At 59.9% G+C, this 115343-nt stretch carries 102 protein-coding genes (2 of these 102 cut by a window edge); 43 read left to right on the top strand and 59 right to left on the bottom strand.

Features of this window, described 5'->3' with window-relative positions; genetic code table 11:
* A protein-coding gene (locus tag QZR30_RS04660; protein ID WP_043048122.1) for a hemolysin family protein crosses the window boundary here: on the top strand, window positions 1–203 show its end. 1138 nt of this gene lie to the left of the window's left edge; 203 of the gene's 1341 nt are visible here — the last part of the coding sequence; its start codon lies beyond the left edge, outside the window; the stop codon is at window positions 201–203.
* Window positions 204–266: 63 nt separating this feature from the next.
* Here the strand turns inward: QZR30_RS04660 and QZR30_RS04655 are convergent, their stop codons facing one another.
* The 9 genes from QZR30_RS04655 to QZR30_RS04615 form a co-directional block, all read right to left on the bottom strand.
* The gene (locus QZR30_RS04655) at window positions 267–566 is read right to left on the bottom strand and encodes a helix-turn-helix domain-containing protein (protein WP_056847484.1); all 300 of its coding nucleotides are present in this window, start codon (window positions 564–566) and stop codon (window positions 267–269) included.
* Between the two features lie 4 nt (window positions 567–570).
* Complete coding sequence (locus QZR30_RS04650; protein WP_274357146.1) at window positions 571–894, bottom strand: type II toxin-antitoxin system RelE/ParE family toxin; 324 nt, start codon at window positions 892–894, stop codon at window positions 571–573.
* 187 nt (window positions 895–1081) lie between these two features.
* A complete protein-coding gene (locus tag QZR30_RS04645) occupies window positions 1082–1984 on the bottom strand; it encodes a response regulator (protein ID WP_046070131.1) in 903 nt (300 codons plus the stop codon).
* Window positions 1985–2165: 181 nt separating this feature from the next.
* Window positions 2166–2927 carry a phosphate signaling complex protein PhoU gene (gene phoU, locus QZR30_RS04640; protein ID WP_046070132.1) on the bottom strand — a complete coding sequence of 254 codons (762 nt, stop codon included), beginning with the start codon at window positions 2925–2927 and terminating at the stop codon, window positions 2166–2168.
* Window positions 2928–3000: 73 nt separating this feature from the next.
* A complete protein-coding gene (gene pstB, locus QZR30_RS04635) occupies window positions 3001–3834 on the bottom strand; it encodes a phosphate ABC transporter ATP-binding protein PstB (RefSeq protein WP_034116465.1) in 834 nt (277 codons plus the stop codon).
* A 128-nt stretch (window positions 3835–3962) separates the two neighbouring features.
* On the bottom strand, window positions 3963–5633 hold the full coding sequence (gene pstA, locus QZR30_RS04630; RefSeq protein WP_043048129.1) for a phosphate ABC transporter permease PstA: 1671 nt from the start codon (window positions 5631–5633) through the stop codon (window positions 3963–3965).
* 15 nt (window positions 5634–5648) lie between these two features.
* Entirely contained in the window at window positions 5649–7682 is a 2034-nt protein-coding gene (locus QZR30_RS04625) for an ABC transporter permease subunit (RefSeq protein WP_311903091.1), read from the bottom strand.
* 383 nt (window positions 7683–8065) lie between these two features.
* Complete coding sequence (locus tag QZR30_RS04620) at window positions 8066–9052, bottom strand: phosphate ABC transporter substrate-binding protein PstS (RefSeq protein WP_043048135.1); 987 nt, start codon at window positions 9050–9052, stop codon at window positions 8066–8068.
* A 172-nt stretch (window positions 9053–9224) separates the two neighbouring features.
* Entirely contained in the window at window positions 9225–10514 is a 1290-nt protein-coding gene (locus tag QZR30_RS04615; RefSeq protein WP_274357148.1) for an MFS transporter, read from the bottom strand.
* A gap of 447 nt (window positions 10515–10961) precedes the next feature.
* Between QZR30_RS04615 and QZR30_RS04610 the strand changes: the two genes are divergently transcribed.
* Both QZR30_RS04610 and QZR30_RS04605 read left to right on the top strand, forming a co-directional pair.
* Window positions 10962–11366, top strand: coding sequence for an acyl-CoA thioesterase (locus tag QZR30_RS04610; RefSeq protein WP_003176975.1), 405 nt, complete (start codon window positions 10962–10964; stop codon window positions 11364–11366).
* 58 nt (window positions 11367–11424) lie between these two features.
* Window positions 11425–12324 (top strand): D-hexose-6-phosphate mutarotase, encoded by a 900-nt coding sequence (locus tag QZR30_RS04605; protein ID WP_046070136.1) that lies wholly within the window; start codon window positions 11425–11427, stop codon window positions 12322–12324.
* 57 nt (window positions 12325–12381) lie between these two features.
* Here QZR30_RS04605 and QZR30_RS04600 read toward each other — a convergent pair whose 3' ends face one another.
* From QZR30_RS04600 to QZR30_RS04580, 5 genes are all read right to left on the bottom strand, one after another.
* Window positions 12382–12918, bottom strand: coding sequence for a DUF3299 domain-containing protein (locus tag QZR30_RS04600; protein ID WP_046070137.1), 537 nt, complete (start codon window positions 12916–12918; stop codon window positions 12382–12384).
* A gap of 77 nt (window positions 12919–12995) precedes the next feature.
* Entirely contained in the window at window positions 12996–13241 is a 246-nt protein-coding gene (locus tag QZR30_RS04595; RefSeq protein ID WP_005792540.1) for a GlsB/YeaQ/YmgE family stress response membrane protein, read from the bottom strand.
* Window positions 13242–13347: 106 nt separating this feature from the next.
* The gene (locus tag QZR30_RS04590; RefSeq protein ID WP_056847489.1) at window positions 13348–14433 is read right to left on the bottom strand and encodes a 5-(carboxyamino)imidazole ribonucleotide synthase; all 1086 of its coding nucleotides are present in this window, start codon (window positions 14431–14433) and stop codon (window positions 13348–13350) included.
* Window positions 14434–14444: 11 nt separating this feature from the next.
* Entirely contained in the window at window positions 14445–14936 is a 492-nt protein-coding gene (gene purE / locus QZR30_RS04585; RefSeq protein ID WP_003195648.1) for a 5-(carboxyamino)imidazole ribonucleotide mutase, read from the bottom strand.
* A gap of 252 nt (window positions 14937–15188) precedes the next feature.
* The gene (locus QZR30_RS04580) at window positions 15189–16097 is read right to left on the bottom strand and encodes a LysR substrate-binding domain-containing protein (RefSeq protein WP_017135793.1); all 909 of its coding nucleotides are present in this window, start codon (window positions 16095–16097) and stop codon (window positions 15189–15191) included.
* A 182-nt stretch (window positions 16098–16279) separates the two neighbouring features.
* On the opposite strand from QZR30_RS04580, the gene aspA reads away from it, so the two are divergent.
* From aspA to QZR30_RS04540, 8 genes are all read left to right on the top strand, one after another.
* Window positions 16280–17704: an aspartate ammonia-lyase gene (gene aspA, locus QZR30_RS04575; protein WP_046070140.1), complete on the top strand. Its 1425-nt coding sequence runs from the start codon at window positions 16280–16282 to the stop codon at window positions 17702–17704.
* Window positions 17705–18119: 415 nt separating this feature from the next.
* On the top strand, window positions 18120–19571 hold the full coding sequence (locus tag QZR30_RS04570) for an alanine/glycine:cation symporter family protein (protein WP_311902986.1): 1452 nt from the start codon (window positions 18120–18122) through the stop codon (window positions 19569–19571).
* A gap of 77 nt (window positions 19572–19648) precedes the next feature.
* Complete coding sequence (locus QZR30_RS04565; protein ID WP_311902984.1) at window positions 19649–20632, top strand: asparaginase; 984 nt, start codon at window positions 19649–19651, stop codon at window positions 20630–20632.
* Window positions 20633–20725: 93 nt separating this feature from the next.
* Window positions 20726–25318, top strand: coding sequence for a hypothetical protein (locus tag QZR30_RS04560; protein WP_311902983.1), 4593 nt, complete (start codon window positions 20726–20728; stop codon window positions 25316–25318).
* Window positions 25319–25372: 54 nt separating this feature from the next.
* Window positions 25373–26365 (top strand): AraC family transcriptional regulator, encoded by a 993-nt coding sequence (locus QZR30_RS04555; protein ID WP_046070146.1) that lies wholly within the window; start codon window positions 25373–25375, stop codon window positions 26363–26365.
* A 129-nt stretch (window positions 26366–26494) separates the two neighbouring features.
* Window positions 26495–27529 (top strand): histone deacetylase family protein, encoded by a 1035-nt coding sequence (locus QZR30_RS04550; protein ID WP_046070147.1) that lies wholly within the window; start codon window positions 26495–26497, stop codon window positions 27527–27529.
* Window positions 27526–28617 carry a polyamine ABC transporter substrate-binding protein gene (locus QZR30_RS04545; protein WP_056847493.1) on the top strand — a complete coding sequence of 364 codons (1092 nt, stop codon included), beginning with the start codon at window positions 27526–27528 and terminating at the stop codon, window positions 28615–28617. The genes QZR30_RS04550 and QZR30_RS04545 overlap by 4 nt, the downstream gene beginning before the upstream one ends.
* A 126-nt stretch (window positions 28618–28743) precedes the next feature.
* The gene (locus QZR30_RS04540; RefSeq protein ID WP_311902982.1) at window positions 28744–33363 is read left to right on the top strand and encodes a dermonecrotic toxin domain-containing protein; all 4620 of its coding nucleotides are present in this window, start codon (window positions 28744–28746) and stop codon (window positions 33361–33363) included.
* Between the two features lie 2 nt (window positions 33364–33365).
* Here QZR30_RS04540 and pdxR read toward each other — a convergent pair whose 3' ends face one another.
* Window positions 33366–34904 (bottom strand): MocR-like pyridoxine biosynthesis transcription factor PdxR, encoded by a 1539-nt coding sequence (pdxR, locus tag QZR30_RS04535; RefSeq protein ID WP_059396718.1) that lies wholly within the window; start codon window positions 34902–34904, stop codon window positions 33366–33368.
* An 87-nt stretch (window positions 34905–34991) separates the two neighbouring features.
* Here pdxR and QZR30_RS04530 point away from each other — a divergent pair, with 87 nt between their 5' ends.
* From QZR30_RS04530 to QZR30_RS04520, 3 genes are read left to right on the top strand one after another with little or no spacing between them, the layout of a single operon-like run.
* On the top strand, window positions 34992–35630 hold the full coding sequence (locus tag QZR30_RS04530; protein WP_059396719.1) for an FMN-binding negative transcriptional regulator: 639 nt from the start codon (window positions 34992–34994) through the stop codon (window positions 35628–35630).
* Window positions 35627–36073, top strand: a complete 447-nt coding sequence (locus QZR30_RS04525; protein ID WP_059396720.1) for a GNAT family N-acetyltransferase — start codon at window positions 35627–35629, stop codon at window positions 36071–36073. Before QZR30_RS04530 ends, QZR30_RS04525 begins: the two co-directional genes overlap by 4 nt.
* Window positions 36074–36083: 10 nt before the next feature.
* The gene (locus tag QZR30_RS04520; RefSeq protein WP_059396721.1) at window positions 36084–36755 is read left to right on the top strand and encodes a GNAT family N-acetyltransferase; all 672 of its coding nucleotides are present in this window, start codon (window positions 36084–36086) and stop codon (window positions 36753–36755) included.
* A 68-nt stretch (window positions 36756–36823) separates the two neighbouring features.
* Here the strand turns inward: QZR30_RS04520 and QZR30_RS04515 are convergent, their stop codons facing one another.
* Window positions 36824–37726 (bottom strand): homocysteine S-methyltransferase family protein, encoded by a 903-nt coding sequence (locus tag QZR30_RS04515; protein ID WP_046070154.1) that lies wholly within the window; start codon window positions 37724–37726, stop codon window positions 36824–36826.
* 115 nt (window positions 37727–37841) lie between these two features.
* Here QZR30_RS04515 and QZR30_RS04510 point away from each other — a divergent pair, with 115 nt between their 5' ends.
* From QZR30_RS04510 to QZR30_RS04500, 3 genes are all read left to right on the top strand, one after another.
* The gene (locus QZR30_RS04510; RefSeq protein WP_046070155.1) at window positions 37842–38663 is read left to right on the top strand and encodes an ABC transporter substrate-binding protein; all 822 of its coding nucleotides are present in this window, start codon (window positions 37842–37844) and stop codon (window positions 38661–38663) included.
* The gene (locus QZR30_RS04505) at window positions 38660–39430 is read left to right on the top strand and encodes an amino acid ABC transporter permease (RefSeq protein WP_046070156.1); all 771 of its coding nucleotides are present in this window, start codon (window positions 38660–38662) and stop codon (window positions 39428–39430) included. Before QZR30_RS04510 ends, QZR30_RS04505 begins: the two co-directional genes overlap by 4 nt.
* Before the next feature lie 192 nt (window positions 39431–39622).
* A complete protein-coding gene (locus QZR30_RS04500; protein WP_056847500.1) occupies window positions 39623–40912 on the top strand; it encodes an autotransporter outer membrane beta-barrel domain-containing protein in 1290 nt (429 codons plus the stop codon).
* Between the two features lie 83 nt (window positions 40913–40995).
* On the opposite strand, the gene oadA is transcribed toward QZR30_RS04500, so the two are convergent.
* Together oadA and QZR30_RS04490 are read right to left on the bottom strand one after the other, a co-directional pair.
* Window positions 40996–42804 carry a sodium-extruding oxaloacetate decarboxylase subunit alpha gene (gene oadA / locus QZR30_RS04495; protein WP_046070158.1) on the bottom strand — a complete coding sequence of 603 codons (1809 nt, stop codon included), beginning with the start codon at window positions 42802–42804 and terminating at the stop codon, window positions 40996–40998.
* Window positions 42805–42815: 11 nt separating this feature from the next.
* Complete coding sequence (locus QZR30_RS04490) at window positions 42816–44231, bottom strand: acetyl-CoA carboxylase biotin carboxylase subunit (RefSeq protein WP_003195732.1); 1416 nt, start codon at window positions 44229–44231, stop codon at window positions 42816–42818.
* 194 nt (window positions 44232–44425) lie between these two features.
* Between QZR30_RS04490 and QZR30_RS04485 the strand changes: the two genes are divergently transcribed.
* Window positions 44426–45400 carry a LysR family transcriptional regulator gene (locus tag QZR30_RS04485; protein WP_046070159.1) on the top strand — a complete coding sequence of 325 codons (975 nt, stop codon included), beginning with the start codon at window positions 44426–44428 and terminating at the stop codon, window positions 45398–45400.
* Here QZR30_RS04485 and QZR30_RS04480 read toward each other — a convergent pair.
* From QZR30_RS04480 to QZR30_RS04470, 3 genes are all read right to left on the bottom strand, one after another.
* Complete coding sequence (locus QZR30_RS04480) at window positions 45330–45527, bottom strand: PA3496 family putative envelope integrity protein (RefSeq protein WP_080944696.1); 198 nt, start codon at window positions 45525–45527, stop codon at window positions 45330–45332. The two genes, QZR30_RS04485 and QZR30_RS04480, sit on opposite strands and share 71 nt — an antisense overlap.
* A gap of 211 nt (window positions 45528–45738) precedes the next feature.
* Entirely contained in the window at window positions 45739–46605 is an 867-nt protein-coding gene (hexR, locus tag QZR30_RS04475; RefSeq protein WP_003177007.1) for a transcriptional regulator HexR, read from the bottom strand.
* A 164-nt stretch (window positions 46606–46769) separates the two neighbouring features.
* On the bottom strand, window positions 46770–49643 hold the full coding sequence (locus QZR30_RS04470; RefSeq protein ID WP_311902980.1) for a putative bifunctional diguanylate cyclase/phosphodiesterase: 2874 nt from the start codon (window positions 49641–49643) through the stop codon (window positions 46770–46772).
* Between the two features lie 279 nt (window positions 49644–49922).
* Between QZR30_RS04470 and uvrD the strand changes: the two genes are divergently transcribed.
* The 3 genes from uvrD to QZR30_RS04455 all read left to right on the top strand — a co-directional run bounded on the left by uvrD (window position 49923) and on the right by QZR30_RS04455 (window position 53822).
* Window positions 49923–52106 (top strand): DNA helicase II, encoded by a 2184-nt coding sequence (uvrD, locus tag QZR30_RS04465; protein WP_046070161.1) that lies wholly within the window; start codon window positions 49923–49925, stop codon window positions 52104–52106.
* A gap of 300 nt (window positions 52107–52406) precedes the next feature.
* Window positions 52407–53279, top strand: coding sequence for a Tim44 domain-containing protein (locus tag QZR30_RS04460; RefSeq protein ID WP_043048169.1), 873 nt, complete (start codon window positions 52407–52409; stop codon window positions 53277–53279).
* A gap of 135 nt (window positions 53280–53414) precedes the next feature.
* Window positions 53415–53822, top strand: coding sequence for an SMI1/KNR4 family protein (locus QZR30_RS04455; protein ID WP_017739032.1), 408 nt, complete (start codon window positions 53415–53417; stop codon window positions 53820–53822).
* A gap of 102 nt (window positions 53823–53924) precedes the next feature.
* Here QZR30_RS04455 and QZR30_RS04450 read toward each other — a convergent pair whose 3' ends face one another.
* The gene (locus tag QZR30_RS04450; protein WP_046070162.1) at window positions 53925–55682 is read right to left on the bottom strand and encodes a cation:proton antiporter; all 1758 of its coding nucleotides are present in this window, start codon (window positions 55680–55682) and stop codon (window positions 53925–53927) included.
* 296 nt (window positions 55683–55978) lie between these two features.
* Here QZR30_RS04450 and QZR30_RS04445 point away from each other — a divergent pair, with 296 nt between their 5' ends.
* Window positions 55979–56464: an acyl-CoA thioesterase gene (locus QZR30_RS04445; protein ID WP_046070163.1), complete on the top strand. Its 486-nt coding sequence runs from the start codon at window positions 55979–55981 to the stop codon at window positions 56462–56464.
* Window positions 56465–56504: 40 nt separating this feature from the next.
* Here QZR30_RS04445 and pdxY read toward each other — a convergent pair whose 3' ends face one another.
* The gene (pdxY, locus tag QZR30_RS04440; RefSeq protein WP_046070164.1) at window positions 56505–57377 is read right to left on the bottom strand and encodes a pyridoxal kinase PdxY; all 873 of its coding nucleotides are present in this window, start codon (window positions 57375–57377) and stop codon (window positions 56505–56507) included.
* A gap of 117 nt (window positions 57378–57494) precedes the next feature.
* Between pdxY and QZR30_RS04435 the strand changes: the two genes are divergently transcribed.
* Entirely contained in the window at window positions 57495–57890 is a 396-nt protein-coding gene (locus QZR30_RS04435; RefSeq protein ID WP_046070165.1) for a DUF3301 domain-containing protein, read from the top strand.
* On the opposite strand, the gene QZR30_RS04430 is transcribed toward QZR30_RS04435, so the two are convergent.
* From QZR30_RS04430 to dksA, 4 genes are read right to left on the bottom strand one after another with little or no spacing between them, the layout of a single operon-like run.
* Window positions 57884–58846 (bottom strand): CobW family GTP-binding protein, encoded by a 963-nt coding sequence (locus tag QZR30_RS04430; protein ID WP_311902978.1) that lies wholly within the window; start codon window positions 58844–58846, stop codon window positions 57884–57886. The two genes, QZR30_RS04435 and QZR30_RS04430, sit on opposite strands and share 7 nt — an antisense overlap.
* Before the next feature lie 43 nt (window positions 58847–58889).
* Window positions 58890–59534 (bottom strand): DUF1826 domain-containing protein, encoded by a 645-nt coding sequence (locus QZR30_RS04425; RefSeq protein ID WP_046070167.1) that lies wholly within the window; start codon window positions 59532–59534, stop codon window positions 58890–58892.
* On the bottom strand, window positions 59534–60739 hold the full coding sequence (zigA, locus tag QZR30_RS04420; protein ID WP_068965814.1) for a zinc metallochaperone GTPase ZigA: 1206 nt from the start codon (window positions 60737–60739) through the stop codon (window positions 59534–59536). The genes QZR30_RS04425 and zigA overlap by 1 nt, the downstream gene beginning before the upstream one ends.
* Window positions 60740–60766: 27 nt before the next feature.
* Window positions 60767–61171: an RNA polymerase-binding protein DksA gene (gene dksA, locus QZR30_RS04415; RefSeq protein ID WP_043048182.1), complete on the bottom strand. Its 405-nt coding sequence runs from the start codon at window positions 61169–61171 to the stop codon at window positions 60767–60769.
* 126 nt (window positions 61172–61297) lie between these two features.
* Here dksA and QZR30_RS04410 point away from each other — a divergent pair, with 126 nt between their 5' ends.
* On the top strand, window positions 61298–61666 hold the full coding sequence (locus tag QZR30_RS04410; protein WP_068965818.1) for a glutamine synthetase: 369 nt from the start codon (window positions 61298–61300) through the stop codon (window positions 61664–61666).
* Here the strand turns inward: QZR30_RS04410 and QZR30_RS04405 are convergent.
* Window positions 61663–62874: an N-acetylmuramoyl-L-alanine amidase gene (locus tag QZR30_RS04405; protein WP_311902977.1), complete on the bottom strand. Its 1212-nt coding sequence runs from the start codon at window positions 62872–62874 to the stop codon at window positions 61663–61665. The two genes, QZR30_RS04410 and QZR30_RS04405, sit on opposite strands and share 4 nt — an antisense overlap.
* A 128-nt stretch (window positions 62875–63002) precedes the next feature.
* Between QZR30_RS04405 and folE2 the strand changes: the two genes are divergently transcribed.
* From folE2 to QZR30_RS04380, 5 genes are read left to right on the top strand one after another with little or no spacing between them, the layout of a single operon-like run.
* Entirely contained in the window at window positions 63003–63893 is an 891-nt protein-coding gene (gene folE2 / locus QZR30_RS04400; protein ID WP_311902975.1) for a GTP cyclohydrolase FolE2, read from the top strand.
* The gene (locus QZR30_RS04395) at window positions 63890–64558 is read left to right on the top strand and encodes a metal ABC transporter ATP-binding protein (RefSeq protein ID WP_311902974.1); all 669 of its coding nucleotides are present in this window, start codon (window positions 63890–63892) and stop codon (window positions 64556–64558) included. Before folE2 ends, QZR30_RS04395 begins: the two co-directional genes overlap by 4 nt.
* Window positions 64558–65424, top strand: coding sequence for a metal ABC transporter permease (locus QZR30_RS04390; protein ID WP_059396730.1), 867 nt, complete (start codon window positions 64558–64560; stop codon window positions 65422–65424). The genes QZR30_RS04395 and QZR30_RS04390 overlap by 1 nt, the downstream gene beginning before the upstream one ends.
* A gap of 11 nt (window positions 65425–65435) precedes the next feature.
* Window positions 65436–66314 (top strand): metal ABC transporter substrate-binding protein, encoded by an 879-nt coding sequence (locus QZR30_RS04385; RefSeq protein ID WP_046070175.1) that lies wholly within the window; start codon window positions 65436–65438, stop codon window positions 66312–66314.
* Window positions 66311–66871, top strand: a complete 561-nt coding sequence (locus QZR30_RS04380) for a gamma carbonic anhydrase family protein (RefSeq protein WP_046070176.1) — start codon at window positions 66311–66313, stop codon at window positions 66869–66871. Before QZR30_RS04385 ends, QZR30_RS04380 begins: the two co-directional genes overlap by 4 nt.
* Before the next feature lie 68 nt (window positions 66872–66939).
* Here the strand turns inward: QZR30_RS04380 and QZR30_RS04375 are convergent, their stop codons facing one another.
* Window positions 66940–67461: a DUF3617 domain-containing protein gene (locus QZR30_RS04375; RefSeq protein WP_034116524.1), complete on the bottom strand. Its 522-nt coding sequence runs from the start codon at window positions 67459–67461 to the stop codon at window positions 66940–66942.
* Between the two features lie 130 nt (window positions 67462–67591).
* On the opposite strand from QZR30_RS04375, the gene cls reads away from it, so the two are divergent.
* Window positions 67592–69031 (top strand): cardiolipin synthase, encoded by a 1440-nt coding sequence (cls, locus tag QZR30_RS04370; RefSeq protein WP_046070177.1) that lies wholly within the window; start codon window positions 67592–67594, stop codon window positions 69029–69031.
* Between the two features lie 80 nt (window positions 69032–69111).
* On the opposite strand, the gene cfaB is transcribed toward cls, so the two are convergent.
* The 8 genes from cfaB to hflK (QZR30_RS04330) all read right to left on the bottom strand — a co-directional run bounded on the left by cfaB (window position 69112) and on the right by hflK (QZR30_RS04330) (window position 78285).
* Window positions 69112–70296, bottom strand: a complete 1185-nt coding sequence (gene cfaB, locus QZR30_RS04365; protein ID WP_056847506.1) for a C17 cyclopropane fatty acid synthase CfaB — start codon at window positions 70294–70296, stop codon at window positions 69112–69114.
* 85 nt (window positions 70297–70381) lie between these two features.
* The gene (locus QZR30_RS04360) at window positions 70382–71170 is read right to left on the bottom strand and encodes a DNA-binding domain-containing protein (protein WP_311902973.1); all 789 of its coding nucleotides are present in this window, start codon (window positions 71168–71170) and stop codon (window positions 70382–70384) included.
* A complete protein-coding gene (gene bufB, locus QZR30_RS04355; RefSeq protein WP_311902972.1) occupies window positions 71161–72006 on the bottom strand; it encodes an MNIO family bufferin maturase in 846 nt (281 codons plus the stop codon). Before bufB ends, QZR30_RS04360 begins: the two co-directional genes overlap by 10 nt.
* 66 nt (window positions 72007–72072) lie before the next feature.
* Complete coding sequence (bufA2, locus tag QZR30_RS04350; RefSeq protein ID WP_046070181.1) at window positions 72073–72324, bottom strand: BufA2 family periplasmic bufferin-type metallophore; 252 nt, start codon at window positions 72322–72324, stop codon at window positions 72073–72075.
* Window positions 72325–72440: 116 nt separating this feature from the next.
* Window positions 72441–74327: a heavy metal translocating P-type ATPase gene (locus QZR30_RS04345; RefSeq protein WP_274357201.1), complete on the bottom strand. Its 1887-nt coding sequence runs from the start codon at window positions 74325–74327 to the stop codon at window positions 72441–72443.
* The gene (gene hflK / locus QZR30_RS04340; RefSeq protein WP_059396735.1) at window positions 74324–75358 is read right to left on the bottom strand and encodes a protease modulator HflK; all 1035 of its coding nucleotides are present in this window, start codon (window positions 75356–75358) and stop codon (window positions 74324–74326) included. Before hflK (QZR30_RS04340) ends, QZR30_RS04345 begins: the two co-directional genes overlap by 4 nt.
* Window positions 75355–76350 carry a protease modulator HflC gene (gene hflC, locus QZR30_RS04335; RefSeq protein ID WP_162252761.1) on the bottom strand — a complete coding sequence of 332 codons (996 nt, stop codon included), beginning with the start codon at window positions 76348–76350 and terminating at the stop codon, window positions 75355–75357. Before hflC ends, hflK (QZR30_RS04340) begins: the two co-directional genes overlap by 4 nt.
* A gap of 9 nt (window positions 76351–76359) precedes the next feature.
* A complete protein-coding gene (gene hflK / locus QZR30_RS04330; RefSeq protein WP_311902971.1) occupies window positions 76360–78285 on the bottom strand; it encodes a protease modulator HflK in 1926 nt (641 codons plus the stop codon).
* A 310-nt stretch (window positions 78286–78595) separates the two neighbouring features.
* Between hflK (QZR30_RS04330) and QZR30_RS04325 the strand changes: the two genes are divergently transcribed.
* Genes QZR30_RS04325 through QZR30_RS04300 form a run of 6 tightly spaced genes read left to right on the top strand, consistent with a single transcriptional unit; the run spans window position 78596 to window position 84276 of the window.
* Window positions 78596–79219, top strand: coding sequence for a CDP-alcohol phosphatidyltransferase family protein (locus QZR30_RS04325; RefSeq protein WP_311902970.1), 624 nt, complete (start codon window positions 78596–78598; stop codon window positions 79217–79219).
* A 10-nt stretch (window positions 79220–79229) separates the two neighbouring features.
* Window positions 79230–80978, top strand: a complete 1749-nt coding sequence (locus QZR30_RS04320) for a bifunctional alpha/beta hydrolase/class I SAM-dependent methyltransferase (protein WP_311902969.1) — start codon at window positions 79230–79232, stop codon at window positions 80976–80978.
* Between the two features lie 2 nt (window positions 80979–80980).
* A complete protein-coding gene (locus tag QZR30_RS04315) occupies window positions 80981–82279 on the top strand; it encodes a phosphatase PAP2/dual specificity phosphatase family protein (RefSeq protein WP_311902968.1) in 1299 nt (432 codons plus the stop codon).
* Window positions 82269–82712: a hypothetical protein gene (locus tag QZR30_RS04310; protein ID WP_056847514.1), complete on the top strand. Its 444-nt coding sequence runs from the start codon at window positions 82269–82271 to the stop codon at window positions 82710–82712. Before QZR30_RS04315 ends, QZR30_RS04310 begins: the two co-directional genes overlap by 11 nt.
* Window positions 82713–82721: 9 nt before the next feature.
* Complete coding sequence (locus QZR30_RS04305; RefSeq protein WP_046070190.1) at window positions 82722–83342, top strand: lysophospholipid acyltransferase family protein; 621 nt, start codon at window positions 82722–82724, stop codon at window positions 83340–83342.
* 1 nt (window position 83343) lies between these two features.
* Window positions 83344–84276, top strand: a complete 933-nt coding sequence (locus tag QZR30_RS04300; protein WP_043048213.1) for a phosphatidate cytidylyltransferase — start codon at window positions 83344–83346, stop codon at window positions 84274–84276.
* A gap of 159 nt (window positions 84277–84435) precedes the next feature.
* Here QZR30_RS04300 and QZR30_RS04295 read toward each other — a convergent pair whose 3' ends face one another.
* The 17 genes from QZR30_RS04295 to mnmG form a co-directional block, all read right to left on the bottom strand.
* The gene (locus tag QZR30_RS04295) at window positions 84436–84801 is read right to left on the bottom strand and encodes a hypothetical protein (RefSeq protein WP_311902967.1); all 366 of its coding nucleotides are present in this window, start codon (window positions 84799–84801) and stop codon (window positions 84436–84438) included.
* Window positions 84802–84886: 85 nt separating this feature from the next.
* Window positions 84887–86719 (bottom strand): glutamine--fructose-6-phosphate transaminase (isomerizing), encoded by a 1833-nt coding sequence (glmS, locus tag QZR30_RS04290; protein WP_311902966.1) that lies wholly within the window; start codon window positions 86717–86719, stop codon window positions 84887–84889.
* A gap of 10 nt (window positions 86720–86729) precedes the next feature.
* Window positions 86730–87497, bottom strand: coding sequence for a DeoR/GlpR family DNA-binding transcription regulator (locus QZR30_RS04285; protein ID WP_005792599.1), 768 nt, complete (start codon window positions 87495–87497; stop codon window positions 86730–86732).
* A 228-nt stretch (window positions 87498–87725) separates the two neighbouring features.
* Window positions 87726–89093, bottom strand: a complete 1368-nt coding sequence (gene glmU, locus QZR30_RS04280; RefSeq protein ID WP_311902965.1) for a bifunctional UDP-N-acetylglucosamine diphosphorylase/glucosamine-1-phosphate N-acetyltransferase GlmU — start codon at window positions 89091–89093, stop codon at window positions 87726–87728.
* Window positions 89094–89216: 123 nt separating this feature from the next.
* Window positions 89217–89633, bottom strand: a complete 417-nt coding sequence (locus QZR30_RS04275; RefSeq protein ID WP_003195825.1) for a F0F1 ATP synthase subunit epsilon — start codon at window positions 89631–89633, stop codon at window positions 89217–89219.
* 44 nt (window positions 89634–89677) lie between these two features.
* Window positions 89678–91054 (bottom strand): F0F1 ATP synthase subunit beta, encoded by a 1377-nt coding sequence (gene atpD / locus QZR30_RS04270; protein WP_003195827.1) that lies wholly within the window; start codon window positions 91052–91054, stop codon window positions 89678–89680.
* 27 nt (window positions 91055–91081) lie between these two features.
* The gene (gene atpG / locus QZR30_RS04265; protein ID WP_005792602.1) at window positions 91082–91942 is read right to left on the bottom strand and encodes a F0F1 ATP synthase subunit gamma; all 861 of its coding nucleotides are present in this window, start codon (window positions 91940–91942) and stop codon (window positions 91082–91084) included.
* 50 nt (window positions 91943–91992) lie between these two features.
* Window positions 91993–93537: a F0F1 ATP synthase subunit alpha gene (gene atpA / locus QZR30_RS04260; RefSeq protein ID WP_003195831.1), complete on the bottom strand. Its 1545-nt coding sequence runs from the start codon at window positions 93535–93537 to the stop codon at window positions 91993–91995.
* A 21-nt stretch (window positions 93538–93558) separates the two neighbouring features.
* Entirely contained in the window at window positions 93559–94095 is a 537-nt protein-coding gene (locus QZR30_RS04255; RefSeq protein WP_311902964.1) for a F0F1 ATP synthase subunit delta, read from the bottom strand.
* 12 nt (window positions 94096–94107) lie between these two features.
* Window positions 94108–94578 (bottom strand): F0F1 ATP synthase subunit B, encoded by a 471-nt coding sequence (locus QZR30_RS04250; protein ID WP_046070209.1) that lies wholly within the window; start codon window positions 94576–94578, stop codon window positions 94108–94110.
* 56 nt (window positions 94579–94634) lie between these two features.
* Window positions 94635–94892: a F0F1 ATP synthase subunit C gene (gene atpE / locus QZR30_RS04245; protein ID WP_002555987.1), complete on the bottom strand. Its 258-nt coding sequence runs from the start codon at window positions 94890–94892 to the stop codon at window positions 94635–94637.
* A 133-nt stretch (window positions 94893–95025) separates the two neighbouring features.
* Complete coding sequence (gene atpB, locus QZR30_RS04240; RefSeq protein ID WP_046070210.1) at window positions 95026–95895, bottom strand: F0F1 ATP synthase subunit A; 870 nt, start codon at window positions 95893–95895, stop codon at window positions 95026–95028.
* Window positions 95896–95911: 16 nt separating this feature from the next.
* On the bottom strand, window positions 95912–96319 hold the full coding sequence (locus tag QZR30_RS04235; protein ID WP_010565865.1) for a F0F1 ATP synthase subunit I: 408 nt from the start codon (window positions 96317–96319) through the stop codon (window positions 95912–95914).
* A 148-nt stretch (window positions 96320–96467) separates the two neighbouring features.
* Window positions 96468–97340 (bottom strand): ParB/RepB/Spo0J family partition protein, encoded by an 873-nt coding sequence (locus QZR30_RS04230; protein ID WP_046070211.1) that lies wholly within the window; start codon window positions 97338–97340, stop codon window positions 96468–96470.
* 9 nt (window positions 97341–97349) lie between these two features.
* Window positions 97350–98147, bottom strand: a complete 798-nt coding sequence (locus tag QZR30_RS04225; protein WP_005792605.1) for a ParA family protein — start codon at window positions 98145–98147, stop codon at window positions 97350–97352.
* 18 nt (window positions 98148–98165) lie between these two features.
* Entirely contained in the window at window positions 98166–98810 is a 645-nt protein-coding gene (gene rsmG, locus QZR30_RS04220; RefSeq protein ID WP_005792606.1) for a 16S rRNA (guanine(527)-N(7))-methyltransferase RsmG, read from the bottom strand.
* Complete coding sequence (gene mnmG, locus QZR30_RS04215) at window positions 98807–100699, bottom strand: tRNA uridine-5-carboxymethylaminomethyl(34) synthesis enzyme MnmG (protein WP_046072612.1); 1893 nt, start codon at window positions 100697–100699, stop codon at window positions 98807–98809. Before mnmG ends, rsmG begins: the two co-directional genes overlap by 4 nt.
* Before the next feature lie 565 nt (window positions 100700–101264).
* Here mnmG and QZR30_RS04210 point away from each other — a divergent pair.
* From QZR30_RS04210 to QZR30_RS04200, 3 genes are all read left to right on the top strand, one after another.
* A complete protein-coding gene (locus QZR30_RS04210; protein WP_046070212.1) occupies window positions 101265–101771 on the top strand; it encodes a sigma-70 family RNA polymerase sigma factor in 507 nt (168 codons plus the stop codon).
* The gene (locus tag QZR30_RS04205) at window positions 101771–102715 is read left to right on the top strand and encodes a FecR domain-containing protein (RefSeq protein ID WP_311902963.1); all 945 of its coding nucleotides are present in this window, start codon (window positions 101771–101773) and stop codon (window positions 102713–102715) included. Before QZR30_RS04210 ends, QZR30_RS04205 begins: the two co-directional genes overlap by 1 nt.
* 83 nt (window positions 102716–102798) lie before the next feature.
* Entirely contained in the window at window positions 102799–105237 is a 2439-nt protein-coding gene (locus tag QZR30_RS04200) for a TonB-dependent siderophore receptor (RefSeq protein WP_311902962.1), read from the top strand.
* A 19-nt stretch (window positions 105238–105256) separates the two neighbouring features.
* On the opposite strand, the gene mnmE is transcribed toward QZR30_RS04200, so the two are convergent.
* From mnmE to rpmH, 5 genes are all read right to left on the bottom strand, one after another.
* Window positions 105257–106627 (bottom strand): tRNA uridine-5-carboxymethylaminomethyl(34) synthesis GTPase MnmE, encoded by a 1371-nt coding sequence (gene mnmE, locus QZR30_RS04195; protein ID WP_046070215.1) that lies wholly within the window; start codon window positions 106625–106627, stop codon window positions 105257–105259.
* A gap of 79 nt (window positions 106628–106706) precedes the next feature.
* Complete coding sequence (yidC, locus tag QZR30_RS04190) at window positions 106707–108392, bottom strand: membrane protein insertase YidC (RefSeq protein ID WP_311902961.1); 1686 nt, start codon at window positions 108390–108392, stop codon at window positions 106707–106709.
* A 2-nt stretch (window positions 108393–108394) separates the two neighbouring features.
* On the bottom strand, window positions 108395–108640 hold the full coding sequence (gene yidD / locus QZR30_RS04185) for a membrane protein insertion efficiency factor YidD (protein ID WP_019816912.1): 246 nt from the start codon (window positions 108638–108640) through the stop codon (window positions 108395–108397).
* Window positions 108633–109037 (bottom strand): ribonuclease P protein component, encoded by a 405-nt coding sequence (gene rnpA, locus QZR30_RS04180; RefSeq protein ID WP_200909404.1) that lies wholly within the window; start codon window positions 109035–109037, stop codon window positions 108633–108635. The genes yidD and rnpA overlap by 8 nt, the downstream gene beginning before the upstream one ends.
* Before the next feature lie 16 nt (window positions 109038–109053).
* A complete protein-coding gene (rpmH, locus tag QZR30_RS04175) occupies window positions 109054–109188 on the bottom strand; it encodes a 50S ribosomal protein L34 (protein WP_003213577.1) in 135 nt (44 codons plus the stop codon).
* Between the two features lie 585 nt (window positions 109189–109773).
* On the opposite strand from rpmH, the gene dnaA reads away from it, so the two are divergent.
* The 4 genes in view from dnaA to gyrB are tightly spaced (at most 38 nt apart) and all read left to right on the top strand, a layout consistent with a single transcriptional unit that may run on beyond the window.
* A complete protein-coding gene (dnaA, locus tag QZR30_RS04170; RefSeq protein ID WP_046070216.1) occupies window positions 109774–111291 on the top strand; it encodes a chromosomal replication initiator protein DnaA in 1518 nt (505 codons plus the stop codon).
* A 38-nt stretch (window positions 111292–111329) separates the two neighbouring features.
* Window positions 111330–112433, top strand: a complete 1104-nt coding sequence (gene dnaN / locus QZR30_RS04165) for a DNA polymerase III subunit beta (protein WP_005783345.1) — start codon at window positions 111330–111332, stop codon at window positions 112431–112433.
* Window positions 112434–112453: 20 nt separating this feature from the next.
* On the top strand, window positions 112454–113557 hold the full coding sequence (gene recF, locus QZR30_RS04160) for a DNA replication/repair protein RecF (protein WP_003187251.1): 1104 nt from the start codon (window positions 112454–112456) through the stop codon (window positions 113555–113557).
* A 4-nt stretch (window positions 113558–113561) separates the two neighbouring features.
* Window positions 113562–115343: the 5' portion of a DNA topoisomerase (ATP-hydrolyzing) subunit B gene (gene gyrB / locus QZR30_RS04155; protein ID WP_046070218.1), read on the top strand. 636 nt of this gene lie beyond the right edge of the window; the window shows 1782 of its 2418 coding nt (coding positions 1–1782); it begins with the start codon at window positions 113562–113564; its stop codon lies off the right edge, out of view.

Below are 115343 nucleotides of genomic sequence, written 5' to 3'. Positions count from 1 at the left end.
ACACGCCGTTGTTCAAGGTGGAACGCCTGTTGGGCGTCGACCTGGACCACATCGAAGCCGAAACCCTGGCCGGGCTGATCTACGACACCCTCAAGCGCGTGCCGGAAGAGGAAGAAGTGCTGGAAGTTGAAGGCCTGCGGATCATCATCAAGAAGATGAAAGGGCCGAAGATCGTGTTGGCCAAGGTGTTGCTGCTGGACTGACCTTCGATTGCCCAATGCAAAATTGGGCAATGTCCCGAGCGTCGTGACGCCCTTGAATGATCGTCAAGCAGGCAGCGCGTTAAAACAGATGTCCACATTTATCTGGGCGGCAGCCGAAAGATTGACTAACGCATCCAGAGAACACTTATTGATCTTACCGTTGAGCACATCGTTCAGGCGGGGTTGGCTGATACCCAGTCTTTGCGCCGCATCCTTCTGGGAAAGCTCCCAGCTGCGAATGGTGTTGCACAATTCCAACAGCAACTTTGAGCGCAGGCGCATATTGGCAGCTTGCACGGGCGTGTCTTCCAGAGCATCCCACACACAGTTGAAACGCTCGGTATGTAACTTTTGATTTGTCATGGGCTTAACCTAACTCCTGCAATCTGGCGCGAGCCAGCTCGATATCCCGCCCTTCGGTTTTCTGTGTGGTCTTGCGCAACGCGTGCAGCACGTAGACAGCTTCCGGCCGATTGACCACATAGAACACTCGAAACGCTCCCGATTCCTCAGTGATCCGGATCTCCTTGACGCCCATTCCGATCGTTTTCATCGGTTTGCAATCAAAGGGCTGTTCACCCTGTTGCAATAGATCCAACTGAAAACCAGCTGCCCTTCGGGCGTCGAGAGGAAAATTCTTGAGATCCTTGAGCGAGCTTCCTAGAAACACCACATCCTTGTGCCTTGGCATTAGCTTCTCCTTTCCTGGAAAGAAAAAGCGTAATCGACGATTCAGCCAAAAGCAGTGGAGGTTTGTTTCAAGGCATAGCAGAGGCTCAAGTCCACTGGGGTCTTACCGAGAGACTATATCGAAACAGATATAAATCAAGCCTACTGACGGGAATCAGATACTCGGTCAATTTCCGCTATTAAGGCGATCAAGCACCCGGCACAAAATGCTTCTGCGCCGTACCGCGCGCAATCAGGCGCGAGATGTAATCCAGCTTCTGCGCATCCTGGTCGATAAAACGGAAGGTCAGCTGCAGCCAATCACTATCCGGCCTGGGTTCGAAGGCGACAATGGCGTGCAGGTAGCCATTGAGGCGTGCGACTTCGGCGTTGTCACCCTGCTCAAGGTCGAGCACGGCGCTTTCCAGGACCTGAGGCAAGACTTCGCCGCGCCGCACCACCAGCAACGCTTCCTTGATGCTCAGGGCCTTGATTACGCATTGCTGGGTGCCACTGGACAGGCGCAACTGCCCCTGGCCGCGACCGCCAGCCGGCGACGCTGCCGCTGGCGCTTGTACCGGTGGGTTGTTGAGCAGGCCTTTGTTGGGTGTCGCCGCGACGGGAGCCGACTTGACCGCTTCGGGCTTGCCGCCGGTCAGGGCGCTCAGGGAGTCGTTGCCGAAGGCCGAGTTCATCTTGGTCGGCGCGCTGGCGATCAGTGCATCGAGGCGGCCGATCTTGTGCAGGGCCTGCTTGACCTTGTTCAGCAACTGTTCGTTGGTGAATGGCTTGCTCACATAACCGGAAACGCCGGCCTGGATCGCCTGCACCACGTTTTCCTTGTCGCCACGGCTGGTCACCATCACGAACGGCATGGCCTTCAGGTGGGCTTGCCCGCGGCACCAGGTCAAGAGCTCAAGACCGGACATCTCCGGCATTTCCCAGTCACACAGCACCAGATCGAAGGTCTCGCGCATCAGGATGGATTGCGCCTTTTTGCCGTTCACCGCATCTTCGATCTTGATCCCGGGGAAGTAATTGCGCAGGCACTTCTTCACCAGGTCGCGAATGAACGAGGCGTCATCCACCACCAACACACTGACTTTGCTCATCGACCCTTTATCCTATAAAAACTTCGGCACGCAAAACGCCTGACTGATGGCATTTTGCCAAAACTCGCCAGTCACAGCGGGGCTTTTTTCACTATCGCGCTCAAATTCAGCCCGCGCAAAAAATTCGGTGCCACAAACGAAAACGCCCGGCCAAAGGCCGGGCGTTAATTTCTCGGGCAACTTACTTATCGTCAGTTTCACCCGGAACATTAGGGATTAGATCAGCGGTGCCTTCAACTTCGGCTTTCATGCGCTTGAGGCCCATGTGCCGTACGTCGGTGCCGCGCACCAGATAAATCACCAATTCCGAGATATTGCGCGCATGGTCGCCGATACGCTCCAGGGAACGCAGCACCCAGATGATGTTCAACACACGCGAGATCGAGCGCGGATCTTCCATCATGTAGGTGGCCAGTTCGCGCAACGCCGTCTTGTATTCGCGGTCGATGATCTTATCGTACTGGGCCACCGACAACGCCAGCTCGGCGTCAAAACGGGCGAAGGCGTCGAGGGCATCACGCACCATGTTGCGCACCTGGTCGCCGATGTGGCGCACTTCCACGTAGCCGCGGGGCGCTTCACCTTCTTCGCACAGCTGGATGGCGCGGCGGGCGATCTTGGTGGCTTCGTCGCCGATACGCTCCAGATCGATTACGGACTTGGAGATGCTGATGATCAAACGCAGGTCAGAGGCCGCCGGCTGGCGACGGGCGAGAATGCGCAGGCACTCCTCGTCGATGTTGCGTTCCATCTGGTTGATCTGGTCATCGATCTCGCGCACCTGCTGGGCCAGGCCCGAGTCGGCCTCGATCAGCGCGGTGACCGCATCGTTGACTTGCTTCTCCACCAGCCCGCCCATCGCCAGGAGGTGGCTGCGCACTTCCTCGAGCTCGGCGTTGAACTGCGCGGAGATGTGATGGGTAAGGCCTTCTTTGCTAATCATGTTGGCGTCCTTGGAGCGTCCGGTAAGGTGCGGAGAACCGCAACGTCAGTGCAATGAGAAGAACCACGGCATCCTAGCCGTAGCGACCGGTGATGTAGTCTTCGGTCTGTTTCTTCGCCGGATTGGTGAACAGGGTATCGGTATCGCCGAATTCCACCAGCTTGCCCATGTACATGAACGCGGTGTAGTCGGAAACCCGTGCCGCCTGTTGCATGTTGTGGGTCACGATAACGATGGTGAACTTGGACTTGAGTTCATAGATCAGCTCTTCGACTTTCAGGGTCGAGATCGGGTCGAGGGCCGAGCAGGGTTCGTCGAGCAGCAGCACTTCCGGCTCCACGGCGATGGTGCGGGCGATCACCAGGCGTTGCTGCTGGCCACCGGACAGGCCGAGAGCCGACTCGTGCAGCCGGTCCTTGACCTCATCCCACAGGGCCGCACCCTTGAGGGCCCATTCAACCGCTTCGTCGAGGATGCGCTTCTTGTTGATGCCCTGGATGCGCAGGCCGTAGACCACGTTTTCGTAGATGGTCTTGGGGAACGGGTTGGGCTTCTGGAACACCATGCCCACGCGGCGGCGCAGCTCGGCCACGTCTTCGCCCTTGCGATAGATGTTGGTGCCGTAAAGGTTGATCGCGCCTTCCACACGGCAACCGTCGACCAGGTCGTTCATACGGTTGAAGGTGCGCAGCAGCGTGGACTTGCCGCAGCCGGACGGGCCGATAAAGGCGGTCACGCGCTGCTTGGGGATGTTCATGCTGACGTCGAACAGTGCCTGCTTGTCGCCGTAGTAGAGGCTCAGGCCCGGCACTTCGATGGCCACGGTTTCCTGAGCCAGGCTCAGGCTCTGCTTGTCGCGACCCAGGGCAGACATATTGATGCCGTGGGAATGGTTTTCGTGTTGCATGGGATGCTCCCTGTGCTACCAATTTGTTGTGTGGGAGGGGGCTTGCCCCCGATAGCAGTGCATCAGGAACATGTGTGCTGGCTGGCACACCGCAATCGGGGGCAAGCCCCCTCCCACATTGAATGGTGTTAGCTGTCCAGCGCCTTGTATTTTTCGCGCAGGTGGTTACGGATCCACACCGCCGACAGGTTGAGCGTGGCGATCACCAGCACCAGCAGCAACGCGGTGGCGTACACCAGCGGCCGTGCAGCTTCGACGTTGGGGCTCTGGAAGCCGACGTCATAGATATGGAAGCCCAGGTGCATGATCTTCTGGTCCAGGTGCAGGTACGGGTAGTTGCCGTCCAATGGCAGCGACGGCGCCAGTTTCACCACACCCACCAGCATCAGCGGCGCCACTTCACCGGCGGCGCGGGCCACGGCGAGGATCATGCCGGTCATCATCGCCGGGCTGGCCATCGGCAGCACGATCTTCCACAGCGTTTCCGCCTTGGTCGCGCCCAACGCCAGGGAGCCTTCGCGCACGGTGCGAGGAATGCGCGCCAGGCCTTCTTCGGTGGCCACGATCACCACCGGCACCGCCAGCAGCGCCAGGGTCAGCGAGGCCCATAGCAGGCCCGGGGTACCGAAGGTCGGTGCCGGCAGGGCTTCGGCGAAGAACAGACGGTCAACCGAGCCACCCAATACATAGACGAAGAAGCCCAGGCCGAATACGCCGTAGACGATGGCCGGTACGCCCGCCAGGTTGTTCACGGCGATACGGATGATCCGCGTCAGGGTGTTCTGCTTGGCGTACTCACGCAGGTACACGGCCGCCAGCACGCCAAACGGGGTCACGATCATCGCCATGATCAGGGTCATCATCACGGTGCCGAAGATGGCCGGGAAAATCCCGCCTTCGGTGTTGGCTTCCCGTGGGTCATCACTGAGGAATTCCCAGACTTTGCTGAAGTAGAAGCCGATCTTGGTCAGGGTGCCCATGGCGTTAGGCTGGTAGGCGTGCACCACCTTGCCGATGCCGATCTCCACTTCCTTGCCGTTGCCGTCGCGGGCAGTCAGGGCGTCGCGGTTGAACTGAGCGTGCAGGTCAGCCAGGCGCGCCTCGATGTCCTGGTAGCGGGCATTCAGTTCGGCGCGGTCGGCATCCATATCGGCCTGGGCGGCGGCGTCGAGCTTGCCCTCCAGTTCCAGTTTGCGGCCGTGCAGGCGGATGCGTTCGAGGCCGGCGTTGATCGCGCCGATATCGGATTTTTCCAGGGTCTTGAGCTGGGCGGCGAGCTGATTGACGCGCGCGACCCGGGCTTGCAGCTCCGGCCACGCAGCTTCGCCTTCGGCGATGACCTTGCCGTCCTGCTTGACGTTGACCAGGGTGCCGTAGAAATTGCCCCATTCGCGACGCTCGATGGCCATCAGGTTGGTCGGTTTGGTCTGATCCTTCAACCACTCGCCGACGATCCAGGTGAAGTCGTTGCCGTTCAGGTCGCGGTTGCCGACCTTGATCAGCTCGCGGGTCATGAACTCAGGGCCTTCGTCCGGCACCGGCAGGCCGGCGCTTTTCAGGCGCTCACGCGGCACTTCTTCTTTCTGTACCACTTCGCCGATGACGATGTGGTTGGCCTGGCCCGGCACGTTGTAGTTGGCCTGGATCAGGTCGGCCGGCCAGAAATGGCCCAAGCCACGCACCGCAATCACAGCCAGCAGACCAATGGTCATGATGACCGCGATGGACACCGCGCCACCGCTGATCCAGACGCCGGGAGCGCCGCTCTTGAACCATCCATTCAGGGAGTTCTGTTTCACAGACTTCTACCTTTCTTAAAGCGACGAGTATTTCTTGCGCAGACGCTGACGAATCAGCTCCGCGAGGGTGTTCATAATGAAGGTGAACAACAGCAGCACCAGTGCCGAGAGGAACAACACGCGGTAGTGACTGCCGCCGACTTCCGACTCGGGCATTTCTACCGCGACGTTGGCCGCCAGGGTGCGCAGGCCCTCGAACAGGTTCATCTCCATCACCGGGGTGTTACCGGTGGCCATCAGCACGATCATGGTCTCGCCGACAGCACGGCCCATGCCGATCATCAATGCCGAGAAAATGCCCGGGCTGGCGGTGAGGATGACCACGCGGGTCATGGTCTGCCAGGGCGTGGCGCCCAGGGCCAGGGAGCCCAGGGTCAGGCCGCGTGGCACGCTGAACACGGCGTCTTCGGCGATGGAGTAGATGTTCGGGATCACCGCAAAGCCCATGGCGAGGCCGACCACCAGGGCGTTGCGCTGGTCGTAGGTGATGCCCAGGTCATGGGAGATCCACATGCGCATGTCACCGCCGAAGAACCAGGTTTCCAGGTACGGGCTCATGTACAGCGAGAGCCAGCCCACGAACAGGATCACCGGGATCAGGATCGCGCTTTCCCAGCCATCCGGCACCCTTAGGCGAATGGACTCGGGCAAGCGGCTAAAGACAAAACCGGCGACCAGGATGCCAATTGGCAACAGCATCAACAGGCTGAAAATCCCCGGCAGATGCCCTTCCACATAAGGCGCCAGGAACAGGCCGGCGAAGAAGCCGAGGATCACCGTCGGCATGGCTTCCATCAGCTCGATCACCGGCTTGACCTTGCGGCGCAGGCTCGGAGCCATGAAGTAAGCGGTGTAGATCGCGGCGGCAACCGCCAGCGGCGCCGCCAGCAGCATGGCATAGAACGCGGCCTTCAAGGTCCCGAAGGTCAGCGGGGCCAGGCTCATCTTGGGTTCGAAGTCGGTGTTGGCGGCGGTGGACTGCCAGACGTATTTAGGCTCGTCGTAGTTTTCGTACCAGACCTTGCTCCACAACGCGCTCCACGAGACTTCCGGGTGCGGATTGTCGAGCAGCAAGGGTTGCAGCTTGCCGCCGGTCTCGACGATCACCCGGTTGGCCCGAGGCGACATGCCGAACAGACCCTGGCCGTCGACCACCGGGTCGACCAGCAGGGTACGGTGTGCGGTGCTGTGGAACACGCCGAACTGGCCGGACGCGTCAAGGGCGGTGAAGCCTTTGCGGCGCTCTTCAGCGCTGATTTGGACGATGGGCGCAGTGCCCATCTGGAAGGTACGGATCTGCTTGAGGCGTTGTTCGCCATCCGGGTCGCGAGCCATGAACCACTGGGCCAGGCCACCTTTGGAATCCCCCATGATCAGCGAGATGCCGCCCACCAGCTGGGTGCTGGCGGTGATTTCGGCATCGCCGTTTTCCAATAACTTGTAGCGACCGTTGAGGCTCTTGTCGCGCAGGCTGAACACGTCGGCCAGGGCGCGACCGTTGACCACATACAGCCACTGCTGGCGCGGGTCGATGAAGATCGCCTTCACAGGTTCAGTCATCTGTGGCAGCTCGACACGCTTCTGCTCACTGGTGACTTCACCGGTCATCATGTTTTCTTCGCGGCTCAGGGTCAGCACGTTCAGGTGCGAACCCGCTGAACCAGCGACCACCAGCGAGGTGTCGGTGGCGTTGAGGGCAACGTGTTCCAGTGGGCGACCGGCGTCATCCAGCACGATCGGCGTTTCGCCGTAGGGGTATTCGATCGCCGGGCTGATGGTTTTCTTGCCGTCCGGGTACGACACTTTATAGGTGTGGCGAAACACCAGGGACTGGCCATTGGATAAGCCGAGGATCACCAACGGGCTGCCCGGCTGGTCTTCACCAATGGAGGCCACGCTGGTACCGGCCGGAAGCGGCAGGTCGACACGCTTGAGTTCAGCACCGGTGTCCACTTCAAAGAACAATGCCTGGCCCTTGTCGGAAACCCGCATGGCAACTTGGTTCTGTTCTTCGAGGGAGATCATCAACGGTTTACCGGCGTCCTGCATCCAGGCGGGCGTCAGCGCGTCTTCCTTGGTCAGCGAGGCGCCCTGGAACAGCGGCGCGACGACATAGGCGAGGAAGAAGAAGATCAGGGTAATGGCCGCCAGCACGGCGAGGCCGCCGATCAGCACATACCAGCGGGTAAAGCGATCCTTGAGCGCGCGCATGCGGCGCTTGCGTTGCAGCTCAGGCGTATTGAAATCAATGCGCTTGGGGGGAGAAGTTGTCGTCATGGTGGAATTGGCCAGATCATTCATGCGCACACCCTAGCGATCCTGTATGACAGAAAGATGACAGTGCAGTGACGCAACAAATCCGCCGCGAAGCAAGCTGGCAGCGGACTAGAAAATTCGGATGCGGAGCCGGTAGGCCGGCCCCGCAGAGGCAATCAGTTGCCTTCTTTCAGGCCCAGGTCAGCCAGTGCCTTGGCGGCCACTTTGGCTGGCAGTGGGATGTAGCCGTCTTTCACCACGACTTCCTGGCCCTGCTTGGACAGCACCAGTTTCACGAACTCGGCTTCCAGCGGAGCCAGAGGCTTGTTCGGGGCTTTGTTGACGTATACGTAGAGGAAGCGCGACAGCGGGTATTTGCCGTTCAGGGCGTTTTCTTCGCTGTCTTCGATGAACTCGGTGGTGCCTTTCTTGGCCAGAGGCACGGTCTTCACGCTGGCGGTCTTGTAACCGATGCCCGAGTAACCAATGCCGTTCAGCGAGGAGCTGATCGACTGCACGACCGAAGCCGAGCCAGGTTGTTCGTTCACGTTAGGCTTGTAGTCGCCTTTGCACAGGGCTTCTTCCTTGAAGTAGCCGTAAGTGCCGGATACCGAGTTACGGCCGAACAACTGCACTGGCTTGTTGGCCAGGTCGCCGGTCACACCCAGGTCGCCCCAGGTTTTCACGTCGGCTTTGGCACCGCACAGGCGAGTCGAAGAGAAGATCGCGTCGACTTGCTCCATGGTCAGATGCTGGATCGGGTTGTCCTTGTGCACGAACACCGCCAGGGCGTCCACGGCAACCGGGATAGCAGTTGGCTTATAGCCGTACTTCTGCTCGAAGGCCGCCAGTTCCGTATCCTTCATCTTGCGACTCATCGGGCCCAGGTTGGAGGTGCCTTCGGTCAGCGCAGGTGGCGCGGTGGCGGAGCCGGCAGCTTGAATCTGGATGTTGACGTTCGGGTATTCCTTCTTGTAACCCTCGGCCCACAGGGTCATCAGGTTGGCCAGGGTATCGGAACCGACGCTGGACAGGTTGCCCGACACACCAGTGGTCTTGACGTAAGCCGGAATTGCCGGATCAACACCAGCGGCCACCGCGTTGGCGGTCGCAACGCCAGCAGCGACAAAAGTCATTGCCGCCATCAAACGTTTCAGTTTCATGCCTTGCTCCTAGCAGATAGGGATAATTGGATCGGGGCCAAGTATCGGGAGGCCGTGTGAACACTCTATGTCTTAAATATGACAATTAGATGAAAGGCCACTATCGAGAAGCAAAGGCTGATGAGGAGCGAGACGTTGAATGAACGCCTCGCCACATTGGATCAAATTGGTTTCAGCGGCCGCGTTTCCACAGATACCCACCCACCAACATCCCCATCACACACAGGACGGCCACATAGTAAGCCGGGCCCATCGGGCTCTCCTTCATCAACAGCGATACCGCCAATGGCGTTAGCCCACCGAACACGGCATAGGCGACGTTATAGGAGAACGACAGGCCACTGAAACGCACCACTGGCGGGAAGGCCTTGACCATCACGTAGGGCACCACACCGATGGTACCTACGAACAAACCGGTCAATGCGTACAACGGGAACAGCCAGTCCGGGTGAGCCATCAGGCTGTGGTAGAGCGTCCAGGAGGTTGCCAACAGCAGCGCGCAACCGGTGACCAATACGCGGCCGGCGCCAAAACGGTCGGCCAGGGCGCCCGAGGCGATGCAACCCAGGCTCAACGTTACGATGGCCAGGCTGTTGGCTTGCAGCGCAACCGTAGGGCTGAAGTGATAGACGGTTTGCAGCACGGTCGGCGTCATGAGGATGACTACTACGACGCCGGCCGACAACAGCCAGGTCAGCAGCATCGACAACACGATGGCACCACGATGGTCGCGCAGCACCGCGCGCAACGGCAGCTCGGCAGCCAGGGTCTTGCGTTGCTGCATCTCGGCGAAGATCGGTGTTTCATGCAGCCAGCGGCGCAGATACACCGACAGCAGGCCGAATACACCGCCGAGCAGGAACGGGATCCGCCAGGCGTAATCGGAGACCTGCTCCGGGGTATAGGCCGTATTGATGGCAGTGGCCACCAGCGAGCCCAGCAAGATACCGGCGGTGAGGCCGCTGGTCAGGGTGCCGCAGGCGTAGCCGATGTGGCGCGGCGGCACGTGCTCTGAGACGAACACCCAGGCGCCGGGTACCTCGCCGCCAATCGCCGCGCCCTGGATGACGCGCATCAGCAGCAGCAGGAGCGGCGCCCACAGGCCGATCTGCGCGTAAGTCGGCAGCAGGCCCATGATCAGGGTCGGCACGGCCATCATGAAAATGCTCAAGGTGAACATCTTCTTGCGCCCCAGCAGGTCACCGAAGTGCGCCATGATGATGCCGCCCAGGGGGCGCGCCAGGTAACCGGCGGCGAAGATGCCGAAGGTCTGCATCATGCGTAGCCATTCGGGCATGTCGATGGGGAAGAACAGTTTCCCGACCACGGTGGCGAAAAACACGAAGATGATGAAGTCGTAGAACTCCAGCGCACCGCCCAAGGCAGACAGCGACAGGGTTTTGTAGTCGTTGCGGGTCAGCGGGCGCGAGGGTTGCGCACTGCTTGCGGGCACGGAGGACATGGCAAGGTTTCTCTTATAGTAGTCAGAACGGCAAGCCCGGGACTTGCGGCAGGCTTGGCAAGATAGCAAATCGCTCCAAAAAGCACAGCGTCGAGCCTTTAACAGGCAATCTTACCGACGCAGGGCAACACTCAACTCGGCCAGAAGCACAGTTGCAGGAAAAAGCCCCGATACAGCGCCTATTTACCGACCAAATGAGCCTTGGGAGGTCGTCGCGGCGCCAGCGTCTCGATATACTCGGCCCTTGCAAGCGCAGAACCCCGGTCTTGAGGGCTGCTGTGCCAAACGCCGTTGGGGTTGCCCAGCCGGTTTGGCAGAGTTTCCCTTTAGCACGCCTTACGAGAAACGCGTCGAACGCGTATGTTTGTGCTGAAACGTTTTTCCAATAGTCGGCTATCCACTTTGCACCACTTATAAGAAGCGTCACGGGTCAGAGGCACCCCCGGCATGATCGAACTCGAACAAGAAGATCCTATCCCGCAAGGCGATCTCGCCTTGCAAATCACTGCACTCCCTCGTGAAACCAACGGTTTTGGCGATATCTTCGGCGGCTGGCTGGTCGCGCAGATGGACCTCGCCGGCACGGCAATGGCCAGCAAGGTTGCCGGTGGGCGAGTGGCGACTGTGGCTATTGACCGCATGGCCTTCCTGGTACCGGTGGCGGTGGGCGCGCAGCTTTCCTTCTATACCCAGGCCCTGGAAATTGGCCGCAGCTCGATCCAGATGATGGTCGAGGTGTGGAGCGATGACCCGCTGTCCAGCGAATGGCGCAAGGTGACCGAGGCGGTATTTGTGTTCGTCGCCATCGATGGCAGCGGTCGCACGCGGTCGGTACCTTCACGGGCGCGTTAAACATCGCCGGGTTTTGACGGTCAATTGCCCCATTGCCTGCCATTGAGAGAGCTTTGTTATGCCTACGCCCCACGTTGAAACGGTGAAAGTCGACGAGCTGGACTGCTGGCGCATTCGCCACAACGGCGCCGAACTGATGGTGGCCCGGCAGGGCGCGCACATCTTCAGTTACCAGCGCGAGGGCGAGCAGCCGCTGATCTGGCCCAACCCCAAGGCGGTATTCAAGCAGGGCAAAGGCATTCGTACCGGCGTGCCGGTGTGCTGGCCGTGGTTTGGTGTATTCGACCGTAACCCGCAAAGCGTCAAGGCGATGCGTCAAAGCGATCAACCGGCTGGCTCACATGGCTTTGCGCGCACCGCCCTCTGGGAATTGGCCGAGACTGCAATCGAAGGTGAAGCCCTGCGTATCGAACTGGCGCTGCCGGTTCCTCCGAACGGCTTTCCCGGCTGGCCTCACCAGGTTGACTTGACGCTGAGCCTGCTGCTGGACGACCAATTGCATATTCGCCTCACCAGCCACAACCGTGGCACCGACACCGTGACCCTCAGCCAGGCGCTGCACACCTACTTTGCTGTGAGCGATGTGCGCAACGTGCAGGTCGAGGGCCTGGATGGCTTAGCATACATCGATACCGCCGACGGCTGGACCGAGAAGCGACAAGCCGGCCTGCTGCACTTCACCGCCGAGACGGATCGCATCTACCTGGACACGCCGGCGCAGTTGAGCATTGTCGATAAGGACTGGCAGCGCCGCGTCAAACTCACCAGCCAGGGCTCGAACTCGACGGTAGTCTGGAACCCCTGGACCGAACGAGCCAAGGCGCTCGATGACATGGCTGACGATGGCTGGCAGGGCATGTTGTGCATCGAGACGGCGAATGTGCTGGATGATGTGGTGAGCCTGGCGGCCGGTGAAAGCCACACCTTGGGCGTGAGCATCACCAGTATCACCTTGTAAACCCGATCAAATGTGGGAGGGGGCTTGCCCCCTCCCACATTGGTTATGTGTAGGGTTTTAGAGATCGGATTCCTTTACCACCCTGACCTTCCCCGCCTCCAGCGCATATGCCGCGTCCGCCAGATCGTTATTGACCTTCTCCACCTTCAACGTGCCCGTCACCCACAACGGCGTGTAGATATCATCCAGCTTCAACCCCTTGGGATACCGCACCAGCACCAGCTGGTTAGGTGGTGGTGGCGGCACGTGGATGCAGGCGCCAGGGTATGGCACCAGGAAGAACAGCGTACTACGGCCCTTGGCATCGGTTTCCAGCGGCACTGGATAGCCGCCGATACGGATGTTCTTGCCGTTCATGGCGGCCACGGTCTTGGTGGAATACATCACCGCCGGCAAGCCTTTGCTCTGTTTCAAGCCACCTTTTTCGGTAAAGGTGCCTTGGGCTTCGGGGGAGTTGTGGTCGATCTCGGGCATGGCTTCGAGGGCTTTCTGGTCCGAAAGCGGCATTAGCTCAAGCCAGTCAGTTTCCGGCAGTTCGCCAGCATGGGTCAGGCCAGGGGCCAGCAGCAGAAGGGTCAATAGAAGACGGCGCATGGAGAGGCTCGGCAAATACAAGTGCCGAGCATTCTAGCCCTCTGCGCCTGCGCAGCGCAGAGGACTTTGTCGGCTGATTACTTCTTTTTGATCAGGCCGTAGATCACCAGCAACACGATGGCACCCACCAGTGCGCCGATGAAGCCCGCACCCTGGCCTGCCTGGTAGATCCCCAGTGCCTGGCCGCCGTAGGTCGCGGCCAGGGAGCCGGCGATACCCAGCAGGATGGTCATGATCCAGCCCATGCTGTCGTCGCCAGGCTTGAGGAAACGCGCCAGCAGGCCAACGATCAAGCCGATAAAGATGGTTCCAATGATACCCATGGCATTTCCCTCTGATTGAATATGAGTCATGACAAAGCCTAGTCAGGCTTCGTCATCCTGCAATCAGAGAGACGACGGCCACCAATGGTTCCCACCGAACCTCGGGTTATTGCTCGGCGATCAGCGCCTCGACCTTGAGGATCTGTGCCTGCAGGGTCGCACGGTCCTTGCAACGCAGGTTGGCATGGCCGACCTTGCGCCCGGCCTTGAACGCCTTGCCGTAGTGGTGCAGGTGGCAGTCATCGATGGCGATCACCCGCTCAACCGGCGGTACCACGCCAATGAAGTTGAGCATGGCGCTCTCGCCGACCTTGGCCGTGGAGCCCAACGGCAAGCCCGCTACCGCGCGCAGGTGGTTTTCGAACTGGCTGCACTCGGCGCCTTCGGTGGTCCAATGCCCGGAGTTGTGCACGCGGGGCGCGATCTCGTTGGCCTTGAGGCCGCCGTCGACCTCAAAGAACTCGAACGCCATCACGCCGACGTAATCCAGCTGCTTGAGCACACGGCTGGAGTAGTCCTCGGCGAGGGCCTGCAGCGGGTGATCGGTGCTGGCCACAGACAGTTTGAGAATGCCGTTGACGTGGGTGTTGTGCACCAAGGGGTAGAAACGGATCTCGCCATCGCGGGCCCGCACGGCAATCAGCGAGACTTCGCCGGTGAACGGCACGAAGCCTTCCAACAGGCAAGGAACGCTGCCCAGTTCGGCGAAAGTACCCACCACGTCGGCTTCGCTGCGCAGGACTTTCTGGCCCTTGCCGTCGTAACCCAAAGTGCGGGTTTTCAACACGGCCGGCAGGCCGATGTTGGCGACAGCGGCGTCCAGGTCTGCCTGGGACTGGATGTCGGCGAAGGCCGGGGTAGGGATGCCCAGGTCCTTGAACATGCTCTTCTCGAACCAGCGGTCCCGGGCAATGCGCAAGGCTTCGGCGCTCGGGTAAACCGGCACGAACTGCGACAGGAAGGCCACGGTTTCGGCCGGGACGCTTTCGAACTCGAAGGTCACCAGGTCGACTTCGTCGGCCAGTTGGCGCAGGTGATCCGGGTCGCTGTAGTCAGCGCGCAGGTGTTCACCCAGGGCGGCGGCGCAGGCGTCTGGCGCCGGGTCCAGGAAAGCGAAGTTCATCCCCAGCGGAGTGCCCGCCAGGGCCAGCATGCGGCCCAGTTGGCCGCCACCGATTACACCGATTTTCATCGTCAACAACCTCAGGCGATACGTGGGTCTGGATTGTCCAGCACGCTGTCTGTCTGCTCGGCACGGAATTTTTTCAGCACCGCGTGGAACTGCGGGTGCTTGGCGCCCAGGATGCTGGCGGACAGCAATGCGGCGTTGATCGCGCCGGCCTTGCCGATCGCCAGGGTTGCCACCGGGATACCGGCTGGCATCTGCACGATGGACAACAGCGAATCCACGCCCGAGAGCATCGACGACTGCACCGGCACGCCAAGCACCGGCAGGTGGGTCTTGGCTGCACACATGCCTGGCAGGTGCGCCGCGCCGCCGGCACCGGCGATGATCACCTCGATGCCACGGGATTCTGCTTCATCGGCATACTGGAACAGCAAATCCGGGGTGCGGTGGGCGGAGACCACCTTCACTTCATACGGAATGCCGAGTTTTTCCAGCATATCGGCGGTGTGGCTAAGGGTGGACCAATCGGACTTGGAGCCCATGATCACGCCAACCAATGCACTCATCGTCGTGCCTCTTCTCTCTGGGCGCCCGCAGGCGCGTCAAAAAACAACAAGCCACGCAGGAAATCCGGCGTGGCTTGGTGTACGAATTAAGGCCGGTTGGACCGGCCGAAGGCCGCGCAGTATACCGTAATAATCCAGATAAACAGCCCCTTGGATGACCATCTGTCTAGCCGCCCAAACCCGCGGTTTTATTGACTCTTGAGTCAGTCCCCTACACCGCAAGCCCCCTCCCACATTGGATCTGTTTCAGGCTTAGGTATTTTGCGCCGCACCACCTTCCAGTTTGCGCCACAACAAGCGCACATTCGCCTTGCGCACCAGCGCGCAGCGATACAGGCGAATCTCCAACGGCACATGCCATTGCGGCCCGCCACACACCACCAGTTCGCCTCGGGCCAGTTCGGCACGTACGCTTAACTGCGGCACCCAGGCGATACCCAAGCCTTCAAGGGCCATGCTCTTGAGGCTGTCGGCCATGGCGGTTTCATAAATGGTCGTGAAGCGCAGTGCACGCTGGCGCAGCAGCAGATTCACCGAGCGGCCCAGGAATGCGCCAGCACTGTAGGCAAGCAGCGGCACACTGCCCTCGCCCTCCAGGTCGAACAGCGGCTTGCCGTCGGCATCGGCGGCGCAGACCGGGAGCATCTCGGTGTTGCCCAGGTGCAGGGACGGGAAGATCTCGGCGTCCATCTGCATCGCAGCGTCGGGATCGTAGAACGCCAGCATCAGGTCGCAGCCACCTTCGCGAAGGGCGTGTACCGCATCGCCGACGTTGGTGGCGACCAGTCGCGTGGCGATGTTCAGGCCTTCGTTGCGCAGCTGTGCGATCCAACGTGGGAAGAACCCCAGTGCCAGCGAGTGCGCGGCCGCCACCTGCATGACCTCGCCCTGCCCGCCTTCCAGGTGATGCAAATGGCGCAGCACTTCACCGAGTTGTTCGACCACCGTGCGCGCGGTCACCAGGAACAGTTGCCCCGCCGCCGTCAATTCCACCGGCGTGCGCGAACGGTTGACCAGGGTCAGGCCCAACGCGGCCTCAAGGCTGCGAATACGACGGCTGAATGCCGGCTGGGTGACAAAGCGCCGTTCCGCGGCCTGGGAAAAACTGCGGGTGGCCGCCAGGGCGCTGAAGTCTTCCAGCCATTTGCTCTCAAGGTTCATCACTTCCTCCCAAGGGTATGCACCATTTTGGCACACACGCCCGCCATCATAGCTGGGTCACATCCACATTATGCCGTTTGTGCATAGGCCAGTGCTTAACAGCATTGGCCCAAAAAGTTCTACAAGCCTAGCATTCGCAGCGTTCCGGCCAGTTCCGGGTCCATATCGAGATGATTTCCGTCATGTCCTCCGCTGCATCATTCCGCACAGAAAAAGACCTGCTTGGCGTACTTGAAGTACCGGCTCAAGCGTATTACGGCATCCAGACCCTGCGAGCGGTGAATAACTTCCGCCTCTCGGGCGTTCCGATTTCGCATTACCCGAAATTGGTGGTCGGCCTGGCAATGGTCAAGCAAGCCGCAGCTGACGCCAACCGTGAGTTGGGCCAGCTCAGCGATGCCAAGCACGCTGCCATCAGCGAAGCTTGTGCCCGTCTGATCCGCGGCGATTTCCACGAAGAATTCGTGGTGGACATGATTCAAGGCGGCGCCGGCACTTCAACCAACATGAATGCCAACGAAGTCATCGCCAACATCGCGTTGGAGGCCATGGGCCACAACAAGGGCGAGTACCAGTACCTGCATCCCAACAACGACGTGAACATGGCGCAGTCGACCAACGACGCCTACCCCACTGCGATCCGCCTGGGTCTGCTGTTGGGCCACGACGCACTCCTGGCCAGCCTCGACAGCCTGATCCAGGCGTTCGCCGCCAAAGGCGCCGAGTTCAGCCACGTGCTGAAAATGGGTCGCACCCAATTGCAAGACGCTGTGCCGATGACCCTCGGCCAGGAATTCCGCGCCTTCGCCACCACCCTGGGTGAAGACTTGGCCCGCCTGAAAACCCTGGCGCCGGAGCTGCTGACCGAAGTCAACCTAGGCGGCACCGCCATCGGTACTGGCATCAACGCTGACCCGCGTTACCAGGCCCTGGCCGTACAACGCCTGGCGACCATCAGCGGCCAGCCGCTGGTGCCGGCAGCCGACCTGATCGAAGCCACCTCCGACATGGGCGCCTTCGTGCTGTTCTCCGGCATGCTCAAGCGTACCGCGGTGAAGCTGTCGAAGATCTGCAACGACCTGCGCCTGCTGTCCAGCGGCCCACGTACCGGCATCAACGAGATCAACCTGCCGGCGCGCCAGCCAGGCAGCTCGATCATGCCCGGCAAGGTCAACCCGGTGATCCCGGAGGCGGTCAACCAAGTGGCGTTCCAAGTCATCGGCAACGACCTGGCCCTGACCATGGCAGCCGAAGGCGGCCAATTGCAGCTGAACGTGATGGAGCCGCTGATCGCCTTCAAGATCTTCGACTCGATCCGCCTGCTGCAACGCGCCATGGACATGCTGCGCGAGCATTGCATCGTCGGCATCACCGCCAACGAAGCACGCTGCCGCGAACTGGTGGAGCACTCCATCGGCCTGGTCACCGCGCTGAACCCCTACATCGGCTATGAAAACGCCACCCGCATCGCGCGTATCGCTCTTGAAAGCGGCCGCGGCGTGCTGGAACTGGTGCGTGAGGAAGGCTTGCTCGACGACGCCATGCTCGACGACATCCTGCGCCCTGAAAACATGATCGCTCCACGCCTGGTCCCGTTGAAGGCCTAAGCGTTTGTTGCACCGCTCACCAGGTTGAGGGACTAGACACCTCTCACCTTTTGAGGGCCTGAAGGCTCGTTCTTCAGGCCCTTTTTTTTGCTTGTAGGAGCGAGCTTGCTCGCGAAAAACGTAAGGAGACCGCAATCATCCAGACAGCCAACTTCATCGTTAACGACCTTCGCGAGCAAGCTCGCTCCTACAAACCTTTAATCAGCCCGTGCAGACGGATCAGTCTCGCCTAGGTATAGTGCCGCCCCTCTCGCGTCTGCGGCCATCGGTAACGAGGCCCGGGTAGCACGCGACACCGCATGAATAACAACACCCGCAAAAGGATTGGGGTCGAACGGTCGTGCACTGGCTGGTGCCATACGACGTGTCGGACCGTCCTGCGTTTGCCATCAGAAAAATCAGCGAGGAACACTCCATGCTCGAAGTCATCAACGACTTCCTCTCAGGGAAAGTACTGATCGTGCTCATAGTCGGGCTCGGCGGTTATTTCACGATCCGCTCGCGTTTCGTTCAACTGCGTCACTTTTTCCATATGTTCTCGGTGTTTAAAGACAGCCTGAAGAGCAGCGCCGGCCAACTCAGCTCGTTCCAGGCGCTGATGCTCAGCCTGGCGGGCCGCGTAGGTGCCGGTAACATCGCCGGCGTCGGTATTGCCGTGACCCTGGGTGGCCCGGGCGCCGTGTTCTGGATGTGGGTCACTGCACTGGTGGGCATGTCTTCGAGCTTTATCGAGTGCTCCCTTGGCCAGCTGTACAAGCGCACCGACGCCGAAGGCACCTACCGTGGCGGCCCGGCGTATTACATCCAGCATGGCCTGCACAAACGCTGGCTGGGCATGGTCATGGCGTTCCTGCTGCTGGTGACCTTCGGTTTTGCCTTCAACGGCCTGCAAGCGCACGCTGTGACCCATTCGCTGAACAATGCCTTCGGCCTCGACACCACTTACACTGGCCTCGCGCTGGCGGTGTTGCTGGGCCTGGTGTTCATTGGCGGGATCAAGCGTATTGCTTCGATTGCCGACCTGCTGGTGCCGGTCAAGACCCTGGTCTACATTGCCGTGACCCTGTACGTGATCGTGCTGCAATTCGACCACGTGCCCGCCATGCTCGCGACCATCGTCAAGAGCGCGTTCGGCCTCGACCAAGCCTTCGGAGGCCTGGTCGGCAGCGCGATCATCATGGGTGTGAAGCGCGGCGTGTTCGCCAACGAAGCAGGTTTAGGCAGTGCGCCTAACGTAGCGGCAGTCGCTTCGGTTGAACACCCGATTGCCCAAGGTGTGGTGCAAGCGTTCAGCGTGTTCCTCGACACGTTCATCATCTGCACCTGCACCGCGTTGCTGATCCTGCTCTCCGGTTTCTACACCCCGGGCTTTGAAGGCGACGGCATTGCCCTGACCCAGAACTCCCTGGCGGCGGTGGTCGGTGACTGGGGCCGGATGTTTATCTCGGTGGCCCTGGCGTTGTTCGTGTTCACCTCGATCATGTACAACTACTATCTGGGCGAGAGCAACCTGCGCTTCCTGGTCGGCAACAACCGCAAGGTGTTGATGGGTTATCGCGCACTGGTGCTGGTGCTGATTTTCTGGGGTTCGATCGAGAACCTGAGCACCGTGTTCGCCTTCGCTGACATCACCATGACCATGCTGGCCTTCGTCAACCTGTTCGCCCTGGCGTTCCTGTTCAAGATCGCCATGCGCATCCTGAACGACTACGACAACCAGCGTGCGGCAGGCATCAAGACCCCGGTGTTCGACTCCAGCCAGTTCCCTGACCTGGACCTGGACCGCAAGGCCTGGCCGGCCAACCCGGTGAAACCTGAGCCAGCCGCTCAAGCATCCGCTGAACTGAATGCTCAAACGCAACGCTGAGTGTAGGTAGATGACACGCCGCCCGGCCTTGGGCATGCTCTGGGCCCGGCGGCGTTTTTCGTTCAGGAGATTCTTCAATGCAACCAGCTAATAACGTCATGGTGCTCTACACCGGTGGCACCATCGGCATGCAGGCCAGCGCCAACGGCCTGGCCCCAGCATCGGGTTTTGAAGCGCGCATGCGCGACCAGCTTGCCAATCAATCGATACCCGCCTGGCGCTTTCGCGAAATGTCACCGCTGATCGACAGCGCCAACATGACGCCGGCCTACTGGCAGCACTTGCGCATAGCCGTAGTGGAGGCGGTGGACGAGGGCTGCGATGCCGTACTGATCCTGCATGGCACCGACACCCTGGCCTACAGTGCGGCAGCCATGAGTTTCCAACTACTGGGCCTGCCCGCACCGGTGCTGTTTACCGGTTCAATGTTGCCCGCCGGCGTGCCGGACAGCGATGCCTGGGAAAACGTCAGCGGTGCCTTGGCCGCGCTGGGCGAAGGCTTGGCATCCGGGGTGCAGCTGTATTTCCACGGCCAACTGCTACCGCCGACCCGTTGCGCCAAGGTGCGCAGCTTCGGCCGCCATCCGTTTGCAGCCTTGCAGCGCCTGGACAACCAGCCCCGCGCCGAATCGCTGCCGGCCGCGCTGGATTATCGCCAGCCCAAGACCATCGCGGATATCGGCGTAGTACCGTTGGTGCCGGGCATGCGTGCCGCGCTGGTGGACAGCCTGGTCGACAGCGGCGTACAGGCGCTGATCCTGGAGTGCTATGGCAGCGGCACCGGGCCCAGCGACAACCCCGAGTTCCTCGCCAGCCTCAAGCGCGCACAGGTCCGGGATGTAGTGGTGGTCGCCATTACCCAATGCCATGAAGGTGGCGTGGAACTGGATGTCTACGAAGCCGGTAGCCGCTTGCGCGATGCCGGTGTGCTGTCGGGTGCGGGCATGACCCGTGAAGCGGCATTCGGCAAGCTCCACGCCCTACTCGGAGCGGGCCTGGCCTGCGACGAGATCCGCCGCCTGGTAGAACTGGACCTGGGCACCGAGGCCCACCCTAGATAACTACCCCCTGCCCTGTCTTGCGCTTTTCTAGCATGGAAACCCCGGGCCTGAACCTCGGGTTGTTCCCATCCATCGGCAAGACAGGGATGTACCATGACCACTTCAAGCGCCACCGCGCAGGCTGCCAAACCCGAAGACCTACCTCTTAAATTGATTACCCAGCTGTGCGTCGGCCCCTCGATCACCGAGGTGGCCGGCCAACTGCTGCGCGAATCCCTGGCAGAAAAATACCCCGACCTGCACATCAATCCGGACACCACCCTGCTGGGCACGCCGGTGTGGGAGCTGGTCGACGACAAGATTATCTCCAGCCCCCCGCAGTATCGAACCCTCAGCACCTTGCTGGCCAGGCAGGCCGTGTTGAAGGAGCCCACCTTGTGCATCGAAGGCGAGCATTTTCTTACTCCGCTGCCACTCACCGAACCGGTCGTGCATTTGCCGGTGCGCATCGTCGAAATCGCTAACGTCATCAACGTCCTGGCACCTGTGGTATTCGAGGCGTTCAAGGAACAGCTGGTGGATTACTGGAACACCAGCGGCGGCAATGGCCCGCATTGGCACGAACTGTCCAACACGTTGCGCAATACCTGGAATGTGCAGCAGGTGGACGGCTGGACCGACGACGACTGTGCGCTGGCGCGCCGCTTGTACCACGCGCCCGACCCGGCGAACCGCAGCTCCGGCAGCAAGCTCCAGGCCTGCCTGGTCGACATCGACCTGGTGAGCGACGGCAAGGCCAGCCACACCCCGCAAGTATTTATTGCCGTACTGCTGGGGCAATCCGAGGGCCAAGACGTAATCCTCTGCCAGTCCTTCGACGGCTACAGAAAATTCACCACCCAGGACCAATTGGGCGAGTACTTGACGACGCTGGTGTATCAGCCAATTAACTACGAGCGTTTGCAGTGGCGGCTGTATGAACCCGTCGGCAACTTTTTCGAGCAGTTGGCCTTCTCCCTGATCACCCTGCAAATCGACGCCTTCACCACCGTCTCCATCGACACATCGGCCACATCGAGAACAGCCCCCCTGAGTGTACTGACGGGAACCACCGGGCAGGTCACCGCAAAGGGCCCGGACCTTGACTGGTATCGACACGTGTTGCCGGACTGGCTCGCCCAGGCCTCTGCCTCAGACCGGGCGTTTTATTCGCGGCACCTCAAGGACCTGGCTGCGCTGCACAGCCAGAACGAGGGCAAGACGTACCAAGACGATATCCCCCCTCTCACGCAATACGCCCGCGACACGCTCAGGGCGTTGATCATCAAGGAGCATCCTGAAGCCGCGCACCTGGCCCTGGACACCCTGACTATCCAGGTGCAGAGCCAGGTGGTTTGGGGCGCGTTCACGGTACCGGGGCAGGTCGAGACCAGCACCTTCAGCCTGGCCGAACTGGCCCTGCAAAACCTGATCGCGCTGCCGTTGGGTAACCAGAGCCTGCGCATGCAGACGCGCAAGGCCTTGCCCCAGTGGCTGACTATCGGCTACGTGAAATCCCTCATCACCACGGCCGATATCGGCCGTGCCTACCCGGCGCTGATACGCAGCAAATTGATCGACGACACCACCGAGTCGACGCGGCGAAAAGCCTTGTACACCCAGCACCTGCGCATCCAGCTGCCGCTACTGGCCTTGCAGTACAAGATACGCCAGGAGGGCGGGATCGATGAGCGCGGCTATCGCTACGTGGCAGCAGTGATGCAGGCTGAAAGTGCCGACCGCTATGTCGATGGGCAAGCGATTGTCATCCGGCACCTGGCCTTCGTGCCCAAGCGCAGGCAGAGCAATGGCCAGGATGTGGTAAGCAACATGTACGTCATCGGCCCGCAACATGCCGAAGCCGGTCCCTGCCTGTTATACCGCCCGCTATTCGAACCGGTACTGCTGCAATTCCCGTCACCGGCGAACCTGTTGTATGCCATCGCACAATCGCCGACGCTGCGTGACTCGGTGGTCGCCTGGCTGCCGGACACGGTGCGCACTGACTACACCAACTACGTCTTTCCTGGTGACTTGCCGTCACCCTGGGCGGTGGCCGATTTCCTGGTGGAACCGGACAAACTCTGGACCTACAGCGGCCCCATGAGCCTGGGCCAGCAGGCCCTCAACGGTGACCTGTTTACCACCCTGTTCGATGCCAATGCTAAGGCGCTGGTGACGCTGGCGGACCGCCAATCGGTGTCCAACGCTGAAAACCGCTGGGCCACGTTCAAGCAGGCCGGTTGGCTGATCTTCAATGCCGCATTGCCCTTCATGGGCCGTATTGCGAATACCGGCGCCTGGATCTGGCAGATCCTCGACCAGGTGCAAACTTTCGTCGAGGCCCACAAACAGGGCGAGCAACAGGCGCAATGGTCAGCGCTCACCGATGTGCTGCTCAACCTGGGCATGGCCATGACCCTGCATGTGTCTACCCACGCCCGTCCTGGCACCAGCGCTGCCAAGGTCGAGCCAGAGATTCCCGGCGTCAGCGCTGAAACTGCAATCAGCGTTGAACAGCTACCCACCCGCACCCAGGAACAGCCGCCTGCCGATCATGACCTGCCGCTCAACACCCAGGGCGCACTCACTCGCCCCACCGCCAGCAGCCTGGCGACGGTACTGGATAGTTTCAAAGTCGAGAAACCCAAGGGCCTGGCGAACGCCATCAGCGAAGAAGGGGCGTACCAACATCTTTATCTGCTTGAACAACATTACTACGCACCGGTGGGCGAACGCTGGTTCGAGGTCAAGCTATTCGGTGACGAAACCGTGGTCATTGTCGACTCGAAAGCACCTGACCGTACGGGACCGCCGCTGATTCACAACGCCCAGGGCAAGTGGTTTATCGACCCCCGGCTACGCCTGGCGGGCGGCGGTCGCAAAAGCAAGCAGAAAAAGGCAGCAGACGAAGCAAGGGCAAAGTCCGAAAAGCTGAGCGCGAGCCTGAACGCCTTTGAAAAAACCAAGAAAGCGGCGCAGCGCGACCTGCAACAGGCATTCCAGGCCATGCGCGACGCCCCTGGCAGTTCGACCCAGGCCAAACGCCAGGCCTACCTGAACAAACTCGACAGCCACAGCCTGGAATACGAAGAGGTACGCCAACAACTGATGACCTTGAACGTCTTCACCCAGGTGCCTGATTTCCAGCAAAAAGCCCTCGGATATGTGAAGGCGCAACTGGATCTCAACGAGGCTGGCATCCGAGAACTGCAAACCCGGTTCACGCCGCAACTCAAGACGGTACTGGACCAAATCGAAACCCCTTCGACGTCGACCCAGGCAAGCCGCATCACCGACGCGCAGTTGATGACAGACCTGTGCGACGACATGGTCAAGCGCCTGGACTACACCCACACGCGCTTCACCGAACTGCGCGAACTTGCCCGCGCAGGCACGCAGCTGATTCAAACCGCCAAGGCCAAACTGCCGCTCTACACCAGCGACCATCTACGGGCCCTGCAGGTGACGCTGGCGCGAAACCTGTGCCTGGAACCGCAATCGATCAGCACTGCACCTGACGCCTGGAGCCTGATCGGCAAGATTGTCGACAAGGCCGATATCGCCGTAGAGACCCTCCAAGATGCCCTGAAAGAGCGCAGCAAAGCGCGCCTGGACGAACGCATTGAAACCTTGGCCAGCCTGGTGGAGCAGTTCCAGCTGATTGACGAACAACTGCAGGACTTCTGCGAGGATTTCCCCGAAAAGACCCTCAACAAGCCCGTTGAAAACCTGCGAAACATGCTGAGCACTTTTGCCAATCGGGCCAAGGCCGCACTGGCGCCCTTGCACCTTGAGCAGACGGACGCCAGAATCCGACCTACGCCGCCGCCCACACCGCCAAGGCCGGCGAAAAAATTCATCCATACCCGCTTCAACGGCATGCTGATTGGCGAGCCCCGCCTGACCCCTGTGGGGCTCGAGACCGACCTTGTCGACATCAAGTCTCCGTTGACCCATAAACTCATCGCGACCTTCCATGAGAAAGCCCCGGGTGTCTGGGTCGAGCACCTTTCGCCCAGTACAACCCAGCCGGCACCTGCCGCCCCCACGGTCGAAGCCAGCGTCGCCCATGGCCAGTCGCTGATCGACCAACTGCCAACATTCCAGTCCCGCGCCACGGCGCAAATCGGCAAGCCGTCCCGCACCCCGATCGGCATCGAACGTATGTTTCATCAACATGCGCAGCTGCTGGAGCAGGCCGCAGAGGCTATCGAAGAAGCGCTGACCCAGGTCAATGCCACCGAAAGCGAGCAGCCCGCCGCCGCCGCATTGCGCAAGAAACTCAATGATGCTGTGCAAGCCCTTTACGGGCATGCCAACGAGCAGGTGCAGACGCTGATCAAGCAACAGCCACCCACGCTCACACGGGTTGAATGGCTTATCAGCCGCCATCTGATCAGCGTCAAGAAGCCCGTTAAACGACGCCGACTCAAAAGCGCTACCAAGGATTATCTGGACGAATACACCCTGACCGATGAGTCCACGCAAACCGTGCTTTGGTATGCCCACTTCCATTACTCGACCTCCGATGCCCCGCTCGACCGGTTTCTGCGCGCTCGCTTGAAGACCCCGCAAGAGCAAGCGCAAGGCCAGGCGGCCGATGACGTTCAAGGGCTCAACGCACAGCAACAGGTCGATTTCTATCGCAGCACCATCAACCTGGCCCAGGCCAAGCGCGTTTTCTTCCCACCCGAGCGCAATTGACCGACCACGGCACATAACTTGCTCCAGCCTGTCAAACCCAGGCTGGAACCCACCATGCTGCATTCACACCTGACTACCCTCAATGCGGTCTCGCGGGTGCTGGACACCTTCAAGGCCGAAGGCGTTAGCTATGACACGCTGCTGGCCGGCAGCGGTATTCGCGAAGCCGACCTGGCACGCGCCGACACTCATATCACCACCCAGCAAGAAATGCGCGTGTGTGCCAATGCCGTTGCCTTGCGCCAGGACGTCGGCCTGGAATTGGGGCAGCGCATGCACGTGTCGTCCTACGGCATGCTCGGTTACGCCTTGCTCACCAGTGCCACCTTCGGTGACGCCTTGCAAACGGCCCTACGCTACCCGGCGCTATTGGGAACACTTTTTGAGCTGAGCCTGGAGCCGGACGGCCAACGCATCTGGTTGACCGCTGGCGGTTACCGCGAGGATCCGGCCCTGACCCAATTCAACGTGGAGTTCTGCCTGGTTTCGCTGAAGGTCATCTGCGCCGACCTACTCGGCCAGCCCCTGCCGTTGCTCGGTGCCCGCTTTGCCTACCCCAGCCCCGCCTACCAGGCACGCTATGCCGAGCATTTCGCCTGCTCATTGGAGTTTTCAGCCCAGGCCAACGCCTTTGCGTTCGACCGGCGCTGGCTCGAACAACCCTTACCGCTGGCCGATGTCATTACCCATCGCGCCATCGCCGAACGTTGCCGTAAACAGAACACCGAGTTCACCGGGCGCCAGGCCTGGCTGGGCCGGGTTCGCCATCTGCTCGGCGCACAGTTGGACGCAGCGCCTGGAGTTGATGGGTTGGCGGCGCAGTTGAACTGTTCTTCGCGCACCTTGCGCCGGCATCTGCATGAGCTGGGTTGCAGCTATCAGGAGCTGTTGGACGAACTGCGCTTCGAGCGCGCCAAACAGCTGTTGGGCGCCGATGAGCTGCCGATCTACCGAATTGCCGAGCAACTGGGTTTCAGTGAGACCGCGAGTTTCCGGCATGCCTTCGTGCGCTGGAGCGGCGTGGCGCCTAGTCAGTTCAGGCCATGATCAGAGGGGCGAATAACGGACACGAACATTGGCCCTGTCGATCCCCTTTTGGCCGCTCCTGCCGTTTTCCGACGCCCCGCGCGCCGCAACACTACAACGCACCCCACCCAGCCTGCGGAGCCCAACACTATGCTGACGATCTACTCGGACGACCACCATCTGCACCATGGCCGCTGTGAATTGATGGACGGGCAACTGATGCCTTGCTTCGAAATGCCATCGCGGGCCGACCACGTACTGCAGCGGGTCAAGGACCGCGAACTGGGCCCGGTGCAGGCGCCGCAGGACTTCGGCCTGGCGCCGCTGCAACGCATTCACAGCCCCGAGTACCTGGATTTCTTCAAGAACGCCTGGCAGCGCTGGACCGAATTCGGCCAGGACGGCGACCTGCTGCCCTACACCTGGCCCGCGCGCACCTTGCGCCGGGTGCTGCCCACCAGCCTGCACGGCCAGCTGGGTTACTACAGTTTCGACGGCGGCGCGCCGATTACCGCCGGTACCTGGCAAGCCGCGTACAGCGCCGCCCAGGTCGCGTTGACGGCGCAAGAGGCGATCCAGCAAGGCGCGCGTTCGGCCTTTGCCCTGTGTCGGCCACCAGGTCATCACGCTGCCAGCGACTTGATGGGTGGCTATTGCTACCTCAACAATGCGGCGATTGCCGCTCAGGCGTTCCTCGACCAGGGCCATACGAAGGTCGCGATCCTCGATGTGGATTACCACCACGGCAACGGCACCCAATCGATTTTCTACACCCGCAGCGACGTGCTGTTCACCTCGATCCATGGGCACCCGGAGGCGGAGTTTCCCTTCTTCCTCGGCTATGCCGACGAGTTGGGGGAAGGCGCCGGGGCCGGCTTCAACTTCAACTATCCGCTGCCGGCCGGTTCAGGCTGGGAGCGCTGGAGCCAGGCGCTGGAGCAAGCCTGCCAGGAGATCGAACGCTACGGCGCCGATGTGATCGTGGTGTCCCTGGGCGTGGACACGTTCAAGCACGATCCCATTTCACAATTCAAGCTCGACAGCCCGGACTACCTGGCCATGGGCGCACGCATCGCGCGCCTGGGCAAACCCACGCTGTTCGTCATGGAAGGCGGTTACGCCGTAGAAGAAATCGGCATCAATGCCGTCAATGTGCTCGAAGGTTTTGAGGAGTGTGTGCAATGAACCTGTTCAAGGTATTCGCCCTTTGTATGGCCGTACTCGGCGGCGCGGCCCACGCCGAAGAAAAAACCCTGAAGGTCTACAACTGGTTCGACTACATCACCCCTAAGGCACTTGAAGACTTCAAGGCGCAGAACCCACAGATCAAGCTGGTGTACGACATCTTCGACACCAACGAGGCGCTGGAAGCCAAGCTGCTCACCGGCAACTCCGGATATGACGTGGTAGTGCCCTCCAATGTGTTCCTGGCCAAGCAGATCGAAGCCGGCGTGTTCCAGCCCCTGGACCGCAACCAACTGCCCAACTGGAAGCACCTGGACCCCAAGCTGATGAAGCTGATCGAGGCCAACGACCCTGGGAACAAGTTTGCCGTGCCCTACATGTACGGCACCATCCTTATCGGCTTCAACCCGGCCAAGGTCAAGGCAGCGCTGGGTGACGGCGCGCCAGTGGACAGCTGGGACCTGATCTTCAACGAAGCCAACCTCAGCAAGCTCAAGCAGTGCGGCGTGGCCTTGCTGGACTCGCCCTCGGAGATCCTGCCCCTGGCCCTGCAGCACCTGGGCCTGGATCCCAACAGCAACAACCCCAAGGACTACGCCAAGGCCGAAGCGCTGATGATGAAAATTCGCCCCTACATCACCTATTTCCACTCATCCAAATACATGGCCGATATCGCCAATGGTGACATCTGCGTGGCCGTCGGTTATTCCGGCAGTTTTTCCCAGGCCGCCAACCGCGCCAAAGAGGCGAAAAACGGCGTGACCGTGGCCATGCGCCTGCCCAAGGAAGGCGCACCGATCTGGTTCGACATGCTCGCCGTTCCCAAGGGCGCCCAGAACCCAAAGGACGCCTACACCTTCATCAACTACCTGCTGCAGCCGGACGTCATTGCGCCGATCAGTGATTTTGTCGGCTACCCCAACCCCAACAAGGACGCCACCGAACAGGTGGACCCGGCGATCCGCAACAATCCCAACCTCTACCCCACCGAAGCGGCCATGGCCACGCTCTACACCCTCAAGCCCCTGGGCCGTGAGGCCGAACGCGCCAGGACGCGGGCCTGGACCAAGATCAAGTCCGGCACCTGACCTTCGAGGGGGCGAGCCTGCTCGTCCCCTATTTATCTACCGTTTCCGCCGCTCCTGGAATCATTACCTTGCGCCTTTCAAGGTCCGTCGCAGCCGCCCGGGCCAACGCTTGCCAAGGAGCTGCAGATGCCCGACACCCCCCTCGCCACGGACACTTCGCAAACCAACCGACCGCCCACCGTGGATGAATTGCTCATCCAACTGACCACCGGCCCCACCAGCCGGGAAGTCGCGGCCAGCACCTTGCGCACCGCGCTGCGCGAGCAATACCCAACGCTGGACATCGACCCGGACCTGGCCATGGTCTGCCGCCCGCGTTGGCGCGTCATCGACGACCTGATCGTCTCGTCCAGAGGACCCGCCGAATCACTCACCTCCGTCATGGCACACCAGGCCATGTGGCCGAGGCCGGTGGTCTATATCGACGGCGAGCACTACCTCTCGCTACAGCCCGACGCCTGGGAGGCCGTGCACTTGCCGGTGAAAATCGATGCCGTCGGGCGCTTGATCAATGAGCTGGCGCCGCTGCTGTTCACCGCCTTTCAGGAACAGCAGCTCGACTACTGGAACCAGTCCAGCAGCGGCAACGGCCCGCGCTGGCAAGTGCTCGCCAATTCGCTGCGCAAAGTATGGAATGTGACCACTGTGGAAGGCTGGGACGCTGACGACTGCGCCATGGCCAGAACGCTGTATCACTTTGCGCAGAAAGAAACCCGCAGTGCCAAGGACCCGTACAAGAGCCGGGCCTACCTGATCGATATAGACTTGCTGCACGATGGCCAGGTTCGTCATATCGGCGTGATGGACAAGACGCTATTGATCGGCGAGCACGAGAAAGAAACCAGGATTCTTGCCTACTCCCTGGTCGACGGCTACGAAAAATTCACCTCGCTGGAGCAGGTCGGCACAAGCCTTCCGTCCAAATTGAGCCAGGTGCCCCATGGCACGGTATTGCAATGGCGCCTGATTGAACCGGCCGACAACTTTTTCGACAGCCTGGCCTGCGCCTTGATTTCCATGCAAATCGAGGCCATCGGCATGCTCGAAGACCCCCAGGGCCGCGCCGCCCTCGGCCAACCCGGCGTACCTTCGACCATAACCCGTGCCCTGCCCGCCCTCGAAGACCTGAGCGGACAGTCCTTGTCGCGCGTTCATCAAGTCAACCAGCAAATGCCCGACTGGCTGGCCGACGCCAGTGATGCCGATGCAGCCGCCTATGGCCGTTACCTCATTGACTTGGCCCAGGTGCACACCTCCAACCATGGCCGCTTGTTCCAGGACGGTATTGCACCGATACGCGACTATGCCCGCGCGCAATTGCAAAGCCGGTTCAAGGCCAACAAACAGAGCACCACGCTGAACCCGGACAAGGTCGAAGTCATCATCCAGAGCCCGGTCATCTGGGGCACCTTTGCTGTGCCTGGACAGATCGACGTCACTCGCCGCAACTTGATCGACCTGGCCCTGGAAAATCTCACCGGGCTGCCCACCGGCGAGACCAGCGTGGCGTATAACGGCGGTCCCGCACCTGAATGGCTGACGTACAGCTACCTTAAGGACTTGATTACCCAACTGGATATCGGCGAGCACTATCCGGCGCTGATCAAGCGCACACTGCTCGAAGACCCGGAGCAATCCCAGGCACGGCAGCAGCTCTACACCAGCCACCTGCGTGTGCAGCTGCCGATGCTGGCTCTGCAATGGAAAATCCAGGGGCGCTATGGCCTGGATGAGCTGGGTTACCGCTACGTTGCCGCCGTAATGCAACCTGACGTCCATGACCGCCAATTCGATGGGCAGGAAATCGTCATCCGTCAGTTGGCCTTTATTCCCACCTTGCGCCCCGGGCACGACCAGGATGCGGTGACTAATATGTTCGTGATCGAGCCCCGGTCCGCCGACAAGGGCCCGTGCGTACTGTACCGCCCGCTGCTTGAGCCGATGCTGCGTCAATTCCCCTCGCGGCAAAACCTGCTGTATGCGATCAAACATGATCGGCATCTGCGCGAATCGGTGCTGGCCTGGTTACCCGAAGCATCGCGTTTCAACTACGCACAGTACGTGTTCCCCGGTGCCGTGCCGTCGCCCTGGACACTTGCCCGCGTGCTGATCGAGCCCGCCACCGTGGTGTACATGAGCGGCGCCATTGCCTTGAGCGACGAAGTGCTGGGCAATGACGTACTGGGTACACTCTTCAAGGCCAACGCCAACGCCATGGTGGAGCTGGCGACTCGTCAATCGGTGTCCAACGTGCAAAAACGCTGGGCGACCTTTCGCCGTGCCGGCTGGCAGATTTTCAATGCGACCTTGCCGTTCCTTGGCCCTACGGTGGGAATCGCGGCCTGGATGTGGCAGATCATGGATGACCTGGAAGAGGTCGAGCAGGCAGTCAATGCCGCCGACAAAGCCACGCCCTGGACCTCACTGGTGGACCTGTGGCTCAACCTGGGAATGGCCCTGGCGCTGCATGTGGCCCTGCGTCATCCGTCCGCCCCGGCGACAGACGAAACGCTCAAGCCCAAGGTGCCCGAGGAGCCGCTGTCGAACACCAACACAGAGCAACCGGCGCTGCCTGCGCCCTCTATCACCGCGGTGCAGCTGCCGGACTTGCCCAGCACCGAACTGTTCGCCTCGCATCAGGGCTCCCTGCACGTCAGCGGCGCACTCAGCCGCACCCCCAAGAGCCTGGGCACGTGGCTGGAGAGTTTCAATGTCGAGCGGCCCGCCGAATTGGGTGAGCAGAACAAGCAACCCGGTACCCACCACCACCTGTATCCCGCCGCCAACAAATGGTTCGTACCCGTTGGCAAGCGCTGGTTCGAGGTCAAGGTAGACGCCAACGACAACGTGGTTGTTATCGACCCGGTCATCCCAAACCGCACCGGCCCATTGCTGATCAGTAACAGGGCTGGGCAGTGGTTCGTCGATCCCCGCCTGCGCCTGCGTGGCGGCGGTTTTCGCAACCGTCGGCGCACGGCCAGGCAGCAGAAACCGCCGCGCATTGAAGAACTGCGTAAAAATATTGACCGTTTCCAGATCAACGACCGGGATCGACAACAACAGCTTTCCGATACCCTCGCTGCCATCGGCACAGAGCCTGGGCCCTCCACTGACTTACGCCGTGAAAACTTCATCAGGGATGCGAATCAACGCCTGCTGGAATACGAAGAGCCCATTCGCCAACTCAGGTCCCTGGGCCACATCGACGACGTGCCTGAATACCAGAGCATGATGATTGGCTTCCTGAAAAACCAGTTGGCGCTGACGCGAGCCGCCATTAATGAACAATTGCCCGCTTATCGCGATGCCTTGTCGGGCTCCCTCAATGCGCTCGAATTACCCGCCTCGCTGGAGAGGCGAACCGCCGAGACTATCGCGACCCAGACCCTGGAAATGATCATGCGCCTGGAATACGTGGCTGGCCGCTTCAAGGAACTGGAAAACCTTGGTGTCGAGGGTGCAGAAGCCATCCAATCGACGATGCGTGCCTTGCCCAATATCACGCTCCCCGACCTGAAGGCGCTGCACATCACCCTGATGCGCTATCTGTGTGTCAACGCCGGTAACAGCACAGTGTTGACCCGTGTCCGCGCACAGTTGAGCGATATCATCGACGCCGCTGACCTGCATGTGCAGAGCTTGATTGACATTCTCGGCGAGCCCGAAGACAGCAGCCTGGATGAGCGCATCGAAACGCTCAACAGCCTGGCCGAGCAATTCGACATCGTTGACCATCGCCTGCTGGACCTGCACGCCGATTATCCAGAGCACCTGCAGCGCGACCCCGTGGAAGTATTGCGCCAGCGTATCGAAGAATTTCATCAGCGCACCTTGCACGAACTGGCGCAGCTGTTGCGCCAGCGCAAAGCCCTTGAGCCAAAGCCGGGACCGTCGAAACCGCCAGAGCCGCCTCGACGCAAAATCATCAAGACCCGCTTCAAGGGCATCGTGGTAGGCGAGCCAAGGGAGAGCGAAGCCACGCTGGTGGATGTGAAGGCAACGCTGACCGGCAAGGTGATTGCCACCTTCCACGAAAAAGCCCCAGGAGTCTGGGTCGAGCACAAAAGGGGCCCCTCTGCCCCGTCAAGGCCAAAGCCCGCCAACCTTGGGAAAAGCCTCAACGCCGGGCAGCAATTGCTGGATGATGAGCCGGCCACCACCCGCCGCCTGTTGGCTCACTCGCGTAAACGCGGGCGTATCCCGGTGGAGATCGAAGAGATGTTCCACCAGCATGCGGCCGAGCTGGAGGATGCCGTGCTGACAGTGGAATCCGCCCTGACCCGGCTCAACCTCACCGAAAGCGACCGGCCTTCGGCGGCCAACCTCAACCGCCAGCTCAATGACCGCGCCAAACGCCTCTACGAACTGGGCACTCAGACTCGAATCACTCTGACCAAGCGACAACCTCCCACGGCAGCTCGTGTGAAGTGGTTGCATGATCAAGGGCTGGTGAAGATCGTCAAGACGACCAATCGCCGTCCTTTGAAGGGCCCAGGCAAGAACTACCTGGATGAGTACGAAATCCGCGATAGCCAAAGCAATGCCGCCCTGTGGTATGCACACTTTCACTACGCGTCAACCCAAGCCGAGCTCGAGCACTTTACCGCCGGGCACCTCAAGACTCGCGACCAGCGCAGGCTCGGCGGCAGATTGCAGCGTACGGGCAGCAGCGACCAGGACCAGATCGAAATTTACCGCAGTGAAATCAGTCCGCAGTTGGCCCAGTCACTGTTCTTTGCCCATTGATCTCAGCCCTGCCATGCCACCCGCAATCGCGCCAGCGCTTGGGTAATCGCCGCCTCTGGCACAGCGGCGAACCCCAGTACCAACCCGGCGCGCTGGTCGAGGGGAGTGATCGAGTCTGCCAGCCAATAGTTGCTCAGGCCATTGACCTCGACCCCAGCGGCCAACGCCTGGGCCAGCAATTGCTGCTCACGGGCCAGGCTGTCCAGCCTCACCGTGAGGTGCAACCCTGCCGCCACGTTGGGCAGCGGGCCTAGGCCAGGCAGGTCGCCAGGCCAGCCGGCGAGCAAAGCGTTGCGTCGGCTCAAAGCCGCACGACGCATGCGTCGGATATGCCGCTGGAAATGCCCGGCGGCCATGAACTCGGCCATCACCGCCTGGGTGCTGACCTCCGAATGACGCATGTCCACCGCGCGACGCTGGGCGAAGGCGTCCACCAACGCCGCAGGCAATACCAGGTAACCCAGGCGCAAGGCCGGGAACGCCACCTTGCCGAAGGTGCCGACGTACAGCACGCGCCCGCTGCGATCCAGGGCTGCCAGTGGCGAAAGCGGCGCACCGCTGTAGCGGTACTCTCCGTCGTAATCATCTTCAACCACCCAACCGCCCGTGCGTTGCGCCCAGGCCAGCAGCTCCAGGCGACGCGCCAGGCTCATCACCACGCCCAACGGGTACTGGTGGGAAGGCGTGACATACGCCACCCGGCAATCGCCCAGGGCATTGAGCGCCTGGCAGTCGATACCTTCGTCGTCCACCGGCACGCCGTGCAGTCGCCCGCCGGCCAAAGCGAACGCGTGGCCCGCTGCGCGATAGCCCGGGTTTTCCACTGCAACGCTGTCCCCCGGCTCCACCAGCAGCTGTGCACAAAGGCTGATCGCCTGCTGAGCGCCACTGGTGATCACTATTTGCTCAGCACTGCATTGCATGCCCCGCGAGCTGCGCAAGTACGCGGCGATCAACCCGCGCAGACGGCCATCCCCCGCCGGGTCGCCATAGCACAGGTGTTGCAGGTCAGGTTTGCGCCAGAACCCCGCACTCAGCTTGGCCCACACCTCGAACGGAAACAGATCGAAGGCCGGCACTCCCACGCGAAATGCCCGGGGTGGTCCTGACGGCGGCTGGGGCAGGTGGTGATTTTTTACCCGGTCCAAACCCGCACTATGGATAACTTCATCTTCCAGATTCCCGGGCAAATTCGTCCATTTTGTGGATAAAGTTGGGGATAAGCCTGTTGATAACCTTGTGGATACTTTTGTGGATAGTTTTTTTGGCGTAGGTAATAGAGCGACGTAAGTGCCATCTCCGACTCGGCTCTCGATAAAGCCCTCGGCATACAGTTGGTCATAGGCACGTATTACGCTGTTGCGCGAAATCGCCAACGCCGCGGCCAAGTCACGGGTAGCGGGCAACCGCGTGCCACTCACCAGCCGCCCGTCCAGCACCCGCTGGCTCAATGCTTCATAGAGTTGGCGCGTCAGGCCCAGGCGGCGATCCAGCTCAATGCCGGCGGGGTTGAATGACAGCGGCGGTGTAGTGGGCGACATATTGGACCTATGAAATGGGCGCTAGATGGCTCTTACAACGAACCATTAGCCTGCCTAGGATGCAGGCATTCGCCAAGGAAAATTTCCATGTACACACCTCGCGCCTTTGCCCTCGACGATTTGCCTGAAATCCACCAACTGATCCAGCACACCCGCCTGGCGCAATTGGTAACCTTTGGTGAGCAAGGCCTGCAGGCCAGCCACCTGCCGCTGCTGCTCAACCCCGATGAAGGCCCCCATGGCACCCTCTACGGGCACTTGGCCAAGGCCAACCCGCAGTGCAAAGACCTGCAAGACGGCAGCGAAGCGTTGGTGATCTTTGCCGGCGCCGACGCCTACATCAGCCCGTCGTTCTACCCGGCCAAGGCCGAGCACGGCAAAGTAGTGCCCACCTGGAACTACATCGCCGTGCATGCCTATGGCAAGCCCGAAGCGTTTACCGACGCCGAGCGCTTGTTGGCCGTGGTTACTGCATTGACTGATCGCCATGAAGGCAAGCGTGCACAGCCGTGGAAAGTCAGCGACGCCCCGGCCAACTACATTGACAGCATGCTCAAGGCCATCGTCGGCTTTGCCCTGCCGATCGAACGTGTGGTGGGCAAGCGCAAACTCGGCCAGAACCGCAGTCAGGCTGACATGAACGGCATTCGCGAGGGCTTGGCCACCAGCCTCGACGTGCGCGACCAGACCCTCGCACGCTTTATGCCCCAAGGAGTTTCAGAATGAGCCCGATCGACATCCGCCCCGTCACCGCCACTGATCACGCCGCCTGGTTGGCGCTGTGGCAAGCGTATTTGCAGTTCTACAACACTGAACTGCCGGACGCCGTCAGCCTCAGCACCTGGCAGCGCTTGATCGACGCCAGCGAGCCGACCCACTCGGCCCTGGCCTGGCAAGACGGCAAGGCCGTGGGCATGGTCAACTTCATCTACCACCGCTCCAACTGGAGCATCGAGAATTCCTGTTACCTACAGGATTTGCTGGTAACACCGGCCCAGCGCGGCAGCGGCGTGGGTCGCCAGTTGATCGAGTACGTCTACGCCACCGCCAAGGCCGATGGTTGCTGCAAGGTGCATTGGCTGACCCACGAGACCAACGCCACCGCTATCCAACTCTACGAACGCATCGCCGAACGCCCAGGTTTCATCCAATTTCGCCAAGGTCTTTAAGGAGCGCAATATGTCCACTTCCCTCGCCGACTGGAAAGGCGTCCCGGCCCCCACGGTTCAACTGCTCGAAGGGCGCTTTATCCGCCTGGAAAAACTCGACCCGGCGCGCCATGGCGATGACCTGTTCAACGCCCTGCAAGGCCCGGGCGCCGACCCAAAGCTATGGGACTATTTACCCTACGGCCCCTTCCCTGAGCGCAACGCGTTCGATGCCTGGCTGAATAATCACGCGGCCCATAGCGACCCGTATTTTTTCAGCGTGATTGATCGCACAACTGGCCAGGTCCAGGGCATCCTCAGCTTGATGTCGATCGTGCCCGAGCAAGGCCGCATCGAGATCGGCCATGTCACCTTCGGTGCTCCGATGCAACGCTCGCCCAAAAGCACCGAGGCGGTGTACCTGTTGGCCAAGTACGCCTTCGAGCAGGGCAATCGCCGCCTGGAATGGAAGTGCAACAACGCCAACGCCCGCTCCAAGTATGCGGCCGAGCGCTTGGGCTTCAGCTTTGAAGGCGTGTTCCGCCAGCATACGGTGGTCAAGGGCAAGAACCGGGATACCGCGTGGTATTCGATCATCGATTCGGAATGGCCTAAAGTGGGCGCGGGATTTGAGACCTGGTTGTCGGAAGCGAACCAGAGCGGCTCGGGCCAGCTGAAAACCCTGGCCGAATGCCGGACCTAGGCCTCATAACCAATACAAAACCAAATGTGGGAGGGGCTTGCCCCTCCCACACTTTGAAGTGCGGTAAATCAGTTGGTCAGGCGCTGCGCCAGCACCGCAATATGCTCCGGCCCGATACCACAGCACCCACCCAAATGGCTGGCGCCACGCGCCTGCCAATCAGCAGCCCAATGCAGGTAACCTGGCGGGTCGAGATCGTCGCGTAACGGGTCCAGGCCGTCGTTGGCCGTGGCTTCCTTGGGTTGCGGCGGGAAGGCATTGGCGTAGGCGCCGATCTGGGTCGCTACACCCAATCGCTTAAAGGTTTCACGCGCCGCATCAATGGCCGCGCCGATCACTTCCGGCTGGCTGCAATTGAACAGCAACACCTGCACACCCAACTGCGCGGCGGCCTCGGCCGCCTCGGTCACTGGCTCGCCGGAGCGCAGGCGTGGTACGTCGTCGGTGTCTTCGTCTTTCAAGGTGAACGACAGCCAGAACGGTTTGCCGTCCTGCGGCAGGCCCGCATGGATGGCTCGTGCCTCAACGATTGAGCTCTGGGTTTCCGCCAGCCACAGGTCGACGTGAGGCGCCAGGCCTTGCACCAGTGGTGTCAGCAACTCACTGACCCGTTCGGCCTGGAACAAGTCGGGGCGATAGGAGCCAAACAGCGGTGGTAATGAACCGGCGACCTGTACCGCCTTACCGGATGCCTGCACCGCCCGTCGCGCCAACTCACCGGCCAGTGCGGCCAGCGCCTGGCCTTCTTGCGCGAACCGCGCTTCGCCGATATGAAACGGCACCACTGCATAGCTATTGCTGGTAATCACATTGGCACCGCTGTCGATATAGGCCGCATGCACGGCCTCCACCGCTTGCGGCGCTTCGCTCAAGGCCAGGGCCGACCATTCCGGCTGGCGGAACGGCGCGCCACGGCGCTGCAGTTCACGGCCCATGCCGCCATCGAGAATTACTGTGTTAGCTGCGCCCATATGCTTTTTACTCATATGCTTATGAAAATAACTCACTATGAGAGTCGTTCTTATAACTATTTAATGCGTACCATTCGGTTAATAACAACCCCTTTTTGTATTCAGGTGCTCGATTTTGAAATTCAGACTGCTGCAGGCCCTCGGCCTGACAATGTTGGCCGCTTCCACTCAAGCCTTTGGCGGCGTCACCCTGGACCGTATCGAGCAGAAAAAAGAGTTGGTCGGCGTGCTGATGGAAAGCTATCCGCCGTTTTCATTTCTAAACGAGCAGAACCAGCTCGACGGTTTCGACGTGGACGTGGCCAAGGCCGTGGCACAAAAACTGGGGGTGAAGCTGCGCCTGGAAACGCCGTCGTGGGACGTGATCGCCGCCGGCCGCTGGAGCGGGCGCTACGACATTTGTATCTGCTCCATGACCCCGAGCAAGGCGCGTGCCGAGGTGTTCGACTTCCCGGTGCAATACTATGCCTCGCCCGCCGTGATCGTGGTCAACGCCAAGGATGATCGTATCCACGAAGCCAAAGACCTGAGCGGCAAGAAAGTCGGCCTCACCAGTGCCTCCAGCTACGAAAGTTATCTGAACAAGAACCTGGTGATCGAGGGCGCCGAAGATACCCAGCTGCAGTACCCGTTCGAAGATGTGCAGATCGCCCCGTACGACACCGACAACGTAGCGTTCCAGGACCTCGGCCTGGGTGCGGGCGTGCGCCTGGATGCGATCCTTACCAATCTGGTGACCGCGCAGCCGCGCCTGACGCAAGATAAACGCTTCAAGCTCGCCGGCACGCCGTTGTATTCGGAGCCCAACTCGGTAGCCATCGAGAAAGGCGACGCGCAATGGGACAGCAAAGTGCGTGAGGTCTTCGCCCAGCTCAAACAGGACGGCACCTTGAGCAAGCTGTCGCAAAAATGGATCGGCGCCGACATCAGCCAATGAGCTTTCGTTTACGGCTTTACCTGACCTGGGCGGTACTGTTTGCCCTGTTTGCCAGTTTCTTCCTGAGCTTTGACCTGAAGTTCTCGATCATCCTCGACAAGCTGCCCAACCTGGTCGGTCTGCACCTTGCACCCAATGGCTTTCTGCAAGGTGCGGCGCTGACACTGTTCCTGTGCCTGTGCGCCATAGTTGCCTCATCGGTGCTGGGCTTTATCACAGCGCTGGGGCGTCTGTCGAAAAGCGCAGTGGCGTTTGGCATTGCCAGTTTCTACGCCTCGTTCTTTCGTGGCACGCCGCTGCTGATCCAGATCCTGCTGATTTACCTGGGCCTGCCGCAGTTGGGCCTGGTGCCAGGCGCCATCGTCGCCGGGATCATTGCGTTGTCGCTGAACTATGGCGCCTACCTGAGCGAGATTTTCCGCGCCGGCATCCTCGGCGTCCCCCATGGTCAACGCGAAGCCGCGCTGGCCCTGGGCATGCGCGACAGGGAGATCTTCTGGCACGTCACCTTGCCCCAGGCGATGCGCACCATCATCCCGCCAGCCACCAACCAGTTCATCTCGATGCTCAAGGATTCGTCGTTGATTTCGGTAATGGGGGTATGGGAAGTGATGTTCCTGGCGCAGTCCTATGGTCGCTCCAGCTACCGCTATATCGAGATGCTCACCACGGCGGCGATTATTTACTGGGTGATGTCACTGGCCCTGGAGCTGATCCAGGCGCGCATGGAACGGCATTTCGGCAAGGGTTATGTGCGCCGCGGTTGAAGCTCAGGACCTATGGCGCTCTGCCTTGGCTACGTTCAGCGATTTTACGGTCTGATATTGCTGTCGAGCCCATGAGTTTTTAATCGCATCTCACCGAAGACAACTCCCGCAAGCCAGCGGTCACTGGCCTGACATTTATCGTCCCGCGCCCCCGCTAAATTCCCGGCCTCATTCATCAGAGGTTGGGAATTCATGCCCTTTACACCCCAAAGAATCGCGATAGTCATCAGCCTTGCGGCAACCGCCAGTTTTCAACCCGTGCACGCGCGCGGCGATATCGAATATCGGTCGCCCTACGACGCGGCTCCCGCTCAGTGGGAGTTCATGTCCGGGTTCGGGGCCCCGCCCATTCCACCGCCTTTCGACGGTTTCCTTACGCAGCAGGCCACCTCGCACAACGGTCTACAGGTCGCCAAGGTGCTGGAACCGGCCTTGATTCGACTGGTTGCATCCGGCCAGATGAGCGCCGAAGAGCTCAAGGATATGCAGAAGAAACTCGACCAACTAAGCAAACAGCCCGGAGGCATCGGTGCAGCCCTTGAGCAATTGGCCGCCAGCCAAAACGCCAACCTGGCCGCCGCGACCCAGCGCACCACGCAACACCTGAGCAGCCAATTGCTCTCCACTTTGCGCACACTGCCCACTGAAGACGACGGCCACTTCTGGGTGCAGGGCCTGGGTAACGGTGGCAGCCTTGATTCACAGCACGGCAGTGCTGGCCTGAAACACGATACCCAGGGCCTGCTGCTGGGCGCCGACTGGGCAGTCGACTCAGCCTGGCGAGTGGGCGTCATGGGCGCCAAAACCTCCGGCCGCTTCGATGCTGCGCGTTTTGCCGCTGATCTGGACAGCTGGCACCTGGGCGGCTATGCCGTGCGCCAGGATGGCCCTTTGGCCTTGCGCATGGGGGCGATCTACAGCAAGCATGCCGGCCAGAACAAACGCAACGTCAGCCTTCTGAATCACACGGAGTCGCTCAAGAGCAGCTACAACGCCCACAGTCAAACGCTGTTCTCCGAACTTGGCTATCAACTGGGCAGTGGCGATTCCAGTGTCGAACCTTTCGTCGGCCTGGGCTACCAGCGCTACCAACGCGAACGCTTCAAAGAGAGCGGCGGCCGAACCGCGTTGAATGTCGGCCCACAGACCCAGCGAAACCTGAACAGCACCCTCGGCCTGCGCGTAGCGACGGTGTATCGGTTCGACAACAAGATGAGCCTCACACCCCACCTGAGCACCAGTTGGAAACACCTCTATGGCGACGTCAGCAGCCAGGTCAACCAGTCTTCGCGCCATGCGCCAGCCCTGATCGATGCATTCACCATCACTGGCACCGCCCTGGATCGCGACAGCCTGGACCTGCAAGCGGGTCTGGACCTGGCCTTCTCGACCCAACACAGTATCGGCCTGACCTATACCAGCCAAAGCGGCAACCACGGTCGAGACCAAGGTTTGATGGGGCAGTGGAAGGTGAGCTTCTAACGCTGCCGAACGCTGAATAACGGGCGAAAAAAAGGGGAGCACCTGCCCCCCCGAGGATTAAACGTTAGTCTCGAAGGCTGTAATCAGCCTTCGATCTCGATCAGGATTTCGCCAGGGTTGACCCGGTCGCCCTTGGCCACATGAACGGCGGTCACCTTGCCGGCAATCGCTGCCTGCACTTCGGTTTCCATCTTCATGGCTTCGGTAATCAGTACCGCCTGGCCAGCCTTGACCACATCGCCTTCCTTGACCAGCACGTCGACGATATTGCCCGGCATCGCCGTGCTCACATGGCCCGGCTCGGTGGCGTGCTTGCGTTTGCTGCCGCCGCTGCTGACAAACTCGTTGAGCGGTTCGAACACCACTTCTTCCGGCATGCCGTCGATGGACAGGTAGAAGTGGCGCTTGCCTTCGGCCTTCACCCCCACGCCGGTAATGTCGACGCGGTAGCTTTCGCCATGGACATCGATGACGAATTCGGTCGGCACACCTTCGCCACCGGCACGGGCCACGCCACCGGCTTCCGGAATCGGCAGCAGCACTTCGGGTGCCAGGGTGCCGGCGTCGCGCTCTTCAAGGAATTTACGCCCAATGTCCGGGAACATGGCGTAGGTCAGCACGTCTTCCTCAGACTTGGCCAACGCGCCGATTTCGCCGCGCAGTTTGGTCATTTCCGGCTTGAGCAAATCGGCCGGACGCACGTCGATCACTTCTTCGCTGCCGATGGCCTGGCGACGCAGTTTCTCGTTCACGGTGCCGGGCGCCTTGCCATAGCCGCCTTGTAGATAGAGCTTCACTTCGTTGGTGATGGTCTTGTAACGCTCGCCGGCCAGCACGTTGAAGAACGCTTGGGTGCCGACGATCTGCGAGGTCGGGGTGACCAGCGGGGGGAAGCCCAGGTCTTCACGCACACGGGGGATTTCGGCCAGCACTTCACTCATGCGATTGAGGGCGCCCTGCTCTTTCAACTGGTTGGCCAGGTTGGAAATCATCCCGCCCGGCACCTGGTTGACTTGCACGCGGGTGTCGACGGCGGTGAATTCGCTTTCGAACTGGTGGTACTTTTTGCGCACGGCGTAGAAGTACAGGCCGATCTCCTGCAGCAGCTCCAGATCCAGGCCCGTGTCGAATTCGCTGCCTTTAAGCGCCGCGACCATTGACTCGGTACCCGGGTGGCTGGTGCCCCAGGCGAAGCTGGAGATGGCGGTGTCGATATGATCGGCACCGTTTTCGATGGCCTTGAGTTGGCACATCGCAGCCAAACCGGCGGTGTCGTGGGAATGGATAAAAATCGGCAGGTTCTGTTCGGCTTTCAGCGCCTTGACCAGTTCGCCGGTGGCGTACGGGGTCAGCAGGCCGGCCATGTCCTTGATCGCGATCGAGTCGCAACCCATGGATTCCAACTGCTTGGCCTGGGCCACGAAGGCCTCGACGGTGTGCACCGGGCTAGTGGTGTAGGCGATGGTGCCCTGGGCATGCTTACCAGCGGCTTTGACAGCTTCGATGGCCACGCGCAGGTTACGCACGTCGTTCATGGCGTCGAAGATACGGAACACGTCGATACCGTTAACCGCCGCCTTGGCCACGAAAGCCCTTACCACGTCATCGCTGTAGTGGCGGTAACCCAGCAGGTTCTGGCCGCGCAGCAGCATTTGCAGGCGCGTGTTGGGCAACGCCGCGCGCAGTTGGCGCAGGCGCTCCCACGGGTCTTCCTTGAGGAAGCGCACGCAGGCATCGAAGGTCGCGCCGCCCCAGACTTCCAGGGACCAGTAGCCGACTTTGTCGAGCTTGTCGCAGATCGGCAGCATGTCGTCGGTGCGCATGCGGGTGGCCAGCAACGATTGGTGGGCGTCGCGCAGGATGGTGTCGGTTACGAAGATCTTTTTAGTCATTGGAATGTTCCTCACAGGCCTGCGTGGGCGGCGATGGCGGCGGCGATGGCCAGGGCCAGCTCTTCGGGTTTGCGCTTAATCGAGTAGTTGGTCAGCTCAGGATGGCTTTCCACGAAACTGGTGTTGAACTGGCCACTGCGGAATTCCGGGTTGCGCAGGATTTCCTGGTAGTAGGCGGCGGTGGTCTTCACGCCTTGCAGGCGCATGTCGTCCAGGGCTCGCAGGCCGCGGTCCATGGCCTCTTCCCAGGTCAACGCCCACACCACCAGTTTCAGGCACATGGAGTCGTAGAACGGCGGGATGGTGTAGCCGGTGTATATCGCCGTGTCGGTGCGTACGCCGGGGCCGCCGGGTGCGTAGTAACGGGTGATCTTGCCGAAGCTGGGCAGGAAGTTGTTCTTCGGGTCCTCGGCGTTGATACGGAACTGCAACGCAAAGCCACGATGCTGGATATCTTCCTGTTTCACCGACAGCGGCAGGCCCGACGCGATGCGAATCTGCTCGCGCACGATATCGATCCCGGTGATTTCTTCGGTGATGGTGTGTTCCACCTGCACCCGGGTGTTCATCTCCATGAAGTACACCTCGCCCTCGGCGAGCAGGAACTCCACGGTGCCGGCGTTCTCGTAGCCCACGGCCTTGGCGGCGCGCACCGACAGGTCGCCGATGTAGGCGCGCTGTTCGGGGGTCAGCTGAGGGCTTGGGGCAATTTCGATGAGCTTCTGGTTACGACGCTGGATCGAGCAATCACGCTCGAACAAATGCACCACGTTGCCAAAGCTGTCACCGAGGATCTGCGCCTCGATGTGCTTGGGATTGACGATGCATTTTTCCAGGAACACTTCCGCCGAACCGAACGCCTTGGTGGCTTCGGAGATAACGCGGGGGAAGGCTTGTTCAAGTTCTTCGCGGCTGTTGCAACGACGGATGCCACGACCGCCGCCACCAGAAGTGGCCTTGAGCATCACCGGGTAACCGATGCGGTCGCCTTCAGTAAGCGCTTCGTGGATATCGGCGACGTTGCCTTCAGTACCGGGAGTGACCGGCACACCGGCCTTGATCATGCTGCGGCGCGCTTCGGTCTTGTCGCCCATGCGACGGATCACTTCGGCCGACGGGCCAATGAACTTGATCCCGCGTTCGGCGCAAATGTCCGCCAGTTCAGCATTTTCTGACAGGAAGCCGTAGCCGGGGTGCAGGGCGTCGCAACCGGTTTCCACGGCCAGGTTCACCAGCTTGCGCGGGTTCAGGTAGCCGGCCAGGGGCTCGGCACCAATGCTGTGAGCCTCGTCGGCACGCTTGACGTGCAACGCGTGGCGGTCGGCGTCCGAGTAGACCGCGACCGAGCGAATGCCCATCTCGGCGCAGGCACGTACGATTCGTACGGCAATTTCACCACGGTTGGCGATCAGGATCTTTTTTATCACTTGGAAATTCCCTTGAGCCGATTGCTGCGTCTTCGACCTGATGGAACTGGTCGGCGCGTGACCAAATGTTTCATGACAGTCGCGAGACACACACTAAGCCCGCCAAGGGATTAACAAAAATCAATAATTATTGGGTCATGCATAAGCAAAGACTTATAGTTGGCTGAATAGCCTGGGGTGAAGGGATCTAAATAATGCGTAAGTCACTGATGAGACTGACATTACGTCAATTGCAGATCTTTCATGAAGTCTGCGATCTGCGCTCCTACAGCCGCGCGGCCGAGGAAATGTCCCTGACGCAACCCGCCGTCAGCCTGCAGATTCGTCAGCTGGAAGAGCTGATCGGCCAGCCGCTGTTCGATTATGTCGGTAAAAAGCTCTACATGACCGAGGCCGCCGAAGCCCTGCAACGGGCCAGCCGCGATATCTTCGGGCGCCTGGAAAACCTCGACATGCAGCTATCGGACATGCAGGGCTCGCTGCAGGGCCAGCTGAAACTGGCGGTGGAATCGAGCGCCAAGTATTTCGTGCCGCACCTGTTTGCCGCCTTCAAGCGCCAGCACCCGGAGGTGCAACTGCACTTGACGGTCGTCAATCGTGCCCAGGTAATCCGCAGGCTTTCAGACAACCGCGACGATTTGGTGATCATGTCCATGGTGCCTCAGGACATGGGCCTGGAATTCCTGCCGTTTCTCAACAACCCAATTGTCGCCGTGGCACTGCCGGATCATCCGTTGAGCCTGCAAGGGCCGTTGCGTCTGCAAGACCTGGAGCCTTACACACTGCTGATCCGCGAGCCAGGTTCCGGCACGCGGCTGGCCTGCGAGGAATACTTCAAGGAAAAACGCGTGCACTTCACCCAGACAGTGGAAGTGGCCTCGGCCGAGGCGCAGCGTGAGTGCGTGGCCGCAGGTTTGGGCGTGGCCCTGCTGACGCGCCACGCCTTGAACCTGGAACTGGCCACCGGCGGGCTCAAGGAGCTGCCGGTGGAAGAACTGCCGCTGTACCGCAGCTGGTGCCTGGTGCAGGCCAAGGCTAAACGCCTGTCACCAGTGGCCCATGCGTTCCTGGGCTTTATTCGCAGCGAACGGGTGCAGATCAGCGCGCTGGCTGAGCGTTTCGCTGGGCGGCCACGGGTGCCTGCCAATGGAGTTCCGGGTAGTCAGTGATGCTCTGGAGCAACTGGCGCTCTTCGCAACGGTCTTCGATGGCGCGACGGAACGCCATGCGGCGCTGGTCTTCCTGCTGACGACGGGTCTTGACGGTGCTGTTGCTGTCTTCGTAGTGCCGGGTCATTTGGAGTCTCCCAATGCGAGTACGGGGGAGTACAGGGTGGACGCGCGGGATGACGGGGCGATGACAGCCTCATGAAGATTCTGGATGCATGGAGAATCTAATGTGGGAGGGGGCTTGCTCCCGATAGCGGAGTTTCAGTCACAGATTCATTGACTGACCTACTGCTATCGGGAGCAAGCCCCCTCCCACATTGAGTTCTATGTGCAGGTATTTAGTCGTCGAGGGCTTTGACGGATTTGGGCGACAGGCGCAGGCTGCGCAAGCTGCGCTTGACGCTCTTGAGGTGGTTGACCAGGCTCGGGCCACGGGCCATGGCCACGCCCATCGCCAGCACGTCGATCACCACCAGGTGAGCGATGCGCGAGGTCAGCGGCGTATAGATTTCGGTGTCTTCATGCACGTCGATCGCCAGGTTCACCGTGGACAGTTCCGCCAATGGCGTCTGGCTCGGGCACAGGGTAATCAGCGAAGCGCCGCTTTCACGCACCAGGTTGGCGGTGATCAGCAAATCTTTGGAACGACCGGACTGGGATATACAGATCGCCACGTCAGTGGGCTTCAAGGTCACTGCCGACATTGCCTGCATGTGCGGGTCGCTGTAGGCCGCAGCCGTCAGCAGCAGGCGAAAGAACTTGTGCTGGGCATCGGCCGCCACCGCGCCCGAGGCACCAAAGCCATAGAACTCGACGCGCTGGGCCTGGGACATGGCAGTCACCGCCTTTTGCAGCTCCACCGGGTCAAGCTTCTCGCGCACTTCCATCAGGGTATGCAAGGTGGTGTCGAAGATTTTCAGGCTGTAGTCAGCGACGGAGTCGTCTTCATGAATCGCAAACTGGCCAAAGCTCGCGCCGGCCGCCAGGCTCTGTGCCAGCTTGAGTTTCAGATCCTGGAACCCGGAGCAGCCAATGGCGCGGCAGAAGCGCACGATGGTCGGCTCACTGATGCCCACGCTGTGGGCCAGGTCGGCCATGGAACTGTGCATCACGGCCGCAGGATCAAGCAGCACATGATCGGCAACCTTGAGTTCCGATTTGCGTAACAGGTGGCGCGACTGGGCGATATGTTGCAACAGGTTCAAAGGGCAGGACTCTTGTTATTGGCAGGCGCCAGGGATGTAGCAAGCTTGTAGTTATACTACAAGAATTCTCGTTTTGCCCGTTCGATGCATCACTAAATCGCCCTGTTCCCCCTCTGGTTTCAGCGGGCAGGCGCTATGTAGCCATAAATTCGGCCTACGCTGCGTTAAGAAAAATCTGCATTTTTGCGTAACAAATCCGCCAGCCCTTCGGCCGGCATCGGCTGGCTGATCAGATAACCCTGCACTTCATCGCACTGCTCACCGCGGAGAAACTCCAGCTGCTGCTGATCTTCCACGCCTTCGGCCACGACCTTGAGCGCCAACCCATGGGCCATGGCGATGATTGCACGGGTGATCGCCGCATCCTCACGCCCCTGGCCAAGGCCACGGATAAAGGTCTGGTCGATCTTCACGTAGTCCACCGGAATGCGCTTGAGGTAGCTCAGGGACGAATAACCCGTGCCAAAGTCATCGATGGCCAGTTTCACCCCCAGGTCGCGCAACTGCTGGAAGGTGGCGATGATGTGTTCAACGCTGTCGAGCAACTGGCTTTCAGTCAGCTCCAGCTCCAGGTATTGCGGGTCCAGGCCGGTTTCTTCCAGGACCTGGCGCACCAGACTGACCAGCTTGCCCTGGCGCAACTGATGCACCGACAAGTTGACTGATACCCGAATCGGCGCGAGCCCCTGGCGCTGCCACTCACAAGCCTGCCAACACGCCTGGCGCAGCACGAACTCGCCCAACGGCACGATCAAGCCGGTTTCTTCGGCCAGGCCGATAAAGTCCCCCGGCGGCACCATGCCCCATTGCGGATGCTCCCAGCGGATCAGCGCCTCGGCGGCATTCAGCTTGCCGGTGGCCAGGCACAGTTTGGGCTGGTAGAACACACTCAAATGACGCTCTTCGATGGCTTTACGCAGGTGATTTTCCAGCTGCAAACGCTCCAGGGTGCTGGCTTGCAGGCTGTCGGTGTAAAACTGGAAATTATTCCCGCCCAAGTGCTTGGCGTGTTGCATGGCCATATTTGATTGGCTGACCAATGCAGAAATTTCCCGCGCATTATCCGGCAGCAGACTGACCCCCATTGAGGCGCTGACCACCAGCTCATGCCCCTCCACCGTCACCGGTACACGCAGTTTTGCCAGCAGCCGCGTCGCCACCCGTGCCAGGCTCGACAGGTTGCCGTAGGCGTCGAAGAGCACGGCAAACTCGTCACCGGACAGGCGCGCAATGGTGTCGGCTTCAGGCAACGCGTTGATCAAACGCCGGGCCATTTTCTGCAATAACTGGTCGGCCACTTCATGGCCCAAGCTGTCATTGAGCAACTTGAAGCGGTCCAGGTTGATATGCAGCAGCGCCAGGCTGCGCCCGCCCTGACGCACACGCTGGTGGGCCTCGCGCAGGCGTTCGCGAAACAGCGAGCGGTTGGCCAGGCCGGTCAGTTCATCGTAGTGAGTGAGGTAGCGCATACGCTCCTCGGATTCACGCCGCGCCGAAAGATCGGCGAAAAAACCCACGATATGGCTGACGTTTCCCCGAACATCGCGCACTACGTTCAGTTGCAGCCACTGCGGGTAGAGCTCGCCGTTCTTGCGCGTTTCCACCAACTCGCCCTGCCAGGTACCGTGGCTGAGCAGCGCCTGGCGGATCACCGGGAAGTGGCGTCGCGCATCGCGGCTGCTGGGCAGTTCCACCACATTGCGGCCAAGCATGTCGTCGATGTCAAAACCGGTGACACGGCTGAATGCCTGGTTCACCGCGATCAGCACGTACTCGGGATCGAGGATCACGATGCCTTCGCTGGCCGCCTCGAACACCGTCGAGGCGAGCCGTTGCTGTTCTTCCAGCGCCTTACTCGCGCTGATATCTCGGCGCGTACCGAGCATGCGGGTCACGCGGCCGTTGGGCGCACGCTCCACCGCACGGCCACGGTCCTGGATCCACACCCAATGCCCGTCACCATGGCGCACCCGGTATTCCACCTGATAGTCCTCGCTACGGCCTTTGAGATGCTCCACCAGCGCACGCTTGAGCAGCGGCAGGTCGTCGGGGTGCAGCCGCGGCTTGAGGTGGCTGAGCATCGCCGTGACGTACTCGGGCTCCAGGCCGAACAGCTCCTTGAGTTGGGTGTGGTGGACTTCGTCGGTTTGCAGGTTCCAATCCCAAAGACCCAGTTCGCTGGCTTGCAGGGCCATGGCCAGGCGCGCTTCGCTTTTATTCAGGGCAAGGCTGGCGGCATCCAGCTCCTGGCTGCGTCGCGCCATACCGTCTTGGAGGCCGACCTGGGCGTCGCGCAAGTCCTGTTCAACCTGGCGGCGCTGCTCGACTTCACGCACCAGCTCCAGGTTCAACTGTTCGCTGCGCTGCTGAGACTGTTGCAAATGCTCGATCAAGGCCTGGTTCTGAAATCGTCGCAACAGCCCGCGCTGAATCAGCCGGTTGACCTGCCAGGCCACCAGGCTCAGGGACGCCAGCAGGATCAGGCCGAGCACACCCCAGCCCTGCTGCTGGGCCGTGCCATTCCAGAACAGATAGACGATGGCCGGCACCAGGCACGGCAAGACAAACGACAGGAAGGCCCACAGGCTCACGGCATAGGCCACGCTGGCCGACAATGAAGCGGCGCCGATCAGGCCAAACACCCAGGCCTGATGCATGAAGCTGTCGGCAGGTACCAAGGCGATGGCCGCGACAGAAAGCGTCAAGCCACTGACCGCCGAACCGAGCATGAACATACGCCGCCACACCGGCTGGGCCTGACGGCTGGGCATCGCCGAATCAAAGGCCGCCACCTGAATCACACGCATCGCCACCACGGCCAGTAGCCAGAGCAACCAAATGCTGTCGAGCAGGTATTGCTGGGGGTTCCAAAGCAACCAGGCGCAGACCAGGCCATTGACCAGCATCAGCAGCGTCGGCAGCAATGAGCCCTGATATAGCAGGCGTGTGCGCTCGACCGCCATTTGGGTTGCATAGTGTTTACGGATGACCTGCGCCGGCGCCGCCGAGGGGCCGAACAGGTCGGTGCTAAGGGTCATAGGCGGTGTTCTTATAATGGTGAGCCCGAAACGTCGACGGAGCATACACAAGCAGGCGCCTGCACCAAACTGCTCCAGGTCATAAAAACCCCGCCAAGATCGGCCGCAAACCTTTGGCCCAGACGGCTTGAGCGAGACGCGGCGCGGGCTGCGGCCGATGACCAACCGGTCATCCCCCTCGGCAGAATGTCTGCCCGGTCGACAGCGCTCCGGATGTTTTGCGTCGACCACCTGGCATTGGGATTTGCCCGAGCCCCCTTAGGCCCATAGAATGCGTCGATGCGCGATGATCTCTCACTTTTGTTGAACTCCCTCAACGATGCCCAACGCCAGGCCGTAGCGGCCCCCGTTGGCCGTCAGTTGGTCCTGGCCGGTGCTGGCTCCGGTAAAACCCGAGTGCTGGTGCACCGTATCGCCTGGTTGATCCAGGTCGAAAACGCGTCCCCGCACTCCATCTTGTCGGTGACCTTTACCAACAAGGCCGCTGCCGAGATGCGCCATCGTATCGAGCAGTTGATGGGCATCAGCCCGGCCGGCATGTGGGTGGGCACTTTCCACGGCCTGGCGCACCGCCTGTTGCGGGCGCATTGGCAGGAAGCGGGGCTGAGCCAGACCTTCCAGATTCTCGACAGCGACGACCAGCAACGCCTGGTCAAGCGCGTGATCCGCGAACTGGGCCTCGACGAACAGCGTTGGCCGGCGCGCCAGGCCCAATGGTTTATCAATGGTCAGAAGGACGAGGGCCTGCGCCCGCAGCATATCCAGGCCAGCGGCGATCTGTTCCTGGCTACCATGCGCAGCATTTATGAAGCCTACGAGGCGGCGTGTTTGCGTGCAGGCGTGATCGACTTCTCCGAACTGTTGCTGCGCGCCCTCGACCTGTGGCGTGACAACCCCGGTTTGCTGGCCCATTACCAGAAGCGCTTCCGCCATATCCTGGTGGACGAGTTCCAAGACACCAACGCCGTGCAGTACGCCTGGTTGCGCCTGCTGGCCAAGGGCGGCGACAGCCTGATGGTGGTGGGTGATGACGACCAGTCGATCTACGGCTGGCGCGGCGCGAAAATCGAGAACATCTACCAGTACTCCGAAGATTTCCCGGACGCGGTGACCATTCGCCTGGAGCAGAACTACCGCTCCACCGCCGGGATCCTCAAGGCTGCCAATGCCTTGATCGCCAACAACACCGGGCGCCTGGGCAAAGAGCTGTGGACCGACGGCGGCGAAGGCGAAGCGATCAACCTGTACGCGGCGTTCAACGAGCACGATGAAGCGCGCTACGTGGTGGAAACCATCGAAAGCGCGCTGAAAACCGGCCTGGCGCGCAGCGATATCGCGATCCTGTACCGTTCCAACGCCCAGTCGCGGGTACTGGAAGAAGCCTTGCTGCGCGAGCGTATCCCCTACCGCATCTACGGCGGCCAGCGCTTTTTCGAACGTGCCGAAATCAAGAACGCCATGGCCTACCTGCGCTTGCTGGAAGGCCGTGGCAACGATGCGGCACTGGAGCGGGTGATCAATATCCCAGCCCGTGGCATCGGCGAGAAAACCGTCGAAGCGATCCGCGACCATGCACGCCATGCCGATGTGTCGATGTGGGAAGCCATGCGTTTGCTGATCGCCAACAAAGGCCTGACCGGCCGCGCTGCCGGGGCTCTGGGTGTGTTTGTCGAGTTGATCGAGAACCTCGCCGCCAAGTGCGCAGAAATGCCCCTGCACCTGATGACCCAGACCGTGATCGAGCAGTCCGGGCTGATCGCTTACCACGAAGCGGAAAAAGGCGAGAAAGGCCAGGCCCGGGTAGAAAACCTTGAGGAACTGGTCAGCGCCGCCCGCGCCTTCGAAAATACCGAGGACGACGAAGAGCTGACGCCGCTCGCCGCCTTCCTGGGTCACGCGTCGCTGGAAGCTGGCGATACCCAGGCCGATGAGCACGAAGACAGCATCCAGCTGATGACCTTGCACAGCGCCAAAGGCCTGGAGTTTCCGTATGTGTTCCTGGTGGGCATGGAAGAAGGCCTGTTCCCCCACAAGATGAGCCTGGAAGAACCCGGCCGCCTCGAGGAAGAACGCCGCCTGGCCTATGTGGGCATTACCCGGGCGATGCAGAACCTGGTGATGACTTACGCCGAGACCCGACGCCTGTACGGCAGCGAGACCTACAACAAGGTGTCGCGCTTTGTACGTGAAGTGCCGAAAGGGCTGATCCAGGAAGTGCGCCTGTCCAACAGCGTCAGCCGCCCGTTCGGCGGCGGCCAGCAGCAGAACTCCAGCACCATGTTCTCAGGTTCCGAGATTCCGGAAACCCCGTTCAGCCTGGGTCAGCAGGTCAGGCATGCGATCTTCGGCGAGGGCGTGATTCTCAACTTCGAAGGCGCCGGTGCCCAGGCGCGGGTGCAGGTGAACTTCGCCGAAGGCAGCAAGTGGCTGATGATGGGCTACGCAAAGCTCGAAGCGGTCTAACACCCTCCCCTGTAGGAGCGAGCTCGCTCGCGAAGAACGTCCAGACAACGCGTTCCTCCAGAATGCCCACGTTATCGTTGACGATTTTCGCGAGCAAGCTCGCTCCTACAGAGAACGGTTCAACATGAAGGTTACGGCTGTGCCCTTGTATTTCACGAGCGCGGGCCAATATCTGTAATACGTCCTACAGACCCTTCGGATTCAGTCTTACGCAAAAGCCCGAAACATTATGCCGCTAGCCACTGTCACGACACCTGTGCAACATGGCGCGCGTGCAATCCACAAATGGGAATTCCCTTTATGAAACGTTTTCTTAGCATCGCCATGGCGTTGTGCATCGGCTTGACGATGAGTCTCGACGCCAACGCCAAACGCTTCGGTGGCGGCAAAAGCTCAGGCGCGGCGCCGACACACCAGACCAGCCAGATGGCTCCAACCGCCGGTGCCGGCGGTGCTGCCGCAACTGCGGGCGCAGCCGGTGCCGCTGGCGCTGCTGCCAAGGCCGGCGGTGCTTCGCGCTGGCTGGGCCCTCTGGCCGGTATCGCTGCCGGTGGCCTGCTCGCCTCCATGTTCATGGGCGGCGGCTTCGAGGGCATGCAGATCTTCGATATCCTGATCCTGGCCGTCATCGCTTTCGTGATCTTCCGCTTTATCGCCGCCCGTCGTCGCAAGCAGCAGGAGCACCTGGCTCCAGCCGGCGCGCCAATGCAGCGTGAAGTGTTCGAGCAGAAGCCTGCCATGGGTTCGATCTTCGGTGGTTCGGCAGCACCTGCCGCTGCCGCCCGTCCGGTGATCAACGCACCGGCCTGGTTCAACGAAGAGCGTTTCGTCGAAGCGGCCCGCAGCCACTTCCAGTCCCTGCAACAACACTGGGACGCCAACGAAATGGACAAGATCTCCGAGTTCGTGACCCCGCAACTGCTGGAGTTCCTCAAGCGCGAACGTGCCGAGATCGGTGACGCGTTCCAGTCGACCTACATCGACGACCTGCGCGTACAACTGGACGGTGTGGATGATCGCGCCGACAAGACTATCGCCACCCTGACCTTCAGCGGCGTGTCGAAGACCTCGCGCTTCGACCAGGGCGAAGTGTTCAGCGAAAGCTGGAACATGGAACGCGCCCAGGGCGAGGACCAGCCATGGCTGGTGGCCGGTATCCGCCAGAACGGCTGAAACCTGCACGTTTGAGCAAGCGGTAACAAAAACCCCGGACATGTCCGGGGTTTTCTATTTCACGGTTGCACTTATAGCGAGCTACTGTATAAAACGCCCCTATAAACCGCGCCATCTAGCAAGAGGATCCCGGCCGTGGAAGAAATCATCGAACAATTGCGTGAAGCCAACGAACCGGTCCCGGTTCCTTTGGAGCTGCCTGACGAAGACCAACTGGTGGAAATCGAAGAACAACTGTTCATCGACATCCCGTTTGTCTTCCGCGAATTCCTGCTGACCGTCAGTGATGTGGTGTACGGCAGCCTGGAGCCGGTGACCGTCACCGACCCACAATCCCATACCTACCTGCCGGACGTTGCCGCCAACGCCTGGGACGCCGGCGTCGACCGCAGCATGATCCCGATCTGCCAGGACGGCGATGACTACTATTGCGTCGAGGAAGACGGCACCGTGGTGCTGTGGTCCGGCGAAGAAGAACTCGTTACCGAAGAAACCTGGGAATCGGTATGGCACTGGGCGCGGGACGTCTGGCTGGAAAGCTGAGGCCTTTGCAGGAGTCGAGCTTGCTCGCGAGAAACCTGAGGGCGCCACTGGGTGTCAGGTTTCCCGCGTTATCGCTAACGATCTTCGCGAGCACGCTCGCTCCTACTGCGTATCCTTGTGGTTATCCAGGGTCTCCAGCAACGCCACTTGCATCCGCGTATGCACACGGATAAACCAGCGCCAGAGCACCGCCGCCACCGCAGCCGTGACCACGGCAATCAGCACCAGCAACTTGTTGGTCGGCAGAATGCTGGCCGACAAGGCTGCCAATAGCAGGAAGATCACCAGCAGCGACAATAGGGGGATCAGCTCCGCAATCACCCGTCGCACGCGCTGGGTATGCCGCCCGGCCATCTCCGGCTTCACACTCATCTCTGCCAACAACATCGACAGCGCCTTGAGCTTGCGATACGCCGCAATCAGGAATGGCAGCGATAACAGCAGTGCCCCACCCCAGATCAATGCCTTCTGCCAGCTCGGATCACTGATCCAACCCTCCAGGTACCCGCCGATGCGTGCGGCGAAATAACTACCAGCGAAGAAGATCGCGATCACCAGTGCCAGGTTGACCCCTACCTGCAGGATGATCTTGCGAATCATCGAGGCCAGCATCGCCCCCTCGCCCTGGGGCTGGATGCTGCGCAGCCACTCGCCATACATGCCGAAGACCCGGCTCATGCGCTTGGGCATCACCGCTGCGATCTTCAATGACAGTGGATCGGCGCCGCGAATCAGGTAGGGCGTCAGCAGCGTGGTAATCGCCGAAACAGCAACCGCCACCGGATACAGGAAGTCGCTGGTCACCTGCAGGGTCATTCCCAATGCTGCAATGATGAAAGAAAATTCGCCAATCTGTGACAGCCCCATGCCGACCCGCAGCGAAGTGCGGCCATCATTGCCGGCGATAAAGGCTCCCAGGCCGCAGGACAGCATCTTGCCCAGCACCACCGCCACGGTGATCACCGCAATCGGCCAGGCGTATTGCAGCAGGATATGAGGGTCGATCATCAACCCTATCGCGACAAAGAAGATTGCACTGAACATGTCGCGAACCGGCTCGATCAGGCCCTCGATCTTAATCAATTGACGGGATTCAGCCATGATCGCGCCAATCAAAAAGGCCCCGAGCACCATGCTGTATTCCAGTTTCACCACCAACAGGCAGAAACCGAAGCACAAGCCCAGCACGGTGATCAGCAGCATCTCATTGCTTTCAAACTTGGCCACATAAGCCAGCAGGCGCGGCACCAGCAAAATGCCGATCACCAGCGCAACGATCATGAACAAGGACAGCTTGCCGACCGTGGAGAACACCTCGCCGGAGCTGACCGTGCCACTGACGGCGATGCTCGACAGCAAGGCAATGATGCCGATACCCAGGATGTCCTCGACGATCAGCACGCCAAAAATCAGCTGGGCGAAACGCTGGTCTTTCATCTTAAGGTCATTGAGGGCCTTGACGATGATGGTGGTCGAGGAGATCGCCAGGATCGCGCCGAGAAACAGCGAGTCCATGGTGCTCCAATCGAACCAGCGGCCGATCTCGTAGCCGATCCAGATCATCAGGACGATCTCAAGGAACGCCGCGATAAACGCCGTGGCCCCCACTTTGAACAGCTTGCGCAGGCTGAACTCCAGGCCCAGGCAGAACATCAGGAAGATCACCCCCAGCTCGGCCAGGGTTTTGATGGTGTCTTCGTCGTGGATCAGGCCAAACGGCGGAGTATGGGGGCCGATAATGAAGCCCGCGACGATATAGCCCAGTACCACCGGCTGTTTGAGGCGATGAAACAGGATGGTGACGACCCCTGCTACCAGCATGATCACGGCCAGGTCCTGGATAAAGCTGATGGCGTGCATGGCGAGGGGCTCCTTGAGGGTACTGGCGCTTTTCCCACTTCCGGCCGCGCCTTTGTAGGGTCGCAAAGAGCGGAAGGAAAAGTCTGCCTTGAACGTAAGAAAAGCCCTGAGATGGGCTTTTGAAGGTTAACACCGCGACTTCTGCTGAAAAGCCGGTGCAATATATGGAAACAGATCGCCGAGCGCGTGACGGCAAGCCGCCCACTGGCGTCCCGTTAGGGATGGCGCTGCAAAGACTTCAGCACCCGCAGAGGTGCCCCCTCCCCCAACCAATGCCTACAACCCGTGAGTGTGCTATGGAACCCGGAAACGCCCAGCTGTCGATGACGGTATTGATGACCCCTGACATGGCCAACTTCTCAGGCAATGTCCACGGCGGCACGCTGCTTAAGTATCTCGACGAAGTGGCCTACGCCTGCGCCAGCCGTTATGCCGGCCGTTACGTGGTGACGCTGTCGGTGGACCAGGTGATTTTTCGCGAACCGATCCATGTCGGTGAACTGGTGACTTTCCTGGCGTCGGTCAACTACACCGGCAATACCTCGATGGAAGTGGGCATCAAGGTAGTGACCGAGAACATTCGTGAACGCTCGGTGCGCCATACCAACAGCTGCTTCTTCACCATGGTGGCCGTGGACGACCAGCGCAAACCCGCCGCCGTGCCGCCCTTGCAGCCGCAGAACAGCGAGGACAAACGCCGCTTTGTGCAGGCCCAGCAACGTCGGCAGATTCGCCAGGAGCTGGAAAAGCGTTATCAGGAAATCAAAGCCGAAGCGCCTTAATTCAAAACCTGTAAACCCTCCCACACTGGTTTTTGTGTACTTAGAGGCTAATGGGTGTGGCTTCAAAGCGTACACGAGGATGAGCAATGCGATCCTGGGCGCGCACCAGTTCCAGTTCATAACTGGCGCAGGCCTGGGTTTCCAGCAGCACTTCATGCACTGCCGCGGCGGTGAACTCAAAGGCTGCCACCAGGCTATCGCCCAGCAGCACCCGCGCGAGGAACAGGCCCGACGTCAGGTCGCCCACACCCACCGGCTGACGCGGGAACGCCAGCAACGGCCGACGCAAGTGCCAGCTGGCGTCTTCGGTCACCAACAGCATCTCGAAGCCGTCCGGCAGTTTGCCCGGGTAATCCAGGTGTTTGACCAGCACCGCCTTGGGCCCACGTGCCAGCAAGGCCTTGGCCATAGCAAGGCAATCGAACAGCGACTGCGGCTTGCGCCCGGCAAAACTGTCCAGCTCCAGCTGATTGGGGCAGAGGAAATCCGCCATGGCCGCAGCCTCGTCCAGCAGGAAATCGCTGACCTCCTGTGGCACGATGCAGCCCTTTTCCGGGTGACCCATCACCGGGTCACACAGGTACAGCGCCTTGGGGTTGATCGCCTTGATGCGGGCTACACCGCTAAGGATCGCGCGGCCTTGGGCTGCACTGCCGAGGTAGCCGGACAGCACCGCATCGCAGTTGCCCAGCTCACCAATAGCGGCAATGCCTTCCACCAGCGCCGGAATTTGCTGCGGCGCCAACACTTCCCCCGCCCATTGTCCATACTGAGTGTGGTTGGAGAATTGCACCGTGTTGAGCGGCCAGACATTCACCCCGACCCGCTGCATAGGGAATACGGCGGCGCTGTTTCCGGCGTGGCCAAAGACCACATGAGACTGGATCGCAAGCAGATGAGGTGTGCGTTTCATGCGGGAGATTTCCGTCAAGCCGTTGAAATTCTGGCCGCGCAGTATGCGACTAAACGCAGCCTGTACGACAGACCGGCGACACAGTTAAGCTGCTCTCACTTTGTTGGAGTTCATGGAATGCTGACCCTGGGAAACATGTTCGTGTTGATGCTGCTGGCGACCGGCGCCGCCTGGGTCTGGCACAACCACGGCCTGCGTGAGCGCGCGCTGGAGCGGGTCAAGCAGCATTGCGCCAAGCTTGATATCGAACTGCTCGATGGTGCGGTGGCACTCAAACGCATCGGGTTCGTCAAGGATGCCAATGGCCGGCGGCGCCTGGCACGTGTCTATAATTTCGAGTTCACTGTGACCGGGGAAACCCGCCATGCCGGAATTATCACGCAGTTCGGCGCCCACAGTGCGCAGATTGAACTGGCGCCCTACCCGTTCGAGGCCAAGGAGCCGTTGCCCAGCGCCGAGGTGATCGAATTGAGCCAATGGCGCCAGGACCACGCGACCAAGAAACGTCAATAACGGCAGGCCGCCAGCGCACCCTGCAATACCGCTGCGTCCTGGGGCTCGCTGAAGATCAATTCAAGCCGCGAATCTCGACGCCATTCGCTGGGTCGCCAAGCTAGGGGGCTGTTATCCACAGCGTTGGCCGACATCCAGCCGTCGACACTGTGGATAACCAGTTTGGCACGCCGCCAGTCGAGACCTGATAGCCAATGATGCAGACGGCTGACATCGAATCGCTGGCTCGGGTGCCAACGCCAACCGATACTCCAGCCGCCCTCGTGGCCCTGGCTCAGACAGATCGGCAACCCAGGATCACTCCAGATGGCCGGCATTTGCACCAGCCCCTTAGGGACGTCGAAATTATCCACAGCGCCTAGGGCCTGCGCATCCAAGCCTGGCAACCGCTCAAGTGGCAATTGCGCCTGGCGTGTCCAATACACTGCGCATGCGGGTAATTGCGCTTCAATCGCCTGACGTTGTGCAGCATCCAGCGCCTCGTCCTTGTTCAGCACCAGCAGGCCGGCGCTGGCCAATGCCTCTTGCTGTGCCTGCGGCAAAGGCTTCCCCGCCGCCAAGGCCCGGGCATCCAGCACCAGAACACAGGGCTGCACCGCCAGCACGCCTTGCCACGGCACCTCTCGCAGCTGTTTGAGCAACTGCGCCGGATGGCCCAGACCCGAAGGTTCGATAAACAACCGATCCGGCTTGGATTTACGTAGCAAGCGGCCCAGCCCGACCTGGAACGGTGCACCATTCACACAACACAGGCAGCCTCCGGCCACTTCACCGAGGGCGATGCCGTCGCCGTCTTGGGTAAGCAAGGCAGCGTCCAGGCCGACTTGCCCGAACTCGTTGATCAGCACCGCCCAGCGCTCGTTGGCCGGGCGCTGGGCGAGCAGGTGCTGGATCAGGCTGGTCTTGCCGGCGCCCAACGGGCCAGCAATCACGTGGGTGGGAATATTCTGCAGCATGGGAAGCATCATTAGACCGTGTAGAGAGCTTGATCCTACCCGGTTATGCCAGCCAATCCAGTGTCAGGATCAGCCGCCGCTCATCGGCCTTAAGCGCTGGCGAGCGATGGATCAGACCATGCCCTTCATTGCCGTGCCATTTTGTCCCCTTCAGCAACGCCACTTCACCGCAGTGGATCTGCTCGATGCGCTCGATGGGCTCGGCGTCTGCCTGGCTCAATTGGCGCCGGTCCATGACACCTTCGCGCAACCATTGGCTGCCGATGCCGGCATAGGTGGTGATCAGCCGGACCGGCACATGGTCGACGTGAAAGCGCGGGCACATGGCCTTGTCCAATAGCCGCAGACGCACGCCAATACGCTTGGCGCCGAGCAGGCAGGCGAATGCGCTGATCAGCCACGACACATCGGCAATAAACCCGTCGTAACCCTCAAGATCACGACAAGTGGACGCCAAACCCTGCAAGTTCGGCACGGCGTCTTCGTTGTCGAGCTCAATCACCAAGGATTCGGCCAACGGCTCATTGAGCGCTACCAGCAAGGCGCCGAATTCGGCGATATGCAGGGGCAGTTGGCGCTGCCAGACTGCCAGGTTGACGCCATCGTCGAGAATGTCTGACAGCGCCAGCGGGGTTTCCCCACAGGTCTGGCGGATCACGGGGCGCAGGGGAATAACCGGGGCCAGCATCAGGCTACCTGCTCATACCAAGGGCCAAAAGGATCAGGCAGCAGGCGCCAGCTTTCGACGCCCAGGGCCATTTCTTCATCATTGAGCAAGCAGGCATCCAGCTCGGCACGCATCTGGGTGAAGTCGATGTTTTGCCCGATAAACACCAGTTCCTGCCGGCAGTCACCGGTGCTCAATTGCCAGTTAGCCATGATTGCCGCGACGCTTTCTTCGTCCTGGGGCCATTGGCTTTTTGGCACAAAGCGCCACCAACGCCCGGCAAACCCATGGCGCATCAAGCCGCCGGCCTGGGACCAACTGCCAGCGTCCTGATGCTTGCTGGCCAACCAGAAGAAGCCCTTGGAACGCAGCAGCTTGCCGTTCACCCACGGGCGGTCGATAAAGCCGAAAAAACGCTGTGGGTGGAAGGGCCGACGCGCACGGTAAGCGGTGGAAGCGATCCCATACTCTTCGGTTTCCGGCACATGTTCACCGCGCAATTCCTGTAACCAACCTGGGGCCTGGGCGGCGCGTTCAAAGTCGAAACGGCCGGTGTTGAGGATCTTATGCAGCGGCACTTCGCCCATGACCATCGGGATGATTTCCGCCTGGGCATTAAGGCGCTCAAGGATCGCCATCAACTCTTCGCGCTCGCGGCTGCTGATCAGGTCGATCTTGCTGATCAGGATGACGTCGGCGAACTCGATCTGCTCGATCAACAGGTCGGTGATGGAGCGCTCATCCTCTTCTCCGAGGGTTTCGCCCCGCGAAGCCAGGCTTTCGGCGGCCTGGTAGTCGAGCAGGAAGTTCATACCGTCGACCACGGTGACCATGGTGTCCAGCCGCGCAATGTCGGCCAGGCTTTGCTCGTTTTCATCGCGAAAGGTGAAGGTTTCGGCCACGGGCAACGGCTCTGATATGCCGGTGGATTCGATCAGCAGGTAATCAAACCGACCTTCCTTGGCGAGTTTTCCGACTTCTTCGAGCAAGTCTTCACGCAAGGTGCAGCAGATGCAGCCATTGCTCATCTCCACCAGTTTTTCTTCCGAACGATTGAGCGTGACGTCGCGCTGTACCTCGCTGCCGTCGATGTTGATTTCGCTCATGTCATTGACGATCACCGCTACCCGCAGGTTGTCGCGGTTACGCAAGACGTAGTTGAGCAGCGTACTTTTACCGGCACCGAGAAAGCCGGATAACACGGTCACGGGGAGACGATTGGGCATCAGGTAGTCCTCATCAGGGTTGGCCGGTCAAACTGCCCGCTTATGGCGTTCGCGCAGCTCTTCACGTTCTTTGGCTTCAATGCACAGGGTTGCGGTGGGGCGCAGCAGCAGGCGTTGCAGGCCAATGGGCTCGCCGGTTTCACGGCACCAGCCGTATTCACCGCGGGCCAGCAGCTCCAGGGCGTCGTCGATCTTGTCCAACAGCTTCTTTTCCCGCTCGAGCAAGCGCAGTTGCCATTGACGTTGCTCTTCGGCACTGCCGATATCCGCCAGGTCGCTATTGGTTTCCTGCTCGCGCAGCGCCTGGAACTCAGCGTCAATGCGGGCTTGCAGTTCATTGCGCTGAGCCAGCAAAAGCTCGCGGAAGAAGCGCTGTTGGGCGTCGTTCATGTAGTCGGCAGGCGGTTGGGCCAGAAGGTCTTGTTCGGTCATGGGAAGCGGTTCACGGATCAGGCTGTGTTTTTATGTTATAGTATAACAATGCAAATAAGCCAATCCCCTTGTTCGACGCGACGAAGGGCGCAATGCTTGATCATCTTCTTACCCAGAGAAAATTCGATGAGATACCTGATGTGCGCCCTGCTCGTGGCAGCCGCAGGGCCTGCCTGCGCCCAAACGCCCAGCCTGTTGGCCAACTGCACACGCAGCGCCAACCTGCTGGCGTGCGTGGACCCGTTGGGCAATGCCTATAGCGTGGCGACCGTGGGCAGCACCACCTATTTGCGCGGCTTTGAAGTGATCGGTAAACGCTACTGGGCGCAGACCAACAGCCGCTATGGGCAGCTGACGTTCTTTACCGGGTTGGCATCCGATGGCGAGGCGTGGGTCGGTTACACGCGGCGTGTGGGCTGGACCACCCTCAACCGCTTTTCCAGCTCAGGTGGTGCCAGTGCCAAGTTCACTTGCAGCCGAATGACCGGCTGTTAAGCCTGGGCGTTCTTCTGTTCCTGCACCCAGGCCATGTAGCTGTTCATCGGCGGGTTCTTCTGGAAGTAACTTTTCAAACCTTCGAAAAGTCCGTCCGCCACCGCTTGCTGGTGGCGCGCGGTGACCAGCCGCTGGGCATCCCGCGCATTGGAGATAAACCCGGTTTCCACCAGGATCGAAGGCACGTCCGGTGACTTGAGTACCGCAAACCCTGCTTGTTCCACACGCTTCTGATGCAGGCTGGTGATGCTTTGCAGGCTGCCCAATACCGAGCTGCCCAATTGCAGGCTGGAGGCGATGGTAGCGTTCATCGACATGTCCAGGATCACCCCGGCCAGCATCGGGTCCTTGTCCTTCAGATTGAGCAAGGTGGTGGCGCCCAGCAAGTCTGCGCCGTTTTCGCGCTGGGCCATAAAGCGCGCCGTGGCGGAGGTGGCACCACCCTCAGACAATGCATACACCGAAGCGCCCGATGCGGTAAGCCGTGGGGCAGCGTCGGCATGCACCGAGATAAACATATCGGCCTTGTGCTGGCGGGCGATGTCCACGCGTTTGCGCAGCGGCACAAAGAAGTCGTCGTTGCGCACCAGTTTGACGTCAAAGCCCTTTTCGCGTTTCAAGCGTTTAGCCAGCAACTGGGCGATCGACAGCACCACATCCTTTTCGCGCTGGCCCTTGGAACCGACGGCACCCGGGTCTTTGCCGCCATGCCCGGGGTCGACCACCACGATGATGTCGCGCTTGGGATGCCCCTTGCCCACCGGAGTCACTATCGGCGGCGGTTCAGCAGCAATTTGACGGGGGGCACGAGTGGCGTTGGTCAGGTCCAGCACCAGGCGATGGCCTTGGCCATCCTGGGGCGGCAGCACGAAACTGTTGAGCTGCATCGGCGCGGCCAGGTCCAACACGATGCGCGTGTCGCTCTTGCCAAAATGCCCGGAACGGATCGAGGTAATCCCACTGTTCTTCAGCGCCAACTGAGAGAAGTCGCCACTGAGGCCGGCGCCACTCAAGTCGATGATCAAGCGGTCTGGAGCCGTCAGGGAAAAGGTCTTGTATTGCACCGGGCCGCTGAGGTCGAACACCAGGCGCAGCTTGTCGTCCGAGCGCCACAGGCGTGCATTGCGAATCTGCGTGGCATAGGCGCCCAAAGGCAAGGTGAACAAGGGGCTGACCAGCAGCAGGTTGAGGAGCTGACGTCTGTGCATGACATATACCGCAGATAAAGGAGCGTCCCTGCTCGACATGACTGAACAAAGGCTGGAGTAGAAATTTCATCGTAGTAAATATTGTTATACTATAACATGACGAATTATTTCCAACGATGGACCTGCTTATGAATGCGCTGACTCTGCCGGATATCGCCGCGCAGGCTTCACGCCAAGCCTTGCCACTCGACTGGGTGGGCATGTGCGGCATCGCCTTGCCTATTTTGATTGACGGTCAGTGCCTGACCGCCACTGCCGATGCCGGCGTCAGCCTGGACGACGGCACGGCCCGTGGCATTCATATGTCACGCCTTTACCTGGCGCTGGAAATGCTCGACCAGCAACCACTCACACCTCCACTTCTGCGTAATGTACTGCTTCGATTTCTCGCCAGTCATGAAGGTTTATCTAAGAACGCCTACCTGCGTATCCACACCGATCTGCTGCTTAAGCGCCCGGCGCTGGTCAGCCCATTAGCGGGCTGGAAAAGTTACCCGGTGAGCATCGAAGCGCGGTTGGAAAAACAGATGTTCCACGTGGAACTAAAAATTGACGTTACTTATTCTTCAACCTGCCCATGTTCTGCCGCCCTCGCCAGGCAGTTGATTCAGCAGCAATTTCTCGAGGACTTCACCAACTCACCGTTGCAGCACGAAGACGTGTTGGCCTGGCTCGGCAGCGCCAATGGCATTGTCGCCACGCCTCATAGCCAGCGCAGCAGTGCGCAGTTACACGTTCACCTGCAAGGTAATGAGCTGGCGATAGTCGACTTGATCAACAGTGCCGAAGCCGCCCTCGGCACCGCTGTGCAAACCGCAGTGAAACGCGCGGACGAACAAGCCTTCGCCCTGGCCAACGGGCAGAACCTGATGTTCTGCGAAGATGCCGCTCGCCGCCTGAACCTCGCCTTGAAACGCTCGGACGCGGTCAAAGCCTTCCACCTCAAAGTGATCCATGCCGAAAGCCTGCACGCGCATGATGCCGTGGCTGAAAGCCGCTGGACGAGAGACCTGGCATGATCACCTGTAACGCTCTGCGCTGGGGCGCTCCCGGTCAACCACTGACGCCGGCACTGGATTTGACGCTGGAAAAAGGCAGCCTCACCGGCATCATCGGCGCCAACGGCACGGGCAAGAGCAGTTTGCTCAAAGTCATTGCTGGCCTGCAAAAGCCATTGTCGGGAAAGGTCAGTATGGATGTTCCACGCCGTGGTGGCCTGTCGTTCCTGCCCCAGCAGCAACACTTGGATCGCCAGTTCCCCATCAGCTTGCAAGAATTGGTCGCCGCCGGTTTTTGGCGTACCCGGTACACCAGCGAGGAACGCAGCCAACGCCTGCAAGAGGTACTGGACGACTGGTGCCTCAGTGGCCTGGAACATCGGCCGTTGATGGCGTTGTCCGGAGGTGAACTGCAACGTGCCCTGCTCGCCCGCATGAGCCTGGCCGATGCGCCGATCCTGTTGCTTGACGAACCCCACGCCGCCCTCGACGAGGACGGCCAGGCCCTGTGCTGGCAACATATCCACGCCTGGCATAGTGAGGGCCGCACGCTGATCGTCGTCTGTCATGACCTGGCATCTGTGCGCTATCACACCCAGCAGGTGGTGCAGATCAAGAACACCGGCTGCATCTTCGGCCCCAGCAAGGCGCTGATCCGCCCGCAACCACAGATGCAGGTGGCCTGATGCACCTTAGCGCCCACCTGTGGATGCCGTTCCATGAATTCGTGTTTATGCGCCGTGCACTTATCGGCGGGTTGGTGCTCGCCTGCAGCACCGCGCCGCTGGGGGTGTTTCTGATCCTGCGGCGCATGAGCCTGATCGGTGACGCGGTGGCACACGGCATCTTGCCCGGCGCCGCCCTGGGCTTCTGGTTCGCAGGCTTGAGCCTGCCCGCGCTGACCATTGGCGGCCTCGGCGCCGGCCTGAGCATGGCCGGCCTGGCCGCGTGGATCACCCGTCGCACCGGCCTGCGCGAAGACGCCAGCCTCGCCGCCATCTATCCCATTTCCCTCGCTGCCGGCGTACTGATCCTGGGCCTTGCCGGCAAACGCCTGGACCTGCTGCACCTGCTGTTCGGTTCAGCCCTGGCGGTGGATCAAACCACCCTCACCGGCATGCTCTGGGTCTCAGGTTTCAGCCTGATCGCCATGGCGCTGATCTACAAACCGCTGCTGCTCGACACCCTTGACCCGCTGTTTCTGCAGACTGTCAGCCGTCTCGGCCCGCTTGCCCATGGCGTGTTCCTGACCCTGGTGGTGCTGAACCTGGTGATCGGTTTTCAGGCTATCGGCGCCTTGATGGTGGTGGGCTTGATGATGCTGCCGGCCATCGCTTCACGCTTCTGGAGCCGACGCCTGCCGGTACTGATGGCGGTAGCGGCAGTGCTGGGATGCCTATCGGTATGGCTAGGGTTGTTGCTGTCGTTCTACTACTCACTGCCCAGCGGCCCGGCCATTGTGCTGGTGGCGGGCGCCGGGTATCTGCTGTCCGTGGTGTTCGGTCCGGTGCATGGCTTGTTGCGCCGCCCGCCTTTGCTTTCATCCCAATGAGGTGTTTCCCGATGCGCGCCCTACTCGTGCTGTTCAGTCTGCTACTGCCGCTTTCGATGGCTCACGCTGCGGACAAACTCCAGGTGGTCACCAGCTTCAGTATTCTCGATGACATCACCCACCAGATCGGAGGCGACCATATCCAGATCAGCAACATGGTCGGCCCGGACGCTGACGCCCATACCTATGAACCCACCCCGGATGATGCCAAGGCACTGCTCAAGGCCCGGGTCATCATCAAGAACGGGCTTGGTTTCGAGCCATGGCTGGATCGCCTGGTGACCAGCACCGAAACCAAGGCCACTGTGGTCACCGCTAGCAAAGGCGTGATTTCCCACACCATGGACGAAGATGGCGAAACCATTCCCGACCCACACGCCTGGCACAACCTGGCCAACGCCGAAATCTACGTGAGCAATATCACCAAGGCGCTGGTGGCCGCCGACCCGGCCAACACCACCGACTACCTGCGAAACAGCCAGGCCTACCTGAAACAAATCCACAGCCTGCTGGCCGACGCCAAGGCCAAGTTCGGCGCCCTGCCGCCGGGCAACCGTCGCATCGTCACCTCCCATGACGCCTTCGGTTACCTGGGCCAGGCCTATGGTATCCAGTTCCTCGCGCCCCAAGGCTTGTCCACCGAGCGTGACCCTTCGGCCGCCGAAGTCGCCGCGCTGATCACCCAGATTCGCAAGGACAAGGTCAAAGCCGTATTCATGGAAAACATCAAGGATGCGCGCCTGCTCAAGCAGATCGCTGATGAAAGCGGCGCACAGATCGGCGGCACGCTGTACTCCGACGCTCTCGCCGCAGAAGGCCCGGCCAGCACCTTTACCGGCCTATTCGAATACAACCTCAATACCCTCTACGCAGCCTTGAGCAAGCCATGATCCGCAAGAACCCTTCCGGCGACCTGCCGGTGATTGCTGAATCGGCCTACGTGGACAAAACCGCGATCATCTGCGGCAAAGTCATTATCGGCGAGAACGTGTTCGTCGGCCCCTATGCCGTGATCCGCGCAGACGAAGTCGACGCCAGCGGCGCCATGGACCCGATTACCATCGGCGCCAACTCCAACATCCAGGACGGCGTGGTCATCCATTCCAAGTCCGGCGCAGCGGTGACCATCGGCGAGTTCACCTCCATCGCCCACCGCTCCATCGTCCATGGCCCCTGTACAGTCGGCGATCGCGTGTTTATCGGTTTCAACAGCGTGCTGTTCAACTGCGGCGTGGGCGATGGTTGCGTGGTGCGCCACAACTCAGTGGTCGACGGCCGCGACCTGCCCGCCGCCTTCTACGTGCCCTCCACCACTCGCATTGGGCCCAACACCGACTTGTCGCAATTCCCGCCGGTGAGTGTCAGTGCCTCGGAGTTTTCCGAAGACGTGGCGCGCACCAACGTCGACCTCGTGCGCGGCTACAAAGCCCTGCAAAACGAGTTCTGAGCCAGCACGCGCTGGTTTCCGGGCACCTGGCCTGTCACAACGGCCAGGGCCGTCCCGCATGTTCTGCGTTAAGCGCGGGGTTTGACCGTACCGCAATCGTTGCCCAGCCATTGGGCGTGGCTGTCCAGGCTGCCTTTCTGCTGGATGCCGGTGGCATTGAACGTACCGTTGACGGTGGTGGTGAATTCTTTCTGGCTCTGAAATGTCGCTACGCCTGTGCCTTGGGCTTTCGGGCAGCTGAAACGGAATTTCCACTGGTTGCCGCTCTTGTCGGTCACTTCCTGTTTGCACCCCGATTGAGGGTCGGTCAGCGGGATAGAGTCGGAGGCAACCTGGGCAGGGGTAAGGCACACCTGCACACCCTTACCGGCCATGTTGATGCCTTGCTTTTCGAGCATGGCGCGCTGTTCAGGGGTCATCTGTTGCTTGAGCTGACCGAGGATCAGCGACAGGTCCGGCAGGTCCTGGTTATCGACCTTCATATTGCTGGTGGTCAATTCCCACAAGCCCGGCGCCAGCATCTGCGCCTGCGCCGCCACCGGCAGCGACAACCCAACAACCATGGCCAAACCTAGCAGACGAGCATTCATCGGGTAACTCCTGGGTAATTGTCGGCGTTAGACGCCGCAAAGCAGCCAGTGTTGCACGGCAAATAAAATAGCGACATTCGCCGTCGTTCATGGTCTGTTACGCACTGGACTGCCTGGAGTTACGTCGTTCATGGATTTCTTTGGCCCGCACCTGCTCGCCTACTTCATTGCCACGCTGCACGTTCTCGGGAGCCTCGCCGCAATTCACGCGGTACTGACCGTCCGCACCGCCCAGGGCTCGATCGCCTGGGCCTTGTCGCTGATGTTCATGCCTTACCTGACGCTGATCCCCTACCTGATTTTCGGCCGCAGCACCTTCGACGCGTACATCCAGGCCCGGCGCCAGGCCAACCAGGAAATGCACACGGCGATCACCGAGCTGAACTGGCGCCCATGGGTAGAGGAAGCCCTCGCGGCACGCAACTCCAGCGCCTATGCCTCCCTGCGCGCCATGCCCAAGCTGGGGCGCATGCCATGCCTGGCCAATAACGAAGTGCGTTTGCTGATCAATGGCGATGCCACGTTCGGCGCGATCTTCGAGGCCATTCGCAACGCCAACACCGCCGTGCTGTTCCAATTCTTCATCATTCATGACGATGAACTGGGCCGCCAGTTGCAGGCCCTGTTGAAGCAAAAGGCCGCCCAAGGCGTGGCGATCTACGTGCTGTACGACCGCATCGGCAGCCATGCCCTGCCCCATCGCTACGTGCAATCGCTGCGCGACGCCGGGGTGCAGGTCAAGGCCTTCGCCACCCGCAGCGGCTGGCTTAATCGTTTCCAGGTCAACTTTCGCAACCACCGTAAGATCGTGGTGGTGGACGGCCTCACCGGGTTTGTCGGCGGGCATAACGTCGGCGATGAATACCTGGGCAAGAAACCACCGTTGGCGCCATGGCGCGACACCCATGTGCAGGTCACCGGCCCGGTAGTGGCGTGTCTGCAGGAATCGTTTGCCGAGGACTGGTTCTGGGCTGCGCGGGAGCTGCCACCACTGATTCTGCCGGACGCTTATCCTGAAGACGGCGTGCTCTGCCAACTGCTCGCCAGCGGCCCGGCCGACCCCTATGAAACCTGCTCGCTGTTTTTCGTCGAGGCCATTCACGCGGCGACCGAACGAGTCTGGATCACCAGCCCCTACTTCGTTCCCGACGAAGCCGTATTTGCCGCCCTGCGCCTGGCGGTGCTGCGTGGGGTGGACGTGCGCCTGCTGCTGCCATCTCGGCCCGACCACCGCATCGTGTATGCCGCCTCCAGCCTTTACGCCATCGAAGCGGTGCGCGCAGGCGTGCGTGTGTTCCGCTACACGCCAGGGTTTCTGCATCAGAAGGTGGTGTTGGTGGACAGGGAAATCAGCGCCATTGGCAGCGCCAACATGGACAACCGTTCATTCCGGCTGAATTTCGAAGTGATGTTGCTGACGGTGGATGAAGCCTTCGCCAGCCAGGTTGAACACATGCTGCTGGACGATTTCGCCCTGTCCCATGAGGTCAGCCAGGAGGAAAGCCGTGAGACTCGCCGCCTGCAGCAATTGGGGATGCGGGTGGCGCGCCTGATCTCACCGATCCTCTAACAGACAAAACAGGGGGAACATGTGGGAGGGGGCTTGCTCCCTCCCACATTTTGATCTTCTGCGTTTGCGTGATCAGTGTTTCAGCGATAGAGATCTTCCCGCGTCCAGGGCAGTTCATGGCTGCCATCGGCGTGAGGTTTCACCGCCAGGATCTGGTGCAGGTTGATCCAGCCCCGGGCAAACGCATACGCGCAACCGGCCAGGTACAGACGCCAGATGCGCAACGCCTGCTCCGGCACCATCTTCGCCGCCGCTTCCAGGTTGTCTTCCAGGCGCTCGCTCCAATGATCCAGAGTGCGTGCGTAGTGCAAACGCAGGCTTTCGACATCGACCACTTCGAGCCCGGCTTCACTGATCTCAGCGGTCATCATCGCCAGGTGCGGCAGCTCACCATTGGGAAATACGTAGCGTTCGATAAAGTCCCCGGCGCCACGGCCTACTGGGCGGCCATCAGTGTGCTTGGCGGTAATGCCATGGTTCATCACCAGGCCACCTTCGCGTACGGCGCCAAACAGGGTTCGGCAATATTGCGCCAGGTTGGCATGGCCGACGTGTTCGAACATACCCACGCTCACCACTTTGTCGAAACGACCGTCCTGGGGCAGGTCGCGGTAGTCGAGCAGTTGCAGGTCGACCTGATCTTCCAGGCCTTCGGCTTTCACGCGCTCCTTGGCCAGCGCCAGTTGTTCCTTGCTCAGGGTGATGCCAAACACCTTGACCCCGAATTCCCGCGCCGCAAACCGCGCAAGTCCGCCCCAACCACAACCCACATCAAGCAAATACTCACCCGGCTGCAGCCGCAACTTGCGGCACAGGTGGCGGAATTTGTCTTGCTGGGCCTGGTCGATGGATTCGCTGCCGGTTTCGAAATAACCGCAGGAGTACGCCATGTCCTGGTCCAGCCAGAGCTGGTAGAACTCGTTGGACAAGTCGTAGTGATAGGAAATGGCTGCCGCATCGGTGGCCTTGTCATGGATAGAGCGCACTGGACGGCTGCCCTCGTCGTCATCGACCAAGGCGTGACTCAGTTCGTCACAAACCCGGATCACTTCGGCGATGGAGCCTTCCAGCTCCAGTTTGCCTTCGACGAAAGCTTCGCCCAGAGAGTCGAGCGTTGGATGGCTCAGCTTGGACACGACCGTGGGATCCTTGACCACGATGGTCACACTGGGCTCGGGGCCCAAGTTGAATTCATGGCCGTCCCAGAGTCGAAGACGCAGCGGTAGCTGAAGATTCTGTAAGGCTGGTGGAAGTTGCGCGAGCATGAGTAGTCCCCCCTTGTTTCAGACGTCTGCTGTGAGGGTAGACCATCCTAAACAAAGTAGGAAGCTATCGATCGATAGCACCTTTCTATGGCACTCGTCGCTCGAGCAAACCGTTCTGGATCCACTGCTTCAGCCATGTGGCCGCTTGCAGTGGTGCGCCCTCTTCATAAGTGACTGCCAACTGCGCACACAGTTCTGAAAAACTCCAACCGGTGGTCACCATCCCCGCCAGAGCACAGGCTTCTTCGGGCTCCAGGCTGCGGTAGTGGCACACATTCTCATGGCGCCACACCAGGCAGATTTGCGCCAGATTCAGAGCTTGGCTGCCGGGGAAATCCAATTGCTCCTTGCTGGCGCGCCAGATCGCCACCGTATTGAAACGGCAAAGCAACTGCTGCACTGAGGGCGCGGGGGTGACCTGTAACGCCGGCCAGTCTTCAGGCGCCAGTTGCGCCATGTCATTCAAGGTCAGCGGCGCACCCTGGGGCGCATCAAACGCCAGGGTGAACGCCCACTCCAAGCGCGCCATTTCAGCCAGCGGCGCACTTTGTTCTGCGACCAGGTGCTCAAGGATAAACACTGCAAAGCGTTCACCCAGCCAGCGCAGGCTGTAGTGGGCCGAGGGATATCGACGGATATAGGCTTGGGTCAGCAAGGCAAACTCATCATCTCCCAGCCAATACCAGATGGCGCCGAAGTCATGGCGCAGCACTTCCTGCAATCGCGACAGGTAGGCGTTGTGATAAATGGCCAGCCCCGTGTCTACATCCATCGTCGGCCCACCCAGCAAGGTGGCGGCAAAGCCACCGTTGGCGATGCACGTTTCGGACAACAGATGCTGCTCAAAAGCCAACTGCCAGTCGATCAGGCGCATAACGATCTCCGGGCCAAGGCGCTGGTCCCAAGTTCACGTGCTTTGCTCAATTCGGTGAGTAACTCTTCGAACGGCGGGAAATGATCATCGCGTTCCAACAGTGTCGACACCGGCCCCAAGTGCTCCAGGGTCTGCTGATACAGCGCCCATACCGGATCGCACACCGGATGGTCATGGGTGTCGACCACATAGTCGCCGTAGTCCATATGCCCTGCCAGGTGCAGTTGGCGAATGCTCTGGAGCGGCAGGTTGCGAATAAACGTCCAGGCATCGAACCCATGGTTACGCGAGCTGACGTAGACGTTATTGACGTCCAACAACAACTGGCATCCGCTCAGGTGGGCCAGGGCGTTGAGGAATTCCCACTCGGTAAAGTCATCGGCCTTGGAGCGCACATAGCTGGAGACGTTTTCCAGTACCAGCGGGCGCTGCAACACATCCTGTACCTGACGCACACGGCCGGCCACGTGATAGAGACTTTCTTCGGTGTAGGGTAGAGGCAGCAGGTCATGCAACTGGTGCGCGTTGCCGCGGCTCCAGCACAGGTGATCGGAAATCCACGCCGGCTGGATGCGCTCGGCGAGCTGTTTGATTTGCTCCAGGTAATCGGTATCGAGGGCATGGGGCCCGCCGATGGACAAGGACACCCCGTGCATCACCAGGGGATAGCGCTCGGCTATAGCATCCAGGTAGTACAAGGCTTTGCCGCCCGGCACCAGATAATTCTCGGAGATCACTTCGAACCAATCCACCGCAGGGGATTGCGCCAGGATCTGCTCATAGTATTCGTTGCGTAAACCCAGGCCGTAACCCAGGGAGGGGAAGGAACTGCTCATCATGAACTCCCGCAAAAGTGTCCGCAGCGGTGGAGCGGGACCGCTGCAGTTGCACTCGGTTGTCGCTTACTCGCCGACTTTGCCGCCAGCCTCGTCGCAAGCAGCCTTGGTCATAGCCTTGAAGCCGTGGCCTTTGCAGACAGCCTGGCCTTTGCAGGCGTTTTCGGCGGTCTTGCAATCGTTCATGCCTTTGCAGGAGGTGACGCCGTAACAATGAACGGATGCGTCGGCAGCCTGTACCTGAGTGGCGACACCGGCAAACATGGAGGCGGCAGCGATAGCCAGGGCAGCACCGGAAACAGCGTGTTTGATGTTCATTGTGTAGTCCTCATAGATCTGTAGTGGAGTCGGTCTGAACGGATTGCGCAGTCTCGACACACCACTAGAGTGAGGCCCCTTATCAGCGTTACAGCTGTGAGCAAATTTTTCCGAAATTAATCCTCAAGCTTCAACAGCGGCTCCTGGAAGCGCAATAAACGCCCGGCGTTACCCAGCACCAGCAAGGTGCTGAGGTTATGTAACACCGCCGCGATCATGGCGCCAGCCGCACCCAGCCAGCCAAACGCTGCGAACACTACGATGGCCAGGGTCCAGCCCAAGCCGATGATCACGTTCACCTGCAACGTCTGCCGGCACCGGCGACTCAAGCGCACGCAGGTGCCCAGGCGGCGCAAGTCGCTGCCGATCAACACCACGTCAGCCGACGCCAGGGCGATGTCCGCACCGCCCGCGCCCATCGCCACGCCGACCACACCGGCCTTGAGCGCCAGGGAGTCGTTGATGCCATCGCCCACCACCATCGGCCGGAAGCCGCTGCTGATTTCCCCCAGCACGCGGTTGAGCTTGTCTTCCGGCAGGGCCTGGGCTTCGACATCACTGATACCCACATCCAGCGCCAGGCTATCGGCCACGCTCTGGCGGTCACCGGTCAGTAGCAATTGGCGGCCCAGGCCCAAGTCCCGCAGTTCTTGCAGGGCCTGGCGCGCTTCCGGCTTGACGCTGTCGGCCAGCAACATCCAGGCCAGGAACTCGCCGTTCAACGCCAGCCCGGCGATCGGGCCGTCATGGGTGGGAACGCCGGTAGTGACGATGCCCAACTGTTCGAACAATTCCGGGCGCCCGAGCGCCGCTTCGCCCTGCTCGGTCTGCGCTACCACACCCAGGCCCTGGCGCTCGCGGATGTCGGTGAGTACCAGCATTTGTTCCTGGGTCGCCAACCCCGCCAACGCTCGGCTGACCGGGTGACTGCTCGCGGAGCCGAGGCTGGCCGCCAGGTTCAGCAGCGCCTGGCGATCCGGCGCGGTGGTGTCGATAGACTGCAGGCGCAAAGTGCCAAAGGTCAGGGTGCCGGTCTTGTCGACCACCAGCGACGTCAGGTCAGCCAGCTCTTCGAGGAACGCCGAGCTGCGAATCAGAATCCCGTGACGCGCCGCCACGGCGATCCCGGCAATCGCCGTGGCCGGCGCCGACAACACCAGGGCGCACGGGCATGCCGCCACCAGCACGGCGAGCATGGCCTGGGCGTCATTGGTAACAAACCAGGTCACCGCCGCCAGCAACAGCACCAGCACCATATAGCTGCCGGCATAACGCTCCAGCAGCCGGGTGATCGGCGGCTTGGAACGCTCGGCGTTCTGCATCAGAGCGATGACTTTGCCCAGGGTCGACTCATTGCCGATGCGCGTCACTTCAAGGCGTAACAAACCATCGAGGTTGATCGCACCTCCAAACACCTGCACGCCGACGCCGGCTTCCAATGGCACCGACTCGCCGGTAATCGGCGCCGTATCCAGGCTCGCCTGGCCGGATAGCACTACACCATCGGCCGGCACGCGGTCACCGGCGCGCACTTCCACGATATCGCCGGTGTTCAGGGTGCCGTTATCCACTTCGGTGATGGTGCCGTCCGCGTGCACCAGGCGGGCGTGGCTGCGGGTGAGTTTGCCCAGGGCATGGATCGCTTCCTGGGAGCCGATCACGCTGCGCTCTTCCAGCACATGCCCGAAGATCATGATGATCGGCAACAGCGCCGCGGTCAGCAGGTCGCCGGTGGCCCAGGCGCCCAGCATGGCCAGGGCGATCAATTGGTCAGTGATGCCGTGCAGGCTCGGGAAGCGCAGGCTGTACCAGGCCGAACGCATCACCGGCACCGCCACCAACAGCGAAGCCACGCCCAGCAGCAACTGGCTCACGCCGCTCTGGTCCGGCGCCAGCCAGCGCCATACCAGACCCAGTACCAACAGCCCCAAGGCGAGCATGGCCAGGGTCAATTGCCGGGCAGCGCTACGCTGTTCGGCGGAAGTCAGCATGGGTGCGCTCATTGTTCGGCTCCCTGGATGATCAAGCGGGAGTCGTCCTTGGGGTCGACGGTGGTGACAGAACCGGCCTGGCCGAGAATCTTCGGCATGCGCTCGCGGTACAGCCGCAATAGCAAGCCAGGATCTTTTACCTGGGCCAGGCTGGCGACAGTAGCGGTTTGCGCCTGGGCATTGGCCAAGCGTTCGCTGGCCTGGGCGTGGGCGACTTGCACCTGGCGGTCAGCTTCCTGATTGGCGCTCTGGGTGAGTTTTTCCGCTTCGGTGCGCGCATTGGCCACGGCTTTATCGGCTTGCTGGCTGGCGGTCAGTACCGCATTGAAAGCATTCACCGCCGGGCCCGGCAGGCTTGATTGCACATCGACGCGGGTGACTTCGACGCCCAGGCCCAAACCGTTGGCGGCCAACTGCGCCAGGCGTTTGTTGATGCCTTGCACCAGATCGCCGCGCAGCCGCTCACGGCGTTCGGCGGCGCCGTTGTCGCTGCCGATCAGTTCCGGGCGGGCTACCAGGATGGTGTCCAGATCCCGCGCCGCGGTGAGGGCCACAGCGCTGCGGGTCACCAGCCGATCCAGGGCAGGCAACACATGCTCGCCTTGCAATACGAAAGCGTAGGGCTCGGTCACCTTATAGAAAACCCGCACGTCCAACTGCACTACCCCGGCATCGCCCGTCAGCAGATAACCGGAGCCAGCCAAGGCATCGCTCAACGGCGTAGCGAAACTGGCCACGCGATCAGCCTGCAGCGCCGCGTCGGAACGTAGCAGGTTTTCTACCCGGCGCTCGATCACCCGGTCCGCTGCCGGCAGCAACACCACCTGCTCGAAGGGCTGCGGCCAGGCCAGCAACAGCCCGGCGTTCTGAATGCGATCAAGGGCGCCGAAGTGCAGGACCACGGCGCGATTCTGCGGGTCGATCTGGCGCACATTGGAAAAGGCCCAGGCCAACGCCGCCAACACGGTGACCGCGTACAGCGCCAGGAACGTCAGGCGCCCGGCCTGGATCCATGGGCTGTCCGGGCTGTCACGCTCGCTCATGGCTGGATGTCCTTCGGCCCATCCACCAAGGCGCGGAACGGCGCAGCATCGGTGCGCAGGATGATCTTGGTGCCCGGCGTAACCACGGTGCCCAAGGTGTCCAGCGAGCGCAGCAGGTTGTACAGCTGTGGATTACCGGCGTAGGCGCGGCCATAAATCTGCGCGGCTTCGACCCGCGATTGCGCTTCGATATCGGCGGCTTTCACCGTGGCATCTGCCTGCACGATGCGCGCATCACGCTCAGCGGCGGAGCGGATCTGCGCCGCTTCGCGCTTGCCCACGGCAGTGCGCTCGGTGGCGATGGTTTCACGCTCGGCACGCATGCGGTCAACGGTGGCGGTGAGGGTCACCGAAGGCAACGTCAGGCGCTCGATGCCGACTTGGGCCACACGCACCCCATAGGTGGTGAGCAATTGTTGATCAATCTGCTGGCGCAACTGCGCTTCGAAATCAGCAATGCGCACTTGGCTGGCATCGGTATTGATCAGGCTGGACAGGTCAAAGCTGGCCGCGGTGGTCTCCAGCGCCGAACCGACGAAGGTGCGGATCTGCCGTGCCGCTTCATCCGGCTGGTTCTGCACCGCGCGCATAAAGCGCTGCACATTGTCGGCATCGCCCTGCACCTGCCACGCCACATAAGCCTGCACAATAATCCGCAGGCCATCGCGGGTGCCCACGTCCTGCAGGCCGCTGGACGTGGTGCGCAGGCGCAGGTCCACCGGGATCGCCGCTTCGAACGGCGCTGGCCAGCGCCAGCCCAGGCCAGGTTCCAACAGCACCCGTGCGGGGTTGCCGAAGCGGGTAATCACCGTGGCCTCGCCGGAGCGCACCTGCACAAGGCTTGCCGCTGCCACGGCAAACAGCACCAGCAACACCGCCCAGGCCATACGACGCCAAGGAAAAGGCCCGCTCGCCTGCTCATCGCCGTGATGGTGATGGTGGTGGCCGTGATGATGGTGATGACCGTGATCGTGAGAATGAGCGCTCAACAGACAGACTCCTTATTGAACGGCTTTGCGCGGCACCGACGAATCGGCGGGCAAGGTAAAAGAACGCAGATCAATCGTTGGCGCACTGCCGGCACCCAAACGATGATCCAGAATTAGCAGCTTGGCGTGGGCCAGGCCCTGGCTCAGTTGGCCCAGGTACTGTTCCAGCACGAAGGCCTGGCCAGCGGCGGCATAGGCTTTTTGTTCGGCGGCAAAGCGCAGGTTCGCCGCTTGCGCGCCAGCATTCACCTCGCGGGCGTTGGCCTGGGCTTGATCCCGGGCAGTGCTGGCTTGCAACAGCGCTTGGTTGGTCTGCTCGCTGGCGGCGCCGCGTTCCCGGGCGATCAGGGCCTGGGCGCCGATCTGCGCGGCTTGCACACCGTGGTAAGCGTTGGCGGCTCCAGCGGGCGGGTGAATCGCTTCGACCACCGTGGCAAGGATCTCCACACCACTGTCGAGTGTTTGCAGATCGGCTTGCACACTGCGACCAATTTCGTCGGCGAGGCTGGTGCGTTGTTCACCGAGCAATTCGTCAAGGGTGCGCGAGGCGAAGTCATGCACCAGGATGCGGCTGGCGGTACTGCGGATCAGGGTCGGGATATCAGCGCTGTTATAGGTGGCGGCGAGCGCGGCCTGGTCGGTAAGGCCGATACGGTAGACAAAACGCACGTCCATATTGACGATCTGGAAGCCCTGCTTATCGCCGCTGCTGCTGGCGATGACCTGGGATTTGTCATTTACATGGCTGGCGTCCCACAGGCGGTTGGCGATCAACGGCGCCGGGCCTTCGGCAGCGGCCAACGGCGCAGTGGCGGCTTCACTGACGCTGGTCGCCAGCTCATGCACCACGCCGTTTTCGATGTTCAGCACACGGCCCAACGGCCACGGTAAACCCGCATGCAGGCCGGGGCCGAACACCTCGACCGGTTTGCCAAAGCGCTCATAAATCCCACGGCCTTGCAGGGGCACCTCATGCACGCCGGTCAGCGCCCAACCGACCGCCAGCACCACCAGCAACACCGGCAAAAACGCCCGGCGCATGTAGGTAAAGGCCCAGATCTGGCGCAGGTCGATACCGAAACGGTTGTGCAATTCATGCTGCAACGCCAGCAAGGGTTGTGGCGGCCAACGCAGCAGGCCGGCGATAAAACTCTGGGCCATCAAGCGCGGTTCGAGACGCGGCTGGCGCGGGCTGAACAGCGACAGCACACCCCTGAGCAGGAACTCCAGCGCCACCAGTGCCGGCAGCAGGCCGATCAGTGTCGCCAGGCGCAGTGGCCAAACCGACTCGGCATTGGCAAACAGCAGGCAGATTGCACTGATCACCAGGCAGATAATCGCCACCCGGCTCAACTGCGCCAGCTGTGAAGCTTCCGGCCATTGGGCGGCGGTTTCCTGGGCGAGGCGACGTTCAAACACCAGCAGACCGAACGCCAGCGCCAACGCCAGCGCCGCGCCGATGCTTGCCGATTGACCGACGACCGCCGCGGGCAAGGCCAGGTTCCAGAACTGGGTAACACTGACCAGCGCCAGCAGCGACCAGCCACCCAACCACAACACCGGCGCGCCGACCTGGGCCAGCAGACCATTGCCGAAATGGTTGATCAGGCCCTTGTGCCAAGTGGTGGGCTCGCTGGGTTCTTCGACCAGTTCAACGCTTGGCGCCTCCAGCGCCTGGGCACGCCAATCGGCCACCCACCAGGCCGACTGTAACCCGGCCACCAGTACCAACAAGGCCGAAGCGCAGTTGATCAACACCACCGGCCAGATCGACAGTGGCGCAAACAACGCCACGAACAACGCCAGTACCCAAGCACTGATGGCCAGGGTCGTCAGGCTGATGCCGGCCTGGCGCAGTCGACGGGCATGGAACAACCCTTGTTGAAAACGCGCAAGGCCCTCTACCGAAGCGCCGTCAGCTTCTAGATCCACTTGCATCCACTCAACGCCCGCGTGTACATAATTCGTTACGATATAACACGAAGCGTGAAATTTTTGTTCGCTTTTGAACTCAGCCTGGATCCCTGTGGGAGGGGGCTTGCTCCCGATGGCATTGGGTCAGTAAGTAGATGGGTTGGCTGATGCACTGCTATCGGGAGCAAGCCCCCTCCCACATTTGCCTCACGGTGTTCTCTGGATTGTGACTAACCCCCTATAAACACGAGCTATCACTAGTGTCGGCGGCAATAAGTCGGCACACTCCTGAACAGTTTTTCGCGGGTTCACGGACAAGGAAGCGCCACCCCCCATGATTTCCATCTACCAACTCAAACCGCGGTTCCAGAACCTGCTGCGCCCTCTCATGCAGCGTCTCTACGACAACGGCACCACCGCCAACCAGATCACCGTGCTGGCGGGGGTGATTTCCTTGCTGGTCGGCTTGCTGATCGCTGCTTTCGCCCAGCAGCTCTGGCTGTTTGCACTGATCCCGCTGTGGATGATTGTACGCATGGCCCTCAACGCCATCGACGGCATGCTCGCCCGGGAATTCGGCCAGCAGTCAAGGCTCGGCGCCTACCTCAATGAGCTATGCGATGTGATCGCCGACAGCGCGTTGATCCTGCCCTTTGCCCTGATACCCGGCGTGAGCCTGGCGCCAGTGTTGCTGGTGACGCTGCTGGCGGTATTCAGCGAGTACGCCGGGGTGCTGGGGCCGATGGTGGGTGCATCGCGTCGCTATGACGGGCCGATGGGCAAGAGTGATCGGGCCTTCGTACTCGGTGTGCTGGCCACCGGCGTGGCGCTGGGCTGGCTCGGCGCCGGCTGGGTCGAGTCGGTGATGTGGCTGGTGGCTGCCCTGCTCGCCTACACCTTGGTCAACCGGGTGCGTCAGGGCCTCAAAGAACAACAACACACTCCCCCTTCTGCATAAGGATTTTGCGATGCGCGAACAGCAACAGCACACCTGCAGTACCCATGATGGCGTCGAGCTTTTCTACCGGCACTGGCCGGCTACGGCAGGCGCCGGGCCGCGCAAGGCAATCCTGTTGTTCCATCGCGGCCATGAGCACTCCGGGCGTATTGCCCACCTGGTAGATGAACTGGGCTTGCCGGAGTTTGATTTTTTCGCCTGGGACGCCCGCGGCCACGGCCAATCGCCCGGCGAGCGCGGCGACAGTCCCAGCTTTGCCACCAGTGCCCGTGATGTGCAGACCTTCTGTGACCACATCGGCGCCACCTACGGCATCGAAGAGCAAAACCTCGCCGTGATCGCCCAAAGCGTCGGCGCGGTGATCGCGGCCACCTGGGTCCACGACTATGCGCCGAAGATCCGCGCCCTGGTGCTCGCCTCGCCGGCCTTCAAGGTCAAGCTGTACGTGCCCTTCGCCCGCCCAGGCCTGACCTTGATGCGCAGGTTCCGGGGCAACTTTTTCGTCAACAGCTACGTCAAGGCCAAGTTCCTCAGCCACGACCCGGAGCGCGTAGCGTCCTACGACAGCGATCCGTTGATCACCAAGGCCATTTCGGTGAATGTGCTATTGGGCCTCTACGAAGCAGCGGATAGGGTTGTAGCCGATGCACAAGCGATTCAGGTGCCGACCCAACTGCTGGTCTCCGGCTCCGATTTTGTGGTGCACCGTAAACCCCAGCAGCAGTTTTTCGACCGCCTCGGCAGCCTGAAAAAAGAGCTGCATATCCTCCCCGGGTTCTTCCACGACACCCTTGGCGAACGTGACCGTGCCGTGGCCGTGAACAGCGTCAAGCGCTTTATCCTGCAGAACTTCGCCCACCCGCTGGATCGCGCCTCTCTGCTGGACGCTGACAAACTCGGCGCCACCTGTGCCGAATCCGAATCCCTTGCCGCACCGCTGCCACGCAATTCCCTGCGCGACCTGTACTGGCGCATGACCCGCGCCAGCATGGGCCTGGGCAAGAACCTGTCGGACGGAGTAAAGCTGGGCTTCGACACCGGTTTCGACTCCGGCAGCACCCTGGACTACGTGTACCGCAACAAACCCACCGGCAAGGGCGGCCTGGGGCGGATGATCGACACCAACTACCTCAACTCCATCGGCTGGCGCGGTATTCGTCAGCGCAAGCTGAACGTCGAAGAGCTGCTGCGCCTGGCGATGGCCAAGCTGCGTGAGGATGATCGCCAAGTACGCATTGTCGATATCGCCGCCGGCCACGGCCGTTACATTCTGGAGGCTTTGCAGGGCGTGTCGCCGTTGCCGGAATCCATCCTGCTGCGCGACTACAGCGACATCAACGTGCGCGACGGTGGCGCGCTGATTCTCGAGAAGGGCCTGGGAGACATCGCCCAGTTCGTCAAAGCCGATGCGTTCGACCGCGCCGACCTGGCCGCCCTGGAGCCCAAGCCGACCTTGGCCGTGGTGTCGGGCCTGTATGAATTGTTCGCCGATAACGCCATGGTCGGCGGCTCACTGGCAGGCTTGGCCGAAGCCTTGGGGCCAGGCGGTTACCTGGTGTATACCGGCCAGCCATGGCACCCGCAACTTGAGCTGATTGCCCGTGCACTTACCAGCCACCGCCAGGGCCAGGCCTGGGTGATGCGTCGGCGCAGCCAGGCGGAAATGGACCAGCTTGTCGAAGCCGCGGGCTTTCGCAAGATCACCCAGCGCGTGGATGAGTGGGGCATCTTTACGGTATCCCTGGCACAGAAGATCTGAACATGCGCGAACCCGGTCTATTGAAACCAGCGGCCCTCTGGCTGCTGCTATTGGCGCCGCTGTTCTTCAGCACCTATGGCTTCGCCACCTGGGTCACCAGCCAACGCAGCGATGTCGGCACGCTGGTGTTTGGCTGGGAAACCCATATACCGTTCTGGGCCTGGACCATCGTGCCCTACTGGTCCATCGACCTGCTCTACGGCTTCTCCCTGCTGTTACCCAATACACGCCATGAACTGAAACAACATGCACTGCGCCTGCTGAGTGCGCAGGTCATAGCCGTCAGTTGCTTCCTGATCTGGCCGCTGCGCTTCACATTCGAGCGGCCGGAACTGGACGGCGTGTTCGGCTGGCTGTTCGCGGTGCTGGCCGGTTTTGACAAACCCTTCAACCAGGCCCCGTCACTGCATATCGCGCTGCTGGTGATCCTGTGGGTCATGTATCAACGGCACACCCGGGGTTTCTGGCGTTGGGTAGTGCATGGCTGGTTCACCCTGATCGGTCTCTCGGTGCTGACCACTTATCAACATCACTTTATCGACTTACCCACAGGCGCCCTCGCAGGGTGGTTGTGCGTGTGGTTATGGCCTGTGGAACACCCGAGCCCATTGGTGAATGCCCGACTGACGCGGGATCCCCAACGCTGGCGGCTGGGAGTGCGCTATGGGCTGGGTGCATTAATACTGGCGGTGCTTGCCTTCGTGCTCGGCGACGGCTGGCTGTGGCTGCTGTGGCCGGCGGTGTCCCTGGCGTTGATCAAGGCCAACTACCTCGTGCTAGGCGCGTCAGGCTTTCAAAAACGCGAAGATGGCCGTCTTACTCCCGCCGCGCGCTGGCTATATGCACCCTATCTAGCTGGTGCGTGGATCAATTCGCGCCTGTGGACACGCAAACATCCACAGCCCGACCTGATTGTGGATAACGTCTGGCTCGGACGCATCCCCACATCGCGCCAGCAAGGTTCATTCAAGGCCATTGTCGATCTGTGCGCCGAACTGCCGATTAATCCACAGGGCGGCGCGTATGCCTGCGTGCCAGTGCTTGACCTGATCGCACCGACACCCGACGAATGCATCAAAGCCGCGCACGCTATCGAGCAACTGCGCCAGCACGGGCCCTTGCTGGTGTGCTGTGCCCTCGGTTACTCCCGCAGCGCTACCGCCGTTGCCGCCTGGCTGCTGAACACAGGGCGCGCCGCCACGCTAGATCAAGCGCTGGCTATCATTCGTACAGCACGGGCCAATGTGGTCCTGCACCCCGCACATCGTGAAGCTTTGGAGGGTCTGCCCCATGCCCGCTGATATGGAACTCCAGGTGGTCGCCAGCCTGCTGCGCCGTGGCCGCTCACTGGATCAGTTATCCACAGGCCTGACACTGCTCGGCGTACTGTTCGGCCTTGCCCAGCTATTGTTGGCCAGTATCTCGACGATCTGCCTGCTGCTGGCCCTGTGGATGATCGTACTGGGCCTGCTGCAAAAATACTGGGCATTGCGCGTGGCCCTCGACGCCGACCTGTTTGCCCTGCTCGCCCGCGACACCGCACGTACACCGGACCTCGACCAGGCCCTGCAAACCCTTGGCCTGCAATCACCTAAACGGGCCGGCCGGCCCTGGAGCGAACGCCGTCGTGGCGCGCTCAAACTGTTGCGCAAACAAGCCTGGCTGCTGGGCGCGCAAGCGCTGCTGACCCTGGGCGTCATCCTCGCCAGCCCTTGGCTGCCTTTCGCCGGATAAGGAATCCCCATGTTCGAACCCGTGGTCGCCACGCTGATTACCTCCATGGCCCGCACTGTCACCGGCGCTCGCAGCCTGTGGCTGGGGTGCGCTCCGGTGCCGGTGCAACGCATCTATTTCGCCAACCACAGCAGCCACGGCGACTTCGTGCTGGTATGGGCGTCGCTGCCGCAGAACCTGCGCAAGTTCACGCGCCCGGTGGCGGGCAGTGATTACTGGAACAAGAGCGCCCTGCGCCGCTACATCATCAACCGTGTGTTCAATGGCGTGCTGATCGACCGCGAGCGCAGGGAGCCTGTGGATAACCCTTTGCAACCCATGCTCGCTGCGTTGGAAGGCGGTGACTCGCTGATTATTTTTCCGGAAGGCACGCGCAATCTGGAGGATGGCTTGCTGCCCTTCAAGAGCGGCTTGTACCACTTGGCAAAAAGTTACCCACAGGCCGAACTGGTGCCCGTGTGGATAGCCAACCTTAACCGGGTCATGCCCAAGGGCCGAGTGCTGCCACTGCCCTTGTTATGCACAACCAGCTTCGGTGCTCCCCTGCAATTGGAAGAGGGCGAAGACAAAGCCGCATTCCTTGCCCGTACCCGCGACGCCCTGCTCGCCCTTGCCCCGGAGCATTCCTGAGATGGATAGCCAAACCCTGATGTTATTCGGCGGCATCGGCGCGATTCTGGTCATCGCCTCGCTGATCGGCCTGATCCTCAAGCTGCGCACCCGTGGCAGCCCCAATGCCGTGATCGACAACCTCAACGCCCGCATCAACGCCTGGTGGGTGATGGTGGTGGTGATCGGCATCGCCTTCTGGCTCGGCACCGGCGCGGTGATCCTGTTGTTCTATGCCGTGTCGTTCTACGCCCTGCGAGAATTCCTCACCCTCACCCCAACCCGGCGCAGCGACTACCCGGCCCTGGTGGCCGCGTTCTACCTCGCCCTGCCGCTGCAATATGTGCTGATCTACGCCGACTGGTATGGGCTGTTCTCGATCTTTATCCCGGTGTACGTGTTTTTGCTGCTACCGATCCTCGCCTCCCTTGGCGGCGACAGCACACACTTCCTGGAACGTGCCTCGAAGGTGCAATGGGGGCTGATGATCGCGGTGTTCTGCGTGTCCTTCGTCCCAGCCCTGCTGACGCTGGACATCCCCGGGTACGAAGGCCGCAACCTGTTGCTGATCGCCTACCTGGTGATCGTGGTGCAACTGTCAGACGTATTGCAGTACGTATGCGGCAAGCTGTTCGGCAAACACAAGATCGCGCCCAATCTGTCACCGTCGAAAACTGTGGAAGGGTTCGTAGGCGGAATTCTGCTGTCATCCCTGATCGGCGCGGCGCTGTGGTGGACCACACCGTTTAATCCCTGGCAGTCGTTCCTGATTGCGCTGTTGATCAACTTGCTGGGCTTTGCCGGTGGGATTGTGATGTCAGCGATCAAGCGTGACCGCGGCGTAAAAGACTGGGGACATATGATCGAAGGGCACGGCGGGATGCTGGATCGGCTGGATTCGGTGTGCTTCGCGGCGCCGATCTTTTTCCATCTTGTGCGTTACTGGTGGACGTGATGGTTGACCAGAGCGCCAGCCCTCGAGACTGACAAAGAACAAAATGTGGGAGGGGGCTTGCTCCCGATTGCGGTGGACCAGTCAAGGTATCTGATGCCTGTCACACCGCTATCGGGAGCAGCCCCCTCCCACCTTGGTTCTTGTGTGCTTTCAAGACCATTAGGCAGTGATCTCGACGTAGCGGTACTCCCCGCCTCCTGTCGCACCCGATAGCCAGCCCCAATCAAAACTCAGCGTTGTGCGCCCGTCACGATCCACGCCTACCGTGCCACGTGACCACCCCGCGAGCAGTTCCCCTTCCAGGGTCACGCATTGATAAAGCAGCTCGATGGTATCTGCACCGGTCACCCGCCCGACCTGCGTGCCCAGGCGAATCCGGCCACCTTGGTAGGTGCTTGAAATGACGCCATCTTCAACTTGGTAGTGAAATACTGTCCCCGTGCCGGACAGCCCTTGAGTATTGTTCGCGACCGCAAACCGGCGGTTATGCAAACGTGCGTGAACGGTCGCTGAAGAGCTTTGCATTATTGGCATCCTTGAGTGGCGCGAATTCAAAACCATAAAAAAGGGGCTGTTAAAAACAGCCCCTCTTCAGGTACGCGAGAAAGCCTTACTCCACCGTCACCGACTTCGCCAGGTTACGCGGCTGGTCAACGTCAGTGCCTTTGAGCACGGCAACGTAGTACGACAGCAACTGCAGCGGGATTGTGTAGAGGATCGGCGACAGGGTGTCGTGAATGTGCGGCATGTTGATCACGTGGGTGCCTTCACCATTGGTCATGCCCGCCTTCTCATCTGCGAAGACGATCAGTTGGCCGCCACGGGCGCGTACTTCCTGCAGGTTGGACTTGAGCTTCTCCAGCAGTTCGTTGTTTGGTGCCACGGTAACCACTGGCATATCGTCATCCACCAGGGCCAATGGCCCGTGTTTCAGCTCACCGGCCGGATAGGCTTCGGCGTGGATGTACGAGATTTCCTTGAGTTTCAGCGAGCCTTCCATCGCCACCGGGTATTGCGCGCCACGGCCCAGGAACAGGGTGTGGTTCTTGTCAGCGAACAGCTCGGCGACTTTTTCCACGGTGCTGTCCATGGCCAGGGCTTCGCCAAGGCGGGTTGGCAGGCGGCGCAGTTCTTCCACCAGAGTGGCTTCGACGCCGTCGGCGAGGGTGCCGCGTACTTGGCCCAGGGACAGGGTCAGCAGCAGCAGGCCCACCAGTTGAGTCGTGAAGGCTTTGGTGGAGGCTACGCCGATTTCGCGACCGGCTTGGGTCAGCAGGGTCAGGTCGGATTCACGTACCAGGGAGCTGATGCTGACGTTGCAGATTGCCAGGCTGCCGAGGAAGCCCAGTTCCTTGGCATTGCGCAGGGCGGCCAGGGTGTCGGCGGTTTCGCCGGACTGGGAGATGGTCACGAACAAGGTGTCGGGCTGCACCACCACCTTGCGGTAGCGGAATTCGCTGGCCACTTCGACTTGGCAAGGAATGCCGGCCAGTTCTTCGAGCCAGTAACGGGCAACCATGCCAGCGTGGTAGCTGGTGCCGCAGGCCACGATCTGCACATTGCGCACCTTGGCGAACAACTCGGCGGCTTGCGGGCCGAAGGCGTTGACCAACACTTGATTCTGGCTCAGGCGACCTTCCAGGGTGCGTTGCACCACAGACGGCTGCTCGTGGATTTCCTTGAGCATGAAGTGGCGGAACTCGCCCTTGTCAGCGGCTTCGGCACCGTCGCGGTATTGCACGGCTTCGCGCTCGACGGACTGGTCGTTAACGTCCCAGATCTGCACGCTTTCACGACGGATGTCGGCAATATCGCCTTCTTCCAGATACATGAAGCGGTCGGTCACTTGGCGCAGGGCCAGTTGGTCGGAGGCGAGGAAGTTCTCGCCCAGCCCCAGGCCGATCACCAGCGGGCTACCACTGCGTGCAGCAACCAGGCGATCAGGCTGGCTGGCGCTGATCACGGCCAGGCCGTAGGCGCCATGCAGTTCCTTGACCGTGGCCTTGAGGGCGGTGGTCAGATCGCTGTGGTCCTTGAGCTTGTGGTTGAGCAGGTGGGCGATGACTTCGGTGTCGGTGTCCGAGGTGAACACATAACCCAGGCCCTTGAGTTGTTCGCGCAGCACTTCGTGGTTTTCGATAATGCCGTTGTGCACCACCGCCAGGTCACCGGAGAAGTGTGGGTGAGCGTTACGCTCGCATGGCGCACCGTGGGTGGCCCAACGGGTGTGGGCAATGCCCAGGCGGCCTACGAGCGGCTCGCCGGACAAGGCCTGGTCCAACTCGCTCACCTTGCCCGGCCGGCGCATGCGCTCCAGCTTGCCGGCATTGGTGAAAACCGCCACGCCAGCGCTGTCATAACCGCGGTACTCGAGGCGCTTGAGGCCCTCGATAAGGATGGCAGTAACGTTACGTTCGGCGACTGCGCCAACAATTCCACACATGGTATTTCTCCTAGATGACGGCCGCGCATATCAGCGTAATGCCGCGGGCTTGGATCTGGTCGCGGGCCTCAAGCGGCAGGCGATCATCGGTAATAAGGGTATGGACGCTGCTCCAGGGCAGTTCCAGGTTGGGAATCTTGCGGCCGATCTTGTCGGACTCGACCATCACTACGACTTCACGGGCGACCTCGGCCATGACGCGGCTCAGGCCCAGGAGTTCGTTGAAGGTGGTAGTGCCGCGCTGCAGATCGATGCCATCGGCACCGATAAAGAGCTGATCAAAATCATAGGAGCGCAGCACCTGCTCGGCGACCTGGCCCTGGAACGAGTCCGAATGCGGGTCCCAGGTGCCGCCCGTCATCAACAACACCGGCTCGTGTTCCAATTCGCTCAGGGCGCGGGCCACGTTCAGGGAGTTGGTCATCACCACCAGGCCGGGCTGATGGCCCAGTTCGGGGATCATGGCGGCGGTTGTGCTGCCGCTGTCGATGATGATGCGTGCGTGTTCGCGCAAACGCACCACTGCCGCACGCGCGATGGCGCGCTTGTAAGCCGAGATGGGTTGTGCGGCGTCGCCTACGAGCTCCTGGGGCATCGTGATTGCGCCACCGTAGCGACGCAGGAGCAGGCCATTGCTTTCGAGGGCGGCCAGATCCTTGCGGATGGTTACTTCCGAAGTTTCGAAACGCTTGGCCAATTCGTCCACACTGACTTCGCCCTGCTCATTGAGCAGAGTGAGGATATTGTGGCGTCGTTGAGGTGTATTTCGTTTCGACATGGTGATGGTAAGTTTCGTTTCGAAAGATAACGAAGGCAATCAAAACCTATTGGCGAAAGATCGTCAAGCGGGGCAATAACTATTTTTCGAATAACACCGATAAATGTGGGAGGGGGCTTGCTCCCGATGACGGTGTGTCAGTCACCTGATGAGTTGACTGGCACACCGTCATCGGGAGCAAGCCCCCTCCCACATTGGAGTTTTGCTACTGGCGAGGCTGTGGGTAACTCAGGTTTTCTTGATTTTGACCGGGCGCTTCCAACCGTCGATGTTGCGTTGACGGGCGCGGGCGACGGCCAGCTGCGACTTATCCACATCCTGGTTGATGGTGGAACCTGCCGCGGTGTTTGAACCATCACCTATGGTGACCGGCGCAATCAACGAGTTGTTGGAGCCGATGAATACATCCTCACCGATAGTCGTCTGGTACTTGTTGGCGCCGTCGTAGTTGCAGGTAATGGCACCGGCGCCGATGTTGCTGCGGGCACCGATCACTGCATCACCGAGGTAAGCCAAGTGGCCGGCCTTCGCGTCGTCACCCATTTTCGCGTTTTTCAGCTCGACGAAATTGCCAACGTGCGCTCTCACGCCCATCACTGTACCCGGACGCAACCGTGCAAACGGCCCCGCATCGCTACCCTCGCCCATCACGGCACCGTCGATATGGCTGTTAGCCTTGACCACCACGCCTTTGCGCAAGGTGCTGTCCTTGATCACGCAGTTCGGGCCGATGACCACGTTGTCTTCAATGATCACGCGGCCTTCGAGGATCACGTTGATATCGATCAGCACGTCGCGGCCCACCGTCACTTCGCCACGCACATCGAAACGCGCCGGGTCACGCAGGGTCACCCCCTGGGCCATCAGGCGCAGACCTTCGCGCAGTTGGTAGTGACGCTCCAGCTCTGCGAGCTGCTTGCGGTCGTTGGCGCCCTGCACTTCCATCGGGTCGTGGGGCTGCTCGGTGGCGACCAGCAGGCCGTCACTCACCGCCATTTCGATCACATCGGTGAGGTAGTACTCGCCCTGGGCGTTGTTGTTGGACAGACGGCTCATCCAGTCGCCCAGCTTATCGGCAGGCACGGCAAGAATGCCCGTGTTGCCTTCAGTAATGGCGCGCTGGGCTTCGCTGGCGTCCTTATGCTCGACGATAGCGGCAACCTTGCCGTCGGCATTACGCACGATGCGGCCGTAACCGGTAGGGTCGTCCAGCTCAACGGTGAGCAGGCCCATCTGTCCAGGCATGACATGCTTGAGCAGACGTTGCAGGGTTTCGACTTCGATCAGCGGTACGTCGCCATATAGGATCAGCACGGTATCAGCTGTGATGAAGGGTACAGCCTGCGCAGTGGCGTGGCCGGTGCCGAGTTGTTTGTCTTGTAGAACGAAATTCAAGTCGTCTGCGGCGAGGCGTTCACGCACCACATCGGCACCGTGGCCGATAACCACGTGAATGCGCTGCGGGTCCAGCTGGCGGGCGCTGTGGATAACATGGCCCAGCATGGAATTGCCGGCAACCGGGTGCAGCACCTTGGGCAGGGCCGAACGCATGCGAGTGCCCTGGCCTGCGGCGAGAATGACGATTTCAAGAGACATGAATGGCTACCAATCCTGGGCGGTCCGGGTTCAGACCAAAGAAGTGTTTTGCAAAAAAAGAAAAAGGGTAGCCGAGGCTACCCTTTTTAATCAATCACACATGAAGCGTAACGGCATGGCCGCTTACTTCTTGCGGATCTGCTGGAGCGTGCGCAGCTGGGCTGCAGCTTCGGCCAGACGAACTGCAGCAGCGCTGTAGTCGAAGTCTGCGCCTTTTTCGTTCAGCGCCTTCTCGGCAGCCTTGACGGCTTCCTGAGCGGAGGCTTCATCCAGGTCGCCAGCACGTTGCACGGTGTCGGCAAGTACCTTGACCATGTTCGGCTGAACCTCGAGGAAACCACCGGAGATGTAAAACACCTCACGTTCCCCGCCTTGCTTGGTCAGAGTGATCGGACCTGGCTTCAAGCTGGTAATCAACGGAGCGTGACCCATGGCGATACCAAGATCACCCAAGTCACCGTGCGCTGTTACAAACTCGACCAGACCGGAGAAGATTTCCCCTTCCGCGCTGACGATATCGCAATGGACTGTCATAGCCATCTGATTGCCTCAACCTGATGAGCGCCCGTTGCCGGGCGCCTGGATTACAGTTTCTTGGCTTTCTCGATCGCTTCTTCGATGCCGCCGACCATGTAGAACGCTTGTTCTGGCAGGTGGTCGTAGTCACCGTTGAGGATGCCTTTGAAGCCAGCAATGGTGTCTTTCAGGGAAACGTATTTACCCGAGGCACCGGTGAAGACTTCAGCCACGAAGAACGGCTGCGACAAGAAACGCTGGATCTTACGAGCACGGTTTACCAACTGTTTGTCGGCTTCCGACAGCTCGTCCATACCCAGGATCGCAATGATGTCCTTCAGTTCTTTGTAGCGCTGCAGCACGTACTGAACGCCGCGAGCGGTGTCGTAGTGCTCCTGGCCGATCACGTTCGGGTCCAGCTGGCGCGAAGTCGAGTCGAGTGGATCGACCGCTGGGTAGATACCCAGGGAAGCGATGTCACGGGACAGAACGACGGTGGCGTCCAAGTGGGCGAAGGTGGTGGCTGGCGACGGGTCGGTCAAGTCATCCGCAGGTACGTATACCGCTTGGATCGAGGTGATCGAACCTTCCTTGGTCGAAGTGATACGTTCTTGCAGAACGCCCATCTCTTCAGCCAGGGTCGGCTGGTAACCTACTGCCGAAGGCATACGGCCCAGCAGTGCGGATACTTCAGTACCGGCCAGGGTGTAACGGTAGATGTTGTCGACGAACAGCAGAACGTCGTTACCTTCGTCACGGAACTTCTCGGCCATGGTCAGGCCAGTCAGGGCTACGCGCAGACGGTTTCCCGGCGGCTCGTTCATCTGACCGTAAACCAGTGCCACTTTGTCCAGAACGTTGGAGTCCTTCATCTCGTGGTAGAAGTCGTTACCCTCACGGGTACGCTCACCCACACCGGCGAACACGGAATAACCGCTGTGCTCGATGGCGATGTTACGGATCAGTTCCATCATGTTTACGGTCTTGCCTACACCGGCACCACCGAACAGACCGACTTTACCGCCCTTGGCGAACGGGCAAACCAGGTCGATAACCTTGATACCGGTTTCCAGCAGGTCGTTGCCGCCTGCTTGCTCGGCGAACGAAGGCGCGGCGCGGTGAATGCCCCAGCGCTCTTCGGTGGCAATCGGGCCAGCTTCGTCGATCGGGTTGCCCAGTACGTCCATGATCCGGCCCAGGGTCGCTTTACCGACCGGTACGGAGATGGCAGCGCCAGTGTCGACAACGTCCAGACCGCGCTTCAAGCCTTCGGTAGAACCCATCGCAATGGTACGAACTACGCCGTCGCCCAGCTGCTGCTGGACTTCCAGGGTAGTTTCCGCGCCTTGTACTTTCAGCGCGTTGTAGATGCTCGGTACGCTGTCGCGTGGAAATTCCACGTCGATAACGGCGCCGATGATTTGAACGATACGTCCGCTACTCATAGCTGGATCCTCTGAATATTTGAACCGTTAAACCGCGGCAGCGCCGCCGACGATTTCCGAGATCTCTTGGGTGATCGCAGCCTGACGCGCCTTGTTGTAGATCAGCTGCAAATCGCTGATCAGATCACCGGCGTTATCGGTAGCGTTTTTCATCGCGATCATCCGCGCCGCTTGTTCAGCTGCGTTGTTCTCGACCACCGCCTGGTACACCTGCGACTCCACGTAGCGCACCATCAAGCCATCAAGCAGCTCTTTGGCGTCTGGTTCGTAGAGGTAGTCCCAGTGGTGCTTGAGTTCCTGATCCGGGGTCGCCACCAGTGGAATCAATTGCTCCACGGTTGGCTGCTGGGTCATGGTGTTGATGAACTTGTTGGATACCACGGACAGGCGGTCAATCCGGCCTTCCAGGTACGCATCCAGCATCACCTTCACACTGCCGATCAAATCATTGATCGACGGCTCTTCACCCAGGTGGCTGATAGCTGCAACGACGTTACCGCCGAAGTTACGGAAAAAGGCCGCACCCTTGCTACCAACAACACACAGATCGATCTCGACGCCGTTTTCGCGGTTTACCGCCATGTCCTTGACCAGGGCCTTGAACAGGTTGGTATTCAGACCACCACACAAACCACGGTCACTGCTCACTACCACATAACCTGCACGCTTGACGGCGCGCTCGATCATGAACGGGTGGCGGTATTCCGGGTTGGCGTTGGCCAGATGCCCAATTACCTGGCGGATACGCTCCGCATAAGGACGGCTAGCAGCCATGCGCATTTGTGCCTTGCGCATTTTGCTTACCGCCACTTTTTCCATGGCGCTGGTAATTTTTTGCGTGCTTTTGATGCTCGCAATCTTACTGCGAATCTCTTTTGCGCCTGCCATGTAACACCTATCAGGTTAGCAAGCGGGAGCCTTGCGGCTCCCGCTGCGGCTTACCAGGTTTGGGTGGCCTTGAACTTCTCGATACCGGCTTTCATGCCAGCGTCGATATCGTCATTGAAGTCACCCTTCACGTTGATCTTCGCCATCAATTCGGCGTGATCGCGGTTGAAGTAAGCAATCAGCGCTTGTTCAAAGCTGCCGACCTTGGCGATTTCAACGTCGGTCAGGAACCCACGCTCAGCGGCATACAGCGACAACGCCATGTCAGCGATCGACATCGGGGCGTATTGCTTCTGCTTCATCAGCTCGGTAACGCGCTGACCATGCTCAAGTTGCTTACGGGTCGCTTCGTCCAGGTCAGAAGCGAACTGGGCGAATGCCGCCAGTTCACGGTACTGAGCCAGAGCGGTACGGATACCACCGGAGAGCTTCTTGATGATCTTGGTCTGAGCGGCACCACCCACACGGGATACCGAAACACCGGCGTTCACAGCAGGACGGATGCCTGAGTTGAACATGGCCGATTCCAGGAAGATCTGACCGTCGGTGATGGAAATCACGTTGGTCGGAACGAACGCGGAAACGTCGCCAGCCTGGGTTTCAATGATCGGCAGTGCGGTCAGGGAACCGGTTTTGCCGGTCACTGCGCCGTTGGTGAACTTCTCTACGTACTCTTCCGAAACGCGGGATGCGCGCTCCAGCAGACGGGAGTGGAGATAGAACACGTCGCCTGGGTAAGCTTCACGGCCTGGTGGACGGCGCAGCAGCAGGGAAATCTGGCGGTAAGCCACTGCCTGCTTGGACAGATCGTCATAAACGATCAGCGCGTCTTCACCGCGGTCGCGGAAGAATTCACCCATGGTGCAACCGGAGTACGGTGCCAGGAATTGCAGCGCAGGAGATTCCGAAGCACTGGCAGCCACGATGATCGTGTTGGCCAGGGCGCCGTTTTCTTCCAGCTTGCGAACCACGTTGGCGATGGTCGATTGCTTCTGACCAATGGCTACGTAGACGCAGAAAATGCCGCTGTCTTTCTGGTTGATGATCGCGTCGATCGCCAGGGCGGTTTTACCGATCTGACGGTCACCGATGATCAGCTCACGCTGGCCACGGCCGACCGGGATCATGGCGTCGACAGCCTTGTAGCCAGTCTGTACAGGCTGGTCTACCGACTTACGCCAGATCACGCCTGGAGCAACTTTCTCGACCGCGTCGGTCTCGGTGTTGCCCAGTGGACCTTTGCCGTCAACTGGATTACCCAGTGCGTCGACTACGCGACCCAGCAGTTCCTTACCAACCGGAACTTCCAGGATGCGGCCGGTGCACTTGGCGCTCATGCCTTCAGCCAGACTGGTGTACGCGCCCAATACAACGGCACCTACGGAGTCTTGCTCCAGGTTGAGGGCCATACCGTAGACGCCGCCCGGAAACTCGATCATCTCGCCGTACATGACGTCGGCCAGACCGTGAATCCGCACGATGCCGTCAGATACGCTGACGACAGTGCCTTCGTTACGGGCTTGGGAGGTTACATCGAGCTTGTCGATGCGGCCCTTGATAATTTCACTTATTTCGGAAGGATTGAGTTGCTGCATTGCTCTGCTGCCCCTTCAAACTCAAGATTTCAATGCTTCGGCAAGTTTCGCGATTTTGCCGCGAATCGAGCCATCGATAACCAGGTCGCCGGCACGGATAACGACACCACCAATCAGGGATGCGTCCTCCGAAGCTTGCAGGCGCACTTCCCGATTGAGTCGTGCACTGAGAACCTTGGCGAGTTTGTCTTGCTGTTCTTGGTTCAATGCGAAAGCACTGGTCACTTCAACGTCTACCGATTTCTCTGCTTCGGCCTTGTACAGGTCGAACAGAGCGGCGATCTCCGGCAATAACGGGAGACGGTCGTTTTCGGCAATGACGTGAATGAAGTTCTTCACCTTCACATCAAACTTGTCGCCGCACACTTCAATAAAAGTGGCGGCCTTGTCTGCGCTCGTCAGGCGCGGGGCCTTGAGCACGCGCTGCATGGTGTCGTCTTGCGACACTGCTGCAGCCAGGCCGAGCATGGCTGACCAAGAGGCCAGCTGCTGGTGGGCCTGGGCGTGCTCGAAGGCTGCCTTAGCATAAGGTCGGGCCAACGTGGTCAGTTCTGCCATGATCGCCCTCGCTTAAATTTCAGCAGCCAGTTTGTCAACCAGCTCCGCGTGCGCGTTTTGATCGATTGTGGCACCAAGGATCTTCTCCGCGCCGCCGACCGCCAGGGCACCCAGTTGGGCACGCAGCGCGTCTTTGACACCGTTCAGTTCCTGTTCGATCTCGGCATGAGCCGAAGCCTTCACACGGTCAGCTTCGACGCGGGCTTTTTCAACAGCCTCTTCGACGATCTGGTTACCGCGTTTCTTGGCTTGCTCAATGATTTCAGCTGCCTGTGCTTTAGCTTCGCGCAGTTGAAGACCCACTTTCTCTTGGGCCAACTCCAAGTCGCGAGCTGCACGGCTGGCAGCGTCCAAACCATCCGCGATCTTCTTCTGACGTTCGTGCAAAGCCGCGATGACCGGAGGCCACACGAACTTCATGCAAAACACTACAAAAATGAAGAACGCAACGGATTGGCCAATCAGGGTTGCATTAATGTTCACGCCAACACCTCGCTCATTCGTTGTCCATCACCCCAATCACTCGAAAAGTCGAGTGATTAGCCAGCGAGTTGACCAACGAAGGGGTTCGCGAAGGTGAAGAACAGTGCGATACCAACGCCGATCATGGTCACGGCGTCGAGCAGGCCGGCGACGATGAACATTTTAACTTGCAGCATTGGGACCATTTCTGGCTGACGCGCTGCGCCTTCCAGGAATTTGCCGCCCAGCAGGCCGAAACCAATGGCAGTACCCAGGGCGCCCAGGCCGATCAACAGTGCAACAGCGATAGCGGTTAGACCAACTACAGTTTCCATCTTTCCTCCCGACTTTTACGTCGTATGGTTTAGGTTTTTTAGATTTTAAAGCGGTAAAACAAATCGTTTCATAGCCCTGGTGGGCCACCTTCCCGTTTGACCGGGAAGGACATCAGACTAGTCGAGACTGGTCTTAATGGTTCTCTTCGTGCGCCATCGACAGGTAGACAATGGTCAGCATCATGAAGATGAAGGCCTGCAGGGTAATGATCAGGATGTGGAACACAGCCCACGCCCACTGCAGAACTACGCCCAGGCCGCTAAGCCAGAGCAGGCCGCTGCCGAACATCACAGCGATCAGGATGAACACCAGCTCGCCGGCATACATGTTGCCGAACAGTCGCAGGGCCAGGGAGATCGGCTTGGCGACCAGGGTCACGAATTCCAGCAGGAAGTTCACCGGAATCAGCAGGGCTTGAACGAAAATGTTCTTGCTGCCGAACGGGTGCAGGGTCAGTTCGCCGATGAAGCCACCGATACCCTTGACCTTGATGCTGTAGAAAATGATCAACGCGAACACCGACAGGGCCATGCCCAGGGTGGCGTTCGGGTCAGTGGTCGACACGGCGCGGAATGGAATGTGCGCATCGCCGGAGATCAGGATGGCCAACTGAGGAATCCAGTCCACCGGGATCAGGTCGACGGCGTTCATCAGGAACACCCAGACGAAGATGGTCAGCGCCAGCGGTGCGATCACCGGGCTACGGCCATGGAAGCTGTCTTTCACGCTGCCATCGACGAATTCGACCAGTACTTCAACGAAGTTCTGCAAGGCACCTGGCTGACCGGAGGTCGCCTTCTTTGCCGCCATGCGGAAAATCAGGACGAAGATCAGACCCAATGCGACCGACCAACCCAGAGTATCCAGGTGGAAAGCCCAGAAACCCATTTCTTTGGCCTCTGCTGCGGTGTGGGCAAAGCCCCAGCCGCCGTTGGGAAGCTGACCGAAGGTCAGGTTCTGCAAGTGGTGCTGGATATAGCCCGAAGCGGTTGTTTCTGCCATGGTTGCCTCAAACGCCCTAAGGTTTCGAAAGTCTTGTTTTCATTAGCAGGGGAGCGAACCAGCTGACCAGTTGGGTCAACACGAAGACGCCGAATACAGCCAGCGGCGCCAATGGCTTCACACCTGCAAAGGTCAGTGCAAACAGCACTGCCGTCAAAATCAGTTTCCCCGCCTCGCCGGCATAAAAAGACCGGACGATAGCCTGGGCTGCTCGGGCGCCGGAAAACCGAAAGGCCCTGTGAGCGAAATACATATTGGGCAGCAAGGCTATCAGGCCTCCGCAGAGTCCTGAATATCCGGCTACGACTCCATGCCAATACCAAAGCGCCAAAGCGGCGATCAGCAGAATGACAAATTGAGCCAATAAAACCGGGAAAACAGCCAAGCGATGGAACGGCAACGTGTTTGGCGTGCGGGTTTCCATCACTCTTGCTCCTCAATGGTCGGCTGCCGGAAATCAATAACTTGGCATAATTTGTGCCGACAAAATGCGCGCAGAGTATAGGGGCGGTTCTGCCCCTATTCAACTGTCGGGTAGTGATTTCCGATCACACGCTACATAAGCAAATGTTTCAGCGGATGTGGGCAAGGACGCCCTGCAGCTCATCGAGAGAGTTATATCCGATGACCAATTGCCCTTTGCCCTTCTTGCCGTGACGAATTTGCACCGCAGAGCCCAGGCGCTCGGCCAGGCGCTGCTCGAGTCGTGCGATATCCGGATCAGGTTTGGCCGCTTCGACCGGTGCAGGTTTGCCGCTGAGCCACTGGCGAACCAGGGCTTCGGTCTGACGTACAGTCAGACCTCGTGCGACAACGTGTCGCGCCCCTTCAACCTGTTGATTTTCCGGCAAACCGAGCAAAGCACGGGCGTGGCCCATTTCCAGGTCACCGTGGGACAACATGGTCTTGATGACTTCCGGCAGTGCGATCAGGCGCAGCAAGTTGGACACGGTGACGCGGGATTTCCCCACCGCGTCGGCCACTTGTTGCTGGGTCAGCTGGAATTCGTGCTGCAAACGCTGCAACGCAATCGCTTCTTCGATCGGGTTGAGGTCTTCGCGCTGGATATTCTCAATCAACGCCATGGCGATGGCGGTTTCATCCGACACATCGCGCACCATCGCCGGGATGGTGTCCTTGCCGGCCTGTTGGCTGGCGCGCCAGCGACGTTCACCGGCGATGATCTCAAATCGGCCAGCGCCAATCGGGCGCACCACAATCGGTTGCATCACGCCCTGGGCCTTGATCGAGTTAGCCAGTTCTTCCAGCGCCTGGGGATCCATGTCCCGCCGTGGCTGGTATTTGCCGCGCTGGATCAGGTCCAGGGGCAGGTGCTGCAGCTCGCGCTCGTCGGCCTGCACCGCTTGCTCTTCAAGCGATGTGACGGTCGGACCACTCAGCAGTGCATCCAGTCCACGTCCGAGACCTCGTTTCTTGACGGCCATGGGGATTCCTTAAGTTGGCTGGGCGGCAGCGGTGCGTGAATTGCGGCGTTGACGGCGAACCATCTCGCCGGCCAGCGCCAGGTAGGCAATGGCACCACGCGAGGACTTGTCGTACGCAAGCGCAGGCATGCCATAGCTTGGCGCTTCAGCCAGGCGGATGTTGCGTGGGATGACGGTGTCGTACAACTGGTCGCCAAAATGTTCCTTGAGCTGCGCCGACACATCGTTCATCAGGCTCAGACGCGGATCGTACATGGTCCGCAGCAGGCCTTCGACTTTCAGGTTCGGGTTGAGCAACTCGGCGATACGCTTGATGTTATCCACAAGGTCGCTCAAGCCTTCGAGGGCGAAGTACTCGCACTGCATTGGGATAATCACCCCATCAGCGGCCACCAGGGCGTTGAGCGTGAGCATCGACAGCGACGGTGGGCAGTCGATCAGAATGTAGTCGTAATTCTCTCGAATGGGCGCCAGGGCGCTACGCAGACGGCTTTCTTTCATCTGCATTTCCAGCAGCACCACTTCCGCCGCGGTCAAATCGCGGTTGGCTGGCAGCAGTTGGTAACCACCATGCTCGGAATAGTGCATGGCCTGCGCCAGGTCGCATTCGCCAATCAGCAAATCATAGACCGAGTTTTCCAGGCCGTGTTTATCCACACCGCTACCCATGGTGGCGTTGCCCTGTGGATCGAGATCGATCAACAGCACCCGACGCTTGGTGGCGACCAGGGATGCTGCGAGGTTGATACAGGTGGTGGTCTTACCCACGCCACCTTTCTGGTTCGCAATCGCGAATACCTTAGCCATTCTTGCTTGTGTTCCCAATCATGCCGTGCGGCGCAGTATCAGCAGATGGCGTTGGCCTTGGCAACCGGGTACGGCCAAGGCGTGTTCGCTATCGAGGTGGAAGTCTGCCGGCAATGCTAACAGCTCGTCGCTTGGATGGACGCCCTTCATTGCCAGCCAGCGGGTGTCACGGTCGCCGAGATGGCGGGTCCAGTTGCTGAAATTCTCCATGCTGCTGAACGCCCGGGACACAATGCCGTTGAAAGGCTGTTCAGGCGTGAAGGCCTCCACGCGGCTGTGGATAACCTGCAGGTTATCCAGCTTGAGTTCGAGTTTGACCTGGGTCAGGAAGCGGGTTTTCTTGCCGTTGCTGTCCAGGCAGGTCACTTGAGACTCGGGAAACAGGATCGCCAATGGAATGCCAGGCATCCCGCCGCCACTGCCGACGTCGAGCCAGCGGCCGTTTTCGATGAACGGCATCACGCTGAGGCTGTCGAGCAGATGCCGTGACACCATCTCATCTGGATCACGCACAGCGGTGAGGTTGTAAGCCTTGTTCCATTTGATCAACAGGGCCAGATAGCTCAGCAATAACTCTTGCTGGGCTTCGGTGAGGGCCACACCCAACTGGCGCGCTCCTGTGGATAACTCTTCGGCGTGTTGCGAGGTGACCAACGAACTCAAGCGCTTTGCTCCAACTGACGGCCCGCGCCGCGTTTTTTCAAATGAATCATCAACAGCGAAATGGCTGCAGGAGTGACGCCTGGAATGCGTGAAGCCTGGCCAAGTGTTTCCGGCCGAGTTATCCCCAGCTTGCTTTGAATTTCTTTCGACAGCCCGGAAATCCCGGTGTAGTCGATATCCACAGGCAGCTTGGTATCTTCACTGGCGCGCAGGCGAGCGATTTCGTCCTGCTGGCGATCAATGTAACCGGCGTACTTGGTCTTGATCTCGACCTGTTCGGCAACCTGTGGATCTTCCGCGCCCTGGCCTGTTACTTCGACCAAGCCAGCGTAGTCGATTTCCGGACGGGACAGCAGGTTCAGCAGGTTGTACTCATGGGTCAGAGGCGTGCCGAATTTTTCCGCAATCGCATCGCCTTGTTCGGTGCCCGGGCGAACCCAGGTACTTTTCAGGCGTTGCTCTTCGAGCGTGATGCTTTCGCGTTTCTTGCAGAACGCAGCCCAACGCGCGTCATCAACCAGGCCCAATTCACGACCTTTTTCGGTCAAGCGCAGGTCCGCGTTGTCCTCGCGCAGGATCAGGCGGTATTCGGCCCGGGAAGTGAACATCCGGTACGGTTCCTGGGTACCGAGGGTAATCAGGTCGTCGACCAATACACCGATATAGGCTTCATCGCGACGCGGGCACCAGCTGTCTTTGCCTTGTGCGCGCAATGCAGCGTTGGTTCCGGCCAGCAAACCCTGGGCCCCGGCTTCTTCGTAACCGGTGGTGCCATTGATTTGCCCGGCAAAGAACAAGCCGCCAATTACCTTGGTTTCCAGGCTGTATTTCAAGTCACGCGGGTCGAAGTAATCGTACTCAATGGCGTAGCCCGGCCGCACGATGTGCGCATTTTCCATACCGCGGATCGACTGCACGATCTGGATTTGCACGTCGAACGGCAAGGAAGTGGAAATCCCGTTCGGGTACAGCTCATGCGTGGTCAGGCCTTCGGGCTCGATGAATACCTGGTGGCTTTCCTTGTCGGCAAAGCGGTGGATCTTGTCTTCGATCGACGGGCAATAACGCGGGCCAATGCCTTCGATCACCCCGGAATACATTGGCGAACGGTCGAGGTTCGCGGCAATGATTTCGTGGGTCCGTGCGTTCGTGTGGGTAATCCAGCAACTGACCTGCTTCGGATGCTGCTCCTTGGAGCCCATGAACGACATGACCGGAATCGGCGTGTCACCGGCTTGCTCGGTCATCACCGAGAAATCCACAGAACGCCCGTCAATACGTGGCGGGGTCCCGGTTTTCAGGCGACCAACTCGCAGAGGCAATTCACGCAAGCGTTTTGCCAGGGCGATCGACGGCGGATCACCGGCGCGACCACCGGAATAGTTCTGCATGCCAATGTGGATAAGCCCACCGAGGAAGGTACCGGTGGTCAGCACGACGGATTCTGCGAAGAAACGCAGGCCCATTTGGGTGACCACGCCTTTCACGACGTCCTGTTCGACGATCAGATCATCGGCGGCTTGCTGAAATATCCACAGGTTCGGCTGGTTTTCCAGGGTTTCACGTACGGCCGCCTTGTACAGGATGCGGTCAGCTTGAGCCCGGGTTGCACGCACCGCCGGGCCTTTGCGGCTGTTGAGCACGCGAAATTGAATACCACCTTTGTCGGTAGCCATGGCCATCACGCCGCCAAGGGCGTCGATTTCCTTGACCAGGTGGCTTTTGCCAATCCCGCCGATAGCGGGGTTGCAACTCATGGCACCGAGGGTTTCCACGTTGTGCGTGAGCAACAGGGTTTTTACGCCCATGCGTGCTGACGCCAGTGCTGCCTCGGTACCGGCATGACCGCCGCCGATGACGATCACTTCAAAACGGGAAGGGAAATCCACCACGCACCTCGTGCCTGCTTATGTAGGTAATCAGGAATTGTTTGTTGAAAGAGTTTTGGAGCTTTGGCGGCAAGTATAGGGACTTCGCCCTTCCTAAAGAACCCTTTGCACAAAATTTAACCAGCTGTGGATGAATCACAGGCAATAGAAATTAAAAGAGAGAAATTTATTAAATCTTTGTTTTTATGTTTATTTCTACTGAGCTACTTTTCTGTGGATAGATTTCTACAGGCCTTTATTTTCAATGTGTACAGAGCTTCAAAAGTCTGTGGTCATGTGCCAATGAGGCCCTTGGATAAGTGCTTTAAGCCTGTGGATTAAACAGGTGGTTATCCACAGAAGGGTTTTTACTCTGGTTTCAGGCCCTGTTATCAACTGGGCACAAGGGCGGTTATTCACAGGGCTTAATCCGTAGAAAACCGCAGATCCTCTGGTATTTCCTTCTGCACGAAGGCAGCCGCATCCTTTACCCGGAGTGGTGAGTGCTTCAAAAAGAGATCTATTGTGAGAAAACGGTTGGGCAGTTAATAATAGCGATTATCATTAACTTGCCTTGTCATGCCCTATGTCCCTTCCATCACACACGGCTGCGGTCCAGAACATCTATGAGCAACACCATTCCTGGTTGCATGGGTGGCTCAAAGGTAAGTTGCATAACGCCTGCGATGCGGCCGATGTGGCGCACGATACGTTCGTGCGTATTCTGGGTGGGCGACATGCAGCGCAGATCATTGAGCCGCGGGACTATCTGGCGACCATCGCCAGGGGCCTGGTGATTGATCGTTACCGTCGACACGCCATTGAGCAGGCCTACAAGCAAACCTTGGCTGAACGTCCTGAAGCCAACGCCATCAGCGAAGAAGACAAGGCCATCATCATTGAGACCCTGGTGGCTGTGGATAAAGCCTTGGCCACACTCGGCGAGCGAGCACGGCGAATCTTTATGCTGTCGCAGCTCGAAGGGCTGACTTATCAACAGATCGCAGATCAGCTGCAGGTCTCACTGACCACAGTGAAGAAGCACATGATCCGCGCATTGACTGAATGTTCGCTGATCGTGGCCAGCCTGTAATGGCGGTCCCCGATCGCAAGACCTTCGAAGCCGCTGCCAGCTGGTATGTACAGTTCCAGTCCCAGACACCTACAGCCGCTGACCGCCTGGCCTGGCAACAATGGCTGAACGGCGATCCGTCCCACCAGGCTGCGTGGGACCAGATGGAGCAATTGCAGCGCAGCCTTGGCGCGCTGCCCCAGGATTTCACCCGCCGTGCATTGTCGACCACGCAACAACGGCGCCAAGTACTGAAGTGGATGCTGGTGTTGGGCAGTACCGGCTATCTAGGCTGGAATGTTCAGCAACGCACGCCCCTGGCCCATGTATGGGCCGATTACCGGACTTCCGTGGGTGAGCGTCGGCGTGTCGAACTGGCTGACGGTACGCGGGTTGATCTTAATACCAGCACCGCTATTGACGTGGTTTTTGATGGGCGCCAGCGCTTGATCCGTTTGCGCGAAGGTGAAGTACTTATCCACACCGGCAAGTTCGGCGGGCAAACGCCTTTTTATGTCGAAACCCTTCAAGGCCGCGTCCAGGCATTGGGTACTCGGTTCAGCGTGCGCCAGTTGCCAGGCTCCACACGTGTCGGCGTCCTGGAGGATCGGGTGAGCGTGTGTCCAGGTGACCAGCCCAACCACGCGCGGCTGCTCGGTGCCTGTGAGAGCGCTGACTTTGATCGCCAAAACGTGGGTCCCAACACGAGTTATCGCGGCTCCCAGGCTGCCTGGGTCGATGGGCAGTTAATCGTATTGGATGCTCGCCTCGCAGAGGTGATGGACGAACTCGCCCGCTATCGCCCAGGTGTCCTGAAATACGATTCGGCTTCGGCGCGCTTGCCTATCTCCGGCACGTTCCGACTGGATTCAACCGATGCAGTACTGGCTAACCTACAGACAACCCTGCCGATTCAGGTGAAGTACTTCACGCGCTATTGGGTTTCAGTGACGCGAATCGGTTAAAAAATTCGCACACGGGGGTTATCTTTTTTTCACCTGATGCGGCCCTACAGGTAATCACGACCACCTTCAGGGCTTACCCACCTATGCGCCTCCCCACCAAGCTCCGCTTGCGACTTTCCTGCCACGGTATGATGTACGGCCTGCTGCTCGGTACCGCAAACATCGCCAGTGCCTTGCTTGCCCCTGGCGCCATGGCCGCCAATGGGGTGCAGCATTTCGTCATCGCGGCTGGCCCGCTGGACAATGCCTTGAGTCAATTCGCTGCCAGAGCGAATGTGATTCTGTCTTTCTCGCCTCAGCAAACCGCGCAGCTGACTACAGCAGGGCTGGAAGGCGATTATTCGGTGGAACAAGGCTTTGCGCTGTTGCTGCAGAACTCGGGGCTACAAGTGCTATCCCAGGCGCCAGGCAGTTATGTTCTGCAGGCCATTCCCGCAGGGCAACTAGTGCTCGCCCCTACCACGGTCAGCGGTTATCAACAGGCAGGGTTCAACCAAGACATCGCCGGGGATGTGGGCTACAAGGCGCAAAACAGTCGCATCGGTACCAAAACCAGCACGCCTTTGTCCGAAACGCCACGCTCGGTATCGGTCGTCACCGGCCAGCGCATAAAGGACCAGAAGTCGCAAACCCTGACTGAAGTGTTGGGGTATGTGCCGGGAATCTTCGCGCCACCTTTTGCCGCCGGTGACGGCCTGGCAGGCGACCTGTTCTTTATTCGCGGCTTTAATGCCACGGATTACGGCTACGGCCTTCTGCGAGATGGGCTACGGGTACAAGGCAATCGCTACGATACGACCAGTGAGCCTTATGGCTTGGAACGCGTCGAAATCTTTCGCGGCCCCTCGTCCCTGCTCTACGGTGAGAACGCGCCTGGCGGCTTGGTGAATCTGGTGAGCAAACACCCCACCGCCAGCCCGCAAGGTGAGGTGCAAGTGGGGTATGGCTCGAATAATCGGCGTCAATTGGGTGTGGATATCTCGGGTCCGCTCAACGACAGCGACAACATCCTTGGGCGCGTGGTGATGCTCGGCCGCAAATCCGACACGCAAACTGACCATGTTCCAGATGATCGCCTGTATATCGCGCCCTCCCTGACCCTGAATTTCGACGATTACAACAACCTGACCTTGTTGGCCAATTACCAAAAAGACCACACTAATCTCGAGCTAGGCCTACCCGCCGCCGGCACCTTGCTTACCAACCCCAATGGCAAACTGTCCAAGCACACCATGCTCGGCAACCCGGACTGGAATACGTTCGAACGTGAAGCCTGGAGCACTGGCTACGAGTTCAGCCATAGTTTCAACGCCGATTGGCAGTTCCGCCAGAACTCACGCTATATGCAGTCGCGCATCAACCGCCATGAAACTTGGCCTGGCGCGCTGAATAACCGTGGCTTCGGCACTCAGTTGAACATGACTGCCTATGACCGCTACAACAAGTCGATGGTCTATTCCCTGGATAACCAGGTGGAAGGCAAATTCCAGCTCGGTGGTCTCGACAATACTGTGCTCCTCGGCGCCAGCTACGACCGCACCTCGTTCAATCAGGATTGGGACGCTGGCTCTGCCGGCACCATCAATGTGTATAACCCCGTCTACCTGCGTGATCCACTGACCCCGATTGCCGTGCAAAACACCTTGCTCGAACAACAGATGAAAGGCGTCTATGCACAAATCCAGAGCAAGTACGACCATTGGCTGTTCCTGCTCGGAGGCCGCCAGGACTGGGTGGACAGTCATTTCCGTGACAAGGTCAACAAGACCAGCAATACCGACGCCGAGGACCGCAAGTTCACTTACCAGGGCGGGGTGATGTACCAGTTCGACAACGGTCTGACGCCGTATGTCAGCTATTCCACCGCCTTCGTTCCCGTGCAGCAAATCTCCAACGCCGGTTCACCCTTGAAGCCGATCACCAGCAGTCAGTACGAAGTGGGGGTGAAGTACGAGCCGATCGGCTGGGATACCGCGATGACCCTGTCGTTGTATGACTTGCGCAAGCAGGACGATACCTACCTGGACGCCACCACCAACAGTTACCGCCAGGTGGGCGAGAGCCGGGCCAAGGGTGTAGAAGTCGAGGTGAACAGCAATCTCACGCCCAATCTCAATCTGACGGCGGCTTACACCTATACGGACGCTCGGATTACCAAGGATTCGGCTACCTCACTGGTCGAGGGGCACCAGATGACGGGAGTGCCGCGCAACCAGGCCTCGATCTGGGGCAAGTACCGTTTCCTCGATGGCCAACTCAAGGGCTTATCCCTGGGTGGCGGTGTGCGTTATTTCGACAGTACCTTTGCTTACACCGCACCTACGCTGTACGGGAAGTTGGACGCCGGTAGCGTCACCTTGGTGGACGCAGCGGTTGGCTATCAGATCGATAAACACTGGTCAGTCGACCTGAACGCCAAGAACCTGTTCGATAAGGAATATGTAGCCGGCTGCAACGACGCCGGCCGTTGCTACTGGGGGGACAGCCGTACCCTGCTCGGTACGGTGTCGTACAACTGGTAGAGGCCTGTGGATAACCAGGCTATTTGCCGATACAGAAACTGGAAAAGATCCGCCCCAATAAATCATCGGAGCTGAATGCGCCGGTGATTTCCCCCAAGAGCTGCTGCGCCTGACGCAGATCCTCTGCCAGCAGCTCTCCCGCCCCCGCTAGGGTCAGCTGCGCACGACCGTGTTCCAACGCCGCGCTCGCATGGCGCAACGCCTCCAAATGCCTGCGGCGTGCACTGAAGCTGCTTTCCGAGGTCTGTTCGTAGCCCATGCAGGCCTTGAGGTGCTCACGCAGCAATTCCAGGCCCTCACCTGCCGATTTGGCGCTCAAGCTGATCGTGACATGCCCGTCCTCACTGGTTTCAAGGGCGATTGCTTCACCTGTCAGGTCGGCCTTGTTACGAATCAAAGTGACTTTGGCCGGGTCCGGGCGTTGCTCGAGGAATTCAGGCCACAGTGCAAAAGGATCCACAGCTTCCGGTGCTGTGGCATCAACGACCAGCAACACCCGATCTGCTTCGCTGATAGCCTTGAGCGCACGCTCCACGCCGATTTTTTCCACCTGGTCATCGGTGTCGCGTAAGCCGGCGGTGTCGACCACGTGCAGCGGCATGCCGTCGATGTGGATATGTTCGCGCAGGATATCCCGGGTAGTGCCGGCAATCTCGGTGACAATCGCCGCCTCGCGTCCTGCCAAGGCATTGAGCAGGCTGGATTTACCGGCATTGGGCCGGCCGGCAATCACCACTGTCATACCATCGCGCAACAGCGCGCCCTGCCCGGCTTCACGCAACACTGTGGATAATTCCTCGCGGACTTTATCCAACATGGCTAGGACGTGGCCATCCGCGAGGAAGTCGATTTCTTCTTCCGGAAAATCAATTGCCGCTTCGACGTAAATACGCAGACTGATCAGTTGCTCGGTCAAGTTATGCACACGCAGGGAAAAAGCTCCCTGTAACGAGCGTAATGCATTGCGCGCAGCCTGGGCAGAACTGGCTTCGATCAAATCGGCGATCGCTTCGGCCTGGGCGAGGTCGAGCTTATCGTTCAAAAACGCGCGTTCGCTGAACTCCCCAGGTCGCGCCAAGCGGCAACCCAGTTGCAGGCAACGCTGCAAGAGCATATCCAGCACGACAGGGCCGCCATGGCCCTGTAACTCCAGAACGTCTTCTCCGGTGAAGGAGTTCGGCCCAGGGAAGTAGATAGCCAGCCCTTCATCCAATACGCTTTGGTCGGCATCCAGGAACTGGCCGTAATGGGCATAGCGGGGTTTCAGCTCTCGGCCATTGATAGCCTTGGCTGCTACACCCGCAAGCGGCCCGGAAATTCGAACGATACCCACACCGCCTCGACCTTGAGCGGTAGCCACAGCAGCGATGGTTTCACGGGGAGCACTCATCAGCAGGTTCCAGAACAAAAGTGACGGAAAGCAAAACGCCCCACTAGGGGGCGTCTTGAGTGGTTACCCACAGAGTAAATTACGCCTCGGCTTTTTTGGTAGCCGCTTCGATTTTACGTGTGATGTACCACTGTTGAGAGATCGACAACACGTTGTTGACCACCCAGTACAGTACCAAACCGGCTGGGAACCACAGGAAGAAGAAGGTGAAGATGATTGGCATCATTTTCATTACCTTGGCCTGCATCGGATCCGGCGGGGTTGGGTTCAGACGCTGCTGGATGAACATGGTCGCGCCCATGATGATCGGCAGGATAAAGAACGGGTCTTTGATCGACAGGTCAGTTATCCACAGCATGAACGGCGCCTGGCGCATTTCCACGCTTTCCAGGAGTACCCAATACAGCGACAGGAATACCGGCATCTGCACCAGAATCGGCAAGCATCCACCCAGCGGGTTGATCTTCTCTTTCTTGTACAGCTCCATCATGGCCTGCGACATTTTCTGCCGGTCGTCACCATGTTGTTCTTTCAATGCGGCCAGTTTCGGGGCCACGGCACGCATACGCGCCATCGATTTGTAGCTGGCAGCCGACAGAGGGAAGAAGATCCCCTTGATCAGCATGGTCAGGAAGATGATCGACCAACCCCAGTTACCGACGATGCTGTGGATATGTTGCAGCAACCAGAAGATCGGCTGGGCAATGAACCACAGAATGCCGTAATCGACAGTCAGTTCCAGGCCTGGGGATAACTCTTTCAGGACGGCCTGGCTTTTCGGGCCGGCGTACAGTGTAGCGCTGGTTTCAGCCTTGGCACCCGGAGCGACGTTCAACGCCGGGCCAGTAAAACCAATGATGTAGTTGCCTTGGCTGTCTTTACGGGTCTGAACCAGGTTGGCTTCACCCTTGTTCGGGATCCAGGCGGTCACGAAGTAGTGTTGCAACCAGGCAACCCAGCCGCCTTGCACGGCTTCTTTCAGCGAACCCTTGTCGATATCTTTCATCGACACTTTTTTGTACGGCTCACCACTTGTCCACAGGGCTGCGCCCAGGTAAGTCGCGGTGCCGGTGGCAGTGCTGGAAGAAGGATCGGAGCTGCCATCACGCTTGAGCTGGGCAAACAGGTTGCCACTCCAAGGCTTGTCGCTTTCGTTGTCGATCAGGTAAGTGACCTTCAAGTCGTACAAACCACGGGTAAAGCTGAAACGCTTGATGTAGTTGACGCCGTCGAGGCTGAATTTCAGGTCGACGTTCAACTGGTTCTGGCCGTCAGCCAGTTGATAAGTCTTCTGTTCGGTCGAATAAACCGGACGACCGGTAGCACGTGCATCCGGACCGTTGGTGCCGGTCAGGCCACTTTGTGCCAGATAAACACGCTCGCCACCGTTATCAAACAGTTGGAACGGAACATCCGGATGGTCTTGGCGACGTGGATACAGCGGCAGTTTCAACTGCGCGATATCACCACCTTGCGGGTCGATGGCCAGGTCGAGCACATCCGTTTTCACGTGGATGAGGTCTTTATTGGTGACCACTGGCGTTTCTAAAGGGGCGCTGGTCTCGCCATTCGCGCTGGGAACATCGGCACTCGCGGACGCATTATTATTACCCAGCGGGGCGTCCGGAATAGCCGGCGCGGCCTGATTGGTAGCAACATTCTGAGTCGGCAGGGCAGCCTGGCCGTAGTCCTGGTTCCACTTAAGAACCATGACGTAGGACACGATTGCCAGGGCGACGATCAGGATCGTGCGTTTAATATCCATGATTACTCGGCCATCGAAGAAGAACGGGAGGTAGGGATAGGTGGAACCGGGTCATAACCACCGGGATTCCACGGATGACAGCGACCTAAACGACGAAAGGTCAGCCAGCCACCGCGCAGAAGACCATGATTTTCTATGGCTTCTAACGCGTAGCAGGAACAGCTGGGGTAGAAACGACAGTGGCTGGCCATCAGGGGACTAATGGCATAGCGATAAAACTGGATCGGAACGATTGCCAGTTTACGCATCAAGACTGTCTACCCCTACAGTTTCGGTGCTGACTGCTGGTGTTGGCTTGTTGGTACGCGCCAAACGTTTCCAGAGCTTGCCGAAATGCTGAATCAATTCGGGGTTTTCTACATCACCCAAGCCTTTGCGCGCGACGATAACAATATCCCAACCAACCAGAGTGTCCTGGTGGAGGCGAAACGATTCGCGCATCAGACGCTTGAGGCGATTGCGCTCAACGGAGAGCTTTACGCTCTTCTTGCCGATCACCAACCCGAGACGAGGGTGATCAAGATCGTTGTTACGCGCAAGGAGCAGGAGATTTTTCCCCGGAACCTTGCCGGTGGGGGAGTCAAAGACTGCCTTGAAATGCCGGGGGGTTAGCAGACGCTTTTCCCGACTGAAGTCCTGACTCACCACCAGTACCGGATTATCAAACTGCCAGACGCGCACGACCTTTGGCGCGGCGACGCGACAGGACAGCACGGCCGTTCTTGGTAGCCATGCGAGCACGGAAGCCGTGAGTACGGGCGCGTTTGATGGTGCTTGGTTGGAAAGTACGTTTCATGGCGTTGTTACCTGGTTCGTCCACAACGGGCCGGAATGGCCCCCGTTTTAAGAGACCGGCGATTCTAGAGAAAGCAAGCCTCTAGGTCAATTTCCAACCAGCTTTTCCTTTAATTAGTTCTTCGTGGCGTCACGACGCACTTCGGGTCGTCCGGCTTCCATCAGCCTTGCGTTAGATATAAAAATAAAGAAGGAAGTTATTTAAAGCTTTTCTGTAAAGCTTATAAAAGCTAGGGCCGCGATCTTCTGTGGATAACTACCTTTAGCCCTTGTTCTACGTGATGTACAGAGAATGACAACACGGGGGAGAAGCGGTGCTCTGCCTGTGCTGCGCTGTCGGATAAGCTGTGCGTGGAATGGGTTGTTATCCACAGGCCAGTTACCCACAGAGTTTCGACCCCACTTGTACAACGAGCTCAGGGTGGCTTATCCACAGAGCTTATGCACAGACCATTGGTCGCCTTTTTTGCAGTTAAGACGTTGATTTTGGCTGGGCTGTGAGCAACCTACATGTGGATAAGTGGGCGGCTGGCCGCTACAATGGCGGCTGTTTTTGCCTCACCGGCTTTCAACTTAGGGGATATCCGTGTCAGTGGAACTTTGGCAGCAGTGCGTGGAGCTTTTGCGCGATGAGCTGCCTGCCCAGCAATTCAACACCTGGATCCGTCCGCTACAGGTCGAAGCCGAAGGCGACGAGTTGCGTGTCTACGCACCCAATCGTTTTGTTCTCGACTGGGTCAACGAGAAGTACCTGAGCCGCGTTCTCGAATTGCTCGATGAACATGGCAACGGCCTCGCACCCGTGCTCTCCTTATTAATAGGCAGCAAACGTAGCTCGGTACCACGGGCCGCGCCGAATGCGCCTTTGGCTGCCGCGGCGTCGCAAGCCCAGGCCGCAGCGGCGCCGGTTGCCGCTTCCCCGGTGCCTGCGGCGACGCCTTCCAAATCTTCAGCGCAAAAAAATGCGCCAGAGAATGAAGAGCCATCCCGTGACAGCTTCGACCCGATGGCGGGTGCCAGCTCTCAGCAGGCGCCGATCCGCGCCGAACAGCGCACTGTTCAGGTTGAAGGTGCGCTCAAGCACACCAGCTACCTGAACCGCACCTTCACCTTTGAAAACTTCGTCGAAGGTAAGTCGAACCAGCTGGCTCGGGCGGCCGCCTGGCAGGTCGCCGATAATCCCAAGCACGGGTACAACCCGCTCTTCCTTTATGGGGGCGTTGGCTTGGGTAAGACGCACTTGATGCACGCCGTGGGTAACCACCTGTTAAAGAAGAACCCGAATGCCAAGGTCGTGTATCTGCACTCGGAGCGTTTCGTGGCGGACATGGTCAAGGCCTTGCAGCTCAATGCAATCAACGAATTCAAGCGCTTCTACCGTTCCGTTGACGCCTTGCTGATCGATGACATTCAGTTTTTCGCGCGCAAGGAACGCTCCCAGGAGGAGTTTTTCCATACCTTCAACGCCCTGCTTGAAGGTGGCCAGCAGGTCATCTTGACAAGTGACCGTTACCCGAAGGAAATCGAAGGCCTTGAGGAACGCTTGAAGTCGCGCTTCGGTTGGGGCCTGACCGTTGCGGTGGAACCGCCGGAGCTGGAAACCCGCGTCGCGATCCTGATGAAGAAGGCCGACCAGGCCAAAGTCGACCTGCCCCACGACGCCGCGTTCTTCATTGCCCAACGTATTCGTTCCAACGTGCGTGAGCTGGAGGGTGCGCTCAAGCGGGTCATCGCTCACTCGCACTTCATGGGCCGCGATATCACCATCGAGTTGATTCGCGAATCCCTGAAAGACTTGTTGGCCTTGCAGGACAAACTGGTGAGTGTGGATAACATCCAGCGCACCGTGGCCGAGTACTACAAGATCAAGATTTCCGACCTGCTGTCCAAGCGTCGGTCGCGCTCGGTTGCGCGCCCCCGTCAGGTAGCCATGGCTCTCTCCAAGGAGTTGACTAACCACAGCCTGCCGGAAATCGGTGATGTATTTGGCGGACGCGACCACACCACGGTCCTGCACGCATGCCGCAAGATCAACGAACTTAAGGAATCCGACGCGGATATTCGCGAGGACTACAAGAACCTGCTGCGTACACTGACTACGTGATGACACCAGCGCAGCTTATTAAGGCAAGGGACTAGACCATGCATTTCACCATTCAACGCGAAGCCCTGTTGAAACCCCTGCAACTGGTCGCAGGCGTCGTCGAGCGCCGACAGACCTTGCCGGTGCTTTCCAACGTATTACTGGTAGTCGAAGGCCAGCAGTTGTCCTTGACCGGTACCGATCTGGAAGTCGAGCTGGTGGGTCGCGTACAGCTCGAAGAGCCCGCCGAACCCGGCGAGATCACCGTACCGGCGCGCAAGCTGATGGATATCTGCAAAAGCCTGCCGAACGACGCGCTGATTGATATCAAGGTCGATGAGCAAAAGCTGGTGGTCAAGGCTGGCCGCAGCCGTTTTACCCTGTCGACCTTGCCGGCCAATGATTTCCCTACCGTGGAAGAAGGCCCGGGCTCGCTGACCTGCAGCCTGGAGCAGAGCAAGCTGCGTCGCTTGATCGAGCGCACCAGCTTCGCCATGGCCCAGCAGGACGTGCGTTACTACCTCAACGGCATGCTGCTGGAAGTGTCGGAAGGCATCATCCGTGCCGTGGCCACTGATGGCCACCGCCTGGCAATGTGCTCGATGCGCGCCGATATCGGCCAGCCGGATCGCCACCAGGTGATCGTGCCGCGCAAAGGTATCCTCGAATTGGCCCGCCTGCTCACCGAGCCGGACGGCAACGTAAGCATCGTGTTGGGGCAGCATCACATCCGCGCAACCACTGGCGAGTTCACCTTCACTTCCAAGCTGGTTGACGGCAAGTTCCCGGATTACGAACGCGTGTTGCCTAAAGGTGGTGACAAGCTGGTAATCGGTGATCGCCAGGCGCTGCGTGAGGCGTTCAGCCGTACTGCCATTCTATCGAACGAAAAGTACCGCGGTATTCGCCTGCAACTGGCCAACGGCCAATTGAAAATCCAGGCCAACAACCCGGAACAGGAAGAGGCGGAAGAAGAAGTCGGCGTCGACTACAACGGCGGTTCACTGGAAATCGGCTTCAACGTGAGCTACTTGTTGGACGTACTGGGGGTGATGACGACTGAACAGGTTCGCCTGATTCTGTCTGACTCCAACAGCAGCGCCCTGGTGCAAGAATCCGACAACGACGACTCGGCTTACGTTGTCATGCCGATGCGCCTTTAACCATGCTCAGCAGAAGCTAGATGTCCCTCAGTCGCGTCTCGGTCACCGCGGTGCGCAATCTGCACCCGGTGACTTTCTCCCCTTCCCCTCGCATCAATATCCTCCATGGCGCCAACGGCAGTGGCAAAACCAGCGTGCTGGAAGCGATCCATTTGTTGGGGCTTGCTCGTTCTTTCCGCAGTGCCCGCCTGCTACCCGTAATTCAATACGAACAATTGGCTTGCACAGTGTTTGGCCAAGTTGAACTGGCTGAGGGCGGTCATAGCAGCCTGGGGATATCCCGTGATCGTGGCGGTGAGTTTCAAATCCGAATTGACGGGCAAAATGCTCGCAGCGCAGCGCAATTGGCGGAAATATTGCCATTGCAGCTAATCAACCCAGACAGTTTCCGATTGTTGGAAGGCGCACCGAAAATTCGGCGGCAATTCCTCGATTGGGGCGTGTTCCACGTGGAACCACGCTTTATGGCCACCTGGCAACGCCTGCAGAAGGCCCTGCGGCAGCGGAACTCATGGCTGCGGCATGGTACACTTGACGCCGCTTCGCAAGCAGCCTGGGACCGGGAGCTGTGCCTGGCCAGTGATGAAATAGATGAGTACCGTCGCGCCTATATCAAAGCCTTGAAACCAGTCTTTGAGCAGACCTTGAGCGAGTTGTTGGATCTCGAGGGGCTGACGCTGAGTTACTACCGCGGCTGGGACAAAGAACGCGAGCTGAGCGCAGTGCTCGCCACCTCTTTGCAGCGGGATCAGCAAATTGGCCACACCCAGGCCGGACCCCAACGCGCTGACTTGCGTCTTAGATTAGGCGCACACAATGCTGCGGATATCTTGTCCCGCGGCCAGCAGAAATTGGTGGTCTGTGCATTGCGTATCGCGCAGGGGCATCTGGTTAGCCAGGCCCGTCGCGGCCAGTGTATTTATCTGGTGGATGACCTGCCGTCGGAACTCGACGAGCAGCACCGCCGTTCGCTATGCCGCTTGTTGGAAGACTTACGCTGCCAGGTGTTTATCACCTGTGTAGACCACGAATTATTGAGGGAAGGCTGGCAGACGGAAACGCCAGTCGCTTTGTTCCACGTGGAACAAGGCCGTATCACCCAGACCCACGACCATCGGGAGTGAAGGCATGAGCGAAGAAAACACGTACGACTCGACCAGCATTAAAGTGCTGAAAGGTTTGGATGCCGTACGCAAACGTCCCGGTATGTACATTGGCGACACCGATGATGGTAGCGGTCTGCACCACATGGTGTTCGAGGTGGTCGATAACTCCATCGACGAAGCTCTGGCCGGTCACTGCGACGACATCAGCATTATCATCCACCCGGATGAGTCTATTACCGTGCGTGACAACGGTCGTGGCATCCCGGTAGACGTACACAAAGAAGAAGGCGTTTCGGCGGCAGAGGTCATCATGACCGTGCTCCACGCTGGCGGTAAGTTCGACGACAACTCCTATAAAGTATCCGGTGGTTTGCACGGTGTAGGTGTGTCGGTAGTGAACGCGCTGTCCGAAGAGTTGATTCTCACCGTTCGCCGCAGCGGCAAGATCTGGGAACAGACCTACGTCCACGGTGTGCCACAGGAGCCGATGAAAATCGTTGGCGACAGTGAAACCACTGGCACCCAGATCCACTTCAAGCCATCGGCTGAAACCTTCAAGAACATCCACTTCAGCTGGGACATCCTGGCCAAGCGGATTCGTGAACTGTCCTTCCTCAACTCCGGTGTCGGTATCGTCCTCAAGGATGAACGCAGCGGCAAGGAAGAACTGTTCAAGTACGAAGGCGGCCTGCGTGCATTCGTTGAATACCTGAACACCAACAAGACTGCGGTCAACCAGGTGTTCCACTTCAACATACAGCGTGAAGATGGCATTGGCGTGGAAATCGCCTTGCAGTGGAACGACAGTTTCAACGAAAACCTGTTGTGCTTCACCAACAACATCCCGCAGCGCGATGGCGGTACTCACTTGGTGGGTTTCCGTTCTGCGCTGACGCGTAACCTGAACACCTACATTGAAGCGGAAGGCCTGGCGAAGAAGCATAAAGTCGCCACCACCGGTGACGACGCCCGTGAAGGTTTGACCGCGATCATCTCGGTCAAGGTGCCGGATCCGAAGTTCAGTTCCCAGACCAAAGACAAGCTGGTGTCTTCCGAAGTGAAGACCGCTGTTGAACAGGAAATGGGCAAGTACTTCTCCGACTTCCTGTTGGAAAACCCGAACGAAGCCAAGCTGGTCGTTGGCAAGATGATCGATGCTGCCCGTGCCCGTGAAGCCGCACGTAAAGCCCGTGAGATGACCCGTCGTAAAGGCGCGTTGGATATCGCCGGCTTGCCAGGCAAACTGGCTGACTGCCAGGAGAAGGACCCTGCCCTCTCCGAACTGTACCTGGTGGAAGGTGACTCTGCTGGCGGTTCCGCCAAGCAGGGTCGCAACCGTCGCACCCAGGCCATCCTGCCGTTGAAGGGTAAGATCCTCAACGTCGAGAAGGCTCGCTTCGACAAGATGATTTCCTCCCAGGAAGTCGGCACCTTGATCACTGCACTCGGCTGCGGTATTGGCCGTGATGAGTACAACATTGACAAGCTGCGTTACCACAACATCATCATCATGACCGATGCTGACGTCGACGGTTCGCACATTCGTACCCTGCTGCTGACGTTCTTCTTCCGTCAGCTGCCAGAGCTGATCGAGCGTGGCTATATCTACATCGCCCAGCCTCCTTTGTACAAAGTGAAGAAAGGCAAGCAAGAGCAATACATCAAAGACGACGACGCCATGGAAGAATACATGACGCAGTCGGCCCTGGAAGATGCCAGCCTGCACCTGAACGACGAAGCCCCGGGCATCTCCGGTGAGGCGCTTGAGCGCCTGGTCAACGACTTCCGCATGGTAATGAAGACG

Origin of the sequence: Pseudomonas sp. rhizo25, from assembly GCF_031931935.1 — a bacterium.
In the GTDB taxonomy this organism is placed as follows: domain Bacteria; phylum Pseudomonadota; class Gammaproteobacteria; order Pseudomonadales; family Pseudomonadaceae; genus Aquipseudomonas; species Aquipseudomonas synxantha.
The sequence above is the reverse complement of the archived record's forward strand: the minus strand, read 5'-3'. Positions and strand labels throughout refer to the sequence as shown.

Bases quoted from the DNA above. Each gene is read 5' to 3' on its own strand.
- QZR30_RS04655 (WP_056847484.1), bottom strand. From the start codon at position 566: ATGACAAATCAAAAGTTACATACCGAGCGTTTCAACTGTGTGTGGGAT.
- QZR30_RS04650 (WP_274357146.1), bottom strand. From the start codon at position 894: ATGCCAAGGCACAAGGATGTGGTGTTTCTAGGAAGCTCGCTCAAGGAT.
- QZR30_RS04645 (WP_046070131.1), bottom strand. From the start codon at position 1,984: ATGAGCAAAGTCAGTGTGTTGGTGGTGGATGACGCCTCGTTCATTCGC.
- phoU (WP_046070132.1), bottom strand. From the start codon at position 2,927: ATGATTAGCAAAGAAGGCCTTACCCATCACATCTCCGCGCAGTTCAAC.
- pstB (WP_034116465.1), bottom strand. From the start codon at position 3,834: ATGCAACACGAAAACCATTCCCACGGCATCAATATGTCTGCCCTGGGT.
- QZR30_RS04625 (WP_311903091.1), bottom strand. From the start codon at position 7,682: ATGCAGGACGCCGGTAAACCGTTGATGATCTCCCTCGAAGAACAGAAC.
- QZR30_RS04620 (WP_043048135.1), bottom strand. From the start codon at position 9,052: ATGAAACTGAAACGTTTGATGGCGGCAATGACTTTTGTCGCTGCTGGC.
- QZR30_RS04615 (WP_274357148.1), bottom strand. From the start codon at position 10,514: ATGTCCTCCGTGCCCGCAAGCAGTGCGCAACCCTCGCGCCCGCTGACC.
- QZR30_RS04610 (WP_003176975.1), top strand. From the start codon at position 10,962: ATGATCGAACTCGAACAAGAAGATCCTATCCCGCAAGGCGATCTCGCC.
- QZR30_RS04605 (WP_046070136.1), top strand. From the start codon at position 11,425: ATGCCTACGCCCCACGTTGAAACGGTGAAAGTCGACGAGCTGGACTGC.
- QZR30_RS04600 (WP_046070137.1), bottom strand. From the start codon at position 12,918: ATGCGCCGTCTTCTATTGACCCTTCTGCTGCTGGCCCCTGGCCTGACC.
- QZR30_RS04595 (WP_005792540.1), bottom strand. From the start codon at position 13,241: ATGGGTATCATTGGAACCATCTTTATCGGCTTGATCGTTGGCCTGCTG.
- QZR30_RS04590 (WP_056847489.1), bottom strand. From the start codon at position 14,433: ATGAAAATCGGTGTAATCGGTGGCGGCCAACTGGGCCGCATGCTGGCC.
- purE (WP_003195648.1), bottom strand. From the start codon at position 14,936: ATGAGTGCATTGGTTGGCGTGATCATGGGCTCCAAGTCCGATTGGTCC.
- QZR30_RS04580 (WP_017135793.1), bottom strand. From the start codon at position 16,097: ATGAACCTTGAGAGCAAATGGCTGGAAGACTTCAGCGCCCTGGCGGCC.
- aspA (WP_046070140.1), top strand. From the start codon at position 16,280: ATGTCCTCCGCTGCATCATTCCGCACAGAAAAAGACCTGCTTGGCGTA.
- QZR30_RS04570 (WP_311902986.1), top strand. From the start codon at position 18,120: ATGCTCGAAGTCATCAACGACTTCCTCTCAGGGAAAGTACTGATCGTG.
- QZR30_RS04565 (WP_311902984.1), top strand. From the start codon at position 19,649: ATGCAACCAGCTAATAACGTCATGGTGCTCTACACCGGTGGCACCATC.
- QZR30_RS04560 (WP_311902983.1), top strand. From the start codon at position 20,726: ATGACCACTTCAAGCGCCACCGCGCAGGCTGCCAAACCCGAAGACCTA.
- QZR30_RS04555 (WP_046070146.1), top strand. From the start codon at position 25,373: ATGCTGCATTCACACCTGACTACCCTCAATGCGGTCTCGCGGGTGCTG.
- QZR30_RS04550 (WP_046070147.1), top strand. From the start codon at position 26,495: ATGCTGACGATCTACTCGGACGACCACCATCTGCACCATGGCCGCTGT.
- QZR30_RS04545 (WP_056847493.1), top strand. From the start codon at position 27,526: ATGAACCTGTTCAAGGTATTCGCCCTTTGTATGGCCGTACTCGGCGGC.
- QZR30_RS04540 (WP_311902982.1), top strand. From the start codon at position 28,744: ATGCCCGACACCCCCCTCGCCACGGACACTTCGCAAACCAACCGACCG.
- pdxR (WP_059396718.1), bottom strand. From the start codon at position 34,904: ATGTCGCCCACTACACCGCCGCTGTCATTCAACCCCGCCGGCATTGAG.
- QZR30_RS04530 (WP_059396719.1), top strand. From the start codon at position 34,992: ATGTACACACCTCGCGCCTTTGCCCTCGACGATTTGCCTGAAATCCAC.
- QZR30_RS04525 (WP_059396720.1), top strand. From the start codon at position 35,627: ATGAGCCCGATCGACATCCGCCCCGTCACCGCCACTGATCACGCCGCC.
- QZR30_RS04520 (WP_059396721.1), top strand. From the start codon at position 36,084: ATGTCCACTTCCCTCGCCGACTGGAAAGGCGTCCCGGCCCCCACGGTT.
- QZR30_RS04515 (WP_046070154.1), bottom strand. From the start codon at position 37,726: ATGGGCGCAGCTAACACAGTAATTCTCGATGGCGGCATGGGCCGTGAA.
- QZR30_RS04505 (WP_046070156.1), top strand. From the start codon at position 38,660: ATGAGCTTTCGTTTACGGCTTTACCTGACCTGGGCGGTACTGTTTGCC.
- QZR30_RS04500 (WP_056847500.1), top strand. From the start codon at position 39,623: ATGCCCTTTACACCCCAAAGAATCGCGATAGTCATCAGCCTTGCGGCA.
- oadA (WP_046070158.1), bottom strand. From the start codon at position 42,804: ATGACTAAAAAGATCTTCGTAACCGACACCATCCTGCGCGACGCCCAC.
- QZR30_RS04485 (WP_046070159.1), top strand. From the start codon at position 44,426: ATGCGTAAGTCACTGATGAGACTGACATTACGTCAATTGCAGATCTTT.
- QZR30_RS04480 (WP_080944696.1), bottom strand. From the start codon at position 45,527: ATGACCCGGCACTACGAAGACAGCAACAGCACCGTCAAGACCCGTCGT.
- QZR30_RS04470 (WP_311902980.1), bottom strand. From the start codon at position 49,643: ATGACCCTTAGCACCGACCTGTTCGGCCCCTCGGCGGCGCCGGCGCAG.
- uvrD (WP_046070161.1), top strand. From the start codon at position 49,923: ATGCGCGATGATCTCTCACTTTTGTTGAACTCCCTCAACGATGCCCAA.
- QZR30_RS04460 (WP_043048169.1), top strand. From the start codon at position 52,407: ATGAAACGTTTTCTTAGCATCGCCATGGCGTTGTGCATCGGCTTGACG.
- QZR30_RS04450 (WP_046070162.1), bottom strand. From the start codon at position 55,682: ATGCACGCCATCAGCTTTATCCAGGACCTGGCCGTGATCATGCTGGTA.
- QZR30_RS04445 (WP_046070163.1), top strand. From the start codon at position 55,979: ATGGAACCCGGAAACGCCCAGCTGTCGATGACGGTATTGATGACCCCT.
- pdxY (WP_046070164.1), bottom strand. From the start codon at position 57,377: ATGAAACGCACACCTCATCTGCTTGCGATCCAGTCTCATGTGGTCTTT.
- QZR30_RS04435 (WP_046070165.1), top strand. From the start codon at position 57,495: ATGCTGACCCTGGGAAACATGTTCGTGTTGATGCTGCTGGCGACCGGC.
- QZR30_RS04430 (WP_311902978.1), bottom strand. From the start codon at position 58,846: ATGCTGCAGAATATTCCCACCCACGTGATTGCTGGCCCGTTGGGCGCC.
- QZR30_RS04425 (WP_046070167.1), bottom strand. From the start codon at position 59,534: ATGCTGGCCCCGGTTATTCCCCTGCGCCCCGTGATCCGCCAGACCTGT.
- zigA (WP_068965814.1), bottom strand. From the start codon at position 60,739: ATGCCCAATCGTCTCCCCGTGACCGTGTTATCCGGCTTTCTCGGTGCC.
- dksA (WP_043048182.1), bottom strand. From the start codon at position 61,171: ATGACCGAACAAGACCTTCTGGCCCAACCGCCTGCCGACTACATGAAC.
- QZR30_RS04410 (WP_068965818.1), top strand. From the start codon at position 61,298: ATGAGATACCTGATGTGCGCCCTGCTCGTGGCAGCCGCAGGGCCTGCC.
- QZR30_RS04405 (WP_311902977.1), bottom strand. From the start codon at position 62,874: ATGCACAGACGTCAGCTCCTCAACCTGCTGCTGGTCAGCCCCTTGTTC.
- folE2 (WP_311902975.1), top strand. From the start codon at position 63,003: ATGAATGCGCTGACTCTGCCGGATATCGCCGCGCAGGCTTCACGCCAA.
- QZR30_RS04395 (WP_311902974.1), top strand. From the start codon at position 63,890: ATGATCACCTGTAACGCTCTGCGCTGGGGCGCTCCCGGTCAACCACTG.
- QZR30_RS04390 (WP_059396730.1), top strand. From the start codon at position 64,558: ATGCACCTTAGCGCCCACCTGTGGATGCCGTTCCATGAATTCGTGTTT.
- QZR30_RS04385 (WP_046070175.1), top strand. From the start codon at position 65,436: ATGCGCGCCCTACTCGTGCTGTTCAGTCTGCTACTGCCGCTTTCGATG.
- QZR30_RS04380 (WP_046070176.1), top strand. From the start codon at position 66,311: ATGATCCGCAAGAACCCTTCCGGCGACCTGCCGGTGATTGCTGAATCG.
- QZR30_RS04375 (WP_034116524.1), bottom strand. From the start codon at position 67,461: ATGAATGCTCGTCTGCTAGGTTTGGCCATGGTTGTTGGGTTGTCGCTG.
- cls (WP_046070177.1), top strand. From the start codon at position 67,592: ATGGATTTCTTTGGCCCGCACCTGCTCGCCTACTTCATTGCCACGCTG.
- cfaB (WP_056847506.1), bottom strand. From the start codon at position 70,296: ATGCTCGCGCAACTTCCACCAGCCTTACAGAATCTTCAGCTACCGCTG.
- QZR30_RS04360 (WP_311902973.1), bottom strand. From the start codon at position 71,170: ATGCGCCTGATCGACTGGCAGTTGGCTTTTGAGCAGCATCTGTTGTCC.
- bufB (WP_311902972.1), bottom strand. From the start codon at position 72,006: ATGAGCAGTTCCTTCCCCTCCCTGGGTTACGGCCTGGGTTTACGCAAC.
- bufA2 (WP_046070181.1), bottom strand. From the start codon at position 72,324: ATGAACATCAAACACGCTGTTTCCGGTGCTGCCCTGGCTATCGCTGCC.
- QZR30_RS04345 (WP_274357201.1), bottom strand. From the start codon at position 74,327: ATGAGCGCACCCATGCTGACTTCCGCCGAACAGCGTAGCGCTGCCCGG.
- hflK (WP_059396735.1), bottom strand. From the start codon at position 75,358: ATGAGCGAGCGTGACAGCCCGGACAGCCCATGGATCCAGGCCGGGCGC.
- hflK (WP_311902971.1), bottom strand. From the start codon at position 78,285: ATGCAAGTGGATCTAGAAGCTGACGGCGCTTCGGTAGAGGGCCTTGCG.
- QZR30_RS04325 (WP_311902970.1), top strand. From the start codon at position 78,596: ATGATTTCCATCTACCAACTCAAACCGCGGTTCCAGAACCTGCTGCGC.
- QZR30_RS04320 (WP_311902969.1), top strand. From the start codon at position 79,230: ATGCGCGAACAGCAACAGCACACCTGCAGTACCCATGATGGCGTCGAG.
- QZR30_RS04315 (WP_311902968.1), top strand. From the start codon at position 80,981: ATGCGCGAACCCGGTCTATTGAAACCAGCGGCCCTCTGGCTGCTGCTA.
- QZR30_RS04310 (WP_056847514.1), top strand. From the start codon at position 82,269: ATGCCCGCTGATATGGAACTCCAGGTGGTCGCCAGCCTGCTGCGCCGT.
- QZR30_RS04305 (WP_046070190.1), top strand. From the start codon at position 82,722: ATGTTCGAACCCGTGGTCGCCACGCTGATTACCTCCATGGCCCGCACT.
- QZR30_RS04300 (WP_043048213.1), top strand. From the start codon at position 83,344: ATGGATAGCCAAACCCTGATGTTATTCGGCGGCATCGGCGCGATTCTG.
- QZR30_RS04295 (WP_311902967.1), bottom strand. From the start codon at position 84,801: ATGCAAAGCTCTTCAGCGACCGTTCACGCACGTTTGCATAACCGCCGG.
- glmS (WP_311902966.1), bottom strand. From the start codon at position 86,719: ATGTGTGGAATTGTTGGCGCAGTCGCCGAACGTAACGTTACTGCCATC.
- QZR30_RS04285 (WP_005792599.1), bottom strand. From the start codon at position 87,497: ATGTCGAAACGAAATACACCTCAACGACGCCACAATATCCTCACTCTG.
- glmU (WP_311902965.1), bottom strand. From the start codon at position 89,093: ATGTCTCTTGAAATCGTCATTCTCGCCGCAGGCCAGGGCACTCGCATG.
- QZR30_RS04275 (WP_003195825.1), bottom strand. From the start codon at position 89,633: ATGGCTATGACAGTCCATTGCGATATCGTCAGCGCGGAAGGGGAAATC.
- atpD (WP_003195827.1), bottom strand. From the start codon at position 91,054: ATGAGTAGCGGACGTATCGTTCAAATCATCGGCGCCGTTATCGACGTG.
- atpG (WP_005792602.1), bottom strand. From the start codon at position 91,942: ATGGCAGGCGCAAAAGAGATTCGCAGTAAGATTGCGAGCATCAAAAGC.
- atpA (WP_003195831.1), bottom strand. From the start codon at position 93,537: ATGCAGCAACTCAATCCTTCCGAAATAAGTGAAATTATCAAGGGCCGC.
- QZR30_RS04255 (WP_311902964.1), bottom strand. From the start codon at position 94,095: ATGGCAGAACTGACCACGTTGGCCCGACCTTATGCTAAGGCAGCCTTC.
- atpE (WP_002555987.1), bottom strand. From the start codon at position 94,892: ATGGAAACTGTAGTTGGTCTAACCGCTATCGCTGTTGCACTGTTGATC.
- atpB (WP_046070210.1), bottom strand. From the start codon at position 95,895: ATGGCAGAAACAACCGCTTCGGGCTATATCCAGCACCACTTGCAGAAC.
- QZR30_RS04235 (WP_010565865.1), bottom strand. From the start codon at position 96,319: ATGGAAACCCGCACGCCAAACACGTTGCCGTTCCATCGCTTGGCTGTT.
- QZR30_RS04230 (WP_046070211.1), bottom strand. From the start codon at position 97,340: ATGGCCGTCAAGAAACGAGGTCTCGGACGTGGACTGGATGCACTGCTG.
- QZR30_RS04225 (WP_005792605.1), bottom strand. From the start codon at position 98,147: ATGGCTAAGGTATTCGCGATTGCGAACCAGAAAGGTGGCGTGGGTAAG.
- QZR30_RS04210 (WP_046070212.1), top strand. From the start codon at position 101,265: ATGTCCCTTCCATCACACACGGCTGCGGTCCAGAACATCTATGAGCAA.
- QZR30_RS04205 (WP_311902963.1), top strand. From the start codon at position 101,771: ATGGCGGTCCCCGATCGCAAGACCTTCGAAGCCGCTGCCAGCTGGTAT.
- QZR30_RS04200 (WP_311902962.1), top strand. From the start codon at position 102,799: ATGCGCCTCCCCACCAAGCTCCGCTTGCGACTTTCCTGCCACGGTATG.
- mnmE (WP_046070215.1), bottom strand. From the start codon at position 106,627: ATGAGTGCTCCCCGTGAAACCATCGCTGCTGTGGCTACCGCTCAAGGT.
- yidC (WP_311902961.1), bottom strand. From the start codon at position 108,392: ATGGATATTAAACGCACGATCCTGATCGTCGCCCTGGCAATCGTGTCC.
- yidD (WP_019816912.1), bottom strand. From the start codon at position 108,640: ATGCGTAAACTGGCAATCGTTCCGATCCAGTTTTATCGCTATGCCATT.
- rpmH (WP_003213577.1), bottom strand. From the start codon at position 109,188: ATGAAACGTACTTTCCAACCAAGCACCATCAAACGCGCCCGTACTCAC.
- dnaN (WP_005783345.1), top strand. From the start codon at position 111,330: ATGCATTTCACCATTCAACGCGAAGCCCTGTTGAAACCCCTGCAACTG.
- recF (WP_003187251.1), top strand. From the start codon at position 112,454: ATGTCCCTCAGTCGCGTCTCGGTCACCGCGGTGCGCAATCTGCACCCG.